General features: G+C 61.7%; 104 protein-coding genes, 2 tRNA genes, 2 pseudogenes and 1 riboswitch (2 of these 109 only partly in view). Of the genes and pseudogenes, 52 read left to right on the forward strand and 56 right to left on the reverse strand.

The genetic code is table 11. From position 1 onward, the window contains the following. From cysW to IFU31_RS09175, 8 genes are all read left to right on the forward strand, one after another. Positions 1 to 310, forward strand: partial view of a sulfate ABC transporter permease subunit CysW gene (gene cysW, locus IFU31_RS09140; protein WP_122480633.1) — the 3' end only. The gene continues 557 nt to the left of window position 1, outside the view; only the last 310 of its 867 coding nucleotides appear in the window; the start codon falls outside the window, past its left edge; the stop codon is at positions 308 to 310. Positions 311 to 313: 3 nt separating this feature from the next. Beyond that, entirely contained in the window at positions 314 to 1303 is a 990-nt protein-coding gene (locus IFU31_RS09145; RefSeq protein ID WP_122480632.1) for a sulfate/molybdate ABC transporter ATP-binding protein, read from the forward strand. Positions 1304 to 1605: 302 nt separating this feature from the next. Then, on the forward strand, positions 1606 to 2187 hold the full coding sequence (locus tag IFU31_RS09150) for an alpha/beta hydrolase (protein ID WP_122795834.1): 582 nt from the start codon (positions 1606 to 1608) through the stop codon (positions 2185 to 2187). A 53-nt stretch (positions 2188 to 2240) separates the two neighbouring features. Further along, on the forward strand, positions 2241 to 3188 hold the full coding sequence (locus IFU31_RS09155) for a sigma 54-interacting transcriptional regulator (protein WP_192102767.1): 948 nt from the start codon (positions 2241 to 2243) through the stop codon (positions 3186 to 3188). A 100-nt stretch (positions 3189 to 3288) separates the two neighbouring features. Next, complete coding sequence (locus IFU31_RS09160) at positions 3289 to 4071, forward strand: MetQ/NlpA family ABC transporter substrate-binding protein (RefSeq protein WP_122480629.1); 783 nt, start codon at positions 3289 to 3291, stop codon at positions 4069 to 4071. Between the two features lie 156 nt (positions 4072 to 4227). Then, positions 4228 to 5307, forward strand: a complete 1080-nt coding sequence (locus IFU31_RS09165) for an efflux RND transporter periplasmic adaptor subunit (protein WP_192102768.1) — start codon at positions 4228 to 4230, stop codon at positions 5305 to 5307. After that, positions 5304 to 6374: an efflux RND transporter periplasmic adaptor subunit gene (locus IFU31_RS09170; RefSeq protein ID WP_122480627.1), complete on the forward strand. Its 1071-nt coding sequence runs from the start codon at positions 5304 to 5306 to the stop codon at positions 6372 to 6374. Before IFU31_RS09165 ends, IFU31_RS09170 begins: the two co-directional genes overlap by 4 nt. Beyond that, on the forward strand, positions 6371 to 9430 hold the full coding sequence (locus IFU31_RS09175) for an efflux RND transporter permease subunit (RefSeq protein ID WP_192058817.1): 3060 nt from the start codon (positions 6371 to 6373) through the stop codon (positions 9428 to 9430). The genes IFU31_RS09170 and IFU31_RS09175 overlap by 4 nt, the downstream gene beginning before the upstream one ends. 141 nt (positions 9431 to 9571) lie before the next feature. Here the strand turns inward: IFU31_RS09175 and IFU31_RS09180 are convergent, their stop codons facing one another. The 7 genes from IFU31_RS09180 to rpiA all read right to left on the reverse strand — a co-directional run bounded on the left by IFU31_RS09180 (position 9572) and on the right by rpiA (position 17119). Further along, positions 9572 to 10216, reverse strand: a complete 645-nt coding sequence (locus IFU31_RS09180; RefSeq protein ID WP_122480625.1) for a methionine ABC transporter permease — start codon at positions 10214 to 10216, stop codon at positions 9572 to 9574. Then, positions 10206 to 11336 carry a methionine ABC transporter ATP-binding protein gene (locus IFU31_RS09185; protein ID WP_192102769.1) on the reverse strand — a complete coding sequence of 377 codons (1131 nt, stop codon included), beginning with the start codon at positions 11334 to 11336 and terminating at the stop codon, positions 10206 to 10208. The genes IFU31_RS09180 and IFU31_RS09185 overlap by 11 nt, the downstream gene beginning before the upstream one ends. 2 nt (positions 11337 to 11338) lie before the next feature. Beyond that, a complete protein-coding gene (locus IFU31_RS09190) occupies positions 11339 to 12130 on the reverse strand; it encodes a MetQ/NlpA family ABC transporter substrate-binding protein (protein WP_192058821.1) in 792 nt (263 codons plus the stop codon). Between the two features lie 118 nt (positions 12131 to 12248). After that, entirely contained in the window at positions 12249 to 13607 is a 1359-nt protein-coding gene (locus IFU31_RS09195) for an LLM class flavin-dependent oxidoreductase (protein ID WP_192102770.1), read from the reverse strand. Next, entirely contained in the window at positions 13607 to 14812 is a 1206-nt protein-coding gene (locus tag IFU31_RS09200; protein ID WP_192102771.1) for an SfnB family sulfur acquisition oxidoreductase, read from the reverse strand. The genes IFU31_RS09195 and IFU31_RS09200 overlap by 1 nt, the downstream gene beginning before the upstream one ends. 20 nt (positions 14813 to 14832) lie before the next feature. Continuing rightward, a complete protein-coding gene (locus tag IFU31_RS09205; protein WP_192102772.1) occupies positions 14833 to 16083 on the reverse strand; it encodes an SfnB family sulfur acquisition oxidoreductase in 1251 nt (416 codons plus the stop codon). A gap of 358 nt (positions 16084 to 16441) precedes the next feature. Then, positions 16442 to 17119 carry a ribose-5-phosphate isomerase RpiA gene (gene rpiA / locus IFU31_RS09210; protein ID WP_122714267.1) on the reverse strand — a complete coding sequence of 226 codons (678 nt, stop codon included), beginning with the start codon at positions 17117 to 17119 and terminating at the stop codon, positions 16442 to 16444. 137 nt (positions 17120 to 17256) lie between these two features. On the opposite strand from rpiA, the gene ilvA reads away from it, so the two are divergent. After that, positions 17257 to 18771, forward strand: a complete 1515-nt coding sequence (ilvA, locus tag IFU31_RS09215; RefSeq protein WP_192102773.1) for a threonine ammonia-lyase, biosynthetic — start codon at positions 17257 to 17259, stop codon at positions 18769 to 18771. Positions 18772 to 18942: 171 nt separating this feature from the next. Continuing rightward, positions 18943 to 19389, forward strand: coding sequence for a DUF2269 family protein (locus IFU31_RS09220; protein ID WP_192058832.1), 447 nt, complete (start codon positions 18943 to 18945; stop codon positions 19387 to 19389). Positions 19390 to 19546: 157 nt separating this feature from the next. Here IFU31_RS09220 and IFU31_RS09225 read toward each other — a convergent pair whose 3' ends face one another. Further along, positions 19547 to 20200: a histidinol-phosphatase gene (locus IFU31_RS09225; protein ID WP_185794840.1), complete on the reverse strand. Its 654-nt coding sequence runs from the start codon at positions 20198 to 20200 to the stop codon at positions 19547 to 19549. Between the two features lie 140 nt (positions 20201 to 20340). Here IFU31_RS09225 and IFU31_RS09230 point away from each other — a divergent pair, with 140 nt between their 5' ends. Both IFU31_RS09230 and ptsP read left to right on the forward strand, forming a co-directional pair. Then, entirely contained in the window at positions 20341 to 20820 is a 480-nt protein-coding gene (locus IFU31_RS09230) for an RNA pyrophosphohydrolase (RefSeq protein ID WP_043191776.1), read from the forward strand. Positions 20821 to 20842: 22 nt separating this feature from the next. Beyond that, the gene (gene ptsP / locus IFU31_RS09235) at positions 20843 to 23122 is read left to right on the forward strand and encodes a phosphoenolpyruvate--protein phosphotransferase (RefSeq protein ID WP_043191774.1); all 2280 of its coding nucleotides are present in this window, start codon (positions 20843 to 20845) and stop codon (positions 23120 to 23122) included. A gap of 120 nt (positions 23123 to 23242) precedes the next feature. On the opposite strand, the gene IFU31_RS09240 is transcribed toward ptsP, so the two are convergent. Beyond that, complete coding sequence (locus IFU31_RS09240; protein WP_192102774.1) at positions 23243 to 24169, reverse strand: 2-hydroxyacid dehydrogenase; 927 nt, start codon at positions 24167 to 24169, stop codon at positions 23243 to 23245. A 275-nt stretch (positions 24170 to 24444) separates the two neighbouring features. Next, complete coding sequence (locus IFU31_RS09245; RefSeq protein ID WP_122480614.1) at positions 24445 to 25524, reverse strand: tartrate dehydrogenase; 1080 nt, start codon at positions 25522 to 25524, stop codon at positions 24445 to 24447. Between the two features lie 107 nt (positions 25525 to 25631). On the opposite strand from IFU31_RS09245, the gene IFU31_RS09250 reads away from it, so the two are divergent. The 3 genes from IFU31_RS09250 (at position 25632) to IFU31_RS09260 (ending at position 29554) form a co-directional block, all read left to right on the forward strand. After that, positions 25632 to 26546, forward strand: coding sequence for a LysR substrate-binding domain-containing protein (locus tag IFU31_RS09250; protein ID WP_192102775.1), 915 nt, complete (start codon positions 25632 to 25634; stop codon positions 26544 to 26546). A gap of 283 nt (positions 26547 to 26829) precedes the next feature. Continuing rightward, the gene (locus IFU31_RS09255; protein WP_192102776.1) at positions 26830 to 27867 is read left to right on the forward strand and encodes an ABC transporter substrate-binding protein; all 1038 of its coding nucleotides are present in this window, start codon (positions 26830 to 26832) and stop codon (positions 27865 to 27867) included. A 13-nt stretch (positions 27868 to 27880) separates the two neighbouring features. Then, a complete protein-coding gene (locus IFU31_RS09260; protein ID WP_192102777.1) occupies positions 27881 to 29554 on the forward strand; it encodes a GMC family oxidoreductase N-terminal domain-containing protein in 1674 nt (557 codons plus the stop codon). A gap of 218 nt (positions 29555 to 29772) precedes the next feature. Here the strand turns inward: IFU31_RS09260 and IFU31_RS09265 are convergent, their stop codons facing one another. After that, positions 29773 to 31200 carry an aldehyde dehydrogenase family protein gene (locus IFU31_RS09265; RefSeq protein ID WP_192058838.1) on the reverse strand — a complete coding sequence of 476 codons (1428 nt, stop codon included), beginning with the start codon at positions 31198 to 31200 and terminating at the stop codon, positions 29773 to 29775. Between the two features lie 278 nt (positions 31201 to 31478). Here IFU31_RS09265 and IFU31_RS09270 point away from each other — a divergent pair, with 278 nt between their 5' ends. The 4 genes from IFU31_RS09270 (at position 31479) to IFU31_RS09285 (ending at position 35345) form a co-directional block, all read left to right on the forward strand. Continuing rightward, positions 31479 to 32426 (forward strand): LysR family transcriptional regulator, encoded by a 948-nt coding sequence (locus IFU31_RS09270; protein ID WP_185794845.1) that lies wholly within the window; start codon positions 31479 to 31481, stop codon positions 32424 to 32426. A 139-nt stretch (positions 32427 to 32565) separates the two neighbouring features. Next, positions 32566 to 33270: an HAD-IA family hydrolase gene (locus IFU31_RS09275; protein WP_192102778.1), complete on the forward strand. Its 705-nt coding sequence runs from the start codon at positions 32566 to 32568 to the stop codon at positions 33268 to 33270. Between the two features lie 47 nt (positions 33271 to 33317). Continuing rightward, entirely contained in the window at positions 33318 to 34601 is a 1284-nt protein-coding gene (locus IFU31_RS09280) for an NAD(P)/FAD-dependent oxidoreductase (RefSeq protein WP_192102779.1), read from the forward strand. A 33-nt stretch (positions 34602 to 34634) separates the two neighbouring features. Then, entirely contained in the window at positions 34635 to 35345 is a 711-nt protein-coding gene (locus tag IFU31_RS09285; protein ID WP_192102780.1) for a cupin domain-containing protein, read from the forward strand. 107 nt (positions 35346 to 35452) lie between these two features. On the opposite strand, the gene IFU31_RS09290 is transcribed toward IFU31_RS09285, so the two are convergent. From IFU31_RS09290 to IFU31_RS09325, 8 genes are all read right to left on the reverse strand, one after another. After that, entirely contained in the window at positions 35453 to 35944 is a 492-nt protein-coding gene (locus tag IFU31_RS09290; protein ID WP_043191751.1) for an Lrp/AsnC family transcriptional regulator, read from the reverse strand. Between the two features lie 38 nt (positions 35945 to 35982). Continuing rightward, positions 35983 to 36669 (reverse strand): hypothetical protein, encoded by a 687-nt coding sequence (locus tag IFU31_RS09295; RefSeq protein ID WP_185794848.1) that lies wholly within the window; start codon positions 36667 to 36669, stop codon positions 35983 to 35985. Between the two features lie 320 nt (positions 36670 to 36989). Beyond that, entirely contained in the window at positions 36990 to 38282 is a 1293-nt protein-coding gene (gabT, locus tag IFU31_RS09300; RefSeq protein WP_192058845.1) for a 4-aminobutyrate--2-oxoglutarate transaminase, read from the reverse strand. Positions 38283 to 38496: 214 nt separating this feature from the next. After that, positions 38497 to 39585: an ABC transporter ATP-binding protein gene (locus IFU31_RS09305; RefSeq protein WP_192056596.1), complete on the reverse strand. Its 1089-nt coding sequence runs from the start codon at positions 39583 to 39585 to the stop codon at positions 38497 to 38499. Positions 39586 to 39765: 180 nt separating this feature from the next. Further along, positions 39766 to 41226 carry an NAD-dependent succinate-semialdehyde dehydrogenase gene (locus IFU31_RS09310; protein ID WP_192102781.1) on the reverse strand — a complete coding sequence of 487 codons (1461 nt, stop codon included), beginning with the start codon at positions 41224 to 41226 and terminating at the stop codon, positions 39766 to 39768. 137 nt (positions 41227 to 41363) lie between these two features. Next, the gene (locus IFU31_RS09315) at positions 41364 to 42161 is read right to left on the reverse strand and encodes an ABC transporter permease (RefSeq protein WP_122480602.1); all 798 of its coding nucleotides are present in this window, start codon (positions 42159 to 42161) and stop codon (positions 41364 to 41366) included. Continuing rightward, positions 42161 to 43081, reverse strand: coding sequence for an ABC transporter permease (locus IFU31_RS09320; RefSeq protein WP_122801315.1), 921 nt, complete (start codon positions 43079 to 43081; stop codon positions 42161 to 42163). The genes IFU31_RS09315 and IFU31_RS09320 overlap by 1 nt, the downstream gene beginning before the upstream one ends. A 304-nt stretch (positions 43082 to 43385) precedes the next feature. After that, positions 43386 to 44438 (reverse strand): ABC transporter substrate-binding protein, encoded by a 1053-nt coding sequence (locus IFU31_RS09325; RefSeq protein ID WP_192058850.1) that lies wholly within the window; start codon positions 44436 to 44438, stop codon positions 43386 to 43388. Between the two features lie 291 nt (positions 44439 to 44729). Here IFU31_RS09325 and IFU31_RS09330 point away from each other — a divergent pair, with 291 nt between their 5' ends. Next, a complete protein-coding gene (locus IFU31_RS09330; protein WP_192058852.1) occupies positions 44730 to 45356 on the forward strand; it encodes a glutathione S-transferase family protein in 627 nt (208 codons plus the stop codon). A 14-nt stretch (positions 45357 to 45370) separates the two neighbouring features. Here the strand turns inward: IFU31_RS09330 and IFU31_RS09335 are convergent, their stop codons facing one another. Genes IFU31_RS09335 through IFU31_RS09345 form a run of 3 tightly spaced genes read right to left on the reverse strand, consistent with a single transcriptional unit; the run spans position 45371 to position 48689 of the window. Then, positions 45371 to 46963 (reverse strand): M48 family metallopeptidase, encoded by a 1593-nt coding sequence (locus tag IFU31_RS09335; protein WP_192102782.1) that lies wholly within the window; start codon positions 46961 to 46963, stop codon positions 45371 to 45373. Then, complete coding sequence (locus tag IFU31_RS09340; RefSeq protein WP_122801319.1) at positions 46960 to 47319, reverse strand: hypothetical protein; 360 nt, start codon at positions 47317 to 47319, stop codon at positions 46960 to 46962. The genes IFU31_RS09335 and IFU31_RS09340 overlap by 4 nt, the downstream gene beginning before the upstream one ends. Beyond that, the gene (locus IFU31_RS09345) at positions 47316 to 48689 is read right to left on the reverse strand and encodes a CHASE2 domain-containing protein (RefSeq protein WP_192102783.1); all 1374 of its coding nucleotides are present in this window, start codon (positions 48687 to 48689) and stop codon (positions 47316 to 47318) included. The genes IFU31_RS09340 and IFU31_RS09345 overlap by 4 nt, the downstream gene beginning before the upstream one ends. Before the next feature lie 54 nt (positions 48690 to 48743). Between IFU31_RS09345 and IFU31_RS21735 the strand changes: the two genes are divergently transcribed. After that, entirely contained in the window at positions 48744 to 48872 is a 129-nt protein-coding gene (locus tag IFU31_RS21735) for a hypothetical protein (RefSeq protein ID WP_274598216.1), read from the forward strand. Positions 48873 to 48893: 21 nt separating this feature from the next. Here the strand turns inward: IFU31_RS21735 and IFU31_RS09350 are convergent, their stop codons facing one another. The 7 genes from IFU31_RS09350 to IFU31_RS09380 form a co-directional block, all read right to left on the reverse strand. Next, positions 48894 to 49184 (reverse strand): HigA family addiction module antitoxin, encoded by a 291-nt coding sequence (locus IFU31_RS09350; protein WP_192102784.1) that lies wholly within the window; start codon positions 49182 to 49184, stop codon positions 48894 to 48896. 13 nt (positions 49185 to 49197) lie between these two features. After that, positions 49198 to 49476: a type II toxin-antitoxin system RelE/ParE family toxin gene (locus IFU31_RS09355; RefSeq protein WP_122480594.1), complete on the reverse strand. Its 279-nt coding sequence runs from the start codon at positions 49474 to 49476 to the stop codon at positions 49198 to 49200. 173 nt (positions 49477 to 49649) lie between these two features. Next, entirely contained in the window at positions 49650 to 49925 is a 276-nt protein-coding gene (locus IFU31_RS09360; protein ID WP_122480593.1) for a hypothetical protein, read from the reverse strand. A 96-nt stretch (positions 49926 to 50021) separates the two neighbouring features. Continuing rightward, the gene (locus tag IFU31_RS09365) at positions 50022 to 51290 is read right to left on the reverse strand and encodes an FAD-dependent oxidoreductase (RefSeq protein ID WP_192102959.1); all 1269 of its coding nucleotides are present in this window, start codon (positions 51288 to 51290) and stop codon (positions 50022 to 50024) included. A gap of 5 nt (positions 51291 to 51295) precedes the next feature. After that, positions 51296 to 52048 (reverse strand): amino acid ABC transporter ATP-binding protein, encoded by a 753-nt coding sequence (locus tag IFU31_RS09370; protein WP_122480591.1) that lies wholly within the window; start codon positions 52046 to 52048, stop codon positions 51296 to 51298. Beyond that, positions 52045 to 52713: an ectoine/hydroxyectoine ABC transporter permease subunit EhuD gene (gene ehuD, locus IFU31_RS09375; RefSeq protein ID WP_192102785.1), complete on the reverse strand. Its 669-nt coding sequence runs from the start codon at positions 52711 to 52713 to the stop codon at positions 52045 to 52047. Before ehuD ends, IFU31_RS09370 begins: the two co-directional genes overlap by 4 nt. Before the next feature lie 14 nt (positions 52714 to 52727). Next, on the reverse strand, positions 52728 to 53492 hold the full coding sequence (locus IFU31_RS09380) for an ABC transporter substrate-binding protein (protein ID WP_122480589.1): 765 nt from the start codon (positions 53490 to 53492) through the stop codon (positions 52728 to 52730). A gap of 215 nt (positions 53493 to 53707) precedes the next feature. Between IFU31_RS09380 and IFU31_RS09385 the strand changes: the two genes are divergently transcribed. Both IFU31_RS09385 and IFU31_RS09390 read left to right on the forward strand, forming a co-directional pair. Then, positions 53708 to 54487, forward strand: a complete 780-nt coding sequence (locus IFU31_RS09385) for an IclR family transcriptional regulator (RefSeq protein ID WP_122480588.1) — start codon at positions 53708 to 53710, stop codon at positions 54485 to 54487. Positions 54488 to 54604: 117 nt separating this feature from the next. Next, entirely contained in the window at positions 54605 to 55060 is a 456-nt protein-coding gene (locus tag IFU31_RS09390) for a DUF2442 domain-containing protein (protein ID WP_185794859.1), read from the forward strand. Positions 55061 to 55075: 15 nt separating this feature from the next. Here IFU31_RS09390 and IFU31_RS09395 read toward each other — a convergent pair whose 3' ends face one another. Continuing rightward, complete coding sequence (locus IFU31_RS09395) at positions 55076 to 56224, reverse strand: Fic family protein (RefSeq protein WP_192102960.1); 1149 nt, start codon at positions 56222 to 56224, stop codon at positions 55076 to 55078. A gap of 621 nt (positions 56225 to 56845) precedes the next feature. Here IFU31_RS09395 and IFU31_RS09400 point away from each other — a divergent pair. From IFU31_RS09400 to IFU31_RS21870, 3 genes and pseudogenes are all read left to right on the forward strand, one after another. After that, positions 56846 to 58801 carry a hypothetical protein gene (locus IFU31_RS09400; RefSeq protein ID WP_192102786.1) on the forward strand — a complete coding sequence of 652 codons (1956 nt, stop codon included), beginning with the start codon at positions 56846 to 56848 and terminating at the stop codon, positions 58799 to 58801. Positions 58802 to 58996: 195 nt separating this feature from the next. Next, a pseudogene (locus IFU31_RS21865) lies at positions 58997 to 60151 on the forward strand (FIST signal transduction protein); the annotation flags it as partial. Positions 60152 to 60523: 372 nt separating this feature from the next. After that, on the forward strand, positions 60524 to 61018 hold the full coding sequence (locus tag IFU31_RS21870) for a methyl-accepting chemotaxis protein (protein ID WP_244657432.1): 495 nt from the start codon (positions 60524 to 60526) through the stop codon (positions 61016 to 61018). A 53-nt stretch (positions 61019 to 61071) separates the two neighbouring features. On the opposite strand, the gene IFU31_RS09410 is transcribed toward IFU31_RS21870, so the two are convergent. Further along, positions 61072 to 61926, reverse strand: a complete 855-nt coding sequence (locus tag IFU31_RS09410; protein WP_122714447.1) for a LysR family transcriptional regulator — start codon at positions 61924 to 61926, stop codon at positions 61072 to 61074. Positions 61927 to 62021: 95 nt separating this feature from the next. Here IFU31_RS09410 and IFU31_RS09415 point away from each other — a divergent pair, with 95 nt between their 5' ends. The 9 genes from IFU31_RS09415 to IFU31_RS09455 all read left to right on the forward strand — a co-directional run bounded on the left by IFU31_RS09415 (position 62022) and on the right by IFU31_RS09455 (position 70065). After that, positions 62022 to 62255, forward strand: coding sequence for a DUF1127 domain-containing protein (locus tag IFU31_RS09415; protein ID WP_192102788.1), 234 nt, complete (start codon positions 62022 to 62024; stop codon positions 62253 to 62255). Positions 62256 to 62337: 82 nt separating this feature from the next. Further along, complete coding sequence (locus tag IFU31_RS09420) at positions 62338 to 62577, forward strand: type II toxin-antitoxin system RelB/DinJ family antitoxin (RefSeq protein WP_122795873.1); 240 nt, start codon at positions 62338 to 62340, stop codon at positions 62575 to 62577. Further along, positions 62567 to 62854 (forward strand): type II toxin-antitoxin system RelE family toxin, encoded by a 288-nt coding sequence (locus IFU31_RS09425; protein ID WP_192102789.1) that lies wholly within the window; start codon positions 62567 to 62569, stop codon positions 62852 to 62854. The genes IFU31_RS09420 and IFU31_RS09425 overlap by 11 nt, the downstream gene beginning before the upstream one ends. A gap of 173 nt (positions 62855 to 63027) precedes the next feature. After that, complete coding sequence (locus IFU31_RS09430; RefSeq protein ID WP_192102790.1) at positions 63028 to 63867, forward strand: alpha/beta hydrolase; 840 nt, start codon at positions 63028 to 63030, stop codon at positions 63865 to 63867. A gap of 99 nt (positions 63868 to 63966) precedes the next feature. Beyond that, a complete protein-coding gene (locus IFU31_RS09435) occupies positions 63967 to 64464 on the forward strand; it encodes an RNA polymerase sigma factor (protein WP_122480580.1) in 498 nt (165 codons plus the stop codon). Then, the gene (locus IFU31_RS09440; RefSeq protein WP_122480579.1) at positions 64461 to 65423 is read left to right on the forward strand and encodes a FecR family protein; all 963 of its coding nucleotides are present in this window, start codon (positions 64461 to 64463) and stop codon (positions 65421 to 65423) included. The genes IFU31_RS09435 and IFU31_RS09440 overlap by 4 nt, the downstream gene beginning before the upstream one ends. 109 nt (positions 65424 to 65532) lie before the next feature. Then, entirely contained in the window at positions 65533 to 67953 is a 2421-nt protein-coding gene (locus IFU31_RS09445; protein ID WP_192102791.1) for a TonB-dependent siderophore receptor, read from the forward strand. A gap of 184 nt (positions 67954 to 68137) precedes the next feature. After that, positions 68138 to 69049 (forward strand): alpha/beta hydrolase, encoded by a 912-nt coding sequence (locus tag IFU31_RS09450; protein WP_192102792.1) that lies wholly within the window; start codon positions 68138 to 68140, stop codon positions 69047 to 69049. A 182-nt stretch (positions 69050 to 69231) separates the two neighbouring features. Continuing rightward, positions 69232 to 70065 carry an RES family NAD+ phosphorylase gene (locus IFU31_RS09455; protein WP_192102793.1) on the forward strand — a complete coding sequence of 278 codons (834 nt, stop codon included), beginning with the start codon at positions 69232 to 69234 and terminating at the stop codon, positions 70063 to 70065. A 759-nt stretch (positions 70066 to 70824) separates the two neighbouring features. Here IFU31_RS09455 and IFU31_RS21875 read toward each other — a convergent pair. The 12 genes and pseudogenes from IFU31_RS21875 to IFU31_RS09515 all read right to left on the reverse strand — a co-directional run bounded on the left by IFU31_RS21875 (position 70825) and on the right by IFU31_RS09515 (position 82317). Further along, the gene (locus IFU31_RS21875) at positions 70825 to 71049 is read right to left on the reverse strand and encodes a transposase (RefSeq protein ID WP_192102794.1); all 225 of its coding nucleotides are present in this window, start codon (positions 71047 to 71049) and stop codon (positions 70825 to 70827) included. A 248-nt stretch (positions 71050 to 71297) separates the two neighbouring features. After that, a complete protein-coding gene (locus tag IFU31_RS09465) occupies positions 71298 to 71891 on the reverse strand; it encodes a TIR domain-containing protein (protein ID WP_244657660.1) in 594 nt (197 codons plus the stop codon). Positions 71892 to 72730: 839 nt separating this feature from the next. Beyond that, positions 72731 to 73624 (reverse strand): DUF4435 domain-containing protein, encoded by an 894-nt coding sequence (locus IFU31_RS09470; RefSeq protein ID WP_192102795.1) that lies wholly within the window; start codon positions 73622 to 73624, stop codon positions 72731 to 72733. Further along, a complete protein-coding gene (locus IFU31_RS09475; protein WP_192102796.1) occupies positions 73621 to 75051 on the reverse strand; it encodes an AAA family ATPase in 1431 nt (476 codons plus the stop codon). The genes IFU31_RS09470 and IFU31_RS09475 overlap by 4 nt, the downstream gene beginning before the upstream one ends. Before the next feature lie 481 nt (positions 75052 to 75532). After that, positions 75533 to 76534, reverse strand: a pseudogene (locus IFU31_RS09480) (integrase domain-containing protein). Positions 76535 to 77003: 469 nt separating this feature from the next. Continuing rightward, complete coding sequence (locus IFU31_RS09485; protein ID WP_192102797.1) at positions 77004 to 77471, reverse strand: hypothetical protein; 468 nt, start codon at positions 77469 to 77471, stop codon at positions 77004 to 77006. Positions 77472 to 77787: 316 nt separating this feature from the next. After that, positions 77788 to 77863: transfer RNA gene (locus tag IFU31_RS09490), tRNA-Thr, on the reverse strand. A gap of 290 nt (positions 77864 to 78153) precedes the next feature. After that, on the reverse strand, positions 78154 to 79356 hold the full coding sequence (locus IFU31_RS09495; RefSeq protein ID WP_342345284.1) for a methyltransferase: 1203 nt from the start codon (positions 79354 to 79356) through the stop codon (positions 78154 to 78156). After that, positions 79341 to 80030, reverse strand: coding sequence for an ABC transporter permease (locus tag IFU31_RS09500; RefSeq protein ID WP_122480575.1), 690 nt, complete (start codon positions 80028 to 80030; stop codon positions 79341 to 79343). The genes IFU31_RS09495 and IFU31_RS09500 overlap by 16 nt, the downstream gene beginning before the upstream one ends. Then, on the reverse strand, positions 80027 to 80722 hold the full coding sequence (locus IFU31_RS09505; RefSeq protein WP_122714457.1) for an ABC transporter permease: 696 nt from the start codon (positions 80720 to 80722) through the stop codon (positions 80027 to 80029). Before IFU31_RS09505 ends, IFU31_RS09500 begins: the two co-directional genes overlap by 4 nt. Positions 80723 to 80778: 56 nt before the next feature. After that, entirely contained in the window at positions 80779 to 81528 is a 750-nt protein-coding gene (locus tag IFU31_RS09510) for an ABC transporter substrate-binding protein (protein ID WP_192102798.1), read from the reverse strand. A 15-nt stretch (positions 81529 to 81543) separates the two neighbouring features. Next, entirely contained in the window at positions 81544 to 82317 is a 774-nt protein-coding gene (locus IFU31_RS09515) for an ABC transporter ATP-binding protein (protein ID WP_122714459.1), read from the reverse strand. A gap of 590 nt (positions 82318 to 82907) precedes the next feature. Here IFU31_RS09515 and gabP point away from each other — a divergent pair. Then, positions 82908 to 84296: a GABA permease gene (gabP, locus tag IFU31_RS09520; RefSeq protein ID WP_192058900.1), complete on the forward strand. Its 1389-nt coding sequence runs from the start codon at positions 82908 to 82910 to the stop codon at positions 84294 to 84296. A 101-nt stretch (positions 84297 to 84397) separates the two neighbouring features. On the opposite strand, the gene IFU31_RS09525 is transcribed toward gabP, so the two are convergent. The 5 genes from IFU31_RS09525 to IFU31_RS09545 all read right to left on the reverse strand — a co-directional run bounded on the left by IFU31_RS09525 (position 84398) and on the right by IFU31_RS09545 (position 88593). After that, complete coding sequence (locus IFU31_RS09525; protein WP_192102799.1) at positions 84398 to 84619, reverse strand: hypothetical protein; 222 nt, start codon at positions 84617 to 84619, stop codon at positions 84398 to 84400. Positions 84620 to 84863: 244 nt separating this feature from the next. Then, positions 84864 to 84939 (reverse strand) — tRNA-Phe (locus IFU31_RS09530). A gap of 92 nt (positions 84940 to 85031) precedes the next feature. Continuing rightward, positions 85032 to 85304 (reverse strand): oxidative damage protection protein, encoded by a 273-nt coding sequence (locus tag IFU31_RS09535; protein WP_043191657.1) that lies wholly within the window; start codon positions 85302 to 85304, stop codon positions 85032 to 85034. Next, positions 85304 to 86368, reverse strand: a complete 1065-nt coding sequence (gene mutY, locus IFU31_RS09540) for an A/G-specific adenine glycosylase (RefSeq protein WP_192102800.1) — start codon at positions 86366 to 86368, stop codon at positions 85304 to 85306. Before mutY ends, IFU31_RS09535 begins: the two co-directional genes overlap by 1 nt. After that, positions 86365 to 88593: an AsmA family protein gene (locus IFU31_RS09545; protein WP_192102801.1), complete on the reverse strand. Its 2229-nt coding sequence runs from the start codon at positions 88591 to 88593 to the stop codon at positions 86365 to 86367. The genes mutY and IFU31_RS09545 overlap by 4 nt, the downstream gene beginning before the upstream one ends. A 407-nt stretch (positions 88594 to 89000) precedes the next feature. Here IFU31_RS09545 and IFU31_RS09550 point away from each other — a divergent pair, with 407 nt between their 5' ends. The 8 genes from IFU31_RS09550 to trhA all read left to right on the forward strand — a co-directional run bounded on the left by IFU31_RS09550 (position 89001) and on the right by trhA (position 95003). Continuing rightward, positions 89001 to 90659, forward strand: a complete 1659-nt coding sequence (locus tag IFU31_RS09550) for an OFA family MFS transporter (RefSeq protein ID WP_192102802.1) — start codon at positions 89001 to 89003, stop codon at positions 90657 to 90659. A 187-nt stretch (positions 90660 to 90846) separates the two neighbouring features. Beyond that, on the forward strand, positions 90847 to 91440 hold the full coding sequence (gene hisB / locus IFU31_RS09555) for an imidazoleglycerol-phosphate dehydratase HisB (protein ID WP_043191647.1): 594 nt from the start codon (positions 90847 to 90849) through the stop codon (positions 91438 to 91440). Continuing rightward, a complete protein-coding gene (gene hisH / locus IFU31_RS09560; RefSeq protein WP_122480566.1) occupies positions 91440 to 92078 on the forward strand; it encodes an imidazole glycerol phosphate synthase subunit HisH in 639 nt (212 codons plus the stop codon). Before hisB ends, hisH begins: the two co-directional genes overlap by 1 nt. Next, a complete protein-coding gene (locus IFU31_RS09565; protein WP_122480565.1) occupies positions 92078 to 92335 on the forward strand; it encodes a DUF2164 domain-containing protein in 258 nt (85 codons plus the stop codon). The genes hisH and IFU31_RS09565 overlap by 1 nt, the downstream gene beginning before the upstream one ends. 42 nt (positions 92336 to 92377) lie before the next feature. After that, positions 92378 to 93115: a 1-(5-phosphoribosyl)-5-[(5-phosphoribosylamino)methylideneamino]imidazole-4-carboxamide isomerase gene (gene hisA / locus IFU31_RS09570; RefSeq protein ID WP_192102803.1), complete on the forward strand. Its 738-nt coding sequence runs from the start codon at positions 92378 to 92380 to the stop codon at positions 93113 to 93115. A gap of 90 nt (positions 93116 to 93205) precedes the next feature. Then, positions 93206 to 93976, forward strand: coding sequence for an imidazole glycerol phosphate synthase subunit HisF (gene hisF, locus IFU31_RS09575; protein ID WP_043191638.1), 771 nt, complete (start codon positions 93206 to 93208; stop codon positions 93974 to 93976). A gap of 40 nt (positions 93977 to 94016) precedes the next feature. Next, positions 94017 to 94286, forward strand: coding sequence for a hypothetical protein (locus tag IFU31_RS09580; RefSeq protein WP_192102804.1), 270 nt, complete (start codon positions 94017 to 94019; stop codon positions 94284 to 94286). Between the two features lie 99 nt (positions 94287 to 94385). Next, complete coding sequence (gene trhA, locus IFU31_RS09585) at positions 94386 to 95003, forward strand: PAQR family membrane homeostasis protein TrhA (protein ID WP_192102805.1); 618 nt, start codon at positions 94386 to 94388, stop codon at positions 95001 to 95003. A 3-nt stretch (positions 95004 to 95006) separates the two neighbouring features. Here trhA and IFU31_RS09590 read toward each other — a convergent pair whose 3' ends face one another. Next, positions 95007 to 95726 carry a 16S rRNA (uracil(1498)-N(3))-methyltransferase gene (locus IFU31_RS09590; protein WP_185794879.1) on the reverse strand — a complete coding sequence of 240 codons (720 nt, stop codon included), beginning with the start codon at positions 95724 to 95726 and terminating at the stop codon, positions 95007 to 95009. A 133-nt stretch (positions 95727 to 95859) separates the two neighbouring features. After that, a complete protein-coding gene (locus IFU31_RS09595) occupies positions 95860 to 97266 on the reverse strand; it encodes an adenosylmethionine--8-amino-7-oxononanoate transaminase (RefSeq protein WP_185794880.1) in 1407 nt (468 codons plus the stop codon). Between the two features lie 189 nt (positions 97267 to 97455). Here IFU31_RS09595 and IFU31_RS09600 point away from each other — a divergent pair, with 189 nt between their 5' ends. From IFU31_RS09600 to IFU31_RS09610, 3 genes are all read left to right on the forward strand, one after another. Continuing rightward, entirely contained in the window at positions 97456 to 99234 is a 1779-nt protein-coding gene (locus IFU31_RS09600; protein ID WP_192102806.1) for an FAD-dependent oxidoreductase, read from the forward strand. Positions 99235 to 99432: 198 nt separating this feature from the next. Further along, positions 99433 to 99984, forward strand: a complete 552-nt coding sequence (locus IFU31_RS09605; protein ID WP_185794882.1) for a cytochrome b — start codon at positions 99433 to 99435, stop codon at positions 99982 to 99984. 37 nt (positions 99985 to 100021) lie between these two features. Further along, positions 100022 to 100621 carry a YceI family protein gene (locus IFU31_RS09610; RefSeq protein ID WP_122480558.1) on the forward strand — a complete coding sequence of 200 codons (600 nt, stop codon included), beginning with the start codon at positions 100022 to 100024 and terminating at the stop codon, positions 100619 to 100621. 134 nt (positions 100622 to 100755) lie between these two features. Here the strand turns inward: IFU31_RS09610 and IFU31_RS09615 are convergent, their stop codons facing one another. The 5 genes from IFU31_RS09615 to ahcY all read right to left on the reverse strand — a co-directional run bounded on the left by IFU31_RS09615 (position 100756) and on the right by ahcY (position 107232). Then, the gene (locus IFU31_RS09615; RefSeq protein ID WP_192102807.1) at positions 100756 to 102636 is read right to left on the reverse strand and encodes a DEAD/DEAH box helicase; all 1881 of its coding nucleotides are present in this window, start codon (positions 102634 to 102636) and stop codon (positions 100756 to 100758) included. Between the two features lie 221 nt (positions 102637 to 102857). Beyond that, complete coding sequence (locus tag IFU31_RS09620; protein ID WP_192102808.1) at positions 102858 to 103688, reverse strand: substrate-binding periplasmic protein; 831 nt, start codon at positions 103686 to 103688, stop codon at positions 102858 to 102860. Positions 103689 to 103740: 52 nt separating this feature from the next. Then, positions 103741 to 104823, reverse strand: a complete 1083-nt coding sequence (locus tag IFU31_RS09625) for a hypothetical protein (RefSeq protein ID WP_192055913.1) — start codon at positions 104821 to 104823, stop codon at positions 103741 to 103743. An 84-nt stretch (positions 104824 to 104907) separates the two neighbouring features. After that, complete coding sequence (gene metF / locus IFU31_RS09630) at positions 104908 to 105753, reverse strand: methylenetetrahydrofolate reductase [NAD(P)H] (protein ID WP_122480554.1); 846 nt, start codon at positions 105751 to 105753, stop codon at positions 104908 to 104910. A 69-nt stretch (positions 105754 to 105822) separates the two neighbouring features. Next, complete coding sequence (ahcY, locus tag IFU31_RS09635; RefSeq protein ID WP_122480553.1) at positions 105823 to 107232, reverse strand: adenosylhomocysteinase; 1410 nt, start codon at positions 107230 to 107232, stop codon at positions 105823 to 105825. Between the two features lie 21 nt (positions 107233 to 107253). Beyond that, a riboswitch (S-adenosyl-L-homocysteine riboswitch) is annotated at positions 107254 to 107361 on the reverse strand. Positions 107362 to 107558: 197 nt separating this feature from the next. Between ahcY and IFU31_RS09640 the strand changes: the two genes are divergently transcribed. From IFU31_RS09640 to IFU31_RS09650, 3 genes are all read left to right on the forward strand, one after another. Then, entirely contained in the window at positions 107559 to 107954 is a 396-nt protein-coding gene (locus tag IFU31_RS09640) for an acyl-CoA thioesterase (RefSeq protein WP_122480552.1), read from the forward strand. Positions 107955 to 108077: 123 nt separating this feature from the next. Beyond that, positions 108078 to 109298 (forward strand): putative DNA modification/repair radical SAM protein, encoded by a 1221-nt coding sequence (locus IFU31_RS09645; protein WP_122480551.1) that lies wholly within the window; start codon positions 108078 to 108080, stop codon positions 109296 to 109298. Continuing rightward, positions 109295 to 110122 carry a TIGR03915 family putative DNA repair protein gene (locus IFU31_RS09650; RefSeq protein WP_192102809.1) on the forward strand — a complete coding sequence of 276 codons (828 nt, stop codon included), beginning with the start codon at positions 109295 to 109297 and terminating at the stop codon, positions 110120 to 110122. Before IFU31_RS09645 ends, IFU31_RS09650 begins: the two co-directional genes overlap by 4 nt. Before the next feature lie 11 nt (positions 110123 to 110133). Here the strand turns inward: IFU31_RS09650 and IFU31_RS09655 are convergent, their stop codons facing one another. Continuing rightward, positions 110134 to 110877 (reverse strand): NRDE family protein, encoded by a 744-nt coding sequence (locus IFU31_RS09655; protein WP_192102810.1) that lies wholly within the window; start codon positions 110875 to 110877, stop codon positions 110134 to 110136. A 121-nt stretch (positions 110878 to 110998) separates the two neighbouring features. Between IFU31_RS09655 and IFU31_RS09660 the strand changes: the two genes are divergently transcribed. Beyond that, the gene (locus IFU31_RS09660) at positions 110999 to 111784 is read left to right on the forward strand and encodes a sulfite exporter TauE/SafE family protein (RefSeq protein ID WP_122480548.1); all 786 of its coding nucleotides are present in this window, start codon (positions 110999 to 111001) and stop codon (positions 111782 to 111784) included. A 9-nt stretch (positions 111785 to 111793) separates the two neighbouring features. Next, a protein-coding gene (gene lgt, locus IFU31_RS09665) for a prolipoprotein diacylglyceryl transferase (protein ID WP_122480547.1) crosses the window boundary here: on the forward strand, positions 111794 to 112576 show its 5' portion. The gene runs 30 nt beyond the window's last position; 783 of the gene's 813 nt are visible here — the first part of the coding sequence; the start codon lies at positions 111794 to 111796; its stop codon lies beyond the right edge, outside the window.

Here is a 112576-nt window from a genome sequence, read left to right on the forward strand (position 1 = left end):
TGCGAATGGCTGGCAGATGTTCTGGTACGTCACCGTGCCGAACATCAAGTGGGGGCTGATCTACGGCGTGGTGCTGTGTACCGCGCGGGCCATGGGCGAGTTCGGTGCCGTGTCGGTGGTGTCCGGGCACATTCGCGGCGTGACCAATACCCTGCCGCTGCACGTGGAAATTCTCTACAACGAATACAACCATGTCGCCGCCTTTGCCGTTGCGAGCCTGTTGCTGATCCTGGCGCTCTTCATCCTGCTGCTCAAGCAGTGGAGCGAGTCCCGTATTGACCGCCTGCGCAACAGCGCCGCGGAGGAATGATTAATGTCGATCGAAGTTCGTAATGTCAGCAAGCGCTTCAATGCCTTCCAGGCCCTGGACTCCATCAATCTGGACATCCAGAGTGGCGAGCTGGTGGCTCTGCTGGGCCCATCCGGGTGCGGCAAGACCACCTTGCTGCGCATCATCGCCGGCCTGGAAACGCCCGACCAGGGCAGCATCGTGTTCCACGGCGAGGACGTCTCCGGCCACGATGTGCGGGATCGCAACGTCGGTTTCGTGTTCCAGCACTACGCGCTGTTCCGACACATGACAGTGTTCGACAACGTCGCCTTTGGCTTGCGCATGAAACCCAAGCGCGAGCGGCCCACCGAAACGGTGATTGCGCAGAAGGTGCATGAGCTGTTGAACATGGTGCAGTTGGACTGGTTGCACGATCGCTACCCCGAGCAGTTGTCCGGGGGACAGCGCCAGCGTATTGCCCTGGCCCGTGCCCTGGCGGTCGAGCCCAAGGTGTTGCTGCTCGACGAACCCTTCGGCGCGCTCGACGCCAAGGTGCGCAAGGAGCTGCGTCGCTGGCTGGCGCGCTTGCACGAGGACATCAACCTGACTTCGGTCTTCGTGACCCACGACCAGGAAGAAGCCATGGAAGTGGCGGATCGCATCGTGGTGATGAACAAGGGTGTCATCGAGCAGATCGGTTCGCCAGGCGAGGTGTACGAGAACCCGGCCAGCGACTTCGTCTATCACTTTCTGGGCGACTCCAACCGCTTGCAGTTGGGTGGTGAAGAGCATGTGCTGTTTCGTCCGCACGAAGTGTCGCTGTCGCGCCACGAGCTGGACGACCATCATGCCGCCGAGGTGCGTGACATTCGCCCGTTGGGCGCAACCACGCGGGTGACGCTCAAGGTCGAGGGGCAGAGCGAGCTGATCGAGGCCGAAGTGGTCAAGGACCATGACAGCCTGAGTGGCCTGGCGCGGGGCGAGACGTTGTTCTTCAAGCCCAAGGTCTGGCAGAAGGCGTCAGGTCTGTAGCAGCGGCGCAAGCCGCGTCCGGGGTCGATGCGGTGCAGCAGGCAGACTGTACGTGCCGCCGACGCGGCTTGCGCCGCTGCTACAGAAGATCACACGCACCTTGTAGCAGCGGCGCAAGCCGCGTCCGGGGTTATGCGGCAGCAGCAGGCAGACCGCGCGTGCCGCCGACGCGGCTTGCGGCGCTGCTACGGGGCTGATTGACCTTTATTTTGGTTATTAATAAATAGCTTCTTATTCCTTAACGAATATAACTCCTTTCCTTATACTGGCCTCCAACGCAACGTTTGCAGGAGGCGCATCCCATGCGCAATGAGTCGATCCGCTATCTGATCGTGCCAGGCTGGCAGGGCTCGTCCGATGATCATTGGCAAAGCCATTGGCAACGAACCCTGCCCAACAGCGCGCGGGTCGAGCAGGATGACTGGCTCACGCCACGGCGTGAAGACTGGGTCGCGGCGCTGGACCGCGCGGTGAATGCCAGCGCCGATCCGGTGATTCTCATTGCTCACAGCCTGGGATGCGTGACCGTTGCCCACTGGTCGGCGCATGCCTCGCTGGTGTCGTTGCGCAAGGTTCGCGGAGCCCTGCTGGTGGCGCCTGCAGATGTAGAGCGACCAGCCTGCTCGCCGGCCTTGCGCAACTTCGCGCCCATCCCCAAACACCTGCTGCCATTCCCCAGCCAAGTGGTGGGCTCGGACAACGACCCTGCGGCCAGCGCCCCGCGAGCCTTGCAATTGGCCCGCGACTGGGGCGCCGAAGCGGGCATTCTGGCCGGTGCCGGGCATATCAACGTCAAGTCCGGGCATCAACGCTGGGAACAGGGGTTTGCCTACCTCTATCGCCTGCAGAGTCGCATGGACCAGCACATCCAGCTGCGCGCCTGAATGCCCGACAACCGAGTACGCCGCCTGCATCCAGGCCGGTGGGAGCTTTGCCCATGACTGCATACAACGACACCTTCGGCCAGCCGCTGCTGACCTTTCCCGACGCTGACAAAAGCCCGCTGAGCATCCGCGCCAAGGCGCTGGTGTTCGTCGATCCGCGCTCCCGGCGTTTGCGCGAGGAGCTCGAACGGCTGGCGCCCAAGGCACTGCCGGTGCTGATCCAGGGTGAAAGCGGCACCGGCAAGGAACTGCTCGCCCGGCACATTCATCGCGGCAGTGACCGTGGCGGCCTTTTTGTCTCGGTCAATTGCGGCGCGATAAGCCCGACCTACGCCGATGCCGAGCTGTTCGGCTACAGCGCAGGCGCCCACAGCGGCACGGCCAGCAGCCGGGCCGGCTGGTTCGGCTCGGCCAACGGCGGCACGCTGTACCTGGACGAGATCGCCGACCTGCCGCTGGCCATTCAGACCAAGCTGCTCGCGGCGTTGGAAACCCGTGAAGTGACCCGCGTCGGCGCGGCCCAGCCCAATCCGGTGGACGTGCGCCTGGTGGCGGCGTCGAGCATCGATCTGGGCCAGGCCGTGGCCGCGGGGAAATTCAACGAACGGTTGCATGCTTATCTGGGCGAAGGCCGCCTGACGTTGCCGCCCTTGCGCGAGCGGACCGGCGATATCCTCGCCCTGGCCGAGTATTTCCTGGGCATCTACAGCCATCGTTTGAACCTGACGGTGCCGCTGATCAGCGCCGATGCGCAGCGAGCGCTGGAACGCCACGATTGGCCCGGCAATACCCGCGAGCTGGAAAACGTCATCCATTTTGCCCTGCTGGTCAGCCGCGGCGATGAGATCCTGCCCGAGCATCTCAATCTGCCAGCGGCCGCGAACACGGACTTGCTCGTGCATCTCGAGCAGCTGTTGACGCAGGCCGCCGAGCACGCCGAGCCGGTTGCTTTGGCAGCGCTGCTGAACCGCAGCGTCGAGCGCTTGAGTAAAAAGGCATAAGCAGCAAACTAAAAGGTATTTGTAGGAATATTAATTCCCGGTATTGTCCGCGCAAGGCTGGCCGATTGCTGCCGCCGCCACCCAATTTCAAGGACTTAGCATGAAAAAGGCTTTGCTGTTCACCGCTCTGGCGGCCTCCCTGTCTTTCGGCCTGGCCAACGCGGCAGAAAAACTCGTGATCGCCGCCACGCCGGTTCCCCACGCCGAGATCCTCGAGCTGATCAAGCCGACCCTGGCCAAGGAAGGCGTCGAGCTGGACATCAAGGTGTTCACCGACTACGTGCAACCCAACGTACAGGTGAACGAAAAGCGTCTGGACGCCAACTACTTCCAGACCCTGCCGTACCTGGAAAGCTTCAACAAGGGCAAGGGCACCAACCTGGTCACTGTGATCGGCGTACACGTCGAGCCCTTCGGCGGTTATTCGAAGAAGGTCAAGTCGCTGAGCGAACTCAAGGACGGCGCCACCGTCGCCATCCCCAACGAGGGCAGCAACAGCGGCCGTGCGTTGATCCTGCTGCAGAAAGCCGGCCTGATCACCCTGAAGGACCCGAGCAACGCCCTGGCTACTCCCAAGGACATCGCCAGCAACCCCAAGAACCTCAAGTTCAAGGAGCTGGAATCGGCCATGCTGCCGCGCGTGCTGGACCAGGTCGACCTGGACATGATCAACACCAACTACGCACTTGAAGCCGGCCTGAACCCGGCCAAGGACGCCTTGGTGATCGAAGGATCGGATTCGCCTTACGTGAATTTCCTGGTGGCCCGTCCGGACAACAAGGACAGCCCGGCCATGCAGAAACTGGCCAAGGCGCTGACCAGCCCCGAAGTCAAAGCCTTCATCGAGAAGAAGTACAGCGGCGCGGTATTGCCGGCGTTCTGATTCCCGAGTGTGACAACGGTTCACCTGAGCGCCGACAGCTTGTACAGTGTCGGCGTTTTGCTTTGTCCGGGCAGGGCCATTCCCGGCAAATGAACCTCGCATCACGGCCACAGTCGCATACACACCTGGCATCACAGCGCACGCAAAGGAGCCTGCATGGCTGGTCCTCGTTGGAAGGTTGTAGGGGTTTCCCTTTTGTTGGCTGCGCTGGCGGGGTGTGGTGAAGACAAGCCCATCGAGCCGACGCATCCGCGCGTGCGCGTGGAGAATGTACAGAGCGGCGAGTTCGCCGCTGCGGTCAATCTCACCGGCGATGTGCAGGCGCGCATCCAGACCCAGTTGTCGTTCCGCGTCGGTGGCAAGATCATCCAGCGGTTGGTGGACGTGGGCGATCATGTCAGCGCACGGCAGGTGCTGGCGCGCCTGGACCCCAAGGACCTGCAGACCAACGTCGATTCGGCCAAGGCTGCAGTGGCCGCCGAACAGGCACGTGTGAAACAGACATCGGCGGCCTTCGTGCGCCAGCAGAAGCTGCTGCCCAAGGGCTATACCAGCCAGAGTGAATACGACTCGGCCCAGGCGGCGCTGCGCGGTGCGCAGAGTTCGTTGGCGGCGGCGAGCGCCCAGTTGGCCAATGCCCGTGAACAACTGAGCTACACCGAGCTGGTGGCCGACGCCCCAGGCGTGATCACTGCCCGCCAGGCCGAGGTTGGCCAGGTGGTGCAGGCCACTGCGCCGATCTTCGGCCTGGCCCGCGATGGCGACCGCGATGCGGTATTCGACGTGTACGAGTCGCTGTTTGCCCAACCGGCCGGCCAGCAGCCGATCACCGTCAGCCTGCTCGACGAGCCGGCGATCAAGACCACCGGCACGGTGCGCGAAGTCACCCCAGCGGTGTCCGCGCAGACCGGTACGGTGCGCGTGAAGATCGCCCTGCAAGGTCTGCCCAAGGGCATGGACCTCGGCTCGGTGGTCAACGCATCGCTCAACGGTCCGGGCAAGACCAGCGTCGAGCTGCCCTGGTCGGCGTTGACCAAGGACATCGCCGAGCCTGCCGTGTGGGTGGTGGGGGAAGGCGACAAGGTCAATCTGCGCAAGGTCGACGTGGGCCGTTACCTGACCGGCAAGGTGGTGATCGCCGATGGCTTGAAGAACGGCGACCGCGTGGTCGTCGCCGGCGGGCAGTTGCTGCACCCGGACATGCAGGTGGAAATTGCCGAGGAGCGCCAGCCATGAAGGCGGTGATCGCGTTGTCTGCGGCCGTGCTGTTGCTGGCAGGCTGTTCGAAGGAAGAGCAAGCTCCCGAGCCGATCCGCCCGGTGCTGTCGGTCGAGGTCAAGGGCCTGGACCAGCAGAGCCTGGGTCGCTTCGCGGGCAATATCCAGGCGCGCTACGAAAGCACGTTGGGCTTTCGCGTATCGGGGCGTATCGCCCGGCGTGCGGTGGATGTCGGCAGCCAGGTGGAGAAGAGCCAGCTGCTGGCCACCCTCGATCCGACCGACCAGCAGAACCAGTTGCGCTCGAGCCAGGGTGATCTGGCCCGCGTGCAGGCGCAGTTCATCAATGCCCAGGCCAATGCTCGCCGCCAGCAGGAGTTGTTCGACCGTGGCGTCGGTGCGCAGGCTGGCCTGGACATCGCCCAGACCGACCTGAAGACCGCCCAGGCCTCGCTCGACCAGGCCAAGGCCGCCGTCAGCCAAGCCAGGGATCAACTGGGCTATAGCGAGCTGCGCGCCGACCACGCCGCCGTGGTCAATCAATGGAAAGTGGAAGTCGGGCAAGTGGTGAGCGCCGGTGAAGAGGTGGTGGTACTGGCCCGTCCCGATATCAAGGAGGCGGTCATCGACCTGCCAGACGGGCTGGCCGAAACCCTGCCCGAGGGCGTGGAGTTTCGTGTGCAGTCCCAGCTCGACCCGAGCGTTGCCACCACCGGCACCCTGCGTGAGCTGGAGCCGCGGCCCGACAGTGCCACGCGTACCCGTCGCGCACGCCTGACCCTGCGCGAAAGCCCCGCCGGCCTGCGCCTGGGCACGGCGATCAGCGTGACCTTGAGTTCAAGCATCGCGCAGCGCCTGGAATTGCCGGAGACCGCAGTGCAGGAAGTCGATGGCAAGACCCAGGTGTGGCTGGTGGACGTCCAGAACAAGACCGTCAACCCGCGCCCGGTCACCGTGCTCAGTCGCGACCGTGGCGTCGTAGTGCTGGGCAGCGGTGTGCAGGCGGGTGAGCGCGTGGTCAGCGCTGGCGTCAACAGCCTGAAACCCGGGCAGAAAATCAAACTGGACGAGGCGAGCCGGCAATGAAGGGAAGTTTCAACCTGTCCGACTGGGCGCTCAAGCACCAGTCCTTCGTCTGGTACCTGATGTTCGTCGGCCTGCTGATGGGCGTGTTCTCCTATTTCAACCTGGGCCGTGAAGAAGACCCGGCGTTCGCCATCAAGACCATGGTCATCCAGAGCCGCTGGCCGGGCGCGACCCAGGATGAAACGCTCAAGCAGGTCACCGACCGCATCGAAAAGAAGCTCGAAGAGCTGGACTCCCTGGACTACGTGAAAAGCTACACGCGGCCTGGCGAGTCGACGGTGTTCGTGTACCTGCGCGACACCACCAATGCCAAGGCGATTCCAGAGATCTGGTATCAGGTGCGCAAGAAGGTCGACGATATTCGCGGCACCTTCCCCCAGGGCCTGCAGGGGCCTTCGTTCAACGATGAATTCGGTGACGTGTTCGGTTCGATCTACGCCTTCACTGCCGACGGCCTGAGCATGCGGCAGCTGCGCGACTACGTGGAGCAGGTGCGCGCCGAGATCCGTCAGGTCGAGAACCTGGGCAAGGTTCAGTTGGTAGGCCAGCAGGACGAAGTGATCTACCTGAATTTCTCCACGCGCAAACTGGCCGCGCTGGGCCTGGACCAGCAACAGGTGGTCGGCGCGCTGCAGGCACAGAATGCGGTGACGCCGGCGGGCGTGATCGAAGCAGGGCCGGAACGCATTTCGGTGCGCACCTCGGGCCAGTTCAAGTCGGAAAAAGACCTGGAGACGGTCAACCTCAGGCTCAACGACCGCTTCTACCGGCTGACCGATATCGCCGACATCGAACGTGGCTACAAAGACCCGGCCGCGCCGATGTTCCGCTACAACGGCCAGCCCGCCATCGGCCTGGCCATTGCCATGAAAGACGGCGGCAACATTCAGGAATTCGGTACCGCGCTGCATGCGCGCATGAACGCGTTGACCGCGCAGTTGCCGGTGGGCGTGGGCGTGCACAAGGTTTCGGACCAGGCCGAGGTGGTCGAGAAGGCCGTCGGTGGGTTCACCAGCGCTTTGTTCGAGGCCGTGGTCATCGTGCTGATCGTCAGCTTCATCAGCCTGGGCGTGCGCGCCGGCCTGGTGGTGGCCTGCTCGATTCCGCTGGTGCTGGCCATGGTCTTCGTGTTCATGGAGTACAGCGGCATTACCATGCAGCGCATTTCCCTGGGGGCGTTGATCATCGCCCTGGGCCTGCTGGTGGACGATGCGATGATCACCGTGGAAATGATGGTCACTCGCCTGGAAGCGGGTGACAGCAAGGAGGAGGCGGCTACCTTCGCTTACACCTCGACCGCATTCCCGATGCTCACCGGCACTTTGGTCACCGTGGCCGGCTTCGTGCCGATTGGCCTGAACGCCAGCTCGGCCGGTGAGTACACCTTCACCCTGTTTGCCGTGATCGCGGTGGCCATGCTGGTGTCCTGGGTGGTGGCGGTGCTGTTCGCACCGGTCATCGGCGTGCACATCCTGAGCAAGAACGTCAAACCCAAGCCGGAGCAGCCGGGGCGTGTCGCGCGCTGGTTCCACAGTGGTCTGCTGGGCTGCATGCGCCACCGCTGGCTGACCATCATCGGCACGTTGCTGCTGTTCGCCGCGGCGCTGTTCTGCATGCGTTTCGTGCAGAACCAGTTCTTTCCCTCGTCCGACCGCCCGGAAATCCTGGTGGACCTGAACCTGCCGCAGAACGCTTCGATCAACGAGACGCGCAAGGCGGTCGACCGCCTCGAAGCCACGCTCAAGGATGATCCGGACATCGCGCGCTGGAGCACTTACATCGGTCAGGGCGCGATCCGTTTCTATCTGCCGCTTGACCAGCAGTTGGAGAACCCTTACTACGCCCAGTTGGTGATCGTCAGCAAAGGCCTGGAGCAGCGTGGCGCGCTGACCGAGCGCTTGAAGAAGCGCCTGCGCGAAGACTTCGTCGGCATCGGCACCTACGTCCAGGCGTTGGAAATGGGGCCGCCGGTAGGCCGGCCGATCCAGTATCGGGTCAGCGGCAAGGACATCGACCAGGTGCGCAAGCACGCCATCGAGCTGGCCACGCTGCTGGACCAGAACGCGCACGTCGGCGAGATGATCTACGACTGGAACGAGCCGGGCAAAGTACTGCGCATCGACATCGCCCAGGACAAGGCGCGGCAGTTGGGCTTGTCGTCCGAAGACGTGGCCAAGCTGATGAACACCATCGTCAGCGGCTCGGCGGTGACCCAGGTCAATGACGATATCTATCTGGTCAACGTGGTCGGCCGTGCCAACGACGCCGAGCGCGGTTCGCCGGAAACCTTGCAGAACCTGCAGATCGTCACGCCCAGCGGCACCTCGATTCCGCTGCTGGCCTTCGCCACCGTTCGCTACGAGCTGGAGCAGCCGCTGGTGTGGCGGCGTGATCGCTTGCCGACCATCACCTTGAAGGCGGCGGTCAGCGACGATATCCAGCCGACCGATCTGGTGGCCCAGCTCAAGCCCGAGATCGAGAAATTCGCCGAAGGCCTGCCGGTGGGTTACAAGGTGGCCACCGGTGGTACGGTCGAGGAAAGCGGCAAGGCGCAGGGACCCATCGCCAAGGTGGTGCCGTTGATGCTGTTCCTCATGGCGACCTTCCTGATGATCCAGCTGCACAGTGTGCAGAAGATGTTCCTGGTGGCCAGTGTGGCGCCGCTGGGCATCATCGGTGTGGTGTTGGCGCTGGTGCCGACCGGAACGCCCATGGGCTTCGTGGCGATTCTCGGGATACTGGCGCTGATCGGCATCATCATCCGCAACTCGGTGATTCTGGTGACCCAGATCGACGCCTATGAACGCGATGGCTACAAGCCTTGGGATGCCGTGCTGGAGGCAACCGAGCATCGACGCCGGCCGATCCTGCTCACGGCGGCAGCCGCCAGTCTGGGCATGATCCCGATCGCCCGCGAGGTGTTCTGGGGCCCGATGGCCTACGCGATGATCGGCGGAATCGTGGTGGCGACCTTGCTCACCCTGTTGTTCCTGCCGGCGCTGTATGTGGCCTGGTACCGGATCAAGGAAGACGAGGGCGAGGGGAAGGAAGCTTGATTCAGGTTGGGCAAAAGAAAGTAGGGTGCTCCGTCTGAGATACCGCAGCGTGGCGTTCGCGGCCACGGACCGCTCCTACGCAGGACATTATCCCCCGTAGGAGCGGTCAGCGGCCGCGAAGGGCGCATCTCGGTCTTGCGACTAGCGCTTGTTGAGCACCCGCGCCAATCGGTCGCCGCCGAACTGGATCAGGGTCACCAGAGCCACCAGCAACACGATGACCGTGAGCATGATCTGGCTGTCGAATCGCTGGTAGCCATAGCGGTAGGCGATGTCGCCCAGCCCGCCGGCACCGATCGCACCAGCCATCGCCGATGAATTGATCATGGTCACCACGGTGATGGTAAAGCCGGCCACGATGCCCGGTCGCGCTTCGGGCAGCAGCACGTGCCAGACGATGTGCCAGCGTCGGCAGCCCATGGCTTGCGCGGCTTCGACCAGGCCATGGTCGACCTCGCGCAGGCTCACCTCGGCAATGCGTGCAAAGAACGGCGTCGCTGCGATGGTCAACGGCACCACGGCCGCCCACACGCCATAGGTGGTACCGACGATCAACCGGGTAAACGGGATCAGCGCCACCATCAGAATGAGAAACGGCACCGACCTGAACAGGTTGACGAACGCGCCCAGCACGCGGTTCAGCGCGGGCGCCTGGTAGATACCGCCACGGTCGCTGGTGACCAGCACCACGGCCATCACCACGCCCACGGGCAGCGCGATCAACGAGGAAACGCCCACCATCAGCAAGGTGTCCAGGGCGCCCTGCAACAGACGATCAAACCACATAGCCCAGCTCCTCTACTCGTTGTGCCCATTGCCCGGCGCGTTGCAGCAGATGCTCGCGGTCGTGGGGCGAATTGCTTACCGCCACGACCAGATTGCCCAGTGCGCGACCTTGAATCCGTTCGATACCGCCCTGCAGCAGGCTGACCTGGCCACCCAGCAGGTTGAACAACGACGACAGGTCCGCCTCGCCGGCCTGTGCCCCGGTCACGCGCAGTCGCAGTACCAGCGCTGCGCCAGGCGTTGCAGGCGTGCTGCGCAGACGGGCGCGCAGTTCCTCGGGCAGGCCGTGTTGCAGCGGGGCCAGCAAGGTCCGACTGACCTCATGCTGGGGGTTGCCGAACACCTGCCACACCGGGCCCTGCTCAACCACCTGGCCGCCTTCGAGCACCACCACGCGGTCGCAGATGGCACGGATAACGGCCATTTCGTGGGTGATCAGGATGACCGTCAGCCCCAGCCGCTGGTTGATATCGCGCAACAGGGCGAGAATCGACTCGGTAGTCTCCGGGTCCAGCGCCGAGGTGGCTTCGTCGCAGAGCAGAATCTGCGGGTCGTGCACCAGCGCCCGGGCGATGCCGACACGCTGCTTCTGCCCGCCGGACAACTGCGCCGGATAGGCGTCGCGCTTGCCTTGCAGGCCAACCAGTTCGAGCAGTTCACCGACCTTGCGCCAGCGCTCGGCCTGGGGCACACCGGCGACCTTGAGTGGCAACTCGACGTTCTGCCACACGGTTTTCGCCGACATCAGGTTGAAGTGCTGGAAGATCATGCCGATGCGCCGTCGCAGGGCCACCAGGCGGTCCTCGTCGAACTCGCCGATGTCCACCTGATCGACCAGCACGCGCCCGCTGCTGGGCTGCTCAAGCCGGTTGATGGTGCGGATCAGCGACGACTTGCCAGCGCCGCTGCGGCCGATGATGCCGAACACTTCGCCACGCTCGATGTTCAGGTCGATGCCCTGCAGGGCCTGCACCGGACCCTGGGCGCCCTGGTAGGTCTTGCCGACGCCGATGAAACGCACCAGCGCATTGGCCAGTTGTGGATGCAGTTCCAGCGGCTCGGCAGGCCGGGCAATGCCGGCGGTAGCGGCCAGCCTGCGTTGCACATTGGTGGTGGGCATGCTCACTCCTTCCAGCCGACTTGGTAGAGTTTGCCGTTGACCTTGTCGAGCGAGGCGCGCACCACCGGCGAATGCTGGTAGATGTCGATGAACTTGGCCAGCCGCGGATCGTCCTTGCGCTCGGGCTTGATCACGAACTGGATGACGTATTCAGGATGATCCAGACCATCGAACAGCAGCGCCGAGCCTGCGTCGAAGGTTTTGGACAGGCGAATGTAGGCCGGGTAGCCCTGCACCAGATCGGCGTCATCGTAGGCGCGCACCAACTGCACCGCCTCGACCTGGAGAATCTTCAGGTTTTTGGGGTTGGTGAGAATGTCCTCTTCGGTGGCCTTGTAGCCAACCCCCGGCTTGAGGGTGATCAAGCCAGCCTTGGCCAGCAGTTGCAGGCCTCGGCCGCTGTTGATCGGGTCATTGGCAATGGCGACGGTCGCGCCCTTGGGCAGTTCGTCGAAGCTTTTGTAGCGTTTGGCATACAGGCCGACGTTGTTGATGATGCCCGGCGCATAGGGCACCAGGTCGGTGCCGGCCTGAGTGTTGGCGTTTTCCAGGAACGGCATGTGCTGGAAGTAGTTCACGTCGATGTCGCCGGCGGCCAGGCTGACGTTGGGCGCGATCCAGTCGGTGAATTCCACCAGCTTGACGGTCAGGCCCTGTTTCTTGGCTTCCTCCACGGCGCTTTCCAGGGGGATGGCGAACGCGGCGGTGGTGCCGACGATCAGCGGCTTGTCATCGGCGCCATGGGCCAGGCCGGTGAGGAGGGTGAGGGCGAGGAGCAAGGTGGGTTTGAGCATGTTGGGTTTCCAGTGATTTTTTGTGTTGTTTGGGGTGGCCTCTTCGCGGGTAGAACCCGCTCCCACACGAGCGCGCGCTCGTTGATTGTGGAAGCGGGCTTCCCGCGAAGAGGCCCGATCAGGCACCGCGCTTGTAACTGAAGCCAGCATGCCCTTCAGGCAGCCCCGGGCCTTGGCCGAAGACCTTTTCGCGCAGCGTGCCCTGGGCATAGGCGGTCTTGTACGAACCGCGTGCCTGCAGCACGGGAATCACCAGGTCGATGAAGTCGGCGTAGCTTTCCGGGGTCACCGTGCGGGTCAGGTTGAAACCGTCCAGGCCGGTCTCGACGATCCAGGCTTCAAGGTCGTCGGCGACCTGTTCCGGATTACCGACCAAGGTGATGTAGCGCCCGCCCAAGGCGTGCTGATCGAGCAGCTTGCGCCGGGTCCAGTCGTTGTTCTGCAAGGTCTTGGTGGCCGACTCGATGGCATTGCCCTTGACGTACTCAATGGGCTCGTCGAGTTCGTAGCGGGCGAAGTCGATTGCCGTAGAGGCGGCGAAGTGGGCGACACCGGCCTCGGCGCTGGCGTAGCTGCGGTACTCGTCATGCTTGGCCCGGGCCTGCGCCTCGGTGGCGGCGACGATGACCGTCAGGCCCATGAAGACTTTCACCGCCTGCGGGTCGCGGCCGGCCGCGCGGGCTGCGTCGCGCACCTTGTCCACCTGAGCGCGGGTGGCCTGCTTGTTCTGCCCGCTGATGAACACGCATTCGGCGTGCTGACCGGCGAACTGCAGGCCGCGTGCCGAACTGCCCGCCTGGAACAATAGCGGCGTGCGCTGCGGTGAGGGTTCGCACAGGTGGTAACCCTGGACGCGGTAGAACTCGCCTTCATGCTCTACCTTGTGGACCTTTTCCGGCTGGGCGTAGATGCGCCGTTCGCGGTCCTCGATCACGGCATCGTCTTCCCAACTGCCTTCCCAGAGTTTGTACAGCACCTCCAGGTATTCGTCGGCCTGATCGTAGCGACGGTCGTGCTCCACCTGGTGGGTCAGGCCCATGGCTTTGGCGGCGCTGTCCAGGTACCCGGTGACGATGTTCCAGCCCACCCGGCCACGGGTCAGGTGATCGAGCGTGGACAGGCGCCGGGCGAACAGGTACGGCGCCTCGTAGGTGAGGTTGGCGGTCAGGCCGAAACCCAGGTGGCGGGTAACCGCGGCCATGGCCGAGACCAGCAGCAACGGGTCGTTGACCGGCAGCTGGATCGACTCCTTGAGCGTCACGTCGACCGAGTCCTGATAGATGTCGTAGACCCCGACGATGTCGGCGATGAACAGGCCGTCGAACAGGCCGCGCTCCAGTAGCTGGGCCAGATCGGTCCAGTACTCCAGGGTCTTGTACTGGCTGGAGGTATCGCGCGGATGGGTCCACAGGCCGTGGTTGATGTGGCCCACGCAGTTCATGTTGAAGGCGTTGAGCAGGATCTGTTTCTTGCTCATCAGATCGTCCCCCGGCGTGGTGGTAGCTGGTCGTTGAGGTAGTAGTTGCCGATGGCGTGGTACTTCCAGCGCACCGGGTCGTGCAGGGTGTGTACGCGGGCGTTGCGCCAATGCCGGTCGAGGCCGTGCTCGGCCAGGGTGGCCTGGCTGCCCGCCAGCTCGAACAGGGTGCTGCCGGCGGCCAGGGAGATTTCGGTGCTCAGCGCCCGAGCCTCGGCCACGGCAATCGAAGCGGCGCCGACGTTTTCCGCGCTGGGCTCGGCCTGCGCCTTGTCGAGCACCTCGCCGGCACGCTCGAGCAGGGCTTCGGCAGCATGCAGACGGATCGCCAGATGACCGAAGCTCTTGAGTGACAGCGGGTCTTCCACGGCTTTGTCGCTGGTGGCGTCGATCCATGGCCGAGTGCGGGTGCGGACGAACTGCAAGGCGTCCTCGAACGCCCCGCGGGCAATGCCGGTGTCGATCGCGGCATGCAGGATCTGCGCGAACGGGCCGACCGTGGTGGGCCGTTCGAACGCGCTTTGAAACGGCACGATGGCGTCGGCGCTGACCCAGACATTGTCGAACACCACCGAGCCGCTGCCCGTGGTGCGCTGGCCGAAGCCGCTCCAATCGTCGATGACCTGTACACCGGCACTGTCGGCGGGTACGAAAGCCAGTTGTTGCACGCCCTGTTCATCGACCACCGAGGTAGGAATGCACTGGGCATACAGCGCGCCGGTGGCGTAGAACTTGCGACCATTGATGCGCAAACCGTCGCCGTCGCGGGTCAGGCGCGTGGTGCGGTCATGGGCGGTTCGCGTGCCCAGTTCCGCCAGGGCGTTACCCAGCCGCTGGCCTGCCAGCACGTCGGCGTACAGGCGCTTTTGCTGCGCCGGGCTGCCGTTGATGCGCAGCACTTCCAGGGCATAGAAATGATTCTGTGGGATCTGGCCCAGCGAGCCGTCGGCGGCGGCCAGCAAGGCAATGACCTGGGCCAGGGTGACGTTGGACACAGCCGCTCCGCCGAATGCCTTGGGCACGCTGATGCCGCCCAGGCCAGAGCGCGAGAACAGCGCCAGTTCGCCGTGGGGCAGCAGCCGTTCGCTGTCGCGCAGGGCGCTGTCGCGTTGCAACAGGGGAGCCAGTTGGCGGGCAACGTCCAGGGCCTGTTGGTCGTTGGCGATCAATGCGACGCCGTCGAGGGGGTGGGGCAATGAGCTCATGCTGATCTCCAGCGGTCTGGTCAAATCCAGGAATGGCGCGCAGGCAGGCTGCCGTTCAAGTGGTAGGCGCCGATAGCGTGGTATTTCCAGCGCACGGGATCGTGCAGGGTGTGCACGCGGGCATTGCGCCAGTGACGGTCGAGGTTGAACTCGGCGAGGCTGGCGCGGCTGCCGGCCAGCTCGAAGAGCTTTTCGCTGGCGTGCAGGGCGATTTCGGTGGTGATCACCTTGGCCTCGGCCACGGCGATCGACGCCTGGCCTGCCAAGGTGGCGTCCACGGGCGCGTGGCGAGTCTGGTCGAGCACGCGCGCGGCCTTGCGCAGCAGTGCCTGGGCCGCGTGCAGTTCCAGCTTCAGGCGACCGATATCGGCGATCACGAAAGGGTCGTCGCTGGCGCGCTCGACCCCGGCGTCGATCCACGGGCGGGATTTCTCGCGGACGAAGGCGATGGTGTCGTCGATGGCCGCCGCGGCAATGCCGGCGTCGATGGCCGCTTGCATCAGTTGCGATACGGCGCCCTGAATGTTCGGTTGTTGCGCGTGGCGCGAGATCTCCACGACATGGGTGTCGGGCACCTGCACGTGTCCCAGCACCACGGTGCCGCTGGCGGTGGTGCGCTGGCCGAAGCCGGACCAGTCGTCGATGATTTGCAGGCCGGGTGTGCCGCGCCGCACGAAGGCCATGACCAGGCGCTGGTGCTCATCCACGGCCTTGACCGCCACCCAGTGGGCGAACAGCGCGCCGGTGGAGTAGAACTTTTGTCCGCTGATCTGCCAGTCGTCACCGTCGCGGACGATGCGAGTCTTGATCTCCAGGGTGTTGCGGGTGCCGCGTTCGGGGCCGCCATTGCCGATGCGCGCGCCTTGCAGCACGGCGCTGAACAGCGTCTGCTGCTGGTGCGCGGTGGCGGTGCCGCGAAGCATCTGCAGGATGCCGAAATGGTTCTGCGGAATCTGCCCCAGGGCCGGATCGGCGGCGCTGATCAGACGGAACACCTCGGCCAGGGTTTCGAAACTGACGTCCGGGCCGCCGAAGGCACGTGGCACGGTGATACTGCCCAGGCCGCTCGCGGTGAACTGCTCGATCAGTTGCCAGGGCAGCTCGCGGTGCTGGTCGCGCCGGGCGGCATGGGTACGGGCGCTGGCGGCGAGGGTTTGCGCGGCGTCGAGCGCGTCGAGGTCATTGCGCAGTATCTGCGCGGGCACGAGCGCCGGGCCGTCGTCGGCCGGCAAGGTTTGGGAGTGTTCGCGGGAAATCGAGTGGGTGACCATACCGTCCTCACGTCATGCACGGCGTATGTCGCCTTGCTTGGGTGTACGCAGGTCCGGTGGTCCGGTGTATATACCCTAATCGTTTGTTAAATTTAAATGAACTAACGATTGGGAATATGGATAGATGGGTTTTTCCTTTGAGCCGTATAGTGACCCTTGCGGGAGCAGCCTCTGCGGTATACCAGGTACACCGCAGTGTGTTTTTCGCGGCCGATGACCGCTCCTACGGGGGGGCATCCGGTGATTCCCGTAGGAGCGGTCCGTGGCCGCGAAGGGGGCGCTGCGGTGTATTAGGTACACCGCAGTGTGTTTTTCGCGGGCAGAGGGCTCGCCGCCGTCCCGCTCCCACAATAGAGGGTCAGGCGGGGCGGGTGAGGGTCTTTACGCCTTCGGCAGTGCCCAGCAGCAGCACATCGGCCGGGCGAGCGGCGAACAGGCCGTTGGTGACCACGCCGACGATGGCATTGATCTGCGTTTCCAGCGCCACCGGGTCGGTGATCTGCATGTTGTACACATCGATGATGATGTTGCCGTTGTCGGTCACCACGCCTTCGCGATAGACCGGGTCGCCGCCCAGCTTCACCAGCTGGCGCGCGACGTGGCTGCGGGCCATGGGAATGACTTCCACCGGCAGTGGAAACTCGCCCAGTACCGGCACCAGCTTGCTGCCATCGGCGATGCAGATGAAGGTGGTGGCCACGGCAGCGACGATCTTCTCGCGGGTCAGCGCAGCGCCGCCGCCCTTGATCAGGTTCAGGTGCTCGTCGCTTTCATCGGCGCCGTCGACATAGAACTCCAGGTCACCGACGCCGTTGAGTTCGTACACCGGGATGCCATGGCCCTTGAGCCGCGCAGCGGTTGCCTCGGAGCTGGCCACGGCGCCGTCGAATGCGCTCTTGTGCTGGGCAAGCGCATCGATGAAGCAATTGGCGGTGGAACCGGTGCCGACACCGACAACGCTCTTTTCGCCCAGCTTGGGCAGAATGAAATCCACGGCAGCCTGGGCGACGGCCTGTTTGAGTTGGTCCTGGGTCATGCAAGCTCCGCAGCGGCAGTTGGGGCTCTAGTGGTTGCGGCCCCGAAGCCACGCATTATAAGGGCAAAACCTTGGTTTTGCGGTGGTCGTTGGCTTAGACTCATCGGCCCCGCCCGTTATCGTCAGTGATGTCTGCCATGCTCGAACAGTACGTAAAGATGATCCTCACCTCGCGCGTCTACGACGTCGCGGTGGAAACCCCTTTGCAGCCCGCCGGGCAGCTGTCCGAGCGTCTGAACAACAAGATTCTGCTCAAGCGCGAAGACCTGCAGCCGGTGTTCTCGTTCAAGATTCGCGGCGCGTACAACAAGCTGTCGCAGCTCACCGCGCAGGAAGCAGGGTGCGGCGTGGTCACCGCGTCGGCCGGCAATCATGCCCAGGGCCTGGCGCTGGCGGCGCGCGAGCTGGGCATCAAGGCCACCATCGTGATGCCCAACACCACCCCCGAAATCAAGATCGCGGGTGTGCGCTCGCGCGGCGGCATCGTGGTGCTGCATGGCGATTCGTTTGCCGAAGCCCTGGCCCACTCGCTCAAGCTGGTGGACGAGCAGGGCATGGTCTACATCCATCCCTACGACGACCCCTACACCATTGCCGGGCAGGGCACCGTGGCCATGGAAATCCTGCGCCAGCATCCGGGCGATCTCGATGCGATCTTCGTACCGGTGGGCGGTGGCGGGTTGATCGCCGGCATTGCCGCGTACGTCAAATACCTGCGGCCTGGCATCAAGATCATCGGCGTCGAGCCGGACGATTCCAACTGCCTGCAGCAGGCCATGCGCGCTGGGGAGCGCGTGGTGCTGCCGCAGGTCGGGCTGTTCGCCGATGGCGTGGCGGTGGCGCAGATCGGTCACTACACCTTCGAGATCTGCAAGGACCATGTGGATGAGGTGATCACCGTCAGCACCGACGAGATCTGCGCGGCGATCAAGGACATCTACGACGATACCCGTTCCATCACCGAGCCTGCGGGCGCGCTCGGGGTCGCCGGGATCAAGAAGTACGTCGAGGCCCGAGGCGTGTCGGGACAGACCCTGGTGGCGATCGATTCGGGTGCCAACGTCAACTTCGATCGGTTGCGCCACGTGGCCGAGCGAGCCGAGCTGGGCGAGGGCCGTGAGGCCATCATCGCGGTGACCATCCCCGAGCGTCCGGGCAGCTTCAAGGCGTTCTGCGAGGCCATCGGCAAACGCCAGATCACCGAGTTCAACTACCGCTACCACACCGGCCATGAAGCGCACATTTTCGTCGGGGTGCAGACCCATCCCGAGCGGGACCCGCGCGCGGTGCTGCTGCAGACCCTCGAGGCGCATGGCTTCCCGGTGCTGGACCTGACCGACAACGAGCTGGCCAAGCTGCACATCCGCCATATGGTCGGTGGCCATGCGGTCAGGGTCAGTGACGAGATGGTGCTGCGCTTCGAGTTCCCCGAGCGTCCGGGGGCACTGTTCAACTTTCTCGACAAGCTGGGCGGGCGCTGGAACATCTCGATGTTCCACTACCGCAACCATGGCGCCGCCGATGGGCGTGTGGTGGCTGGGTTGCAGGTGCCCGAGGATGAACGCCATCTGGTAGCCGGCGCGCTGGCCGAGATCGGCTACCCGTTCTGGGATGAAACGGATAATCCGGCGTACAAGTTGTTCCTGGGTTAGTGATGCGGTGCACTGGCTTGAGTCCGCGGTGTGCCATTCGCGGGCAGAGCCCGCTCCCACAGGGGCGATGGGGTGTGCCAGCTGTTACAGGGGTAGGTCTCGCTGCGCTGAACTCGATGGCTGCTACGCTTGTCGATGATGCATCGTAATGGCCCACGGGGATCACGCGTCATGGAAAGCCTGGCGGTTCTGAAAATATTCCACGTCGCTGCCACTGTTGTGCTGCTGGGCAGTGTGGCGGCCGTCATCTACCGAGCCTGGCGCAGCTGGAAGGGCGGCGACCGGCTACCGTTCGCCAGCACCCTGCAACGGCCCTGGGTGTATGCCTGGCTGGTCATGGCCCTGAGCCTGCTGAGCTTTCCCGTCACGGGATGGTGGCTGGTGCACAGGGTCGGTTGGCCTTTGGGGCAAACCTGGATTCTCACCGCTGCGGTGCTGTATGTGATCGGCGGTGGGGTCTGGTTGCTGCTGATCAACCGGGTGAACCGCCTGCGCTTCGCGACTGGGTTGAACGAAGGCGTAATCGCGGCCAAGCGCCGCAATGTGTTGATCATCGCGACCGTTGCAGTGGTGGTGCTGCTGTCGATCATCGGCTTGATGGTGACCAAGCCCGCCTGAGACAAACCGCAGGGCATTGTTCGGCCGATTGCCGCTCCCACGGTTGGTCCCGATCCCTGTGGGAGCGGGCTCTGCCCGCGAAAAGAGCGCCGCGGTGTATCAGACAAACCGCAGCGCATTCTTCGCGGGCAGAGCCCCCTCCCACGGTTAGCAGCTATCAGCGCAGGGAGATTTCTTTCCAGCCGCGGCGTTTGGCTTCTTCATGCAGGCGTGGGTCCGGGTCCACCACCACCGGGTGGGTGACCTGCTCCAGAAGAGGCAGGTCATTCATCGAGTCACTGTAGAAATAACTGTCCTGCAAGTCGTAGCCGTTTTCCTCCATCCAGCGATTCAAACGCGTCACCTTGCCTTCCTTGAAGCAAGGCACGTCGAAGCTGTGCCCGGTGTAGCGGCCGTCAACCATTTCGACTTCGGTTGCCAGCAAGGTCTCCACCCCAAGCCGCGCAGCGATCGGGCCAGTGACGAAGCGGTTGGTAGCAGTGATGATCACCAGCTTGTCACCCGCATCGCGATGCTGTTGCAGCAAGGCCGCGGCCTTGGGCAGCATGATGGGCTCGATGCAATCGCGCATGAATTCGCGATGCCATTCATCCAGTTGCGCCACGTCGGTCGCCGCGAGGATTTCCAGGGTGAAATCCAGGTACGCATTCAGGTCCAGGCGGCCGGCCAGGTAATCCTCGTAGAACTCATCGTTGCGTGCCTTGTACGTGTCCGCATCGAGAATGCCGCGTGTGCACAGATAGTCACCCCAGGCATGGTCGCTGTCGCCGCCGAGCAGCGTGTTGTCGAGGTCGAAGAGGGCCAGGCGCATGAAATGACTCGCATGAAGTAAGGAAAAGGCCCACAGAATACGGACTTTTCACATGCGTGCACATAAGCTACGCGGCGTCGTTGCTGCCTTCACAGGCTTTGTGGAACAATGCCAGAACATGCGTTTACGAGGTTGTTGCCGTGATCGACCCCGATGGTTTTCGCCCTAACGTTGGCATCATTCTTACCAATGACGCCGGTCAGGTGCTATGGGCTCGGCGTATCAATCAGGACGCCTGGCAATTCCCGCAAGGGGGTATCAACCCTCAGGAAACGCCGGAAGAGGCCTTGTACCGCGAGCTGAATGAAGAAGTCGGGCTGGAACGCCAGGATGTTGAAATACTTGCCTGCACCCGCGGCTGGTTGCGTTATCGTCTACCCCAACGCCTGGTGCGTACGCACAGCCAACCGTTGTGCATCGGCCAGAAACAGAAGTGGTTTCTGCTGCGCCTGGTGTCCAACGAACAGCGCGTGCGCATGGACCTGACCGGCAAGCCCGAGTTCGATGGCTGGCGCTGGGTCAGCTATTGGTATCCGCTGGGCCAGGTGGTGACATTCAAGCGCGAGGTCTACAGACGCGCGCTCAAAGAGCTAGCCCCGCGCCTTCTTTCGCGCGACTGACGACGGAGTTCGACCCCGAGCCATGCTCAATACGCTGCGCAAGATCGTCCAGGAAGTCAACTCCGCCAAGGATCTCAAGTCGGCGCTGGGGATCATCGTGCAACGCGTCAAGGAAGCCATGGGCAGCCAGGTCTGCTCGGTGTACCTGCTGGATCTGGAAACCAACCGTTTCGTCCTCATGGCCACCGAAGGCCTCAACAAGCGTTCCATCGGCAAGGTCAGCATGGCCCCCAACGAAGGCCTGGTGGGCCTGGTGGGCACGCGCGAAGAACCGCTCAACCTGGAAAATGCCGCCGGCCACCCGCGTTATCGTTATTTCGCCGAAACCGGTGAAGAGCGCTACGCCTCGTTCCTCGGCACGCCGATCATCCACCACCGGCGTGTGGTGGGGGTGCTGGTGATCCAGCAAAAGGAGCGGCGTCAGTTCGACGAAGGCGAAGAAGCCTTCCTGGTCACCATGAGCGCGCAACTAGCGGGCGTCATCGCCCACGCCGAAGCCACCGGTTCGATCCGCGGCCTGGGGCGCCAGGGCAAGGGCATCCAGGAAGCGCGCTTCGTCGGCGTGCCTGGCTCGCCCGGTGCGGCGGTCGGCACCGCGGTGGTGATGCTGCCGCCGGCCGATCTGGACGTGGTGCCCGACAAGAGCGTCAGCGACATCGATGCCGAGCTGGCGTTGTTCCAGAACGCCCTGGAAGGCGTGCGCAACGACATGCGCACCCTGTCGGCGAAACTGGCCACGCAGCTGCGCCCCGAAGAGCGGGCCCTGTTCGACGTCTACCTGATGATGCTCGACGACGCTTCGCTGGGCAGCGAAGTGACCAACGTGATCAAGACCGGGCAGTGGGCCCAGGGTGCGCTGCGCCACGTCGTCACCGAGCACGTCAACCGCTTCGAATTGATGGACGACGCGTATCTGCGCGAGCGCGCCTCCGACGTCAAGGACCTGGGGCGGCGCCTGCTGGCCTACCTGCAGGAAGCGCGTCAGCAAACCCTGGTCTACCCCGATAACACCATCCTGATCAGCGAAGAACTGTCGCCGGCAATGCTCGGCGAGGTGCCGGAAGGCAAGCTGGTGGGCCTGGTGTCGGTATTGGGCTCGGGCAACTCCCACGTCGCCATTCTGGCGCGTGCCATGGGCATCCCGACGGTCATGGGCCTGGTCGACCTGCCGTATTCCAAGGTCGACGGCATCAAGATGATCGTCGATGGCTACCATGGCGAGGTCTACACCAACCCCAGCGACATTCTCAGCAAGCAATTTGCCGATGTGGTCGAGGAAGAGCGGCAACTGGCGCTGGGCCTCGATGCCTTGCGCGAGCTGCCCTGCGTGACCCTGGACGGCCACCGCATGCCGCTTTGGGTCAACACCGGCCTGCTGGCCGATGTGGCCCGTGCCCAGCAACGCGGCGCCGAGGGTGTGGGGCTGTACCGCACCGAAGTGCCATTCATGATCAACCAGCGCTTTCCCAGCGAGAAGGAACAACTGGCGATCTACCGTGAGCAGCTGGCGGCCTTCCACCCCCTGCCCGTGACCATGCGCAGCCTGGACATCGGTGGTGACAAGTCGCTGTCGTACTTCCCCATCAAGGAGGAAAACCCGTTTTTGGGCTGGCGCGGGATCCGCGTCACCCTCGACCACCCGGAAATCTTCCTGGTGCAGACCCGCGCCATGCTCAAGGCGAGCGAGGGCCTGAACAACCTGCGTATCCTGCTGCCGATGATCTCCGGCACCCATGAGCTGGAAGAAGCCCTGCACCTGATCCACCGGGCCTGGGGCGAGGTGCGCGACGAAGGCACCGACGTGCCGATGCCGCCGGTGGGGGTGATGATCGAGATCCCCGCAGCGGTGTACCTGACCAAGGAACTGGCGCGGCAGGTCGATTTCCTCTCGGTCGGCTCCAACGACCTGACCCAGTACCTGCTGGCCGTGGACCGCAACAACCCGCGCGTGGCCGATCTCTACGACTACCTGCACCCGGCTGTGCTGCAGGCCTTGCAGCACGTGGTCACCGAGGCGCATGCCGAAGGCAAGCCGGTGAGTATCTGCGGCGAGATGGCGGGCGATCCGGCGGCGGCGATCTTGTTGATGGCCATGGGGTTCGACAGCCTGTCGATGAACGCCACCAACCTGCCCAAGGTGAAGTGGATGCTGCGCCAGGTGAACCTGAGCAAGGCCAAGGAGCTGCTGGCGCAGTTGAGCAAGATCGACAACCCGCAAGTTATCCACAGCTCGCTGCAACTGGCCCTGAAGAACCTGGGCCTGTCGCGGATGATCAATCCGAGCACGCCGAAGAAGCACTGAGGCGTGCTGCAAGCGGTCAAGGCCGCAACGGCATCCCTGCAGATCAAATGAAACACCGCAGTGCTCGTTTCGCGGCCGAAGACCGCTTCTACAGTAGATTCTGTATCCCTACGCTTGCCACTAGTAGCCTGTCCCAGGCTCTACCAGACCTACCATAGGTTCACCCCGTTGATGCCGGCGGATGTTGTCCAGCAGCACCTGGAATGCCGAATGCGGATCGGTCATAGCGCCGATATGTGGCGTGAGCCAGATGTTCGGGTGGCTGAGGAAGGGGTGATCGCTGCGCGGCGGCTCTTCTTCCAGCACATCGACGATCGCATGGGCCAAATGGCCTGAATCCAGCGCGGCCAGCAGGTCGCTTTCCACCAGATGGCCGCCGCGGCCCAGATTGATCAGGCTGGCGCCGGCCGGCAGCGCGGCGAAAGTCTGCGCATCGAGGATGCCAGCGGTGTCGGCGGTCAAGGGCAACAGGCACAGCAGGATGTCACAGCTGCCGAGAAAGTCCGGCAATTGCTCGCGGCCGCCATAGCAGTGCACGCCGGGCAGTGTCTTGAGCGTGCGCGACCAGCCACTCAAGGCAAAGCCGAACGGCCGCAGCGCGTTCAATGCCGCCTGGCCCAGATTGCCCAGGCCCATCACACCGACGCGGCGCTTGCCGGCCTCCAGCAGCGGATGGATCGCCCACTTGCCCTCGCGCTGTTGCTGCAGATAGGTCGGCATCTGGCGATGCAGGGCGAGCACGGCGAAGCCGGCGTACTCGATGATGCCCTGGGCAATGCCGGGGTCGAGCATGCGTACCACGCTGACCGCTTCGGGAACGTGCGCAAGGTCGAACTGATCCACCCCCGCCGACGTGGCGAAAACCACCTGCAGTTGGGGGAATCGGTCATACAGGTCCGCTGGCGGCTGCCAGGCGGCGAAATAGCGTACCTGCGCCGGGTCGCCGATGTCCGGCCAGAAGCGCAGGGGAATATCCGGTGCGTGCTCGGCGAACAAGGCCTTCCAAGCCGACGCACGCTCGTCGGGGACTTTGAACAGCAGCGTCATAAGGTGGGTTCTCGCTGACGATCGGAAGGAACACCGACGATGCCAGATTGCCGCGCAACATTCTCCCGAATCGAGCGGGCGAAACAGAACAAGTTGACCGTAGCAGCGGTGCTGTGTGGGAGCGGGGCTCTGCCCGCGAAAGGGCCGGTGCGGTGTGTCAGGGGTACCGCGGCGTCTGGTTCGCGGCCGATGACCGCTCCTACGAGCTGCGCAATCCCTGTAGGAGCGGCCTGTGGCCGCGAAAGGGGCGGTGCGGTGTCAGGGGTACCGCGGCCTCAACAGGCGGCAGCGATGGCTTCGCCCAGGGCGCGGGTGGTGCCGGTGCCGCCGATGTCGGCGGTCAGCGGTGCGTGTTCCGGGCCCATGGCCAGGACCTTTTCAATGGCCGCCAGAACCGCCGCGCCAGCCTCCGGATGGCCCAGGTGTTCGAGCATCATGGCGCCGCACCAGATCTGCCCGATGGGGTTGGCCACGCCCTTGCCGGCGATGTCCGGCGCCGAGCCGTGTACCGGTTCGAACAGGCTGGGGAAGTTGCGTTCCGGGTTGATGTTGGCCGACGGCGCGATGCCGATGGTGCCAGTACAGGCCGGGCCAAGGTCGGAGAGGATGTCGCCGAACAGGTTGCTCGCCACCACCACGTCGAACCAGTCCGGATGCAGCACGAAGTTGGCCGTGAGAATGTCGATGTGGTACTTGTCGACGTTCACTTCCGGGTACTTCTTGCCCATCTCGACCACGCGCTCGTCCCAGTACGGCATGGTGATGGCAATGCCATTGGACTTGGTCGCCGAGGTCAGGTGCTTCTTCGGTCGGCTCTGCGCCAGCTCGTAGGCAAACTTGAGAATGCGGTCGACGCCGACCCGGGTCATCACCGTTTCTTGCAGGACAATCTCGCGGTCGGTGCCGGGAAACATCTTGCCGCCCACGCTGGAATATTCGCCTTCGGTGTTCTCGCGCACGACCCAGAAATCGATGTCACCAGGCTTGCGATTGGCCAGCGGTGCCTTCACCCCAGGCATCAGCCGGCAAGGGCGCAGGTTGACGTACTGGTCGAACTCGCGGCGGAACTGCAACAGCGAATCCCACAGCGACACATGGTCGGGCACCACGTCGGGCCAGCCCACGGCGCCGAAGTAGATAGCGTCGTAGCCCTTGAGCGTTTCGAACCAGTCGTCCGGCATCATCTTGCCGTGAGCCAGGTAGTAATCGGCGCTGGCGAAGTCGAACCAGTCCCACTGCAAGTTCAGGTCGTAGCGGGCCGCCACGGTATCCAGCACACGGACCCCTTCGGGCATGACTTCCTTGCCGATGCCGTCACCGGGAATCACTGCAATCTTGTAATTGGACTTGCTCATGGTGCCACTCCACGGGTTGATGAACTTGCCGACTCAGTGTAATCAGGGTGTGCGGATTAATAATTGGCCTGGCGGTTAAGCCATTCTTAGATTCAGGTAAAGAATCCATGAGCATGATCGATGACCTGAGCTTCTTTCAGCAGGTGGCCACCCGCGCCAGCCTGACTGACGTAGCCCGGCATCTTGGCCTGTCGCTGCCAGCGGTGAGCAAACGGCTGAGCCAACTGGAACAGCGCCTGGGTGTGCAGTTGCTGCAACGCACCACGCGACGCTTGTCGCTGACGCCCGAGGGTGTGCTGTACCTGGAAGGCGGGCGGCCTATCCTGCGTCAGCTCGATGAACTGGAAAGCGCGCTGGGCACGCGTCAGCCGACCCTGCACGGGCGACTGCGGATCAACGCCACCCTGGGCTTCGGTCGCAGGCATCTGGCTCAGGTAGTCTCGGCATTCGCGCGCCTGCATCCCGAGCTGGAAGTATCCCTGGAACTGAGCAGCCAGCCCATGAGCCTGCTCGATGATCAGTTCGACCTCGGCGTGTTCATGGGCGAGCCGCCCGATTCGCGGCTCATCGCCGTGCGCCTGCTGGAAAATCCGCGCGTGCTGTGTGCAGCATCGGGATACCTTGAGAACATGCCTGCACCCCTCCGGGTGGCCGATCTGGCCGCCCACAATTGCATCGTGCTGCGTCAGTTCGGCAGTGATTACGCCATCTGGCGCTTTCGCAAGGATGGCCAGGACTACGCGCACAAGGTGACCGGGACGCTGTCGAGCAATGATGGCGAGGTGGCGCTGGGGTGGGCACTGGACGGCCACGGTTTGATTTTGAGGTCGCGCTGGGACGTGCAGGCCCATCTGCAGAGTGGCCGGCTGCAGGCGCTGCTGACCGATCATCAGGCACCGCAGGCCGACGTGTTTGCGATGTACCAGCAACGGCGCCATACGCCCCAGCGCATCACCGCATTCGTGCATTACCTGCGCGAGGCGCTGGGCCAACGATTGCCGTTTGCGGTCGGTGACCTGTAGCAGCGGCGCGAGCCGCGTCCGGCCTCGACGCGGTGGGGCAGATGTACCGCGGCGTTGGTGACGCGGCTCGCGCCGCTGCTACAGGGTAAGCGTGCCGGGGTGGGTATAGATAACCTGAAATCATGGTGGTACTGACTAATGGTGCATTGTCGCGCAGGCTTCGCCTCTTGTACCTTCCAGCGGTCCCGCTCGGTCAAACAAAAATACAGAACCGGTGCAAACATGGGCTACCCGTCGAGGTTTTTGTCGCTGCCGAATTAATCTACCCCCAGGATGATTTGCCATGAAAACCTTGTCTTTCGGTTCTGTCCTATCCCTGTTGTACGTGGCCATGGCGTGTTCCACCAGCGCCCAGGCCGAGCAGATTACCTTCGTGTCCCAAGGTGGCGTGTATCAAGAATCGCAGACCAAGGCCATCCTCGACCCCGCCGCCAAGTTGCTTGGCATCACCATCAAGCAGGACAGCGTTCCGGACGCCTGGCCCATGGTCAAGGCCCAGGGCGAAACCGGCAAGCCGGTGTGGGACGTGATTGACACCCCGCCTTCGAACTGTATCCGTGGCGGCCGCGAAGGCCTGATCGAACCGCTGGACCTGGCGAAAATGCCTAACGTCAAGGGCATGCCCGAGGCCTATCGCACGCCTTACTCGGTGGCCTACGAGTTCTATTCCTCGGTACTGGGCTACAACACCAAGAGCCTGAAGAAAGTACCGCAAAGCTGGGCCGACTTCTGGAACGTCAAGGACTTCCCCGGCACCCGCGCATTGCGCAACGACCCCATGGGTACCCTGGAAGCGGCGCTGATTTCCGATGGCGTGCCGCGCGACAAGCTCTACCCGCTGGACGTCGATCGTGCCTACAAGCGCCTGGCCCAGATCAAGCCGGACATTGCCGTGTGGTGGAGTTCGGGCGGGCAGTCGGCGCAACTGCTCAACGACGGCGAAGTGGACATGCTGATGATCTGGAATGGCCGCGTGGGCGCGGTGAAGAAAGACAACGCCGATGTCGACTTCACCTACAACGACGGCATCTTGCAGAACACCCAGCTGTGCATTCTCAAGAACGCGCCGAACCTGGCCCAGGCGGTCAAGTTCGTCGACACCGCAGTGTCGCCCGATCTGCAGGCCGACCTGCCCAAGTACATCGATTACGGGCCTGGCAACCCCGCCGCGTTCGCTACTGGCAAGCTCAGCGCCGAACGGGGCAAGGAACTCCCAAGCTCGCCGGAGAACGCCGCCAAGCAGGCGCTGATGTCCGAAGAGTGGTGGTCGTCGGCTGAAGGTATTGCCGCCAAGGACCGCTGGTTGAAATTCGTCCAGTAAGGCGGCCGCAAGCGTGATCGACTATCTGATTCTCGGCGGCGGCAGCGCGGGGTGCGTGCTCGCCGCGCGGCTGTCCGAAGACCCCAGCAAGCAGGTGTGCCTGGTGGAAGCCGGGCGTGACATTGCGCCAGGCAAGATGCCCGCGGCCATCGCCAGTCGCTACCCCGGACGTGCCTATCTGGATGGGCGCAACATCTGGCAGCGCCTGACCGCACGCATGTCCACCCAGGGCAGCCGTCGCTATGAGCAGGCGCGCCTGCTCGGCGGCGGATCGGCGATCAATGCGCTGATGACCAACCGCGGGGCGCCGGATGATTACGACGAGTGGGGGCGGCTCGGTGCCGAAGGCTGGAGCTGGGAAAACTGCCTGCCGTACTTTCGCAAACTCGAAACCGACTGCGATTTCAGCGGGCCGCTGCACGGCAGCGACGGACCGATACGGATCCGGCGTACGGCGCCGGCCTTTCTGTCGCCCTTCGTGAAAGCGGTCATGGGCGTATTGGCGACTCGTGGCCTGCCCACCCGCCCGGACCAGAATGGGCAGTGGCAGGATGGCGTCTACGTGGGTGCCATCGGTGTCAGCGAGCAGGGTGAACGGATTCCGGTGTCGGTGTGCTATCTCACCGACGAGGTGCGTGCCCGCCCCAACCTGACCCTGCGCACGGAGTGTGTAGTGGACCGCGTGCTGTTCCGCGGCACCCAGGCGGTGGGCGCGCGTCTGCTGGGCCAGGCCGGCGTGGCCGAGGAAGTGTTTGCCGGGGAGGTGATCGTCTGCGCCGGGGCGATTCACAGCCCTGCGTTGTTGATCCGCAGTGGGGTTGGCCCGCTGGACCAATTGCTCGATCTGGGCGTGCCGCTGGTGGCCGACCGGCCGGGCGTGGGAGGCAATCTCATGGAGCATCCGTCGATTGCCGTGTCGGCGCTGCTGACGGCGCAGGGACGAACACCTCACGTCGACGAGCATCACGAGCAGGCCATCGTGCGCTTTTCATCCGGGTTGCCGGGCACGGTGCCGGGTGACATGCACGGTGCGATCCTGTCGCGTTCCGGCTGGCACTCGGTGGGCTACCGGCTGGGCACGATGTTTTTCTGGGTCAACAAGTCCTACTCGCGAGGGCGGGTGCAGGTGACGTCGCTGGATCCGTTGCAGGAGCCCGAGGTCAGTTTCTCGATGCTGTCCGAAGCCCGTGACCTGCAGCGGTTGAAGCAGGCCCTGCGCATGGGTGCCGAGACGCTGTCGGCACCGGGGCTGGGCGGTCTGCGCAGTGTGGTGTTTCCATCCAGCTACTCGCCGCGGGTGGCCAAGGTAGCGATGCCTGGCCGTTTCAATGCCCTGCAGCGTGGGCTGTTGAGCGTGCTGCTGGACATCGCCGGCCCCTTGCGCGGGCTGTTGGTGCGAGGCCTGGTGACCCAAGGTGTGACCCTGGAAAAGTTGCTGGCCGACGACAAGGCACTGACGGCGTTCGTGCGCGCCAATGTGGGCGGCACCTGGCATCCGTCAGGCACATGCCGCATGGGCCGCGCGGAGGATCCCCAGGCAGTGACCTCGAGTGACGGGCGGGTGATCGGGGTAACGGGATTGCGGGTGTGCGATGCGTCGTTGATGCCGTCGATTCCATGCGCCAACACCAATGTGCCGACCATCATGATGGCCGAGCGTATCGCCGATCTGATCAAGGCGGGTTGAGGCGACGGTGTTTCAGGCAGACCGCGGCGCCTGGTTCGCGGCCAATGACCGCCCCTACGGGTGGCCGGTCAACGGTAGGAGCGGTCATCGGCCGCAAAGGGCGCGCTGCGGTGTTTCAGGAAGGCCGCGGCGTCTGGTTCGCGGCCGATGGATGCCCCTACGGGTTGCCGGTCAACGGTAGGAGCGGTCCTTGGCCGCGAAGGGCGCGCTGCGGTGTGTCAGGTACCCCAACCCACGATACCCTTCACCTCTAGAAACGCTTCCAACCCCCATTCGGCGTATTCGCGGCCATTGCCCGATTGCTTGTAGCCACCGAACGGCGCCGCTGCGTCCCAGCTGGGATAGTTGATGTAGACGCTGCCGGCGCGCATCTGCAGGGCCACCTGGCGTGCCCGTGCAAGGCTGGCCGACTGCACGTACGCCGCCAGGCCGAACACACTGTCGTTGGCCATGCGTACCGCGTCCTGCTCATCGGTATAGGGCTGGATCACCAGCACCGGGCCGAAGATCTCTTCGCGGGCAATCGTCATCTGTGCATCCACCCCGGCAAAGATCGTTGGCTGCACGTAATACCCGAAGTCCAGCCCGGCCGGCCGGCCCAGACCGCCACACACCAACTGCGCCCCTTCCTCGATGCCGATGGCGATCATCCGCTGGATCGCCTGGTATTGCCGGTCACTGATCACCGGGCCCAGGGTGGTGGACGGATCGTCGGGTGCGCCGACTCGATGGGCCGATGCCGCCACGCGAGCGATCGCCACTGCCTGGTCGTGCAGCGCGGCAGGCACCAGCATCCGCGTGGGCGCGTTGCAGGACTGGCCACTGTTGCCGAAGCACCCGTTGACCCCTGCCGTCACCGCTGCGTGCAGGTCTACATCGTCGAGCAGGATATTGGCCGACTTGCCGCCCAGTTCCTGGTGCACCCGCTTGACCGTCGGTGCGGCCAGCCGCGCCACTTCCACCCCGGCCCGGGTGGAGCCGGTGAACGACACCATGTCCACGTCGGGGTGACTGGCCAGCGCTGCGCCCACGCCAGGCCCGTCACCATTGATCAGGTTGAACACGCCTGCCGGCACTCCGGCGCTGTGCAGCACTTCGGCAAAAATGATGGCGTTGATCGGCGCGATCTCGCTGGGCTTGAGCACCAGGGTGCAGCCGGCGGCCAGTGCCGGTGCCACCTTGCAGGCGATCTGATTGATCGGCCAGTTCCAGGGCGTGATCAAGGCCACCACGCCGACTGGCTCCTGGTTGATCAGCGTGGTGCCGCGCCGGGTGCGGAACTCGAAGCTGTCCAGGGTGCGCAGCATCTGCTCCAGGTGACGCTTGCCGATGCCGGCCTGCCAGTCGTGGGCCAGAGCTTTGGGCGCGCCGACTTCCTGCATGATGGCAGCGGCGATGTCGTCGTAGCGGGCCATGAACGACTCGAGAATCCGTTCGAGCAGCGCCTTGCGTTCGGCCGGGGTCGTAAAGGCAAATTCGGTAAAGGCGCGTCGCGCCGCCGCGACTGCCGCATCGACATCGGCCTGTTCACCCAAGGCGATTTCGGTAAACGCCTGCTCGCTGGCCGGATTGATCACCGCCAGACGCCGCGCGCCTGAAGGCTCGACCCACCGGCCGTCTATATAGAACTTCAACGCGTTGTCCAAAATTCGCTCTCCACAGTGATAAAAAAGGCCGATGCGCCTGCGTCCCCGTAGCAGCGGCGCAAGCCGCGTCCGAGTTCGCCGCGGTCGGTCAGGCGTACCGCATACGCCGCCGACGCGGCTCGCGCCGCTGCTACAGGCACTCCGCGATCCCCTGTAGCAGCGGCGCAAGCCGCGTCCGGGTTCGCTGCGGGGAAAAAGGAGTTACGTGCCGTCAGAATAGGAACGGTTTTCCTGTCAGGGCAATTTACTAATAGTTTTCCCAGGCATAAACTCAGGTCATGTCCAACCTTCGCAGAAAACTGCCCAGCTCCGGCTCCTTGTTCGTTTTCGAGGCAGCCGCCCGTTGCGGCAGTTTCACCCGTGCGGCCGACGAACTGTGCGTCAGCCAGCCCGCCGTGAGCCGCATGCTCTCGCGCCTGGAAGAGCACCTTGGGGTGCAGTTGTTCGAACGCGTTCGTGGCGGTGCGCGGCTCACCGAAAGCGGGACCCTTCTTTACCGCCGGGTCCAGGAAGGTTTCGACACCATCGAGTCGGCCATCGGCGAAATCTCGGCCCGCGCTACCGGCATGGAAACCATCACCCTGTCGGTGTCCACCGCGTTCACCACACACTGGCTGATGCCGCGCATGAGCCGTTTCAGCGAGCGCTTTCCCGCGGTGGACATGCGTTACCAACTCATGTCCGGGCGCATCGGCGGGCCGTTGATGGATGTCGACCTGGGCATGCGCTACCTCGACGCCGGCAGCGTCAAAGCCGCAGACAGCCTGGTTCTACCGGAGATCACCCTGCCCGTCTGCAGCCCGCAGTACCGTGCCGGCGTACCGAGCGGCAAGGGCAAGAATGCAATGCCTGCGCTGATCCACATGGACAACCAGGACCGTACCTGGGCGACGCCTTTCGACCAGGGTGGACGCGCAGACAATGCCCTGGTGTTCTCCGATTATGCGGTGGTGGTGCAGGCCGCCCTGCTTGGCCAGGGCATGGCCCTGGGTTGGCTCAACGTGGTCTCGCACTGCCTGGCCAACGGGCAGTTGCTGCCGGTGGGTGACGAGGTCACGGTCAGTGCCCGGCACTGCTGCCTGGTGACACCGGCCAACCGTCCGAGCCGCCCTATCGTGGAAAGCGTGCGCCAGTGGATCATCGAAGAAATGCAGGCCGACATCGTGCGCGTCGACGCGCTTTACCCACAGTTATGCCTGGCTCGGAAGATCGCGGAGGCGTCATGAACACAGGTATGCCGCCATCGCGGGAAAAACAGTAGGTTATGCCCTGAGGTAAGGACAAAACAGAACATATGGCGATTCACCCGGCTGATAATTGAACCACACCTTGCACCTTCCCCTGGTTCATCATGCGGAGCGCCCTATGTCATTCAAGCAGTTCAAAGCCCTGACGTTCGATGTCGTCGGCACCCTGATCGATTTCGAAGCCGGCATTCTCAACCATGTGCGCGAAGTGGCAGGCGAAGCGGGCAAGGCGTGCAGCGACGACGACATTCTGAAGGCCTACCGCGATGTCCGCGCCATGCCCGATTCGGGCTGGTGGCCGGATGACCTGGAGCGCTGCTATCACTTGATCGCGCGCCAGCTCGGCTTGCCGGACAGCGACGAATACGCCCGCGGCCTGGCGTTGGCGGTGGAAAACTTCCCGGCCTTCCCCGACTCGATCGAGGCGCTCAAGCGTCTGCACAAGCACTTCAAGCTGGTGGCCACCACCAACTCGCAGATCTGGGCCTTGAACCACATGGCCAAGACCCTCGACGAGCCGTTCGATGTGCGCGTGACCGTCGACGATGTGCGATTCGAGAAGCCCGATCCGCAGTTTTTCGCCTACACCCGTGGGGTGCTGGCCACGCAGGGCATCGTCTTCGAAGAGATTCTCCACGTTGCGCAGAGCCAGTACCACGACATTGGCGTGGCCATGCGTCTGGGCTACCAGACCTGCTGGATCGAACGTCGCCACGCGCAGAAGGGCAGCGGCGGCACCCTGGAATCCGAGCACACCAAGCCGCACTACCATTTCACCTCGTTGGCGCAACTGGCCGACGCGGTCGAACAGGAACTGGGCTGACAACAGCGGCGCTTGCTCCGAGCGCCGCCTTCTGGTGGAAACCAGCTATGACTGCGAAGAGCGTATGGGCGGCCACCGCCCGACCGGCCCCGGCCCTGCAAGCATTGCAGGGCGAGCGGCAGTGCGACGTGGTGATCGTCGGTGCCGGCTACACCGGGCTGTCTGCGGCTCACCACATTGCCCTGAGCGGCCGCGAGCCGTTGATTCTGGAAGCCAATACCCTGGCCTGGGGCGCCAGTGGCCGTAACGGTGGCGTGGTGTCACCCAAGTTTCGCGTCGGCTTTCCTGCCCTGATGCAGCGCTTCGATCGCGACACCGCACTGCACATGTACCGCACCGGTTATGCCGCCGTGGACAGCCTGGTGGACATGATCGACAGCCTGGGCATCGAGGGCGCGCAGTTGCACATGGGTGGGCACATTGCCGCGGCCCACAACGAACTTGCCCTGACCGGACTGCGCACCACCGCTGACTGGATCAAGCGCGAAACCGGCGGCGAGTCGTCGCGCATGATCGACGCGGCGCAGGTGCGGGAAATGACCGGCTCGACCCTTTTTCACGGCGGGCTGCTGACGCCGAAGGCGGGCGGCATTCACCCGCTCAACTACGCCCGGGGCATGGCTCACAGCCTGAACGAGCGCGGCGTGAAGATGTTCATCAACAGCCCGGCGTTGCAGGTTCGCCAGGAAGGCGACCGGATCATCGTGCAGACGCCCCAGGGTCGAGTCAGTGCCAGACAGGTGGTGTATGCCACCAATGGCTATTCCGACCAGAGCGCCGCGACCGATACTCTGCACCGACGGCTTATTCCCTTTCGTAGCGCAATCATCGCGACTGCACCACTGCCGGCCGACGTATTGGCCACGCTGATGCCCGGCGGCCAGGTCTGTGGCGACACCAAACGCATGCTGCGCTGGTTCCGGGTGGTCGGCGACCGGTTGATCTTCGGCGGCCGCGGGGCGTTCGGCAAAGACGATTCGGACAGCGCCTTCGCCACCCTGCAACGCAGCATGGGCGTGGTGTTTCCGGTCCTGCGCGACCAGCCCGTGGCGTTTCGCTGGTCTGGGCTGGTGGCCATGACCCTCGATTACCTGCCCCATGCAGGTCAACTGGACGCGCGCAGCTTCTATGCCATCGGCTACAACGGCGGTGGCGTGGCGATGTCCACCTACATGGGCAAGCAACTGGCAGCCATGACCGCGGGCGAACCGGTGCAACTGGGCCTGCTGGCGGGCGACACGTTCAAGCCCATTCCCCTGCATGCCTTTCGCGCGCCGGGTGTACGCTTGGCCGCAGGTTGGCAACAACTGCTGGACGCCATCGGCCGCTGAGCCGCGAACTTCTTCATTGCCAAGACGAGACCTATGCCCCCGATCCTGCATTATTCACAGCCCGCCATCGAACGCCGTCTACCCGTCGCCGCCTTTGCGTTGCAGGACGACCCCCTGGCGGCCGGCCGTACCGTGCATTTCCATGACCCCCACACGGGCTACGCGGTGGGCGCCTCGACCAGCGTCGGCGCCAATTTGTCGATTGATGATTTTCCCTGGGTCGAACTGGGGATTGTGGAGGCCGGCGAGCTGACCCTGCAGGGCGAGGGCTTCGACCTGCGTCTGAAGGCTGGGGATTGTTTCGTGGTGCCTCGTGGTGTGGCAGTGCGCTGGCAGCATCGCGGGCAGTTGCGACGTCTGTTCATGGCTTTCCCCGGCTTGCCGCCGAGCAATGACATGCCTCGCACGCCGCTGAAGATCGACTTCGCTCAATCACTGCCGCCCAGCGATCCGCCGTCGGCAACAGTGCTGCTGACTCCGGCTCCGAAAGCCTGGAGCGCAACGCTGTTCAGCGCGGCCAACTTGCGCATCGGTCTGTGGCAGTGCGAGCCCTATGCACGCAAGCAGGTGCAGCCAGGCTACAGCGAGCTGATGTTCATTCTGGAAGGCGCAGTGACCTTGACGCCCGAGCAGGGCGACGCCTGTACGGTCAGCGCCGGCGAGGTCGTGGTGGTGCCAGCGGGGGCGACCAATGCCTGGTCGAGCGAGCAGACGGTGCGCAAGGTGTTTTGCATTTTGAGTTGAGGCGGCGTAACGGCCGGACGCGGCGTGGGATGTGTAGGGTGGGCGGACGTGAACATCGGCCTGTAGCAGCGGCGCGAGCCGCGTCCGGGGTCACCGCGGTGCGGGAATCAAACCGCGCGCACCAAACTGCGCAACGGCACAGCGCTCTTGAGCACCGGGCTCTTGATGACGATGTAGCTGAAATACTTGTCGATACCGATGTTCTTGTCGAGGATCGACTCCATCAGCTCCTGGTAGTGCTGGATGCTGCTGCACAGGAACCGCACCAGGTAGTCATACCCACCGCTGATCAAATGGCATTCGAGCACCTCGTCGATGTTGCGGATGCTCGATTCGAACTTCACGAAATCGGCGCGTTTGTGGTCCGACAGGGTCACCTCGGTGAACACCGTGACGGAGCTGGCGAACTTGGCCAGATTGACGTGCGCTTCATAGCCACTGATGTAGCCCGCCGACTCCAGGCGTTTGACCCGTTGCAGGCAGGGGCTGGGGGACAGGCCAACGGCTTCGGCGAGGCTGACGTTGGTCATGCGCCCGTCCTTCTGCAGCTGCACCAAAATATTGATGTCGATGCGATCCAGTTTCGTTGCAGCATCCATGGGGTGGACCTCGTCAAGTCAAAGCATGAACGTGGGCCTCAGGCGTGCAATGCCGTTTGATGGGCATGGGCGAGGTCTGCAAGGCTGGCGTATTCACAGCGCTTGCCGTCCAGAGCCTGGGGCGAAAGATTCCATGGCTGGCGGTGGTCGCGGTGCAGGGTACACACCGGAAAATCCACACGCAGGTTCCAGGGGTCATCCGTTTCGGTACTGCGCACCGGCAGCAACTGCGAGCGCTCCAGGCCCAGGCGCTGCAGCTCGGTGGCGAGGCTGCTGTGCCAGTCATCGTTGCAAGGTTCGATGACCGCATCGAATGCCACCGGCAAGCGTTGGGTCAGGGCGCCGACATCGATGCCGTGGGGTGGGGCGATCAGTATCAACCGGTAGAACTTGCTCAGGTACTGCAGGGCGCCGGGGGCGTCTTCGAAGATCGGCCAATGGGCCGACGAGCTACCGAAAGCCACACTTTCATCCCAGCCGGGAATCACATGCAATCGGTGCGCCATGCGCTGGTACAGCTGGCCGTGGAACGCACTGGCGCTGGGGTTGCCGCCCGCCTGGCCGAGCTCCTGGGCGATGGCGCGGTAGGCCGTCAGCAGTTGCGCGTCACTGCCGGGAGTCTCGCTCTGCACCGACAAGGGTCGCAGGCCTTCGAGAATGCCCCGTTCACGGTCGACCAGGGTGGCATAGGAGAACCCCAGGGCCTTGTACTGTGTGACTTTCATGGATTGCTCCTGAGCGACGGTATGAAGGGCTTCCCTGCAGACTCCTACAGCTTTTCCACCGTAGGAGCGGTCGGTGGCCGCGAACAGCGCGCCGCAGTGTGCCAGGTGTACCGCGGCGCATTTTTCGCGGCCGCTGACCGCTCCTACGTTTGGACCTGATCCCTGTAGGAGCGGTCGGTGGCCGCGAACAGCGCGCCGCAGTGTGCCAGGTGTACCGCGGCGCATTTTTCGCGGCCGATGACCGCTCCTACGTTTGGCCCTGATCCCTGTAGGAGCGGTCCGTGGCCGCGAAGAGCGCGCCGCCCGCCCCGCTCCCACAGTCAGGCCCCGGCTTTTGCCAATGCCGTGTCGAGCATCTGCAAGGCTTCTGCCACCTGCTCGGCGCTGGTCACCAGCGGCGCGAGGAAGCGGACCACGTTGCGATACAAACCACACTTGATCACCAGCAACCCCGCCTGGCGCGCTTGGTCGATGACCCGCTGGGCCAGATCGGCATCGGCGCTGTGCCCGGCATCGTCCTTGACCATCTCGATGGCCAGCATGAAGCCCAGGCCCCGCACATCACCGATGCGCGGATAGCGTTTCTGCAGCCCCAGCAAGCCCTCGCGCAACTGCACCGCACGCTGCTCGCCCTGCGCCAGCAGGTCTTCGTGCTCGAACAGGTCCAACACCGCCAGCGCCGCCGCACAGGCCACGGCGTTGCCACCGTAGGTGCCGCCCAACCCACCGGGCGTCGGCGCATCCATGATCTCGGCTCGGCCCACCACGCCCGACAGTGGCATGCCACCGGCCAGCGACTTGGCCACCGTGACCAGATCCGGCTGGATACCCGCATGCTGGAAACCGAACATTTTCCCGGTGCGGCCGAATCCAGCCTGGATTTCATCGGCGATCAACACGATGCCATGCTGCGTGCACAGCGCACGCAGCGCCTGGAGAAACTCGACCGGCGCGGCCAGGAAACCGCCGTCGCCCTGCACCGGTTCGATCAGGATCGCCGCTACCCGATCCGGCGCCACGTCGCTGGCAAACAGCTCGTGCAACTGCGCCAGGGCGTCGTCGCTGCTGATGCCGCGATAGGCATTGGGGTAGCTGGCGTGATAGATCTCCGCCGGGAACGGGCCGAAATTCTGTTTGTAGGGCTGGCTCATGCCGGTCAAGGTCACCCCCAACAGGGTGCGTCCGTGGAACCCTCCGCGAAACGAAATCACCGCAGGCCGCTGGGTGTAGCCGCGGGCGATCTTGATGGCGTTTTCCACCGCTTCGGCGCCGGAGGTGAACAGCACGCTCTTGTAGTGCTCGTCCCCGCCGACCAGCACGTTCAGCCGCGCGGCCACATCAATGTAGGTCTCGTAGGCCGCTACCTGAAAACTGACATGGGACACCTTGCCCACCTGGCTGCGCACCGCCTCGACCACAGCGGGGTGATTGTGGCCGACATTGAGCACGCCGATGCCGCCGACAAAATCCAGATAGCGCTTGTTGTCCACATCCCACAGCTCGGCACCCTGGGCGCGCGCGGCCACTATCGGGTGCGCGGTGGCGATGCCACGGGGCACGTGTTGTTCGCGCAGGGCCAGCAGGCGTTGATTTTCGGTCAGTGCAGAATTCATCTCGATCTCCGTGAGCGCCGAGCGTGGCGGGTGATGTGATCAGGATAAGGAGTGGCGCAAATCACAAGCACCGAAGTTGCGGGTTGCGCTGGGGTGTTTGCGTTTTTTTTGCGGGTGGGGCGGTAGATTCGGTTGTTTGGATGGTGGGGTGTCAGTGCTAGCCTCTTCGCGGGCGGCGGGCCCTCTGCCTGCGAAGGGGCCTGCACTGACCTCTTCAAACCCCGGCGCGCGGCACCACGATGGTGTCTTCCGGATGCAGGCGCATCAGCATCGGCGAGCCGATCGGCGGCAGGCTCAGGTTGCCTTCGTGGTGGCTTGGCTGGCGCAGGCTGACGGTGGGCCCACCGTCCAGATCGACGAAGACCTTCAAGCTTTCGCCCTGAAAGACGATGTCTGCGACGCGCCCGCTCAGACGGTTCCATTCAGGCCCGGCGCTGGCGCTGTCCAGCAGCAGCTTTTCCGCTTGCAGCGCCAGGAATACATCGCCCGTAGCGGGCACCGGGCGCGTGGTGCGCAGGGCCGTGGAGCCCAGGGTCAAACCGTTGTTCGCGCTGCGTTGCAGCGGCACCAAGGTGCTTTCGCCGATGAAGCTGGCGACGAAGTCGTCCGAAGGGTGGTCGTGCAGGCGGCGTGGCGTGTCGACCTGAACCAATTGCCCGCCGCGCATGATGGCGATGCGGTCGCTCATGGTCAGCGCTTCACGCTGGTCGTGGGTGACGTAGATCATGGTCGCGCCCAGGCGCTTGTGCAGGGCGCGCAGTTCGATCTGCATGGTCTCGCGCAGCTGCTTGTCCAGCGCCGACAGCGGCTCGTCCATCAAGATCAGCTTGGGTTCGAAAACGATGGCTCGGGCCAGCGCCACACGCTGACGCTGGCCGCCGGAAAGCGCGGCAATCGAGCGCTCTTCGTAGCCACTCAGTTCCACCGTGGCCAGGGCCTGTTTGACCCGCTCCCGGCTCTTGCCCGCGCTTTCGCCGCGGGCACGCAACGGGAAGGCCACGTTCTCGCCCACGGTCATGTGCGGGAACAGCGCGTAATTCTGGAAGACCACGCCGATTTCGCGCTTGTGCGGCGGCATCAGGGTGACGTTGCGCTCGCCGAACAGGATATTGCCGGAGCTCACCCGTATGAAGCCACCCAGAATGCTCAGCAAGGTGGTCTTGCCCGAACCCGAGGGCCCCAGCAGCGACATGAACTCGCCGGCTTCCACCTTGAGATTGACGTTGTCCAGCGCCTTGAGGCTGCCGTAGTGCTTGCTGACCTGGTTGACGCTGACCGATTCGAAACCTTCAGTGAAATTCATCTGTGGTGCTCCAGAAAATGCTGAATAGGTGGTCATGGGTTACCTGACAATCCGCGCTGCCCGCCGACGCGGCTCGCGCCGCTGCTACAGGAGAATGCGATCGACAAGGGAATGCGATCTTCTGTAGCAGCGGCGCGAGCCGCGTCAGGGCCGTCATGCGATGCCGATGCCCGACACAGATCAACCCAACCCACCGATGTGCCAGGCCTTCACTTCAAGGAATTCGTCCAGGCCATACTTGGATCCCTCGCGGCCGGTGCCCGATTGCTTCACGCCGCCGAAGGGCGCCACTTCCATGGAGATGATCCCGGTGTTCAAGCCGACCATGCCGAACTCAAGACGCTCGCCCACGCGCCAGGCGCGGCGCATGTCCTGAGTAAAGTAATAGGCCCCCAGGCCATAGGGCGTGGCATTGGCCAGCGTCAGCGCTTCTTCCTCAGTGTGGAAGCGGAACAGCGGCGCCACGGGGCCGAAGGTTTCCTCGCCGGCCAGCAGCATGTCGGCGTGGGCGTCCAGCAACACCGTGGGCTGCACGTACAGGCCATCGTTTTGCGGCAACCCACCAATGGCAACGGTAGCGCCTTTCTCCACGGCATCGCTGATGTGGCGGGCCACCTTGTCGACTGCCGCGGCGTTGATCAACGGGCCGATGGTCACACCCTCGGCCAGACCGTCGCCAACCTTCAGCTCGGCCACCGCCGCCTTCAGGCGTTCGGCGAAACGTTGGTAGATGCCGTCCTGCACCAGAATGCGGTTGGCACACACGCAGGTCTGCCCGGCGTTGCGGAATTTGCTCTGCATGACGCCGGCAATGGCCAGGTCCAGGTCGGCGTCATCGAACACGATGAACGGCGCGTTGCCGCCCAGCTCCAGGCTCAGGCGCTTGATGGTCGTGGCGCACTGGCTCATCAACAGCTGGCCGACGCGGGTGGAACCGGTGAACGACAGCTTGCGCACGGCCGGGTTGCTGGTCATCTCGCCGCCCACGCCTGCCGGCAGGCCGGTGAGCACGTTGAACACCCCGGCCGGAATGCCTGCGCGTTCGGCCAACACCGCCAGGGCCAGGGCCGACAGCGGGGTCATCTCCGACGGCTTGACCAGCACCGGGCAACCGGCGGCCAGGGCCGGTGCGCACTTGCGGGTGATCATGGCGTTGGGGAAATTCCATGGGGTGATCGCCGCGACCACGCCGATCGGCTGCTTGAGTACCAGGATGCGGCGGTCGGCGGCGGGTGAAGGAATGGTGTCGCCATAGATGCGCCGCGCTTCCTCGGCGAACCATTTGACGAAGCTCGCACCGTAGGCAATTTCACCGCGCGACTCGCCCAGGGGTTTGCCCTGTTCGGCGGTCATGATCAAGGCCAGGTCTTCCTGGTTGTCCAGGATCAGTTGGTACCACTTCTCCAGCAATTTGGCGCGCTCGGCCGCAGGCACTTCGCGCCAGGTGACGAAACAGGCCTCGGCGGCGGCAATGGCGCGCCGGGTTTCGGCCGCCTGCAAGGCCGGTACGTTGGCGATCACGCTGCCATCGGCAGGATTGGTCACGGCAAGGGTGGCGCCGTCATCGGCGCTGATCCACTGGCCATTGGCGTAGGCGCGCTCGACGAGCAGGGAAGGGTCACGCAGTGAATGCTTCAACATGATCAAGGTGCCTTTGCAGTCCGAACGATGGACCTAGTGTAGAAATGTCCACGCAGCGGGCGATGCCGAGATGGGGCACGCGGCGCGGCGTGGATGCTGAATTGCGGTGGAGTGGCGGCAGGCTGTGCTGGGGGGTGTTACCCCTGCTTGTTGCGTCCGGCCACCACCACCAGAATCAGCGACGCCAGAATCAGGATCGAACTGATCGCCGCAATCGTCGGGTCGATTTCGTCGCGCAGTGCAGTGAACATGCGCTTGGTCAGGGTCTGGTTGTCACCCCCGGAAATGAACAGCGCTACCACCGTTTCATCCAGCGAAGTGATGAACGCGAACAGGGTTGCCGAGACCACGCTGGGCTTGATCTGCGGCAAGGTCACCGCCATGAACGCGCGAAAGCGGTTCATGCCCAGGCTGCGCGCGACCATCTCCTGCGACATGTCGAAATTGCGCAGCCCGGCGAGCAGGGCAATGATCACGTAGGGCAGGGCCAGCATGATGTGCGCCAGTACCAGGCCGGTCAGCGAGCTGATCAGCCCCACCCGCGCGTAGACGAAGAACACCCCCGCCGCGATCAGGATGATCGGCACCATCATGGGCAGCAGCAACACGATCTGCAGGGTGCGGATGACCTTCAGGCTCGAGTTGTTGATGGCGTAGGCCGCGGCCATGCCGATCGGCAGGCTCACTGCAGTGGTCACTACGGCGGTGATCAGGCTGACCCGCGCCGCCGACATCCATTCGGCGCTGTGGAAGAAGGCTTCATACCAGCGCAGCGACCACTCCTTGGGGGGGAACTGCAGGAAGCGCGCCTCGGAGAACGACATCGGCACCACGATCAGCACCGGGATGATCAGGTACAGCAGAATCGCCGCGACCAGCACGGTGAACAGCACATGCGACAGGCGTAGCTGGCGCAGGTAGGCAAGCGTATTCATCAGCGTGCTCCCAGGATGCGTTCGATGGGGATGAAGCGGTTGATGCCCCAGAAGATCAGGAACACCACGAACAGCAGCACCAGGCCCACCGCACTGGCGGCGCCCCAGGCGTGATAGAGCTCGACGTTGCGCTGTACCAGCATCGACACCAGGATGGTGCGACCGCCGCCCAGCAGTTCAGGGGTGATGAAGAAGCCCAGGCAGATCACGAAAACCAGGATGGAACCGGCCATCACACCCGGCGCCGCCATCGGCAGGAACACCCGGCGAAAGGTGTAGAAGGGTTTGGCGCCCAGGCTTTCGGAAGCCTGCATCAGGTCCTGGGGAATCTTCTTCATCACCGAATACAGCGGCAGCACCATGAACGGCAACATCACGTGCAGAGTGCCGATCACCGTGCCGGTGGTGTTGTGCATCATGTTCAGCGGTTGGTCGATGATGCCCATGTCCAGCAGCGTCTGGTTGACCACCCCGCGCCGCTGCAGCAACACCAGCCAGGCGTAGGAGCGCACCAGCACGCTGGTCCAGAACGGCAGGATCACGCAGATCAGAATCAGGTTGGCCCAGAAGCCCTGCAGGCGCGAGGCGGCGTAGGCAATCGGGAAGCCCATGACGATCGACAGCAGGGTCACGATCAGGCTGATCTTGAACGTCAGGTAGAACGTATCCCAGTAGATGCGTTCTTCGAAGATGCGCGCGTAGTTGGCCAGCGAAAAGCCGTCTTCGGTCTGTACCGACTGGAACGCCAGCCAGCACATCGGCAGGATCAACAGCACCACCACCATGAACAGCGCCGGGGCGAGCAGCAGCAACATCGAGGTATTCTCCCGACGTTCCTCGCGCGCCAGGGCATCGGCATTGCTTGCAGGCGGCTCGCTGTGGGCGTCAGGCATGGATTTGGCGAGATAGGCGTTGGACATGGAACGATTCCTCACGGCCGAGCGCCGGTGAACCAGCGCAAGCAGCTTGTTGTTGGTCGGTCATGGCGACCCTCAAGGTTCAATGTACCGACTCAGCCAAGAACGAAACGGGCTTAAAAGGCCTGCGCCGGAGTGGTTTGTTTCGTATTGAGGGTGGGCGACAGCAGCAACTGCGTCGGCCCCTTCGCGGGCAGAGACCCGCTCCCACAAAGTAAGCGCTCAGGTGCCCCATTTCAGGAGCAGGCTTCAGATGTGCTTCTGTGGGAGCGGGGCTCTGCCCGCGAAGAGGCCCGCCCTGGCACGCCTACTTTTTCTGCACAAAGGCCAGCCAGCGCTCTTCGGCCTTCACCCCTTCCTGCGACGCCCACCACTTGGCCGACAGCAGCGCCTGACGCGAGATGTTTTCAGGCGAAGACGGCAGCTTGGTCGCGCGTTCGGCAGGAATGGTGCCGGTCTTGAACGCCTCGGGGTTCAGCGGGCCGTAGTCGATGATCATCGGCAGCGCAGCCTGCAGCTTGGCGTCGATGGCCTCGTTGACGAACTTCATCGCTGCCGTCCGGTGCGCCGTACCCTTGAGCACGCACAGCGAGTTGGTTTCCAGCACGCCTTGGTTGTAGTCGAAGGCTACCGGCGCACCGTCGGCCTGCACCGCCGTGATGCGACCGTTCCAGGCCTGGATCATGTCCACCTCGCCGTCACTGATCAACTGCGCCGACTGCCCGCCGGACGTCCACCAGGTGGCAATGTGCGGCTTGATTTCCTCGAGCTTCTTGAAGGCCCGCTCCACGTCCAGCGGGTACAGCTTGTCAGGCGCCACGCCGTCTGCCATCAAGGCAATCTCGAGGGTAGGGCGCGGCAGGTTGCGCAGTGAGCGCTGCCCCGGGAATTTCTTCGTGTCCCAGAAATCCGCCCAGGTCCTGGGCACGTTGTCGCCCTTGAAGGCATCGGTGCGATAGGCCAGCACGGTGGAGTAGCTGATGTAGCCGACGGTGTAGTCGTCCTTGAGCGCCGCCGGAAGCTGCGCAGCGTTCGGCACCAGGGCTGGGTCGAGCTTTTCGAACAGGCCCTCGGCCTCGCCGCGAAGGCAATCGCCGGTGGGCAGGTCGACCACGTCCCAACTGACCTTGCCGCTTTCGACCTGGGTCTTGATGATCGGGTAGGCCTTGGGCGAGCTGTCCTGCCTGAGGGTCAGGCCAAGCTTCTTGGCCGCCGGTTCGAGGATGGCCTTGCTCTGTGCCTCCTGGTAGGCACCGCCCTGCGATACGAAGGTAATGTCTTCTGCCCAAGCCTGCCCGAAGGCGCCGACCAGCAGTGCAAGGCTTGCGAACTTGAATGCGCGCAGTGGCGTCGGTGTCATGTACGGGACTCCTGAAGGTTGGCAGGTGGGAGGCGAGCTGGTTGTTGTCGCTCGGTCGTTCTGCTGGACCGCTGCTGTCCAATCTACCGCCAGGGGCTGCGCGCAAGCGGCCACAAATCGGCGCCGTCGAAGCGTTTTATTGCGAAAACACCGAGTGGCGCAGCAGGAACTGTTTTGCCCACAGGAAGCTATCGAGATGAGTGAAGAGCGCGCTCCCCGCGCAGGGATTTTTTGCACTCTGCAGATCAGGCCGGGTCTGCTCTTAACCTGCCCCTACAGAAGGTCTTCGTCATGATCACCGTTCACCACCTGAACAATTCACGCTCGCAACGCATCATCTGGCTGCTGGAAGAGCTCGGCGTGCCTTACGAGATCAAGCGTTATGAACGCGACACCAAGACCAACCTCGCGCCAGCCGAACTCAAGGCCGTCCATCCGTTGGGCAAATCGCCGATGATTCAGGACGGCCCGCACACCATCATCGAGTCCGGCGCCATCGTCGATTACCTGATCCGTCGTCACGGCCAAGGCGCCCTGCAGCCTGACCCGGCCAGTGCCACCTACGACGAGTACGTGCAGTGGCTGCACTTCGCCGAAGGCTCGGCCATGCTGCCGTTGATGCTCAATCTGTACGTCGGCCGTCTGGGCGAAGCCGGCGCGCCGCTGCATCCGCGCATCGAATCCGAACTGGACAACTACCTGGGCTACCTGAATACCGCCCTCAGCCTGACGCCTTACCTGGTGGGTGAAGAACTGACCGGCGCCGACGTGCAGATGAGCTTCGTCGGCGAGTTGGCCAAAGCCCAGGGCAAGCTGGACGCCTACCCGCACCTGGCTGCCTGGGTCGAGCGCCTGCAAGCACGGCCGGCGTATCAAAGAGCGCTGGAGCAGGGCGGCGAGTACAAGTTCGCCAAGTGAACACGCGACGCGCCTCAGGCCGGTAGCAGTTTCTTGCAACCGTCCTTGCGCGTCGGGTACTGCGCGCACTTGCGCGCCAGTAGCTTGACCTGTGCGTCGTCCTTGAGCCGTTGGTTGGCGGCCAGCTTCTCGGTGATGAAAAGCTCTTCGGAGCCCAGTGTCTTTTCCGCTTGCGCAATCAGTGCCAGGGCTGCGCGTGGATCGTCGTTGCGCAGATGGTGAGCGATCATCAAGTCGTACAGCTCAGGGCTGGCCAGTGACCAGTCTTTGATCGACTGCAACTCGATCAGCGCTTCGCGGCGTTTGCCCTGCGCCATGTCGACACTGAAGGCTGCTCGGCGGATACCGGGCTGGTCGCGTACCGCAGACGTCAGCGCCCGGTCGCTGAACAGCTGCGCTTCGCGCAGTTTCTTTTGTTCAAGTGCCACGGTCGCCGCATAGGCGTCCTTGTAGGCTTGCAGCGACGGTGCGACCGCGCCAGAGGCCCGCAATCGCTGCCAGTCATCGGCATTGACCGGCGCACGCCGTTGCCCATCGTACTGGCGTTGCAGGTACTGGCGCAGTTCGGTATCGCGGTCCAGCGGCGACATGTGCGAGCGCTGGAAATACTGGCCTGCGGCAGTGATGCTGGTGGCCAGCCCTTGATTCAAGGTGACTTCCACCTCCTTGACCAAGCGATCGACCTGCAGGTTCTGCAACGACGCCTGCATGGCTTCCTTTCGCTGCGTGGCAAAGCTGCCGAGCAAGGACTTCTGCTTGCCCTGGAAATCGCTCAGGCGCTGGAGGCTGTGGCTGGCGGCGCGCGGAGCATAGCCGGCCTTGATCATCAAGTCGGCACCCAGCAGATCGGCTTGGTCCTCTTGGCTGCGACCCCAGGCCGTGCTCCAGATGTTTTCCGAGAAGCTGTTCACCAAGGCCGTATACAGCACTGTATTGCCCACGGTTTTCTGCATGCCCTGCGGGTCCTTGCTGATGAACTTCAAGCTGCCCGAGCTACGGTTCACTCCGGTGTCAGCGATCATGGTCGCGAGCACCACCGAGGTTGCCACATTGCTCAGCACAGCATTCTGCTGCTGGAACGCTGCCCGTCGATCATGATGGTGCAGCAGTACGTGGCTCATTTCGTGCCCCAGCATCGCCGCGATCTCGTCCTCGCTCTGGACGTTGTCGAGCATGCCCAAGGGGACGAACAGATTGCCGTACGGGTCGGCCGATGGCCCGAAACCGTAGCTGTCGATGACCTTCACCTGCAGAGCGGGCAACTCGCCTGGCCAACCTTTGCCGAGCCTGCCGACGATGCCTTGCAGGTACGTCTGCAAAGGTGGAATGAGCACCACATTGTGCTGGCGAATTTCCCCGGCCGGGACCGCCATGCCGTCATAGCTCAGGCGCTGTGCGCTGACCCGTTGCGGGTCGAGCCTGTAATACTGGCGTACATCCGCCGTGTCCAGATAGCGTCCTTTGACCTGGGATTGGGTAGAAGGCCCTACCAGGTTCATGAATGCAGCATCTGCGCCCTTGAGCGTGCCGCAACCACCGAGCAGCAGGCAGGCCAAGGCGCAAAGGCTGGTGTGCAAGGCCCGGTCCCTCACGGTCCCGGCGCTCATGGTTTGCTGCAGCCTGAACCGAAGCCGATGGTCGAAGCGTTCCGGGTGTCGGCCTTCTGGCTGATGGGCAGGCTTTCGCAAGGCGTGGTAACGATCTTGCCTTCGCTCAAACGCAGGTCCATGGTGTCCAGCCAGACTTTGCGTCCGCCAAGCTCGACCTGTACCTGATCCAGATTCGGGTGGGTGGCCAACACCTGCAACGGCGGCTTGGGTGCATCCTTCACAGGCAACCTGCCCTGAGATTTGCCATGCTCGTCGAGCAATGTCAGCGGATCGGCTTCATAGGCGTCGACGGTGGTGGCCAACACACTCGGGCTGCACAGCGCTGCCAACAGCAAAAACGTGATTCGGGTCATCCTTGAGTTCCTTCTACAAGTGAAATACGAGCGCGCCTGCGCTGGGCGAAATAACGCACGAGCGATCGCCATCGCCGCTTGGCAAACAGGCCGATCGGCGCTGAGATGATTGAAATCGACAACACGGCAATGGCCAGGACATTGGCCGGGCTGATGTTGTTTTGCCACAGTCCCCAGCACATCACGGCCAGTGCTGCCTGGACGATGGCCCAACTGAACAGGGGGGCGCGCCACGCTTTGGCGCGACGATGGCGGCGCCGTCGATACCAGGCACGCAGACCGACGATGACGATGACGAAACCCAGTTGCACCAGGTCCAGCCAACTGATCGACAGCCAGAAGTAACTGTCCGGATCGCGTTGATACGCATCGTGGTAGGTCACCAGGTTGTCCAGCGCCATGGCGTGCAGGTACACCCCTGGCAGCAGGCCGTGCACCGGCGTTTGGGTAAGGTCGCCGGCCGAGGTGATCTGAGCCCCGACCAGCACCAGCTTGTCGCTGAGCAACTGCCGCAAGAGCGCACGGTCCTCGGGCGAATTGGCTTCCAGGGCGCTGGCCTTGAGGGTGAGGGTATAGGCACAAGTGGCCTGGCCGCTGTCGCCGAACTTCCAGAAGATCGCCTGCCATAACTGGGCATACCAGGCATTGCCCGCTACCGAGCATTCCGCCACCGAGGTGGCCAGCGATTGCAGGGGTGACAGTGTCCTTCCCCAGCGCAGCGCGATGGGTGCGCGTTGCGCTGCCTGGGCCGCATCGACAGGCAGCCCGGTACATTCGCGGTCGCGACAAAACTCGCGGTACAGGCCCAGCGCTGGCGTTTCGATCAGCCCCTGCGACGTCTCGACGGCCAACGGGTATCGGTCGCCGACATCGCTCCACTTCACCAGTGCACGACGGCTCATCTGGTCCAGCGGCGCCAAAGCGTTGGCCTGACCGTTGACACCGCGAGTGTCGCCGGTGTTGGCCAACAGAAGCGAGATGCCCTGTTCTCGATAGCGCTCGAAGACATTGACCAGCAGTTGGCTGCCGTTGTCGGCATCATTGAGTGAGTGGTCGTGGCTGTACATCAAGTCCACGAAGACCGCCCGCGGTTTGTACGCCAACAGACGCCTGAACAGCTGGCTTTGCTGCGCATAGGGCAGGGGCCAGAAGGTGGCGTTGCGCATGAGGTAGGCGTCGTCGATCAGCACGACGACCACCTGCTGCTGCCCAGTGTCTGGGTAGCTGCTGGCGGCGATGCGATTGATCCACTGCGAAGACGCAGCGTCACTGGAGCTGGAAAGCCCGAAGGGGTCCAGCAGTGCGATGCAGCCTATGAACAGGCCGAGCAGCACCTGCCCCAGCCAGAATCGAAAATAGTTAGCCTTCATCCGTGGCCTGATCAGCGAATCCCTGTGTGTCGGCTTTGTAAAGGAATTGGACAGATGATGTCAAGGCGATGGCAGGCTGAGCCGCGTAGCGACGAGTACGCCACCAAGAAGTTTCGCGAGGCCAACCCCAAGACCTACCGCGTGTTCGTCAAGGCCCTGGCTGAAGCTGCCGACTTCGTCTAGACGGAGTTGAGGGCAGAGCAGTCAAGACACGGAAGCGGCAAACGGCTCGATCAGCGGTTGCTCGCGGTGCTCTGCCTGCCATAGATCCCAGTCAGCCTGAACGGCCAGCCAGGTGCGTGCTTTGCCGATTCCAGCACGCTCCAGGCGAACGGCCAGGTCCGGGCTGATGGGGGCATGACCGTGCAAGATCCGTGAAAGGGTTTCCCGGGCATAGCCCAAGCGCCGGGCGAACTCCGCGATCTTGATGTCCAGGGCCGGAAGTACATCTTCCAGCAACGCTTCGCCGGGATGAGGAGGGTTGTGCATAGGCATGGCGCAGTCATCCTTAGTGATAGTCGAGGTAATCGAGCAGTTCGACGTTGCCGTCCTCGAAGCGAAAGATCAGCCGCCAGTTGCCGCTCACCGTTACCGACCAATACGTCACGAGATCACCCTTGAGTGGATGTAGCCTCCACCCAGGCATGTCGACATCGCCAGCATCAATGGCGCGCTCCAGAATCGGCAAGATGCGAGCAAGGCGTTTGGCATGATCAGCGCAGATACCCTTGGTTGATCCGGTTTCGAAGAAAGCCTTCAGGCCCTTGTGTCGAAAGCTTTTTATCATGCTTATTCCGTGATGTAAACGATCACGCTTCCTGCGTATCGGCATCTCAGAGTAACGACATTGTGAGAGGTCTTCGAACACCCGGCTGTTTCCAAATGTGGTCTGGAGCCAAGCGCCCGGTACAAAAAAGCCCCGTCCATCACTGGCGGGGCCTGGGCCGATCGCGTTGCGATTTACTTCTTCTCGGGCGCCTTGATCTCGTCCGGTACGTCCGAGGACAGCGCCTGGTGGCGGTCTTCGGTCACGCGCTTTTCGCGGGCCTTGTCGTGTTCTTCGGCGGCTTCGGCTTTTTCCTCGGCGGCTTGCGCAGGCTTGCCTTCGGCTTGCTTCTGGGCGGCAGCTTCGGTGTGCTCGTTGGCTTTCTGCACATGGTCTTCGGACGTCTTGTCACAGGCCGCCAGGCCCAGGGCGGAAATCATCAGCAGAGCGAGGGAAAGTTTCTTAGGCATGGAGGTGCAACCATTGTTCGGGGTGAATCCCTTTGAAACCGGCGCACGGCGATTGGTTCACCGCCAATCCCGTGCGCGACGCTCTGCCGCAGGCGCTCAGCTCACGTTCAAACGGTCGAGCAGGCTGTACCAGGCCACGCCTGCGCCGATGTAGAAGCGTTGCAGGCCATGCATGGGCAGCTTCTGCAGAGGGCTCACCGGGTAGGCAAATTCGGCACGGCTGTCGCACAGGCTGGCAGCCAGTTGTTGCCCCAGGCTGGTACACAGGGCGATGCCGCGGCCATTGCAACCCAGTGCCAGGGTCAGGCCCGGCGCGGGTTGGTGCACGTGGGGCATGAAGTCCCGGGTGATGGCGATGCGTCCGGCCCAGCGGTACTCGAAATCCAGCTTGCCCAGCTGCGGAAAGAGCAACGCCAGCGAGCGTTCCAGATGGGCAAAATCCTGCGGCGCACCGGGGTCGCTGAAGGTGCCGCGGCCGCCCATCAGCAACCGTCCGTGGCTGTCCTTGCGAAAGTACAGCAGCAGCCGCTGCGCCGTGGACACGGTCTCCTGCCCGGGCAGAATGCTCTGTGCCGCCGCGCCCTGCAGCGGCCGGGTCGCAACGATGAAACTGTTCGCCGCCAGGACGCTCTGCGCCATGCCCGGCCACAGGCCATCGCTGTAACCGTTGGTGGCGAGCACCACCTGGGCTGCGCTGACCATGTGGCCGCTGGCGGTCTGCACCTGCCAGCCCGACGCGACTGGCTGCAGCCCGATCACTGGGCTCTGCCCATGAATGCTGGCGCCAGCCGCTTGCGCTGCGGTGACCAGCCCGCGGGCATAGGCCAAGGGCTGGATGGCGCCGGCGCGGCCATCCAGCCAACCGCCGGCGAACGCCTGGCTGCCCATGCGCGCGGCGACATCGCCAGCATCCAGGCGCTGCACCGGTACCCCGCGTTTCTCCCACTGCGCGGCGCGAGCGTGCAGGCCAGCCACGCCCTTGTGCGAATAGGACACCTGCATCCAGCCCTTGCGCACCGCTGCACACTCGATGCCGTGGCGCCTGATCAGGTCGAACACCAGGTCGGCGGAGCGCGACACGGTGTCGATCAACGGCTCGGCGATGGCTGCGCCGTACAGCCGCACCAGTTCGTCCGGGTCATGCTTCAAGGTCGGGTTGACCTGCCCGCCGTTGCGCCCCGAAGCGCCCCAGCCCGGCTCCCGCGCCTCCAGCACGCACACGCTGACGCCACGCTCGGCCAGGTGCAGCGCAGTGGACAGGCCGGTGTACCCGGCGCCGACGATCACCACATCGTACGTACCCGACTCGCGCAATGGCGGGGTGACCCGCGCAGGCGGCGCGGTCGCCGCCCACAGTGAAGGCACATCGATCATGGCTGGCTCCGGGTGCTGGTGGTCGGGTGCAAGACCCGGCGCAGGAAATCCTGGGTGCGCGGGTGCTGCGGATTGCCCAGCACCTCGTCGGCCGGTCCGGTCTCCACCAGGTAACCGCCGTGCAGGAAGCACACGCGGTCGGCGACCTCGCGGGCAAAGCCCATTTCGTGAGTGACGACGATCATGGTCATGCCTTCGTCGGCCAGGGTGCGCATCACCTGCAGCACATCGCCCACGAGCTCCGGGTCCAGCGCCGACGTCGGTTCATCGAACAGCATGGCCTCAGGCTTCATTGCCAGTGCGCGGGCGATGGCCACACGCTGCTGCTGGCCACCGGACAACTGCTCCGGGTAGGCATCGGCCTTTTCCGCCAGGCCGACCTTGTCGAGCAACGCCAGCGCCTCGCTGCGCACCTGCGCGGCCGGTTCGCCCTTCACGTACAGCGGCCCCTCCATCACGTTCTCCAGCACCGTGCGATGGGGGAACAGATTGAAGCGCTGGAACACCATGCCCATGCGGCTGCGCAGGGTGTGCACCGTCTTGCTGCCGCGCTGCACGGTTTCACCGAAGGCCTGGATCGAGCCACCTTCATAGGTTTCCAGCGCATTGATGCAGCGCAGCAACGTCGATTTGCCCGAACCCGACGGGCCGATCAGGCACACCACTTCGCCTTTCTGCACCTCGAGATCGACCCCGTGCAACACGCGGTGGTCGCCATAGTTCTTCTGCAACTGGCTGATCTTGATCATGCCTTCTTCCTCCGGCTCAGACGCTGCTCCATGCGCCGCAACCCGTACACCAGCGGCAGGCTCATCAGCAGGTACAGCAAGGCCACCAAGGTGTAGACGGTCATGTTCTGGAAGGTCGACGAGGCAATCAGCTGGCCCTGGCGGGTCATCTCGGCCACGGTGATGGTCGACACCAGCGAGGAGTCCTTGAGCATCATCACCAACGTATTGCCGTAGGGCGGCAGCGCGATACGAAACGCCTGCGGCAGAACCACCCGGCGCATCATCATGAACGAACGCATGCCCAGCGCTTCCGACGCTTCGCGCTGGCCTTGGTCGACGGCAATGATGCCGGTCCGAAAGTTTTCCGCCTGGTACGCCGAGTAGGCGATGCCCATGCCGATCACGCCGGCCTGGAAGGCGGTCAGATGAATGCCCATCTCCGGCAGCACGAAATAGATGTAGAACAGCTGCACGATGATCGGCAGCCCGCGGATCACGTTGATCACCGTGCTTGCCGCCCACGACAGCGCGCGGATTGGCGACAGCTTGAGCAGCGCCAGCACCAGCCCGAGCACGCTGCTGAGCAGAAAAGACAGCACCGTGATCTGGATGGTCACCCACGCACCCTGAAGCAGAATCGGCAGGAAGTCCTGCGCGTTCTGCAAGAATTCAGCAAGCTTCATGGTCGCTCCTCAGCCTACACGCCCCACTTCTGCACGATGCCCTGCAGCGTGCCGTTGGCCTTGATGGTGTCGATGGCTTTGTTCAGGCGCTCCAGGGTTTCGCTGTCACCCTTGCGCACCACGAAGCACACATCGCCTACTTTGGCCGGCGTGTAGTCGGCGGCCAGCTTCACCCCTTTGAAGGTGTTCTGACGAATCTGGTAGGCCACGATCGGCTGGTCGGCCACGGCGGCCTTGATGCGACCCAGGGACAGGTCACGGACCATCTCGGCAATCGAATCGTAGGTGCGTACTTCCTTGAAGATGCCCATTTTGTTGACCAGGTCGTAGAAGGCGGTGCCCGCCTGGGCGCCGATCACTTCACCCTTCAACGCATTGAGGTCGGGGTAGGCGGTGTTGTCGTCGGCACTGACGATCAGGCCTTCGCCGTAGGAATAGACCGGCGTGCTGAAGTCCACCACCTTGGCGCGCTCTTCGGTCTTGAGCATGCCCGCCGAAATGAAGTCCAGCTTGCCCGACGTCAGCGACGGGATCAGCGCCGCGAAATTGGTCTGTTCCATCTGCGTGCCGAAGCCGCCCGCCTCGCCGACTGCTTTGGCGATGTCGACCATCATCCCCTGAATGCTGTTGCTCTTGATGTCCAGAAAGGTGAAAGGCGAACCCGTGGCGGTTGCACCAACCTTGTACATCGGTGCCTCGGCAGCGTGCACCAGAGAGGCACCGAGCGTCATGCAGATACCGAGCGCGAAACGGCGAAACAGAGGGGAAAGGCTGTTCATCGGGTCACTCCAGAAGGAATCGGAAGGTGGGTACCGCCATGCGGTCCTGAGGAAGGTCGCAAGCTCTGTGCCATTCCAGGTCTTTGCAATCAATTTACGCAGCTGAAAAATCGTTTAGCGGAGGTTTCGTATCGCTAGACGATTTTCGGGCCCGTTATTTGCTGTCTGATAGCTGTCGTCCGGGTTCAATCGCTGGTCATTTCCCAGAGGCCCTCATGTCCGAAGATCGCAACAGCCTGTTCAACCAGTCCCTGGAAAAAGGCCTGGCCGTACTGCGTACATTCAGCGCCAAGCGCCGCAGCATGAGCCTTGCAGAGATCGCCGAAGCCGCCCACATGACTAAAAGCTCGGCCCAGCGCATGGTGTTCACCCTGGAAAGCCTGGGTTACCTTCGGAAACACTCGCGCACTCGGCATTACCAGTTGACCCCACATGTGCTGGAACTGGGCTTCAGCTATCTGGACGCTCACTCGCTGATCGAGGTGGGCAACCCGTTTCTCGCCGAACTCACTCGGCTGACCGGCGAGACCGCCTGCCTGACCGAGCCCACCGGTGTGGAAATGACCTACATCGCGCGCTTCGTCAGCGCCCGCTTCGTACCCGTGCACATGCCCATCGGCAGCCGCGTGCCGATGTACTGCACCGGCTCCGGCCGTGCCTACCTCAGCGCCCTGCCACCCACCGAGGCCCTGGCCCTGGTGCAAAGCAGCGCACGCGTCGCGCACACCCCGCACACCCACACCGACGTGGACGAGATCATGGCCTCGCTGCAAACCGTGCGCGAATGCGGCTACGCGGTGAACACCCAGGAACTGTTCCTCGGCGACATGACCATCGCCGCCCCCGTCATCGGCGGCAACGGCCGCCCCGTGGCCGCCGTCCACGTGGTCGCCCCCACCAGCCGCTGGACCCGCGCCGACGCCGAAAGCCAGCTGGTGCCGGCGTTGATGCAGTGTGTGCAGGTGTTGAGCAATTCGGCGCGGAGTTTGGGGTAGGAGAAAATTGAGGCTCCAGCCTAGTATTGTGATATCGCCAAATTGGCGATACTGAACCTTATACTCATTGGATCGGGATAGTCGCGGTTTAGCTGTCTCACTGGAGGAGTGGAAGCAATGGCATCGATGAAACGCCCCCGCCTGCGGGCTGTGCAGGCACATCCAGGCGCCATACTTGATCTGACGTTTACCAGCGGTCAGCAATTGCGCCTCAACATGCATGACGATTTGAAAAGGTACCCTGGCCTGCGCTCACTGACCAAAGGCAAAGCCTTTGAAGGCGCCGTGATGGGCGACGCAGGTTGGACGGTCGAATGGCCTGCGCTCGATATTCAGATTGGCGCCGACACGCTGTTTCTGGACGCGCTGGCGCAATCGGCGCTGGACGAAAATACGCGCCTCTTCATCCAGTGGCGATTGAAGCACCGTCTTACACTGGATCAGGCTGCCGAGGCTCTAGGCGTTAGCGCTCGCAGCATCAGCCGATACAGCAGTGGCCGAGAGGCAGTGCCGCGGACCTTGGCGCTAGCGTGCCTAGGGTGGGAAACGCTGGATCATCCGGATGCGGCTTGAAGGGTAGGTCTTCTTTCAGGACTTGGGATGTTCAGCTTGTTCTAACGCGATCTCATAGCGCGTACTCCTACCCCCACCTGGCAATCGTTGCAGCAGGCCCTTTTCCAATAGATCGGCGAGATGGCGTGTGGCGGTGGCCTTGCTGACCTTCGCTACCGCTTGATACTGCGCGGCGCTGATCCTTTCTTCGAACCCCTTGGCGCCGCCATCGAGCAGGCGATTGATCACTTTCAGCTGCTCCTTCGATAACGGCAGCGCACGGTGTGCCTGCCAGAAGCGCGCCTTGTTCAGCACTCGATCGATGTTCTTGATCGCTGCGGTAATTGCTGCGAGCAACGTCTGAAGAAACCACACCAGCCACGGCGTGACGTCCATGTCGGCTTTCTGCGTTTGTTCCAGAACCGCGTAGTAACCCCCCCGGTTGTCCAGAATGCTTGCTGACATGGCGTAGAAACGCACCGCTTGGTGGTCACCCTGGGCAAGTGCCAGGTCGGTGAGCGCGCGGGTCAAACGACCGTTGCCATCGTCGAAGGGGTGCAGAGTGACGAACCAGAGGTGAGCGATACCGGCTCGCAGAAGGGGATCCAGCGAGGCGGATGCCACATTGAACCAGTCAACGAACGTTTCCAGCTGCTGCTCCAGCCCGTGCCGGGGAGGGGCTTCGAAGTGCACCGTTGGCCGATCCAGCCGGCCCGACACCACCTGCATCGGCTCATTGCCACGCAACTCACCCACACGCACCGGCGTGTGCAGCTGACTCGAATCATCCGCTGGAAACAGCAGCGAATGCCACTGCAGGAAGCGCTCTACGCTCAAAGGTTGAGCGTGATTGCACGTTGCCTCGACCATCAATTGCGCCAGACCCTCGCTGCGCGAAGTTCTCTGCGCCTCTTTGGGCTCGTGTACGCCCAAGCGGCGAGCCAGGGAAGATCGTACCGAACCGGCATTGAGTGCCTCACCCTCGATTGCCGAGGACGTGATGATATTCTGCAGCAGCGTATCGAGCATGCCCTGTCGGCTGCTCTCAGCACCAACGGCGCCAAGCCTGCCCAATAGCCGCCCTTGCTCGCTTGTGCATTGACGCAGCAGGTCAGCCAGCTGTTCGGGTTGCCAGGAGAATAAAGGCCATTGAGGTTGCTGCCAGATCCACTGGGGCATGAGCATTCTCGCCTTGATGAGCCAATTGGGGACCTTATTCGGCTCATATTGTGAGCCGAATGTTGAGTGTATTCGGCTCACGCTGGATATCAAGGACTGTTTCAAGGTGCGTAGTTTGTGATGTATTGCTGTAGTCCATAGACGATCAGTACCTTGGCAATACAGCCTTCCATAGGTTTATTGCTGAAGTGTTGGAGTTACACGACCGCGGCGAGCGCCTACTCACAGTAAAGATAGCGAATTCAAAGCGCCATTTAGAAGGGTAGTGCTATTGGTTTGAAAGCTGCGGCGGGCGCTCGATTGGCTCCAGAGCACAGCCAGTATTGGTCCAATGCAGGCTGTTGAAAAGGTCGTGCAGGTTTGAGACTGTCTAGTGTCTACCCGCGGGCGCGACTCTGCTTGAAACGTCCGTTAAAGATTATCCTCCCTGCCCAACCTGCAGATACGGACAGCGGTACAAATCAAGGTGGCATACTTCTGTACCTCCCTGAAAGAGGTGCATTGAAAGCCCCCCGGACCGGTTGGCACGTCAGTCACGGGACTACCCGTATAGTGACGTTTGCACGATGAGCGATGTATGGCGCAGCCACGGCCCTCGTGAAACGTACCGCTTGGCAATGAGAGTCTATGCACGCCGAACATGTTGATTTATCCCATCCCGTTTTCCTGCCTGTCGCCGAGCAAACCTGTTTACGCCTGCTCGCCGAGGACGGTGCGGCCCAGCTTGAATCTCTGAGCGGTCCGGAGCTGGCTGCCGTGCTCGTCATTCAAAACCTGGCACAGGCCGCTGAAAAAGACTTGAACGCCGCTGGGGCCGAAAGAATATTGGCCAAGTTGATCGGATGGGCCGTGGCCTCTCGAGAACCGACCGGCCTGTTATCCGAAGCACAACGCTTGTTCGACCAAGGCAAGCTGTATTACGGCCTTGAGGCGATCAAACCCCTGAAACTGCGTTTGCTGGAAGACGAAGAGGTCGCCGCCCAGGATTATCTCTTGCCTGGGGGGGAGTGGGATAGCAGCTTCAGTATTCGACACTACCGAGCGAACAACCCCTACCGCGAGCATGTGATTACGCCGCGGCATCGGGAGCGCTGGTTGAGCGACGCGCAAGACAACCTGCTGCGCACCTTCCGCGCCAATCTGAATGAAGACTTGCATGTGCAAGGTTATGCCGGCGTCGGGAAAAGCCATTTGCTGGGCGCACTGCTGGAGTTTCTGCGCCCCGAAACCACCCTTGTACTGGCGCGCACGAAGAGCAAGCTTGAAGTCTTGCGCAAGCACATGGGCGGAGATCGCGACAGAAAAGCCGGCTCCACCTTCCAGGGCTTTGCGCACGCACTGCTGAAGCATTCCAGGTTCAACACGGCAACGGCCCCGGCCAGATTGCCGACGAAGCAGGCACTGGCTCTGGAACTCAACATCCTGGGCCTGCGCCAGTATGACGGGCCGACTACCTTGGGCCTGTGCCTCAAAGTACTGGAAAACTACAGCGCTTCCAGAGACTACAGCTTGAGCGCTGCACATCTTCCGCATTTCCAGCAGGCATTGACCAGTGAGGATGCCAAGGTGTTGCTCGAGTATGCCAGACGCCTATGGCGGTACTTGGACTCGACCCCGGCATGGGCAGGTCATGGGTATTTCGCAACGCTGTTGATGATCAAACGTGCCAGCTTGGCGGACTGCGTGGTACCGGCACGGTTTACCCATGTGCTCATCGATGAAAGTCAGGACATTCCCGCGTCGCTATTGCACATCATCGAGCGTGGCAAACAAGTGTTGATCACCCTTGGCGACGAGTATCAGCAGATCAAGGGTGCAACTGTGCCGCGCCGTCATGGAGTGCGTCGCAGTGATATCAGCTATTCGTTACGTTCGGGGCGCAACGTGGAGAAGTTGGTCAATCCGCTTATCTCTCGGCACTCGGCCAAGAGCAAAGTGTATTTCGAGGGGGCTCGCAACGCGGACGTACGAGTGGAACATTATCACGAGGGTTTCGTGCCACCTGAAAGCTGTGCGGTGTTGACGGCTTCGCATTGGGACACCATGAAATGGGTCATGCAGCTTCACGACGCCAACTGTGGCTTCAGCTTCCCGAACAAAAAGGCTCAGGACGACCTTCAGCACTTCATGTCCACGGCCATCGCGCTCTACAAGCCTGAATATTACAGCCTTGACCATCATGGCAAAGGCGCACACCCGGATCTTAACGAATTGCTCGACTGGGCCCAGGTGCGCGAAGCCAATCGATACGACAATTCGTTCTCATGGGTAGAAGACGCGCTGGAGAAGGGTTTCAACGTTGCAGACATGACACGGCTGAACCGCTTGCAAGGCCAGCTCGGCACCAGTTGTGTGCTGATGATGGCCCAGGACGCTGGCGGAATGGAGTTCGATCAGGTGCTACTGACCCCCGAGCTGCTTACCACGGGGGCGTTCAAGGATGCCTACGAATTCGATGAGCGAATTTGTGCAGTGTATGTCGCAATTTCCCGCGCTCGGCACCAGCTGTACATTCCTTACGATGTGGAGGAGTGGGTTGAATACCATAAGGGCCAGCCATTTCGGCAGCTTCACGGTTATTGATGATGCTTTTGAATGCTTGCAAGAAAGCGTCCGGTCTGGCGGTTGGAACGCAGGCACACAACCCGGCAGGTCACAGTAGCCTCGATCCCCATAAACCCGACCACCTACTTCAAGTCCCCCTTCCCAAGGCCGATAGCAGAACCAATGCAAGCCCACGCCCCGCGTGGGCTGTGCCCTCTTCTAGCGAGCCCAGTGATGAACCTTTTCAAACGCTTCAACAACGCCCGCGCAAACAGCCAGGGCGCCGTGAGCCTGAGTTGCACGGCCGGTGAGCTGGACCGTGCCCTGGCCGGTTTGCGCGCGGATCCCGTGCTGGTGACAGGTTTCGTCTCGCCCCACCTGGACATCGACAAGGTTGCGGCCAGCGTCATGCAGCGCTTTCCCAATGGCACCATCAGCCTGTGCACAACCTCGGGTGAGCTGTGCAACAGCGCCGATGGCCTGTACTGCGCCGCAGGCGAGCATTGGGACCGTATCGTCCTGCAATGCTTCGAGCGCAGCGTGATTGCCTCGGCGGAAGTGGTCATGGTGCCGCTGGAGTGCGAAGACATCCGCAAGGGCGGCAAACGCATGGAGATGCGCGAGCGCATCGAAAAGCTGGTCAACAACATCAAGCGCGTGCAGGTCAGCACGCCCATCGACCACCGCGACACTCTGGCCTATGTGGTGTTCGACGGGCTGTCGGCGTCCGAATCGTTCTTCATGGAGGCGCTCTACGAGTCCGGTCGTTTCCCATGCCTGTTCGTCGGCGGTTCCGCCGGCGGCAAATCGGACTTCCAGAAAACCCTGATCCACGATGGCAAACGCAGCTACCAGAACCACGCCCAGATCGTTTTCCTGAAGACGGCTCCGGATATCCGGTTCGGTGTGTTCAAAAGTCAGAACTTCGAACCGGTCGGGCTGACGTTCAGCGTGCTCACCGCCTCCGTCGAAGACCGCACCATCGACCAGGTGATCGACAGCAACGGCAACATCATGAGCATGGTGCAGGCCCTGTGCAACGCCTTCAAATGCGACAGCCATTCCCTGGAAAAGAACCTGGCCGAGTACTCGTTCGCCATCCGTGTCGGCAGTGAATTGTTCGTGCGCTCCATTGCCCGCATCGACCACGCCCAGCAGATCATCCAACTGTTCTGCGACGTCGCACCGGGCGAAGAGCTGGTCATGGTCAAGCGTACGCCGTTGCGTCAGGCCACGGAAAAAGACTACCGACAGTTCCTGCAAGGCAAGGGCGGCCAACCGGTCGCCGCCATTCTCAACGACTGCATCTTGCGCAGGCTCAACAACGCCAATGACCTGGGCAGCATGCGCGGGCTCTTTGGCGATGTGCCGGTGGTGGGCTTCTCGACCTTCGGCGAAATCCTCGGCCTGAACCTTAACCAGACCCTGACCGCGATCTTCTTCTTCCACGTCGCCAAAGGCGCCTCGTTCACCGACGAATACGTGGACCGCTTCATCGCGCACTACGGCGAATTCAAAGCGTTCTTCCTGCGTCGCCAACTGAAGAAAATGGTTGGCTTGAATCACGTAGTGGTCAAACAGATCGAAGCCTTCAAACGCAACGACTTCACCAGCGCCCTCGACACCCGCGGCCTGGACAACGGCATCCTTCCCGTTTTCAAAGGCCTCGCGGCCCTGGGCCAAGTGCTCGCCGACGCGGGCGAGCAACAGGAGCAGATGGCCACCCAGATCAAGCATTACTCCGGCGAACTGCACCTTTCCATGGACGACCTGGCGGCCACCATCGACCGGCAGAACACCGTGTCCAGCCAGGCCGGCAGCACCGTCGAAGACCTTGCCCGGCAGGCGGACGAAGCGGTCGTGGGCGCACGTGCGCTGGCCAGTTCGAGCCTGCAGATTCAGTCCATCGTGCAGGTGATCCAGCAGATTGCCGGGCAGACCAATTTGCTTGCGCTGAACGCTGCTATCGAAGCAGCCCGCGCTGGCGAACTGGGCAGAGGGTTTGCAGTAGTGGCCGACGAGGTGCGCAAGTTGGCGGAGATCACCCGCAAGAATGCGGCGGATATCGGCGTGGATGTCGACCTGCTGTCGAGCGAGATTCAGCGGGTGGCTCAGCAGATCGAAGATCAGTCCACAGGGGTGGGCGCGCTGAGGGAGATGCTGGATACCCTGGAGGCATCGAGCCAGGCCACGGAAGGCACGGCGAGGCGCACGAAGGGCATTGCGGATACCTTGACCGGGTTGACGCGGGGGTAGGGGAGCCTTGCGCAGGTTGGGGATTGGTCATGACGTCGAGTCTGGTCCGGTACTCAAAGCCTGAACCCCTCGACGATATGCTCGGCCAACGCATCGATCATCGGCGACCGGGTATCTGGGTTGCGCAGCAGCATGATGCTCGCCAATGGCAACAAGGGCATGCCCTCGGCTTCGCCGATGATCCGCAGCCCCGGCGTGATCAGGCTCTGCAACTGTGCGGTGACCGCCAGGCCAACGCCGACCGCGGCCATTATCGCCGCGAGGCTGGGGCTGGAGTAGGCGATCCGGTACGGCTTCTGCGCGGCGTCCAAGGCATTGCACGCCCATATCCGGCAAAAACAGTCGGTATTGAACATCGCCAGTGGCACGGGCGTTTGTTCATGGAGAAAAAAGCCCTCGGCTTCGGCCCACACGAAGCGTTCCTGACGCAGCAGCTGGCCGACTTCGCGCCCGGGCTCACGGGTAACGATCGTCAGATCCAAATCCTTGCGTTGCATCAATTGCCGGGAGCTCTCGCAATGGACCTCCACCTGCACCAGCGGAAACGCCTGGGCGAAGCCGGACAAGATCCCCGGCAGAAAGCGCATGGCGTAGTCGTCCGGAGTGCCGATGCGCACGGTGCCGACCATGTGCGGCTCGCGCAGGGTGGTGAACACTTCGCTGTGCAATTTGAGAATGCGGCGCGCGTAACCCAGCAGAATCTGCCCTTCAGCCGTCAGCTTCACCTGCCGGCCATCACGTTCGAACAACTGCCGACACAGCACGTCCTCCTCGAGCCGCTTCATCTGCATGCTCACTGCCGACTGCGTACGGTTCACCCGCTCGCCCGCCTTGGTGAAACCGCCTTCGTCGGCAATGGCCACGAAGGTACGGAGCACTTCCGAGTCGATGCTCTGGTAGTGGGACATTGATCAATCTCCGAGATGCACGACATTCAAAACATTCGTTGGATTGATGTTAGGCCTGAACCGAGAATCAGGCCATCAACCACGAGGATGAGCAGATGAAAGGTCGAACCGTGAATGCCTGTGCTTCGAACAGCCGCTGCACCCAAAGTGAGTCGTTGGGGCCTCTCGCCAATCTCTGGAAGCGCATCACGCGCTGGTATGAACTAGCTCGGCAACGGCATCAATTGGAGCAGATGAGTGACGCCGGGCTCAAGGACCTGGGCCTGAGCCGGGCGGATATCTATAAAGAGATCGAGCGCCCGTTCTGGGACGATCCGTTCTGCAAGTGATGCAATACCCATCGGTCGTGGGTTGCTCAAACGCAGTTTTTGCTTCAATGTAATGACCAATGTCATTACAGGAGAACGTCCCATGGCATCCATCAACATACGTATCGACGACGATCTGAAAGCGCGCGCTTACCACGAGCTGGAAAAACTCGGCGTCACTCCATCTGAGCTAATGCGCCAAACCCTGCAGTACGTGGCGGAGCGAGGTCAGCTGCCCTTCAAATCCGTCTTGGTGACCGAGGATGATGAAGCTTTGCTCGAAAAGGTGCGGGAACGGCTGGCGAATCCTCAGCGAGTCAAGGTTTCGCTAAATGACCTATAGCCTCGAGTTCGACGCTCGGGCGCTAAAGGAATGGCACAAGTTGGGGGACACCGTACGCCAGCAACTCAAGAAGAAACTGGTCGCGATTCTGCTTAATCCGCGCAATGAAGCCAACCGTCTACATGGCTTGCCCGACTGCTACAAAATCAAACTGCGCAGCAGCGGGTACCGCCTGGTTTACCAAGTTATCGACCAGGAAGTAGTAGTGTTTGTCGTGGCCGTTGATAAGCGAGAGCGGGAGGCCGTATATCGCAAGGCGGCTGAGCGGCTGAGCTAGCCGAGCCGGAAACGGGGTAATCCGCTTTGCTACCGCCAGAGCAAGACAAACGACGCCGTCATCCGTCTTATGGGCATGCGAGAGCATTCTCCACCGCGCAGGTGTGCCGGTCGGCTTCTTTGACGTCGACGACATCCGCTTGCGGGCCTGGCCAACGAGGACCGTCTGAAATCATGATTCGTAAAATAATTGCAGTGTTCACCGCCTGGCTTCTTGGCGCGGCGATGGCCGCTCATGCGCAGCCGGTCACGCTGGACGGTACCGAGCAATGGACCATGCAAAGCGAAGGCGGGCTGGAATACCGCATCATGATCAGCCTTCCCGAGGGTGACGTGCCCTACACCGGCGGTTATCCAGTGATTTATCTGTTGGATGGCAATGCCTATTTCCCGGCGTTTCATGCCGCCAAGCGTGCCCAGGCTAAATTGCGCGGATCCATCCTGGTAGCCATCGGTTATCCGAGTGACACGCCCCTGGACTTTGCCAGGCGCGCGTTCGACCTGACCCCACCTGCGCCCGCCGATCGCAACACACCTCCACAAGGCGGTCAGGATCTGTTTCTCGATTTTATCCAGACGCGCCTGATGCCCAAGGTGTCCGAGCATTTCAAAGTCGACGAAGACCAGCGCAGCCTGGTCGGGCACTCGTTCGGCGGCATGCTGGGCGTGTACGCGATGTTCACTCGGCCCACTCTGTTTCAACACGTTGTTGCGGTCAGCCCCAGCCTGTGGTGGCGTGACCAGTTTCTGCTGGCGCCTGAACGCGCCTTCACCGAACGCGTCCGCGCCGGGCAACTCGACATGACGCAGACCAGCCTGAGCATCGTGATGGCCGAGCGCGATTCGGTTCAGGGCATCCAGGATGCCAAGGCGTTGTACTCACGCCTGCAGCAGTTGTCCGGTACCGGGCTGCGCACCGGCTTTGTGGTTGAACCTGGCGAGGACCACGCCTCCATACCCTTTCACATCCCCAACCAGGTGCTGGGTGAGTTGATTGGCGCAAGGCGCTATTGAGCAGGCAGGAAAGCGCAGGCAACAACGCCTTCGCAAGCGCAAATGATTCTCTTTGTGATATTTTCCTGCCCTTGCCACTCCGCCTTTCAAGGTTCCTTCATGTCCGGCCCAGATCTCAAGGCGCTGTACCTCGCCCACCGCAGCGAAATTCAGGATTACCTGGACCGTCGTTTGCGTTGCAAAGAGACCGCCGCCGATCTGACTCAGGACACGTTCATTCGCCTCTCCGAACAGATGGGCCGAACGCCGATTGCAAATTTCCGTGCGTATCTGTTCTCCAGCGCCCGCAATCTGTTCATTGATCACACCCGGCGCCAGGAGCATCGCAAAGGCGAGGCCCTCGATCCACAGACGACCTCAAGCTTCGAGCCGTCCACGCCAACGCTTGAACAAGCGGCAATTGCCCATCAACAACTGAATACGTTGAACGTCGTGATCCAGAACATGCCCGCGCCCTGTCGCGAGGTGTTCCTGATGGTGCGCGTGGAAGGCCTGACCTATGTGGAAATAGGCCAGCGCCTGGGTATTCCTGCCAAGACCGCGTACAGCCGCATGGTGCGCGCCCTGGATCTGCTCAAGATCGGTATGTCCGAATGAGCGCCAAACCACCGCCAGCGTTCCCTGAGGCGCACGTCGACGACATAAGCCATCGAGCCAGCGCCTGGTTTGCGTTGATGCAGGGTGGGTCGCCCACTGCGGCCGAGCAGGCGGAGTTGGCCGCGTGGCTGGATGCCGACCCCCGACATGCCGAGGCCTATGCCCAGCTCGAGCACCTGTGGGCCGCGTCCGCGCAGTTGCATTCGCTCAACGCGGCACCGGCCGCTGCGCACCTGTCTCGACGGCGTTTCGTCGGCATGGGCATCGCCGCCAGTGCCGTGGCCGTCAGCGCATGCGCCTCCATGCTGTGGCTCAACGATATGGGCTTGCCGTTCGCCGATGTTCGCAGCGCCGTGGGCGAGCGGCGGACGGTCAGCTTGCCCGATGGGTCCACCGTCGACCTTGCCGGCCATACCGCACTGAATGTGGATTTTTCACCAACCCGGCGTGCCGTGGAACTGCTTCACGGCGAGGCTTACTTCACTGTGCTGCCCGCAGCCGCCGGTGAGTTCACGGTCAACAGCCGATCCGGACAGGTGATGGCCGCCGAGGGCGAGTTCTGTCTGTCATGCGATGACGCATCGACGCTGCTGACGGTAAGCCGCAAGACGGTCCGTGTGGTAACGGCCAACCAGCAGATCGATTTGGCAGAGGGCCTGTCGCTGCGTTTCAGCAGTGACCGGACCGGCCCCATCCAGCATGCCGAACTGGCCCAGGTACTCGCCTGGCGCAGCGGACGATTGGTGTTCTTCGACAAGCCGTTATTTACGGTCATCGATGAGTTGCAACGCTGGCGCGAAGGCAGAATCTTCATCATGGACAAGCAACTTGCCAGCCGCCGGGTCAGTTTGATCCTCAATCTGAACAAGCCCGAGCAGATGCTCGACGCCATCACCAAAGCCCTGGCGGTGCGTGTGGATCGTTACACCGACTTGATCACCTTGATCTATCCCGCCTGATCCCACAGAAAAATCTTTTACGCACCCTCAGGGAAATGCCTGCGCTCATGCGTCTTAGCCTGACTGATTGGTATTCGCATTTTCGCGCACTTCCTGGGGTACGACCGCAATGGCAAGGCAACTCAACCATGAATCCAGCATCGACAGCCGCTGGCAGCGCAACGCGCTGGGCACCGCATTGGCGTGCACACTGCTCGTCGGCGCACTTCAGGCTCATGGCGCGCAGGTCCATTCGGCGGCGACGTCCGTAGAGCGGCTGTCACTCAATATCTCCGCGCAACCCCTGCGTCAGGCCTTGCTGCAGTTCAGCCAGCAGTCCGGCCAGAACGTCCTGCTGGACGGCAACCTGGACAGCGCCCTGCGCAGCACTGCCGTACAAGGCCGCTACTCGTCGGAAGAGGCACTGGCGAAAATGCTGCAGGGCAGTGGCTACACCTTCGCCCGAACCGATGCCATGACCGTTTACCTGGTCCCGGTGCAGAACACGCAGGCCAGCAGCGAAATCCTGCTGGCGCCCACGCAGATCCAGTATCAAACCTCCGGCGACGTCAGCCCAACCCGCGGTTACCGGGCAAACCCGGTGTCCAGCACCACTCGCCTGGGCCTGAGCGACAAGGAAACCCCGCAAGCGATCACCGTGATTACGCGCGAGCAGATGGACGACTTCCAGCTCAATAGCGTGAAAGATGCACTGCGCAACGCACCGTCGGTGACCGTGGAACAGTTCGAAACCGATCGCACCGCCTTTACTTCGCGTGGTTTCAAAATCGAGAACTTCGAGTTCGACGGCATGAGCCTGCCGTTCTCCGGCGGCGTATTGGTCGGCGATCAGGACATGACCGAGTTCGAGCAGGTCGACGTGCTGCACGGCGCCAACGGCTTGATGAGCGGCACGGGCGACCCGTCTGCCACGGTCAACCTGGTGCGCAAACGCCCCACGGACACGTTCCAGGCGCGGGTCGACAGCAGCGTGGGCTCGTGGGACAACCGCCGCTTGAGCTTTGACGTGTCGGGTCCACTCAGCCAAAGCGGAAACGTTCGCGGACGCTTCATCACCTCCCATGACAAAGGCAACTCCTACCTCGATCAGTACGGCCATGAGGTCAACGTCGCGGCAGGTCTGCTGGCTTTCGACCTGTCCGATGCCGACACCCTCACCGTAGGCTTCACCCAGCAGAACAGCTACTCCAATGGCAGCACCTGGGGCGCCTTGCCCATCGCCGACTACCAGGGCAACCGCATTCACTACAGCAGCCGCAGCTCCAGTGTCGGCCAGCCCTGGACTTACTGGGACGTGCACACCCAGCGCGCCTTCGCCGAGCTGACCCACGCGTTCGACAATGGCTGGACCAGCACCCTGACCCTGGCCGGAATGAAGCAGGATTCCGACACCAAGATGTTCTACGCCATCCCGGCCACCGCGGACCAGGTGTACGGCTACATCAACCGTACCACCAGCAAGGAAGAGCAAGTTACCGCCGAAGCGAAACTGTCCGGCCCCTTCGCGCTGTTCGGCAGGGAACATGAACTGACCCTGGGCGCCAACTACGGCCGCACCCACCACGACGAGGTCGGGCATTACAAAGATGCATCCGGCAACCAAATGGTGAGCCTGGCCGACGCGCTGTCCGGCAATGTCGTGCAACCGCCGCTGAACTACACCGACGACCTCAATACCCAGCTGTTCACCGACCGACAAAAGAGCCTGTTCGCCGGCGCGCGCTTCAGCGTCATCGATGACCTGCACTGGATCGCCGGCGCACGCATGCTCAGCGCCGACGGCGATGGCGCCGGCTACGGATCGCCCCACGACACACGGGTGCACGGCAAAGTGACCCCGTACACCGGCCTGGTCTACGACCTCACCCCACAGTGGAGCCTGTACACCAGCTGGACGAAAATCTTCAAGCCGCAATACCTGCGCAGCACCAGCGGCGGCTTGATCCTTCCCCTCGAAGGCAAAAGCCTGGAAGTGGGTGTCAAAGGCCTCGTGCTCGATGAGCGACTCACCCTCACCGCTGCCGCGTTCAAAACCGATCAGCAAAACGTCGCCGAGCTGACCGGCGAAATCGTCGGTGGCCAGTACCTGTACCGCGGCACCAACGTCAAAAGCCATGGCTTCGAACTGGGCGCGTCGGGCGAAGCACTACCCGGCCTGGACATCGCGGGTGGTTACACCTTCGTGCAGATCGAAGACGACAACGGCGACGACACCCGCAAGTACATCCCCACCCACACCCTGCGCGGCAGCCTGACCTACCGCCTGCCCGAGATGCCCAGCGTCAAGGTGGGCACCCGTTTCCAATGGCAGAGTGCAACCGAGGTCGACACCAACAGCAACGTGCGCCAAGAGGCTTACGCGCTGGTGGACTTGATGGCCAGCTACGACATCGACGACAACTGGAGCACCTCGCTGAACCTCAACAACGTCACCGATCGCAAGTACTTGCTGTCGCTGTATCAGTCGTCAGGGTCGACCAACTACGGCGCGCCGCGCAATTTGACGGCTTCGGTGACGTGGAAGTACTGAGAGGGCTTGTTCCGGCCGGATGGGCACAGGTTAGCGTGAGCTGATAGTGAGTCGTCGATCATGAATGCTTGAAAAATATGCGGAGCTCAGTGCGGTCGGTCGAAAGTGAGGTAGCTTTCCTGAAGCACCCAACAAGATACTAGGGTGCGTAAGAAATTCTCGTCCACCGACTGAGTGAGCTTTCATGAATCGCCGCAATTTCATCCTGGGCGCCGGCACGGCAATGCTGATGTTGAAACTGGCCGCCGCTCAGGCCAAAGATCCACCGGCCAACAGTGAAACAGTCGAGCTGTGGAGCGGCGTACCGCCAGGCGGAGGCGGACCGTCGGGAGACAACTCGCTCACATCCCATGGCTCTCTGAGCAACGTCACCCGCCCTTACCTGCAGATCTTCAAGCCCGCCACACCCAATGGAAAAGCCGTGATCGTCGCTGCCGGCGGGGGCTATAAACGAATCGAACTGGGCATCGAGGGATGGCCCTTGGCGCAGTGGCTGAACGAGCGCGGGTATACCGCCTATGTGCTCGCCTACCGCTTGCCGAGTGAAGGCTGGAACGCCGGCAACATCGTCGCGCTGCAAGATGCACAACGGGCGTTGCGCATCGTTCGCAGCCGGGAAAAGCATGTGACCCTGCTGGGCTTCTCAGCGGGTGGGCATCTGATGGGCATGACCGCAACGCTTGGCGATTCTCAGACGTATACCGCGCAGGACAGCATCGATTCGATACCCGCCGTCGCTGAGGGGGCGGCGTTGATCTATCCACCGATTACGTTGGAGCGGCCTTATACGTATACCTCGACTCACAAGGTATTGGTCGGGCCAGATGCGTCGGCGCAAGAAGAGGCTGAGTGGTCTGTGCAGAACCGTGTAACTGGCAGCACACCCCCTGAGTTTTTGGTGCAGGCGGAGGACGACTCGGTGGTTGATCCGCACAATACGCTGATCATGGCTGCGGCTTGTGAGCAGCGTGGGGTGGCTGTGGAGATGCATCGGTATGCGACAGGTGGGCATGGGTTTGGGTTGGGGAGGAGGGGGACGGCGAGTGGGGAGTGGCCGGGGAGGTATGAGGCGTGGTTGGGGGGGGTGGGTGGGTAAAGTGGCGATATGTCAGTAAGTCTCTAAGTCATGATCAAGAAATGAGAGAGGGTTATCAATTCGCAACTTCTCATTTGTTGTTATCTGGTGATATGGTTGATTGAATGGTGATCTCCAAAGATTTGGGGGCATGATTTAAACTAACCAGCAATGTTTAAATAAACAGATGGTGAGGGTTGCGGATGTTTTTCTCAAATGTTGATGATAGAGATATAAAAGAACGAATAAGAGTTTTTCGAACCGATGTGGAAGCTGGTATTGGGGAATCGGAAATAGTAAGATCCATATCTTCAATTTTCGGAGACGTTTTTTCATTTGGTACGGAAGCTAGATTTTATGAAAAAGGAACTCGATTTTATCGTGCGCGGTCAATTCCATTAGACGATACAGTCATCCCACTAAAAACACTCCGAGATGTCAGGGATGCATGGGAGCCGCCTTTAGATTGCGTGCGTGTGCAAGGAAGACTAAATAACGTTGGTCAGAGTATTCTATATTGTTGTCCAAATGATTTTGAGCTGGCAATTGACGAAGCGAGAGCGCGAAATAGCAAGTATGTCGCTGTGATGGTTTATAAGGCTGTTCGGCGAATTAAAGTTGCAGTGCTCGGCAATTACGAGGAATCTTCGCTATCAAAAGATGATAGCACTAGGATGTTTTATTCATTCTTAGATGAAGAGTTCTCGCGACTTGTATCAAAGGGTCAGGAGGCGCGTTATTCTATAACGCGTGCAATAGCAGACACGTATTTCAACTATCCTGAGCAAGATGCTTGGTGCTATCGATCAGTTCAATCACCACTAAAATTTAATGTAGCATTTCTTCCGAATAAATCAAAGGTTAACTTGGAGTTGATTGGGGCTATGATATGCGAGCCTAGCAAAAATAGTAGCGGCTCACTTTGCGTTAAGTTGGTGGTTGAATTTGATTCTAAAAGTGGGAGCGCGCTTTACCATTCTATTGGTTCGCACGAGCAGAACAAAATCTTCCCGGAAATTACGACTTCTAAGATTTGAAATTAAAGCAAAGTTATTTTTCCGGAGGGAATATCAACATTCTGTCTGTTGATGCTCAGCCAAACATGGTGGCTCTGACACTCAATCACTGATTCCCTAGTCACCAACTGGCTGAAACTCCGACTGCTGTATTGGCTACCCTGATCGCTGTCAGACAGCATATTTCGGCGCAGCCGCGCTGCTCATAGGCCGTGTCCAACGCCTTGATCACAAAATTGGTAGGAGGCTTGACTGAGAACGCCCAGCCCACAACCTAGCGCATATAAAGATCTGCCATCGACCTTCGGCTTAAACATACGTGATGACACCGCACCAAAACTTGTCGGGGGACATTACGCTTAACCCTCGATCAAGCGCGTTCGGGATATCAGATCGCATCACAGTCGCCTTTTTGTAGGAATGGGAGCTTGGCTGTCTGTTGAGCAAGTTCATCTCGCACATCAATTTATGTGCTTTGAATCACCCGCTTTGCAGGTCGTCCCCTTCCGTCATCAACATAATGTTTCGACTGCCCGCAGCGCTCGCACTCTGAGTAAATAGCTCGTTCACCCGGCTGCGCATAACTACTGGCTCTGCATCCGGAAATCAATGCTTGCGGCAGGGGTAACAAGATCGGCTGATCTTCAAATACCGAGCACAACCGATCAACAGGCCTTTGATGCCGCAGTTGATCGATTAACGCGAACGCTAGTGTTCTTCGGTCATCAAGAGCATTGTGCCCTTTTTTAAAATGGACTTTTCCCATTTCAGACGGCTGCTTCAGGCGTCCAGTTCCTGGATTTTTTGCTGCTCGGGCGTCAGCGCTCTACTGGTCGGGGTGATACCGCCGCATTCCTGCTGAAGCTGGTTCACCGAGCGGCACGAGGCGGACTCAACCAACCCAAGCGACCGGGCTGCTTCGAAGTGGCTAGAGCCCTGATCAAGCGCCAGACTGACAGCTTCGTGTGTGAACTCAGGAGTACAGATACGGTGTTGGTTGGTCACCAGAAAGCAATCTATGGCGAGTACTTTCGCCTAATGGAAGTCCCTTTTTATTAGGCCACTATACGCCACTCGGTTAGAGACCTAAGCCGCCTTTGGTGCTGACTAGAAATGTCCAACTCGGACACCCGCATTGAGCGATAGGGGGCCGCGGGTTTAGTATGATTCCCGAGATCTACTAAGCGCAAAAATTAGTACAAATCTTTGCCGCAATAGGTCGCATTTTGCCGGTGGGCGAACACTAAGCGCCCTTATACTATGGCCAGCAGCGGCCTAGCACTGCGGCAGAAGCGGATGAAACACTTATACAGTCGATAAAGGGTGGTCGCCTCATGACCGGCAGCTTTTAATTCACGGCCCAACGCCTGTTTCCAGCCAGTGCTATCCATGGACTCCCAGACCACACCAGCGAAATCACTTGGTATCTCCACGGTGCCGCGCTTAAGCGCACGAACTTTGTCGCGCCCAAATCGGCCCAGGAAATAGCCCAATTCTAGTAGGACGTTCTGTCGGGTCCTCGGCTCTGGCGTACCACCTTTGGCACAGCCTTCGTCATAGGGAGTAAGCAGAACCACTGCAAAACTGACGTCTCCATGTGCCTCGACCTTCTCTATAACTGTGCGGCCTCGGTTGGCTTGCTCATGTAAAATAATGGATTGGAAATCAAGCCGTTCGAGGAAACGAGCTATCATTTGTGTCGCACCTTCGTCGTGCCCGTGCACGATAAAAACCTTACGAGATAGCACTTTCTGACCGTTATCAGAAATATCCGGACTCACCATAATAGCCGCATAATTATGATCAGCCAGGTCCTCTCTCAGCGTGCGCTGCGCCTCCTGAAGCATATGTATGGACTGCAGAATATTTTTTCTGTACCTTGTATGTAACGGTGCCTTAGCGGGTAATCAGTCGAATAATACCCAAGGGAAAAATACGCCTGTGCCGCAGATGAAAAACGATAATACGCCGATGTATTTTCACCAAAGCATCACACTAACGTGACTTCGATTGAAGTTGAAATGACCGCTAGCTTCGGAGAGTCTCCATTGTAATCGAGTTGTTAAGCGTCAAAAATTGCTAGCTCGGTGATACGTTCTTGCAGCCGCGCAATACCCCGTTCTATGCCCTGAGGTGATAGTTGCACCTTGGGAGCGAGTGTAGTGGTTGAAGATTTAGCTCGTGCCATCGGATTAATCCCTTCATATCCATAAATTATTAAAAAGCGTTATAATCTAGCAGGCAAGAATGTGAGTGGCTGTCAGGGTAAAGCTATAGCTATCGCCGTCTCGCGGCAAAAAAGGTAGTGCTGTCAACCGGGCGGGAATTTGCAGCCTCAGGACTGGGAAGCGTCTCGGCCAACTATTTCGTAAGGCGTTCTCGATGGACTTGTAAGGGACCTTTCCTTTCTTAGTTGATCGGGCGGCGTTTTCTTGATTGGATGCCATCTGCCTCGCACTACCAATAGGGCGCACTGGTAGGAATGCACAAGTGCGTAGTGGGAAGTACAGACGCGGAATGCAGCAGTGCCCCGTGGTTGCAGGTCGCCGGCGGCATAGAACCTGCCTACGACCATTTCTACTCGGGCGTCGGCTGTCCGCTATCAGCCGATTGCTGCCTGCAGCGAAGGGCTAAAACCGACCAGAGTTGGCATTCACATGTGACTACGGATTTTTGGGAAACCCGCTCAGTATTGAAATTCCGCCACAAATGCTGACAGTGATGGTGGGATAGTTGACAAAGATGCAAGTGAGCGAATTATTTCACCGTTGGGGTCAAAATTTACGCCTGCTTTTTTTGAAAAAAACTTAGGTGAGTCTGAAGTACGATCATTCTTAAGGTGATGTAGAAACTTCACAAATAGCTCGAAGATGAATTTTCCTCGCCAATGCATTTGCGGATCCATCTTAGAAAAGACTTCTTCTACAGAGCTTATGTCCCTAGCTATATCTGTAGGCCATCCGATCAGACTAAAATAGTCTGAGTTTTTATCAGCTATACTATCCAGAGTGAATAGAAAATATTTTCCAATTCGATCCTCGATATTTCTCAGTTTAACATCGTGGGTTCGCGCGTAAAAAATTGCTTGGTTTACAGGGCGCATGATTTCAAAAAAAACTTTAAGAAAATCATCATACAAAGCACTAACTCTTTTTACGGAGTTTTCATCTTCATCCACGCAGCACTTAAATTCTGAATTTAACAGTGATGACAGAATTCCTGCGTCTGCCAAATGATTTTCTATAGAATAACCTTCAGTTACATATATGTCTTGGCCTGAGGAGTGACCTTTCAGTCCGTCAAAATCATGATCAATGAAAAACCTGACTCTATTATCTAGGAAGTGGTTGCTTAGAAGTGCCTGGCGAAGCGCCAACACTTGATCCTTTCCCCTTGCAATGATAGGGATGAACTCTCTAGAATTGCCAACTCTGTTGAAAACAGTTTCGTAGTATGGGAGGTCTTCATAACCCTCGAATACACAAATTAGCTTTTCGGGGTTCTTGCCTCGTACAGTCGTATAAGTGATTAAAGCGACTTGAGAAGTATTGCGAGATTCACGCATTTTTTCAAGGTTCATTTTTTCTCACTCCTTTTGTAGGAAACGAAAAGGGGTTGAGCATATTGATCTAGTGCATTTTCGAAAATGAACGGGGAATGTGTAATGGCAATTAGCTGTTCGCAGCATGGCGCTTCTAGTAGGTCCGGCAGGAAAAGTTTCTGCCAAGCCATGGAAAGCGAAAGTTCGGGCTCGTCTATTAACACAATAAACTTTTTGTCTTTCTGCAAATGCAATTTAGCAAATATAGAAACTATTTGCTTTTCCCCAGAAGATAATTGTGAAAGTTTAATAGGGTCGGAGCTGTAAGGTGTTCTGATATCAATATCAAGAGACATTTTGTCAAATACAAACGTCTTTTCAGCTTGCGAACTTGACTCAAAAGCTGATGCATTCCAATACTTGTTGATAACCTTTACAAACCCTTCAATAGACTGCTCGTCTTTTTGAGTCGACGTGTAAATTTCAAGCATCTGAAAGAGGTAAGAGCGCAGGTTGTCGTAGTGATCCAGATTAATTTCACTAGAGTCGATTAAATCTAAAATCTTTGCGCCCGCTTGCCCCTCTGCCTGACCGAGGCGGGCTAGCACTAATCTTAATTGATTACCCAATATTTTATTGTCCGAAGGGATCGGCTCAGGTTTTTTTGTTTCCGGTGACAATAGATCTTCAAGTGACCTTACGCTCAAATGAGAATAAGCGGTAAAAGTCTCTGATTGAATCGTTGCCTTTATATTTTCTAATTGTGCTTCAACGTCGCTCATGCCGAACCACATAAGTGTTTCATCTGAATCACTTTGCGGCGCTCGCTCCCATGCCTCACGATGTCTCGGCTGGCGCTTATCAAAGTTTGTATTTTCAACTTCTATTCGTCTAAAAGTTGGTAGATATAAAACCTCTAAGTCGCCCATGCCCTTATTTATGTAATTTAAGAACCCGCTGTATACCTGGGTTCTTTCCAATGATGGCATTGCTCTGCGAAACAGTCGAATGGTCTCAGTAACATCATAGGGGCACTCATTGTAAACAGTATGATAAATCTGGTGTGAGCGAACTTTCCGTACATCGAATATCGGCCCGACCTCGGTAAAAAATTCATATAGTTCGGATTCAGTAACACCATAATCCGTAAGCTCAGAAAACGCAGCTGCGCTTTGTGGTTTGGCATCTGAAGGAAATAGCTCGTTTTTTGAAACTATAAACTTTTCAAACCCGTCAAATTGAATTGTGATTCTATCGAAGTGTAGGTTGTATAGCTTTGCAAGCCGACGTGACAGGATCATGTACAGAGTGTTGAGAAGAGTCGTTTTACCGGTCCCGTTTTCCGCAACAACAATTCTCACGCATGTTGGCGTATTAAGCGACAACGTCTTAAAACCGTTAAGCCCAGAAATCTCAAAAAGTTTTATAATTGGTTTAGTGCTGATAACATCTTCCAACTTAGGCATTCGGCTCTCCATGCGCTAAAGGCCGAATACTTGAGAAAGGCTATCTCGGCCAGAAGGCAAAACGCTATCAGACGTTTCCTGAACTGTCGAGGGTAAATTAGCTTATGGCGTACGAATCCATCAAATCTGCTCTCATGGACGCCGTGAGACTGCTTTGTCCTAATGTCACTAGATCTCACCGGCTGTTTCTGGCCGTTCTCGGACCTTCGTTCAGAGGTCGAACTGCCACAATTTTCCTAACGGATCAGTCAGCAATTACATGGTCAGCAAATAGTAATAGCTGGCCTTTTGAATATGCTGGTTTAGGAGTGATTCAAAAACCACGCAAGGCGTTTTCTCTGCCAAGCCCATGGATTATCGCATTGCCAGCGTTCAGCGATCGCCGTTTGGATGACTTTCGCCTTACGCAGGTGTTGTTGGAGCGAAGTATGCAACTTGGTCAGGACGCCCGTCGGGAATAGATCTATATCTAATGACGTGCTCATGCGCGACCATCAACGTAATCGGCCACCACGACGGTACGGTTGTGCCGCAGTTCATAGCTGATTTTTACTCGGGCTCCCTGATCGAGACGTTGGTCGAGTTGATAGCAATGGTCACCGTTTATGGGATCGGAATGGTGGGTGACTTGCACAAAGCGTTCGCACGTATAGGCTACCCACAATTCGTGGTAGCCTTTGGGGTATTACTGATAGAAGATGTCCTGTCCAGGGCTCACGATTTTCCTTCGGAAATCGAGGTGGGTCTAGTTCGGTGCAAGTAGGTTACAACTACTTTCAGGTGAGACCTTTTTGGCGAATCTCAGCGCCTCGTGAATATGATCAACCGCTCTGATCCAGCGAGGTGCTGAGGCGCCTGAACCCTCGTTAGTGCCATCCCGCATGTTGATCTTGCCGTCTAGTTCGGCTTCACGATTTAAGGGCGGAACTTCGGCCAAAGTGGCCTCACGTAAGCATATGCTGGTAGCTCGCGCTAATTGAGCAATGGCCGCGGGACGCGGCTTCTGGTGTGTGCAAAGCACCGCTACGACCCTCTTCACATGTTCGCGGTCTCGGCCTTGCGGCACTGAACGACGAACACTGGTGCGCCGCATTCTTAGCGGTTAGCTCGGACTCGATACTTTCAAATACTGATCACCGCAAAGCGATGTCATGGTCCGGTTGACCCTAAACAAGCGTTTTTGCGCGATGGCGATGGCGATGGCGATGGCGATGGCGAGAGCGAGAGCGCTGCGCTTAACAAGGTGACGCAGATGCTCCGCGCAATCCCGCAAGGTATGCCGATCAATTTGCCGTGCGTAATTATTGCCCGGGCCATCCTCCGACCAACACCAGCGTACAAACACCAGCCAACGATCACTGTGTCCTTTAACCATCCCGTAATACCCGCCGCCAAACAGGTCACGTAGTGCCTGTGGCCTGGCATGACTTAGTTGGCGGCCATAGCTAAAATTGTGCCCATCGCGTTTACCTACCAGTCCCATGATCAAATTCCTCTCGCAGTCAAAACGTTGAAACTCCTCTCCACTTCATCCCGCCAAGAATGTGGTGTGTCATCATGGATCAAGGCCCTGCGGGCTGTGGGGGATGTTCACTATCGCGGGAGTTGCTGCTCCTTACGACCGGAAGTATGGGCGTCTCACGATCGGGCTTCCACACCATTGTTACAGGTGCTCAGGAGGCTGCATTGGGTGACGGAACCAGCGCCCAAGATCATGAGTTGGATAAATGCAGATATGCGGTGACTAGGGCTTGCCTGGCTGTCAGCTAGGTGCAGTCGACCCATAGTCTGCGGCACCATCATATGCATCGCTGTTGCGGGTGATTTCGGTAGTTGTTCCGCCGATTGTCATGAATATAATTGCGGCAAAGCCCCGCGAATGAGTTTTATCAGTCGGGAGCGTCCAGCTTAACCGAGGGTAGACAAACGGCTTATAGGCCGCTTATTGATCCTCAACTCTTTGGGTCGAAGATATCTAGAGATGCCCGAGCTTGCTGTGATAGGAACTGATTGTCAGCGATAAGCTGCAGCTGTCCTACTTCCTCGTAAGCGAGGTAAAAGTTCTTATCGAAAATTTCCCGATGGACTATGTCATATCTTGCATGCCACTCCCCAAGGGAGGTGATCAGTACACATGGAAGACGTACATCGAATTGGTCAGTGGTAATGTCAACATTCAGTCCGTCGATGCTCAACCAAACATGTCGGCTCTGGCGCTCAGTCACTAATTCCCCAGTCACCAACTCGACCTGAATACCCGGCTGCTCCTCGACAAGAAACCAGGCCAGCAGGAGGCTGGCGTATTTACAGCAGGCTGTGGGGAAGGTCGTGAGTAGCTCGAAGGCGAAGTCGTCGGGGGCGCGCTTTCGTAGGGCGTCGGAGAATGCAAAAGCGGATTGGCTGATGGTGGAATGCTTCATGCTGAGAGATCGGGTCTGCAAATGGTTTGGATGCTCAGTATGGGTTATAGCCCCGAGGGATCAAAAGCTGGCAGCTATTGATGTTGATTCCGTTGCAGCCGGATGTCACAGAGAGAGTGGCGATATGGATATTTAGATCTGCGGGGTCGAAAAGCTATGGGCGGAGCGGGTGGTTAGGTGAGAGATATGTGGTGACTGAGCCGACGCCTTCGCGGCCACTGGCCGCTCCTACAGGGGTTGTGCGCATGAGCGGGCCCCCGACCAAAACCACAAACAAAAAAGGCCCACCTTGCGGTGAGCCTTTCTCGTCAAACTATGGTGCCGGCACCAGGAATCGAACCCGGGACCTACTGATTACAAGTCAGTTGCTCTACCATCTGAGCTATACCGGCAAGTGAGGGCGCTGATTATAGCCATTCGATCGGCCGAGTAAACCCCCCTGCGGCATAATTTCTTCGCCTTTAGCTCTTAACCCTTCAGTGCTTATGCACATTTGGCGTGCCAACCTCGACAACCGACCGGCGTTTAGGTCGGTTTGATGACATCGTTCGCAAGCTACTGTTTTCGCTGACGAATCGGACATGAACGAAAAATGACTGATCATCAGTCTGGCGTTCAAACGCCGACCCAGCGCACCGCCCAACATTTCTACCCACAGAGTTATCCACAGGTTACGCACGCTTTAGAGGCGTTCGGCGATGATCATCAGATTGCGTGGGGTCAGGGTTTCCGGGCAGAAGGTGCCGACCTGTGCGGTGTACTGGCGCTCTTGCAGGTACAGGGCGCGGTCGAGCACCAGCCACAGTTCCAAGGGCTTGCGAAACAGGCCGCGTAGCAGTTCCAGGTTGCGGACTTGGGCAAGTCGTTGCCAGCCGAGTGCTTCAAGCTCGACGAAGTCCACGACATGCCGGATAGTCACGCTCTGCAGCGCTGCAAGGTCGTGGCAGTAATCGGCAAAGGGTTTGTCCAGCCAGGCGGCGGGCAGGGAGGGGCAGGGCAGGTAGTGGTCGATGCCGCGTTGTTCGCGCTGCAGCAGGTCGAAGGCCAGGCGGCGGGCCATGGAGTGGTCGCGTTGGCGGCGCACGCGGGCGCCTGCGGTGACGGTGGCTTCGAGGGGCAGGCCGAGGTCGTCGAGGGTCAGGGAGAGGGCGGAGGGTTCGGCGCACAGTTGGCGATAGGCGCCGTGGGTGCGGTTGTAGCAGCAGGGTGCGAAGGCCAGGTGTTGGCAGCCTGCCTGGGTGGCGCGGTGCATGAGCTGGACGTGCAGGTCGCCGCAGGCATGCAGGGCGACGGGTGTGCTGGAGGCTGGCAGGCGCAGATCGTCGGCCATGACGTCTTGCAGGTGGTGCTGTGCGGGCAAGGCGTGATGGGTGCTGAGCTGGGCGCCGCTGGCCACCAGGGCCGGGTCGTGTTCCAGGCAGGTGAGTTGCTGGCCGTCGCGCAGCAGTCGGCGGCCGAGGTGGCCTTTGCCGGCGCACCAGTCCAGCCAGTGGCTGGTGGAGTTGGCGAAGGGCAGGGCGGCGGCGAAGGCTTCGATCTGTTGCCATTTGCGGCCGGGCACGTCGACGTTCAGCCGATGGCGCGCAGTGGGCAAAAAACTGGTCGGCAGCGGACCTACCACGGCCAGCGCATGAGCCTGCTGGGCTAAAGCGGGAAAGGGCGCCGGGGCGTCCAGTTCCAGCAACGAGTTATGCACAGCCTCGGCCTCGGCCAGAGTGCGGGCGCGCAGCCAAGCGGCGAGCTCGGGATGTTTCGCTTCCCAAGGTAAGGTCAATTGGGTGAAGGGCTTGGGCCGCCACAGGTCGACGTGGGCAGCCAGGAAGGCGTCCAGTACGTGAAAGCGCTCACGCAGCTGGTCGCCTTGCAGGGTCAGCGGCCTTGGCACGCGTCCACGCGCAGCCAGCGCTCGAGCAGTTTGAAGCCCTGTACCAGCACGAACGACATGGCCAGGTAGAACATGCCAGCGGCGAAGAAGATTTCCACCGGCAGGTAGGTGCGGGCGATGATCGTGCGGGCCATGCCGGTGAGTTCCAGCAGGGTGACGGTGCTGGCCAGCGAGCTGGCCTTGAGCATCAGGATCACTTCATTGCTGTAGGCCGGCAGGCCGATGCGTGCGGCGCGTGGCAGCATGATGTGCAGCAGGGCTTTGCTGCGGGACATGCCGAGGGCTCGAGCGGCTTCGATTTCGCCCTTGGGTATGGCTTGCAGCGCCCCGCGCAGGATTTCTGCGATATAGGCGGCGGTGTGCAGGGTCATGGTCCCGGCGGCGCACCAGAACGGGCTGCGCAGGTACGGCCACAGGCTGCTCTCGCGCACCGCGTCGAACTGCGCCAGCCCGTAGTACACCAGAAACAGCTGCACCAGCAGCGGGGTGCCGCGAAAGAAGAAGATGTAGGCATACGGCAGGCCGCTGATGTACCACTTCTTCGAAGTGCGTGCGATGCCCAGCGGGATGGCCAGGATAAGCCCGGCGAGTACCGCGATGGCCACCAGCTCCAGAGTCAGGGTGGCGCCTTGCATCAGGCGCGGCAGCCACTTGATGATCACTTCCCAGTTCATTGCGAAGCCCTCGCGAAGCCGCGCGAGGCGCGTTTCTCCATGAAGTGCAGGGCAACCATGGCGACCACGGTGAGGCTCAGGTACATCAGGGCGGCAACCATATAGAAGGTGAACGGTTGTTTGCTGACGGTGACGGCGTTCTGCGCGTTGCGCATGATCTCTTCCAGGCTGATGACGGACACCAGTGCGGTGTCCTTCATCAGAATCAGAAACAGATTACCCAGCCCTGGCAGGGCGATGCGCCACATCTGCGGCAGCACCAGGCGAATGAAGATGCGCGACGTGCTCAGGCCCAGGGCCAGGCCGGCTTCGCGGTGGCCTTTGGGAATGGCCAGGATGGCGCCGCGGAACACCTCCGTGGCGTAGGCGCCGAAGCACAGGCCCAAGGCGATGACGCCGGCGGCGAAGGGGCTGAGTTCCAGGCTGCCGACACCCAGCGCCAGGCCGATGCTGCGCAGGCCGTTGACGGTGCCGAAGTAGATCAGCAACACCCACAGCAGTTCGGGGATGCCGCGCACCAGCGTCGAGTAAAAACCGCCGAGCCATTGCAGGGGGCGGTTGCCGGAGGTTTTCGCCAGGGCACCGGCGAGGCCCAGCAGCAGCCCCAGGCACAGCGCGCTGAGGGCCAGTTTGACGGTCATCAGCGCGCCTGCGGCAAGCGCAGGGCCGAAGCCATAGAGATCGATGTTCATGGGCAGGCTTGTTCAGGGGCGGGCATCGGCCGTGTAGGCCAACGCCCGCCGGGCTGTCAGAGGATGCTGAAAGGGAAGTACTTGTCGTTGATCTTCTTGTAGGTACCGTCGGCAATGATTTCCTGCAGCGCGGCATTCAGCTTGTCGCGCAGGGCATCGCCCTTGCGCACGGCGATGCCGATCTTGTCGCTTTGCTCGACCGCGTCACCCTTGAATTCGAAATTCTTGCCGGCGTCGCTCTTGAGCCAATCGTAGCTGGCGTACTTGTCGGCCAGGATGGCGTCGAGGCGGCCGCTGCTCAGGTCGAGAAAGGCGTTTTCGGAGGTGTCGTACAGCTTGAGGTCGACATCCATGCCGTACTTGTCTTCCAGCCAGGTGCCGGACAGGGTCGCGCGCTGGGCGCCGATGACTTTGCCCTTGAGGCTGTCGGCGTCGGTCTTGAAGTCATCGCCCTTCTTGGCAATGAACTGCAGCTTGTTGCTGTAGTAGGGGTTGGTGAAGTCGACCACTTCCGAGCGCTCGGGGGTGATCGACATCGACGACACGAGGAAGTCGAACTTCTGCGACTGCAGTGCGGGAATGATGCCGTCCCAGTCGGAGGTGACGATTTCGCATTCCACTTCCATCTTGGCGCACAGGGCCTTGCCGATGTCGACGTCGAAGCCCACGACCTGGCCGCTGGTGTCCTTATTGTTGAACGGTGGGTAGGCCGCTTCCACGCCCATTTTCAGTTTTTCGGCAGCCATGGCGGCGCCGTTGACCAGCAGTGTGGCGGCAACCGCCAGGAAGATTTTCTTCATGCTCATATTGTTATTGCTCCGTTAGCGGTTGCTGGACATGAACTGCCTGCAGCGCGCCGACAAGGGGTTGTCGAATACTTGCTCGGGCGTACCCTGCTCTTCCACCAGACCTTGATGCAGAAACACCACCTCGCTGGAGACCTGCCGGGCAAAGCCCATCTCGTGTGTCACCAGCAGCATGGTACGGCCTTCTTCGGCCAGGTTGCGAATAACCGCGAGCACCTCCTGGACCATTTCCGGATCCAGCGCCGAGGTCGGTTCGTCGAACAGAATAACCTTGGGCTGCATGGCCAGGGTGCGGGCAATCGCTGCACGTTGTTGCTGGCCGCCGGAAAGCTCGTTCGGATAGGCGTGGCGCTTGTCGGCGATACCCACCTTGGCCAGCAGCGCCTCGGCCACTTCGATCGCTTCGGCGCGGCTTTGCCCCAGCACGCGGCGCGGTGCCTCGATGATGTTGTCGAGCACGCTCATGTGCGGCCACAGGTTGAAATTCTGGAAGACGAAACCGATCTGGCTGCGCAGCCGGTTGATCTGGCGGCTGTCGGCGGCGATCAGCTCGCCGTTGCGAGCGGCCTTGAGCTTGAGCGCTTCACCGGCCACGAGGATCTCACCCTGATGAGGGTTTTCCAGCAGGTTGATGCAGCGCAGCAGGGTCGACTTGCCGGAGCCGGACGAACCGAGGATGGAAATCACCGCGCCGTCGTTGGCGGCCAGCGATATGCCCTTGAGCACGTCCAGTGCACCGTAGCGCTTGTGCAGGTTACGGATTTCCAGAGCGGGCGTGGCCTGAGCCATGTGCGGTCCTCATATAGGCGGGTGCGGCCTGCCGTCACCGAAGTGAACAGCCAAGCGCAAAGCTAGCATAGCGCGGATGGCGAGGCTGGATTTGCAGCTTGTGTCCGATCTGCCTGGCGTGATGTGCGAAGGCACCGCAGCAGGAACGTCGGACGGGCAGGGCGCGATAAAAAAGGCGCGATGTTGCCAGTTTTGCCCAGTGGAGGAAAGCGCGAATGCGGCTTGAATGTGGCAACGCGATAAGAGGCAGGTCGCACGAAGTTGCACCTGAGCCACGCAGTGACCATGCAAAAGTTGCGCCTTTAGGTTGCACTGTTTTTGTGCGAAGGTGTTACCGACGTCGTTTTTTGGTGCGGCATATCGCCCCACGCTGAGTAGTTCGGTAATCCGTCTCGGCCCGCAAAGCAAACCTCAACGGATTCAATCTGTTGGCACGAATGGCCAAGAGGTCCGTTTCAGGGCGGCAGGATATACCTTGGTACAATTTGGCGCAATTTTTGCGTAAAAGATAAGGAACGGGGTGTAGCGGACTTTGCACAAGGCTCGCGATCACCGCCGGACAGAACGCTATTCTTCGCAAAGGTAGTTTTATGAGTACGCAGAATTCCACAGGTCTCGCTCAGGGACTCAAGCCGCGTCATGTAACTATGTTGTCGATCGCCGGTGTCATTGGTGCCGGCCTGTTCGTAGGTTCCGGGCACGCCATCGCCGCTGCCGGCCCTGCTGTGCTACTGGCCTATGCTGCTGCCGGCAGCCTGGTGGTGCTGGTCATGCGCATGCTCGGTGAAATGGCCGTTGCCTCGCCGGACACTGGGTCGTTTTCCACCTACGCCGACCGTGCCATCGGTCACTGGGCCGGTTTTTCCATCGGCTGGTTGTACTGGTGGTTCTGGGTGCTGGTGATTCCGCTGGAAGCCAACGCCGCCGCTTCGATCCTGCATGCCTGGATTCCCGACGTGTCGCATTGGGTGTTCGCGCTGTTGATCACCTTGGTGCTGACGGTGACCAACCTGTTCAGCGTGAAGAACTACGGTGAATTCGAATTCTGGTTCGCGCTGATCAAGGTGCTGGCAATCATTGCCTTCATCGTCGTTGGCCTGGGCGCCGTGTTCGGTTTCATGCCCAACAGCCAGGTCAGCGGTGTCAGCCACCTCACCGACACCATGGGCTTCATGCCCAACGGGCTGGGTGCCGTCGTCGCCGCCATGCTGACCACCATGTTCTCGTTCATGGGTACCGAGATCGTCACCATCGCCGCCGCCGAATCGAAGAACCCCGGTCAGCAGATCTCCAAGGCCACCAACTCGGTGATCTGGCGGATCTTCCTGTTCTATCTGGTTTCGATCTTCCTGGTGGTGGCTCTGGTGCCGTGGAACGACCCGCGTCTGGCGGAGCTGGGCTCGTATCAGACCGTTCTCGAGCTGATCGGCATTCCTAACGCGAAGCTGATCGTCGACATCGTGGTATTGGTTGCGGTGACCAGCTGCCTGAACTCGGCGCTGTACACCGCGTCGCGCATGCTGTTCTCCCTCAGCAAGCGCGGCGACGCGCCTGCTGCCGCGCAGAAAACCTCGAAGTCCGGTACCCCGTCGGTGGCCGTGCTGATGTCCACCGCCGCCGCATTCGTGGCCGTGATCGCCAACTACGTCGCCCCAGCGGCGGTGTTCGACTTCCTGCTGGCTACCTCTGGCGCCATCGCGCTGCTGGTGTATCTGGTGATCGCCGTGTCGCAACTGCGCATGCGCCGCAAGCGCGAGTTGGCCGGTGAGAAGATCGACTTCAAGATGTGGCTGTTCCCCGGCCTCACCTACCTGGTCATCCTGTTCATCGTCGCGGTGCTCACCACCATGGCCCTGCGCGAAGACCACCGCGTGGAAATTCTCGCCACCGGTGGCCTGGCCATCGCGGTGGTCGTCGCCGGGCTGATCGTCTCCAGCCGCCGCAAGGCCGGTAACGCGCGCGTGGCGCTCGGTCGCTGATCGCTTCGACCGCTTGAACGCAAAGGCCGCTGTCGGTGACGACAGCGGCCTTTGTTGTTTCTGCGGGCCTGTAAGCGGGCAAGCTTGCCTGGCTTGGCGTGTCAGCCGCTCAAGTTATCCTGTTCCTTCGCTTCGGAATCACTTGTCCGCGCCCTGGCAGGTGGTTTGAGGAACGCCTGTTTCCATTCCGGCCACTGCTCGACCTTCCGCCGGCACAAGGCAAGGTGGTTGAGAAACGCCTGCTTCTTCGAGGTCATGGCTGACTGCTCACCGATTGACTGTAAGGCGGACGAGAGATGTTCGAGCTTTTCATCGGCATGCATGCTGACTCCGTGTGCTTGCTCTTGATCCGTCCTTTGATCGTTGGGTGGCTCCCGGTGTTTATCGAGAGATAAGCGCGAAGCCTGAAAGATAGCCGATGAGCCTGTAGGGGGGGCAGACGTGAATAGGTTCGAGAGGTAACAGCATATGTGAGCATGGCAGGGGTACGAGGAAGCCACTCAGCCCCCAAATCCCGCCCAATAAAAAACCCCTGAATCTTTCAATTCAGGGGTTTCTCGGTATTAGTGGTGCCCAGAGACGGAATCGAACCGCCGACACGGGGATTTTCAATCCCCTGCTCTACCGACTGAGCTATCTGGGCAACGGGGCGCATTAAACTGGTTTTTCGACGGGTCGTCAAGCGTGATGTCGAAAAAAATTTTAATCATTACCGTCGCTTACGATTTTGCTGGGTTATTCGGCGGGTGGTACGTAGCCGTCGGCCTTGGCGTATTCCTCGCCGGACAGGTACTTGTCCATTTCGCCCTGGAGGAATTTGCGGTCTTCGGCGTTCATCATGTTCAGGCGGCGCTCGTTGATCAGCAGCGTCTGGTGTTTCTGCCAGTCGCCCCAGGCTTGCTGGGAGACGTGGTTGTAGATGTCTTCGCCCTTGGCGCCGGGGTAGGGAGGGCGTTCCAGGCCAGGCAGTTCTTCTTTGTACTTGCGGCACAATACGGTGCGGGTCATTACAGATCTCCTGCGTTCAAGGCGTCGGCTGCGTGTTGCAGCAGCTTCTTCACCGGGGCTGCGAGGCCCAGGCGCGGCGGTGTGGCGAGGTTATACCAGAGCCAGTCGGCCTCGGCCACGTGGTGGGCGGTCTGTTCGACCTGCACCAGCCAGGGGTCGATGGCCAGCTGGAAGTGGCTGAAGGTGTGGGTCATGGCTGGCAATTGACGGCGTGCGAGCATGTGTAGTGCGTGCTGGTCGGCAAGGTGATCGAGGTCGCTCAGATCATCGAGCTGCGGAAGGCTCCACAGGCCGCCCCACAGGCCTGTCGGGGGCCTGCGGTAGAGCAGGATGGCGCCGTCGCGGTTGGCGAGCAGGGGCATCAGTGTTGCGCGTTGCGGGATGGTCTTGCGCGGCTTGGGCACCGGGTAACGGATTTCCAGGCCGAGCATGTGCGCTTCACAGCTCTTTTCCAGCGGGCACAGCAGGCAGCTGGGCTTGCTGCGGGTGCACAGCGTGGCGCCCAGGTCCATCATTGCCTGGGTGTAGTGGTTCACCCGGGTCTGCGGAGTCAGGCGCTCGGCGGTGGCCCACAGCGCCTTGGCCACCTTGGGCTCGCCTGGATAGCCTTCCTGCGCGGTGTAGCGGGCGAGCACGCGCTTGACGTTGCCGTCGAGGATCGGCGCGCGCAGGCCCATGCTGATGCTGGCAATCGCGCCGGCCGTGGACAGGCCGATACCGGGCAGCTCGACCAGTTTCTCGACGTCGCGGGGAAACTCGCCGCCGTGCTCTGTCATCACGATTTTCGCGGTTTTCTGCAGGTTGCGCGCGCGGGTGTAATAGCCCAGCCCGGTCCACAGGTGCAGCACTTCGTCTTCCGGCGCCTCGGCCAGCGCCTGCACCGTGGGCAGCGCGGCCATGAAGCGGTCGAAGTAGTTCAGTACCGTGCTGACCTGGGTTTGCTGCAGCATGATTTCCGACACCCATACCCGGTAAGGGTTGATGCCCTGCTGCCAGGGCAGATCATGCCGGCCATTGCGGTCGTACCATTCCAGCACGGCGCTGGAAAACTGCTCGGGGCTCATCGGTTGAACAGACCTCGCAATGCGTCTTTGAGTTTTGGATCGACCTTGTCGCCCAGTTTTTCTTCGAGCTTCTCGTCGATCTTGTCGCGAATACGGTCGCCGGCCAGCTTGGCGGCGACCTGGCCCAAGCCGTCACGGTCGATGCGGCAGGCCTTGGCGCCCATCTCCAGCGGGCCGCGGCAGCGCAGCGGCAGCTCGACGCCTACGAAGCGCTCGCCCACCTGGCAGGCCGGGTCGGCGCTGGTGCCTTGTTCGCCGTCGACCACCACACCGATGCGGTAGTCCATGCCCAGCACGCGCAGATCGACGTCGCCGTTGCCCTTCACCGTCAGGCCGGGGATGCGTACGAGCAGGTCCTGGTTGCTGGCCACACCGTTACGGAACACCAGGCTGCCCTTGAGCTCCTTGAACGGCGTGTCCTTGCCGCGCGGTTCGCCGTTGAGCGTTTTGCGGTTGAGCACGGAGATGCCGCGGCAGATCTGCTGCTCGAGGTTGGCGTTGACCAGCACGCCGTCGTTGAGGACGAAGCTGGCGGTACCGTTGAGCGATTCGACGAGGGCCTTCTGGCTGTTGCCTGAACCGCTGAGGTTGCTGTTGAGGTTCAACAGGCCGCGCAGCGGTGGGTTGGCGTTCTGCGTCTTGATGAAGTTTTCCACCGGCACCTTGTCGATGCGTGTCTGCAACGCCAGCAGCGGCATGTCCGGGCGCACGTCGAGCGTGCCCTGGGTGTTGAAGCTGCCGTTGTAGAGGCCGCCGGCCAGGGTCTGCAGGGTCAGCATACCGCCCTGGCCCTGTGCCTTGAGGGTGGCGTTGTGCACAGGCAGGCCCTTCAGGGTCAGTTGGCCAATGGTCAGGTCGGCCTGCACGTCCAAAGCGCGCAGACGTTCCACGGGCAGCAGGCGGTCATCGCTCCAGGCGCCGCGGGTCGGGGGCTCCGGCAGCGGTGATTCGCCCGAGGCGACTGCGGCCGCTTCGCTGTTCTGCACTTCGGCCTGGCGCGCCGCGCTGGCATTGGTGGCCTTTTCGGTCTTGGCCGGCAGGTAGCGATCGGCGTTGAAGGTGTCGCCCTTGAGCTGCAGGCGCAGGGCCTGGCGGGCAAAATCGTCCACGGCGATGCGGCCGGTGAAGGTGCTGTCGTCCAGTTTCAGCGTCAGGTCTTCCAGACCAAGGCTGTCGCGGGTGCCCTGCAGGCGGCTGACCAGCTCGAACTTGCCGAGGCTGCCCGGTGCCATCGTCGGCAACGGTTGGCCGATGCCGTCGAAGAAGGCGCGCAGGTCGAACTCGGCAATCGACAGGCCGCCGGTGAGCTGAGGGTCGCTGTCCAGATTGCGCACGCGCAGTTCGCCCAGCGCGCGCAGCTGATTGGCGGCCAGCTTGAGGCCGGTCCATTCGGCGACGTTGGCGGACTGGTCGAGCAGCAACTGCCCCTGCGCGCTGAAGGTAACGGTCTTGCCCTGCAGCGGGTCGCCCGAGGCTTCACCGCTCAGGCGCATGTCTTCGAGCTGGTAGCGCTTGAGCACGCGGTCGAAGCGAAGCTCGCCGGCAAGCTCGGTGCGGGCCCGCACGACCGGCTGGTTGGTGCCCAGGAAAGCGGTCAGTTTCAGCGGAATGTCCGCGCCTTCGTGGACGGCGCCGGTGCTCAGCTGGATGCTTTCGGCGGTGTACATGCGGCCTGTGCGCACGTCGTTGTACTGCACGCGGGCGTTGTTCACGGTCAGGCTGTCGATGTCGAGCTTGACCGGGCGTGAGGGCGCCTGCGGTTTGCCCGGCTCGGTGACTGCCGGTGCGTTCGGGTCGGTGGCGTCGGCCGTGGTGGCGGGCAGCGGCTTGCCGATGTCTTCCCAGTTGCCGTGGCCGTTGGCATCACGTTCCAGGGACAGGTTCAGGCCTTCGACCCGTACGTCGCTCATCTGCACTTCCTTGCGCAGCAGCGGCAGCACGCGCACGGACAGCCCGAGCATCTGCAGGTCGGCGAAGGGTGCCTTGGGGTTGGCAAGGGTGGCCACGCTGGCGTCGTGCAGTTCCAGGCCCAGCCATGGGAACAGGCTCCAGCCGATATCCCCGTTGAGGGTCAGCTCGACGTGAGCCTTGTCCCGTGCCAGTTGGCGAATCTCGTCCTTGTAGTCGTTGGGGTCGAACAGGTGGGTGAGGGCGAAGCCCAGGGCCACCAGAATCAACAACAGACCGAGAATGCACAGGCCGAGGATTTTGCCGAACGCTTTCATGGGCGAGTCCTTTAGTCCGAATTTTGGAAGTTAGCGGGAGAGTATAACGTTGTGCGACTGGCGATGTGGGCGGTCCGTCGGTGCCATTTCACTGGGCGCCGACGGCCGCTTCGTGAAGGTCGCCCAAGCGCTTTGGGCCGTGGGTTTCACCGCTTCATCAGGCGACTGCCGAGCCATTCAGGGGGATTTTGCCAACCACCTGGCAGATCATCGCGATAAAGGGATAGCAGTTTGCTTCCATTGGTTACATCTAGTGGTAATCTCCGCCCCTTCAACTGTCCGCTGCGACTTTATGTCGCGATTTGCCAAGTGCTGCCGATAAAACAATCGATCGCCAACGCGCGTGAAGAATGTGGGCGCATTTGTGTGCAGACAGCTGAACTACAAAAATCAACGGGGGTTACAAAATGAGCAGTAGTCTTTCGGGCGGCGGCGTGGGTGCCCAGCCAGGATTCCTGTCCAAGGAGCGGATCATCGCCAAGCCTGGCTTCAACCGCTGGCTGGTTCCACCAGCAGCGTTGGCCATTCACTTGTGCATCGGCATGGCGTACGGTTTTTCGGTGTTCTGGCTGCCATTGTCCAAGGCGATCGGTATCACCGCGCCAGTGGCGTGCACGCCCGACATGAGCTTCTTCAGCCAAGTGTTTTCATCGTCCTGTGATTGGTCGGTGTCGATGCTGAGCTGGATCTACACACTGTTCTTCATCTTCCTGGGCTGCTCGGCAGCCATCTGGGGTGGCTGGCTGGAACACGCCGGGCCGCGCAAGGCCGGTGTGGTTTCGGCACTGTGCTGGTGCGGTGGTCTGGTCATTTCCGCGTTGGGTATCTACACCCACCAGATCTGGCTGATGTGGCTGGGCTCGGGCGTGATCGGCGGTATCGGCCTGGGGCTGGGCTACATTTCCCCGGTATCGACCCTGATCAAGTGGTTCCCGGACAAGCGCGGCATGGCTACCGGCATGGCGATCATGGGCTTCGGTGGCGGCGCCATGGTGGGCGCACCGCTGGCAGCGGTACTGATGGGCCATTTCGCCTCGCCTACCAGCGTCGGCGTGTGGCAGAGCTTCCTGGTGATGGCGGCGATCTACTTCGTCTTCATGATCGGCGGCGCATTGTCCTACCGCGTACCGCCTACCGGTTGGAAGCCTGAAGGCTACGTCGCTCCGGCGAAGAAGGCCAAGGGCATGATCACCAACCGCCACGTGCACGTGAACGTGGCCTGGAAGACGCCTCAGTTCGCCCTGGTGTGGCTGGTACTGTGCCTCAACGTTTCCGCAGGTATCGGCATCCTCGGCATGGCTTCGCCGCTGCTGCAGGAAGTGTTCGGCGGCAAGCTGCTGGGCGTGGACCTGGCGTTCAACCAGCTGGACTCGGCGCAACTGGCGCAGATCGCTGCCATCGCGGCGGGCTTCACCGGCTTGCTCAGCTTGTTCAACATCGGTGGCCGCTTCTTCTGGGCTTCGTTCTCCGACTACATCGGCCGCAAGGTGACCTACTTCGTGTTCTTCGCCCTGGGCGTGGCACTGTACGCCTCGGTACCGACCCTGGGTCATTCGGGCAGCATCGCGCTGTTCGTGGCAGCCTTCTGCATCGTGCTGTCGATGTACGGCGGCGGCTTCGCCACGGTTCCGGCCTACCTGGCCGACCTGTTCGGCACGCAGATGGTCGGCGCCATCCACGGTCGCCTGTTGACCGCCTGGGCCGTGGCCGGTGTGCTGGGTCCGGTGCTGGTGACCAACCTGCGTGACTACCAACTGGCGCAGGGCGTTCCGCGCGCGGCCGTGTACGACACCACGTTGTACATCCTCTCCGGTTTGCTGGTGCTGGGTTTCATCTGCAACGCGCTGGTGCGTCCGGTGGCCGACAAGTACTTCATGACCGATGCCGAGCTCAAGGCCGAGCAGGCGCTGGGCCATGACAAAGGTGCAGACGGCACGACCGTGCTGGAGTGGAAGGCCAATCCGGCTTCCAAGCCGCTGGCCATCGCTGCCTGGCTGGCCGTGGGCATTCCGTTGGCGTGGGGTGTGTGGGTGACCCTGCAGAAGACGGCGGTGCTGTTTCATTGATGTAGATGCTTGAATCTGCAGTGGCCCGTTCGCGGCCACTGACCGCTCCTACGACATTCCGTAAGAGCGGTCATCGGCCGCGAAAAGGCCACCGCAGATCATCCTTTCCCCCCTCTTCTGTTCCCGTTTCCCGCCTGCGTGCCTATAATGATCACCTTTTTCGCCCAACGATTTTGCGGAGCTGGTGATGGCCGAACGTATCGCGTTCGTCGAGCGCAACACTCTGGAAACCCAGATCAAAGCCTCGATCAACCTGGATGGCACCGGAAAGGCCCGATTCGATATCGGCGTTCCTTTTCTTGAGCACATGCTTGACCAGATCGCCCGGCACGGGCTGATCGACCTGGACATCGAGTGCAAGGGCGACCTGCACATCGACGACCACCACACCGTGGAGGACGTCGGCATCACCTTGGGCCAGGCATTCGCCAAGGCCATCGGCGACAAGAAAGGCATCTTTCGCTACGGCCACGCCTACGTCCCGCTGGACGAAGCGCTGTCGCGCGTGGTCATCGACTTCTCCGGCCGCCCCGGCCTGCAGATGCACGTGCCCTACACCCGCGCCACCGTCGGCGGCTTCGATGTGGATCTGTTCCAGGAGTTCTTCCAGGGCTTCGTCAACCACGCCAACGTCTCCCTGCACATCGACAACCTGCGTGGGCACAACACCCATCACCAGATCGAAACCGTGTTCAAGGCTTTCGGCCGCGCGCTGCGCATGGCCGTCGCGGTCGACGAACGCATGGCCGGGCAGATGCCGTCGACCAAGGGCGTGCTCTGATGCAGACCGTCGCGGTAATCGACTACGGCATGGGCAACCTGCACTCCGTGGCCAAGGCTCTGGAGCATGTCGGTGCCGGCAAGGTACTGATCACCAGTGACGCCAATGTCATTCGTGAAGCCGACCGCGTGGTCTTTCCCGGTGTGGGTGCCATTCGCGACTGCATGGCTGAAATCCGTCGCCTGGGCTTCGATGTGCTGGTGCGCGAAGTCAGTCAGGACCGGCCCTTCCTGGGTATCTGCGTCGGCATGCAGGCGTTGATGGAGCACAGCGAAGAGAACGCCGGCGTCGACTGCATCGGCGTGTTTCCCGGCAAGGTGCGCTTTTTCGGCAAGGACCTGCACGAAGGTGGCGAGCACCTGAAGGTCCCGCACATGGGCTGGAACGAAGTGCAGCAGGCGGTGGATCACCCGCTGTGGCACGACATTCCGGACCTGGCGCGTTTCTACTTCGTGCACAGCTATTACATCGAGGCCGGCAAGCCGGGCCAGGTGGTGGGGCGCGGCCATTACGGTCGCGACTTCGCCGCGGCACTGGCCGAGGGGTCACGCTTCGCCGTGCAATTCCACCCCGAGAAGAGCCATACCCATGGCCTGCAGCTGCTGCAGAATTTCGCAGCCTGGGATGGACGCTGGTAATGGGCAAGGCCAGCAAGCCGCCCATTCTTACCCTGACGCCGGAGCAGGAGAGCGAAGCGGCCGAGAAGATCAAGCGGTTCATGCGTGACCGCTTCGATCTCGACCTGGGTTCGTTCGAGGCCCTCGAGGTGCTCGAGCTGTTCACCCGCGAAATGGCTCCACACTATTACAACAGGGCGATTTTCGATGTGCAGGCGCACCTCAGCGAGAGGTTCGAAAGCATCGAGAGCGACCTGTGGGCGCTCGAGAAGAACTGACTTCCGAGCATCGCCGTTCACCGACTTCGAAGGTTTTTGCAGATGCTGATTATCCCCGCTATCGATCTTAAAGACGGTGCCTGCGTGCGCCTGCGCCAGGGCCGCATGGAAGATTCCACGGTGTTTTCGGACGATCCGGTGAGCATGGCTGCCAAGTGGGTCGAGGGCGGCTGCCGTCGCCTTCACCTGGTCGATCTCAACGGTGCCTTCGAAGGCCAGCCGGTGAACGGCGATGTGGTCACCGCCATTGCCAAGCGCTATCCGCACCTGCCGATCCAGATCGGCGGTGGCATCCGCTCGCTGGAAACCATCGAGCACTACGTCAAGGCCGGCGTGAGCTACGTGATCATCGGCACCAAGGCGGTCAAGCAGCCCGAGTTCGTCGCCGAGGCTTGCCGTGCATTCCCCGGCAAGGTCATCGTCGGCCTGGACGCCAAGGATGGCTTCGTCGCCACCGACGGCTGGGCGGAAGTGAGCACGGTGCAGGTCATCGACCTGGCCAAGCGGTTCGAGGCCGATGGCGTGTCGGCGATCGTCTACACCGACATCGCCAAGGACGGCATGATGCAGGGCTGCAACGTACCCTTCACCGCTGCTCTGGCGGCCGCGACCAAGATCCCGGTGATCGCCTCCGGCGGTATCCACAACCTGGGCGACATCCGTGCCCTGCTGGACGCCAAGGCGCCGGGCATCATCGGCGCCATCACTGGCCGCGCCATCTACGAAGGCACCCTGGACGTCGCCGAGGCCCAGGCATTCTGCGATTCGTACAGCGCGTAACGCCGGACGCAGCTCGCGCCACAGCTCCCTGTAGCAGCGGCGCAAGCCGCGTCCGCCTGCACCTCGGTCCAACTTTAGCGGAGAACCCCCATGGCCCTGGCCAAACGCATCATCCCCTGCCTGGACGTGGACAACGGCCGAGTGGTCAAGGGCGTCAAGTTCGAGAACATCCGCGACGCCGGCGATCCGGTCGAGATCGCCCGGCGCTACGACGAGCAGGGCGCCGACGAGATCACCTTCCTGGACATCACCGCCAGTGTCGATGGCCGTGACACCACCCTGCACACCGTCGAGCGCATGGCCAGCCAGGTCTTCATTCCCCTGACCGTGGGCGGCGGCGTGCGCACGGTGGCGGATATCCGCAACCTGCTCAATGCCGGTGCGGACAAGGTTTCGATCAACACGGCTGCGGTGTTCAACCCTGAGTTCGTCGGCGAGGCAGCTTCGCGCTTCGGCTCCCAGTGCATCGTGGTGGCCATCGATGCGAAGAAGGTCTCGGGGCCCGGCGAAGAGCCACGCTGGGAGATCTTCACCCACGGTGGGCGCAAGCCTACCGGCCTGGACGCCGTGCAATGGGCGCAGAAGATGGAAGGCCTGGGCGCGGGTGAGATCCTGCTGACCAGCATGGACCAGGACGGCATGAAGAACGGCTTCGACCTGGGCGTGACCCGCGCCATCAGCGACGCGTTGGGCATTCCGGTGATCGCTTCCGGCGGGGTGGGCAACCTGCAGCACCTGGCCGATGGCGTTATCCAGGGCGGCGCGAGCGCGGTGCTCGCCGCCAGTATCTTCCACTTCGGCGAGTACACCGTGCCTGAAGCCAAGGCGTTCATGGCCAAGCAAGGCATCGTGGTCCGCTGACCCTGTAGCAGCGGCGCAAGCCGCGTCAGGCGTCACCGCGTTGCGCCAGGTTCACCGCACGCACCGCCGACGCGGCTCGCGCCGCTGCTACAAGGAATCTGTCGTTGCGGTAACCGCGTCCGGCATCCCGGTAATGACGATTGCCGTTTCGGTAACCGTGTCCGGCGTCCGGGTAATGACGATCGCCGTTGCGGTAACCGCGTCCGGCGTCCGGGTAATGACGATCGCCTTCACGGCAACCGCGTCCGGCGTCCGGGTAATGATGGTCACCGTTTCGGCAACCGCGTTCGGCATCACCGCGACCCTGTAGCAGCGGCGCGAGCCGCATCGGCGGGCAGCGCGGTGGGACGGCTAATCGCGTCGGCGTTTGACGGGGCTTGCGCCGCTGCTACAGGGGTAAGGAGTTTGTATGTACCATGGCGAACGAATGAACGCCTGGACCCATTTGGCAGGGGCTGTGCTGGCGGCGGTCGGTGCTGTCTGGCTGCTGCTGGTGGCAGCGTTTCAAGGTGATCCCTGGAAGATCGTCAGCGTGTGCATCTATGGCAGCACGCTGATCCTGCTCTACAGCGTTTCCACGATCTACCACAGCGTGCGCGGGCGCGGCAAAGCGCTCATGCAGAAGCTCGATCACCTGTCGATCTACCTGCTGATCGCCGGCAGCTACACGCCGTTCTGTCTGGTCACCCTGCGCGGGCCTTGGGGCTGGAGCCTGTTCGGTGTGGTCTGGGGGCTGGCGGTGCTGGGCATGTTGCAGGAGATCAAGCCACGCTCCGAGGCCCGCGTACTGTCCATCGTGATCTACGCGGTGATGGGCTGGATCGTGCTGGTCGCGATCGAGCCGCTGCTGCGCCTGCTGGGCCCCGCCGGATTCGCCTGGCTGGCCGCGGGCGGCGCGCTGTACACCGTGGGCATCATCTTCTTTGCACTGGACAAGCGCCTGCGCCATGCCCACGGGATCTGGCACCTGTTCGTGATCGCGGGCAGCGTGCTGCACTTCATCGCGATCTTTTTCTACGTCATCTGAACCCTAGAAATCACCCCATAGCTGCTGCGCCACCGCCAGGGCAACCACCGGCGCGGTTTCGGTGCGCAATACGCGCGGCCCGAGGCGGGCAGCGTGAAAGCCGCCAGCCTTGGCCTGCTCCACTTCGGCATCGCTCAAACCGCCTTCAGGGCCGATCAGGAACGCCAGGCTGGCAGGTTTTGCATGGCTGAGCAGCGGCTCTGCAACGGGATGCAGCACCAACTTGAGTTCGGCGTGGCTGGCGGCGACCCAATCGGCCAGCGCCTGCGGCGCATGAATGACCGGCACGCTGGAACGGCCGCACTGCTCGCACGCGCTGACCGCCACCTGGCGCCAGTGGGCCATGCGCTTGTCGGCGCGCTCGTCCTTGAGGCGCACCTCGCAGCGCTCGCTCACCAGGGGGGTGATTTCACTCACGCCCAGTTCGGTAGCTTTCTGGATCGCCCAGTCCATCCGTTCGCCACGGGACAGGCCCTGACCCAGATGGATGGCCAGCGGCGAATCGGGCTGGCCGGCAAACTGTTCGTCGAGGGTGACGCTGACGCGTTTCTTGCCCACTTCCAGCAAGGTGCCGAGGTATTCCTGACCGCTGCCGTCGAACAGCTGCACCTTGTCGCCGGCGGCCATGCGCAGCACGCGGCCGATGTAGTGGGCCTGGGCTTCGGGGAGTTCGTGTTCGCCCAGGGCGAGCGGGGCGTCGATGAAAAAGCGGGACAGTCGCATGGGGGTGTCTCTGGTGATTTTGTGGTGTTTATTCGGGCCTTTTCGCGGCCACTGGCCGCTCCTACGGTTGCAGGGTGTGCCCCTGTAGGAGCGGCCAGTGGCCGCGAAAGCACTGGTACAGGCGACGTCCTACTCAACCCGGATCGCGAAACCCGGGGTGGAAATCTTCGGCGACCTGCACGCTCACGCTGCTGCGCGTGGCGATATCGATCCCCTCGCTGGCCACCTCGGCCAGGAAGTCGATCTGCTCGGGCGTGATCACATAGGGCGGCAGGAAATACACCACACTGCCCAGCGGCCGCAGCAACGCGCCACGTTCGAGTGCGTGGTTGAATACTTTCAATCCGCGCCGTTCCTGCCAGGGGTAGGCGGTTTTGCTGGCCTTGTCCTGAACCATTTCGATGGCCAGGACCATGCCGGTCTGGCGCACTTCGGCCACATGGGCATGATCGACCAGGTGCGCCGTGGCGCTGGCCATGCGCTCGGCCAGGGCGCGGTTGTTCTCGATGACGTTGTCCTGCTCGAAGATGTCCAGCGTCGCCAGCGCCGCGGCACAGGCCAGCGGATTGCCGGTGTAGCTGTGCGAATGCAGGAAGGCGCGCAGGGTCGGGTAGTCGTCGTAGAAAGCGCTGTAGACGTCATCGGTGGTCACACAGGCGGCCAGCGGCAGGTAGCCCCCGGTCAGCGCCTTGGACAGGCACAGGAAATCCGGACGGATGCCGGCCTGTTCGCAGGCGAACATCGTTCCGGTGCGGCCAAAGCCCACCGCGATTTCGTCGTGGATCAGGTGCACGCCGTAGCGGTCGCACGCCTCGCGCAACAGCTTGAGGTACACCGGGTGATACATGCGCATGCCGCCAGCGCCCTGGATCAACGGTTCGATGATCACCGCAGCAATACTTTCATGGTGCTCGGCCAGGGTGTGTTCCATGGCCTGGAACAGCGTGCGCGAATGCGCCTCCCAACTCACCCCTTCGGGCCGCAGGTAGCAGTCCGGGCTCGGCACTTTCAGCGTGTCGAGCAGCAGCGGCTTGTAGGTTTCGGTGAACAGCGGCACGTCACCGACCGACATCGCCGCAATGGTTTCGCCGTGATAGCTGTTGGTCAGCGTGACGAAGCGCTGCTTGTTCGGCTGGCCGCGGTTGACCCAGTAGTGAAAGCTCATCTTCAGCGCGACTTCGATGCACGATGAGCCGTTGTCGGCGTAGAAGCAGCGGGTCAGCCCCTCGGGCGTCATCTTGACCAGCCGCTCGGACAGCTCGATCACCGGCTGATGACTGAAGCCGGCCAGGATCACGTGTTCCAGCTGGTCGACCTGATCCTTGATGCGCTGATTGATGCGCGGGTTGGCGTGCCCGAACACATTGACCCACCAGGAGCTGACCGCATCCAGGTAACGCTTGCCTTCGAAGTCCTCCAGCCATACGCCTTCACCGCGCTTGATCGGGATCAGCGGCAGCCGCTCGTGGTCTTTCATCTGGGTGCAGGGGTGCCACAAGACCTCGAGGTCGCGCTTCATCCACTGATCGTTGAGTCCCATCTTTTTCTCCCGCGGCAACACGCTTGGCAAACAGTCGCGCAAGCCTATGCAATGAGGCCTCGGCTCACAACCCAAACATGCTCGATGGCGGCGCTGGCGGGCAGTATGGCGCTGGCGTATGCTGCGCGGCACTTTGCCATTGCCGGGGCATGATCCGGCCATATCGCTTGCTCTGCCGGAGTTCTCTGCATGTCTGCTGGTTGGTTGCGCGCTTGGGCGCTGATAGTGGTGGGGCTGTTCAGCGCGCAGGCGTTGGGCAATGACAAGGCACAGACGGCGATCGTCGTCGGCGGCGGTCTGGCGGGGCTCACAGCCGCCTACGAGCTGCAGGCCAAGGGCTGGCAGGTGACCTTGCTCGAGGCGCGCGCCAGCCTTGGCGGCCGCTCGGGCCTGGCCACCAGCGAGTGGATCGGCGGCAGCAAGATCCAGCCGGTGCTCAACGGCTATGTGAACACCTTCAAGCTGGCCACCCAGCCGGCGCCGGAATTCGTCCGCAACCCCGGCTACCTGATCGACGGCGAATACTTCAGCGCCGCCGACCTGGCCACCAAGCAGCCGGCCACTGCCGAGGCGCTCAAGCGCTACGAGAAAACCCTGGATGACCTGGCCCGCTCGGTCAAGGACCCGGAAAACCCCGGCGCGACCAGCACCTTGTTCGCTCTGGACCAGATCAACGTGTCCAACTGGCTGGACCGCCTGCAACTGCCCGCCACGGCACGGCAGCTTATCAATCAGAAAATTCGTACGCGCTATGACGAACCATCGCGTCTGTCGCTGCTGTACTTCGCCCAGCAAAGCCGCGTCTACCAGGACATCGACGATCGCGATCTGCGCGCTTCACGCTTGATTGGCGGCAGCCCCGTGCTGGCTCAGGCCTTCGTCAAACAGATCAAGACCATCAAAACCGATTCGCCGGTCTCGGCCATCAGTCAGGACAAGGACGGCGTGACCGTCAAGGTCGGCGCGGTGGGTTACCAGGCCAGTTACGTGGTGCTGGCCGTGCCCTTGCGTGCGCTGGGCAAGATCGCTTTCACTCCGGCGCTGGACAATCGTCAATTGGCCGCGATCAAAGGCACCAACTACGGTTGGCGCGACCAGTTGCTGCTCAAGTTCAAGACGCCGGTGTGGGACAGCAAGGCGCGCATGTCTGGCGAGATCTACAGCAACACCGGTCTGGGCATGTTGTGGATCGAGCCGGCCTTGAAGGGCGGCGCCAACGTGGTGATCAACCTATCCGGTGACAACGCTCGCCTGCTGCAGGCCTTCGGCGACAAGCAGATGGTCGACCAGGTGTTGATCCGCCTGCACGCGTTCTATCCTCAGGCACGCGGTGCCTTCACCGGCTATGAAATCCGTCGCTACAGTGTCGATCCTTCCTACGGTGGTGCTTACCTGGCCTACGGGCCGGGACAGATCAGCAAGTTCTGGAAGGTCTGGGAAAAGCCGCAGCAGCGCATCGCTTTCGCCGGTGAGCACACTGATTCGCTGTACCCAGGCACGCTGGAAGGTGCCCTGCGCAGTGGCCAGCACGCCGCTGGCCAGGTTGTGGACCTGGCAGCGGGTAAATCCTTCGAGCCGGTCAAAGTGGTTCCGCCAGTGGCCGTGCCGGCGAAGGCCGTGGACAGCAAGCCTGGGTTCTTCTCCAAATGGTTTGGCGGGGGCGAGACGCCGGTGGCCAAGCCGGTCGAGCCAGCACCTGCACCTGCACCTGCACCTGCACCTGCACCTGCACCAGTACCTGCGCCAGCACCAACGCCCGCCCCGGTACCTGTGGTGGTGCCCGCGCCAGCGCCGGTCAAGGCCGAGCCTGTGAAGAAGGCCGCACCGGTGAAAAAGGTCGACACCAAGAAACCGGAGACGAAGAAAGCCGAGGTGAAGAAGCCTGTGGCCAAGAAACCGGTCGAAACCAAGAAACCGGTCGAACCGAAAAACAAGACAGAAGCGAAAAAGCCTGCAGTACAGCCGTAGGTTTCACACCCTCGCCGTCGCCTTTCCCACAGGGCGGCGGCGAGCCTTCAACGTGCTATTGCTGCACCCTGGTCACCGACAGCACTGCGCTTAATACTGACTTAATCGACTTTATCGATATTTCAAAGCGAGATTTTCCGCTTTAATTCGATAGGTGAGTCAGTCATCTTGAGCGCAGTTCTTACAGGGTCCAGGCACATGCAGCTACGTAATTCCACTTCTCGCTATGGCTGGGTCAGCATCGTTCTGCACTGGGGCGTCGCGCTGACCGTGTTCGGGCTTTTCGCCCTGGGGCTGTGGATGGTTGGCCTGGGCTATTACGACCCATGGCGCAAGGCCGGCCCCGACCTGCACAAGAGCATCGGTCTGGTGCTGTTCTTCTTCATGTTGCTGCGCGTGGTCTGGCGCTTCATCAGCCCGCCGCCGCCCGCTACGCCTAATCAAGGCAAGCTCACCCGCACTGCGGCTCATCTGGGCCACCTGTTTCTCTATGTGGACCTGTTCCTGGTGATGAGCGCCGGTTACCTGATCTCGACGGCCGACGGCGTGGGGATTCCCGTGTTCGGACTGTTCGAGATTCCGGCATTGGTCAGTGGGTTGCCCGATCAGGCGGAAACCGCCGGTACCGTGCATTTCTACCTGGCCTGGGTATTGGTGATATTCGCCGTATTGCATGGCCTCGCCGCATTGAAACACCACTTCATCGATCGTGATGCAACCCTCATCCGTATGCTGGGTCGCAAAGTTTGACCGCCGTACCTATCAATTTTCCAGAGGAATGCTTTCTATGCTGAAAAAGACTCTTGCCGCACTCGCCATTGGCTCTGCCTTGTTCACCGCAGGTCAGGCCATGGCCGCCGACTACAAGATCGACAAGGAAGGCCAGCACGCTTTCGTCGACTTCAAGATCAGCCACCTGGGCTACAGCTTCATCACCGGTACCTTCAAGGACTTCGATGGCTCGTTCAGCTTCGATGCAGCCAAGCCTGAAGACTCGAAGATCGACGTGACCTTGAAGACCGCCAGCGTGTTCACCAACCACGCCGAACGCGACAAGCACATCAGCAGCAAGGACTTCCTGGACGTCGCCGCGTTTCCCGAGGCTACCTTCAAGTCCACAAGCGTCAAGCCGACCGGCAAAAGCGCCGATGGCAAGACCACTGCTGACGTGACTGGCGATCTGACCCTGCACGGCGTGACCAAGCCAGTCGTGATCAAGGCCACCTTCCTGGGTGAAGGCAAGGATCCATGGGGCGGCTACCGTGCCGGTTTCGAAGGCACCACGTCGATCAACCGCAAGGACTTCGCGCCCAAGTCGATGGACCTGGGTCCACAGTCGGACACCGTCGAGCTGTACTTCACGTTTGAAGGCGTGAAAGCGAAGTAAGTTATTCGCTGACACAAAAAAACGCCGCAGCCTGTGAGGGCTGCGGCGTTTTTTTGTGTCAGGCATGGAGCAGTGCTGAAACCTTCGCGGGCAGAGCCCGCTCCCACAGGGCGGCGGGCCTGCCTACCTCATGCTCAGCCTTCGCGGTTACGCGTCAGCAGCGCAGGCTTTTCACCCCGTGGCCGGCTTGGCAATTGCTCCAGCTGCTCGGCAGTCGGGAAACGATCGATCTTCGATTCCTTGTGCACGATTACCGGTTGGCTCAGGTTGCGCGAGTCAGCTACCACCGGTTCCTGGCGTGGCTGCTCGTCACGCGCCGGGCGGCGGTTGCGCGGATTGCTTTCGCGACGGGGCTGGCCGTCACGCGCGCCACCCCCGTTGCTGCGCGGGCCACGCTTGGCACCAGCGTTGTCACCGGTGCCAGCGGGACGCGCGGCGCCACCGCTGCGCGGCGCACCACCGGCAGGACGACCCTGGCGAGGCGCGGCTGCAGGCGCGGCAGCACCGGCCGGAGCCGAAGCGCCCGGACGACGACCGCGGCCCTGGTTCTTGCCCTGATAGGGGCTGACGTAATCCGCACGGTTGCCGAAGTTGTCCACTTCGTCATCGAGGAATTCGTCCGGCGCACGGTTGGCGGAAACAGTCGATTCTACGGCCGGGCGCGCAGCTTGGGGCTGGCGTGGCTTCTGGTCACGGGGTTGGCGTTCAGAACGCGCCCCGGCGGGCTTTTCCTTGCCTTTGTCCTTCCCTTTGTCCTTGCGTCCACCACCGGCATTGCTGCTGCCGTCGCCGCGTGGCGCGCGAGCGCCGCGGGCATTGTTGGCCTGAGGGCGTTCACGCACCTCGGGTTTTTCCGCTTCCACGGTGCTGGCATCGAACCCCATCAGATCACCGTCCGGGATCTTTTGCTTGGTCATGCGCTCGATGCTCTTGAGCAGCTTCTCTTCGTCCGGCGCGACCAGCGAGATCGCTTCGCCACTGCGACCGGCACGGCCAGTACGGCCAATGCGGTGCACGTAGTCTTCGTCGACGTTGGGCAGCTCGAAGTTGACCACGTGGGGCAACTGGTCGATGTCCAGGCCACGGGCAGCGATGTCGGTGGCAACCATGATGCGTACGGCGCCGGCCTTGAAGTCGGCCAGGGCCTTGGTGCGTGCGTTCTGGCTCTTGTTGCCGTGGATGGCCACAGCGCTCAGGCCATGCTTCTCCAGGTACTCGGCCAGGCGGTTGGCGCCGTGCTTGGTACGGGTGAACACCAGCACCTGCTCCCATGCGCCCTGAGTGATCAGGTGCGCCAGCAGCGAGCGCTTGTGGCTCGAGGCCAGGCGATAGACGCGCTGCTCGATGCGCTCGACCGTGGTATTGGGCGGCGTGACTTCGATGCGCTCGGGGTTGTGCAGCAGCTTGCCGGCGAGGTCGGTGATGTCCTTGGAGAACGTCGCCGAGAACAGCAGGTTCTGACGCTTGGACGGCAGGCGCGAGAGCACTTTCTTGACGTCGTGCACGAAGCCCATGTCGAGCATGCGGTCGGCTTCGTCGAGCACGAGGATTTCAACGTGGGACAGATCGACACTGCCCTGGCCACACAGGTCGAGCAGACGACCGGGGCAGGCCACCAGCACATCGACACCGCGGGACATGGCCTGAACCTGCGGGTTCATGCCGACACCGCCGAAGATACAGGCGCTGACGAATTTCAGGTCGCGGGCGTAGGTCTTGAAGCTGTCGTGAACCTGGGCGGCGAGCTCGCGCGTCGGGGTCAGGACCAGCACGCGCGGTTGGCGCGGGCCGTGACGTTGGGATTTGTCCGGGTGACCACCTGGGAACAGCCGTTCCAGAATCGGAAGGGCGAAACCGCCGGTCTTACCTGTACCTGTCTGAGCGGCAACCATCAGGTCGCGGCCTTGCAACACGGCGGGAATGGCCCGCTGTTGCACCGGTGTGGGCTGGGTGTAGCCCGCTGCCTCGATGGCGCGGACTAGAGCCTCGGAGAGACCGAGGGAAGCAAAGGACATGAGTAATCCTGTTCTAGTAGGGGCTTATGCCCGAGGGATAATCTTGCCTGGCGCGACGGGTGTGTGATGACACTGTCGCGTCCGGTCCTGCTGGGGTTGCAAAGGGGGCTTCACGAAGCGATGCGCGGGCGCAAGCCCAGCTGGCAGGTGCTTCGAGAGGCCTTGGCAAGGCCGAGCGGCCGGACGTAAGCCTGGCACAAGGGCCGAGTATAACAGAGCAATCACATTGCGCTGCTTTCACGCTGCCCAGCGGTGCTCGCGGGCGGTTGCCGCAGTATCTGCGGCGCAGCGGAAGGTAGCGTTTTACCACTCATTGGCGCGTCGGCATAGCGTGCCAGCAACTGCGTGTAGGCCGGCTCCTGTTTGAACCGGCGCAGTTCCGCGGCGAAGCGCTGCACCAGCAGGTCCATCCCGGCGCCGCGGCGTACCGCCAGAAACTGCGGATTGCTGCCGATCTCCATGGGCAGGCGACTGACCCGCTGCTCCATGCCCAGACGCTTGACGGTGTATTCGCCCACCCGGCGGTCGGTGATCAGCAGGTCGATGCGTGCCTTGGCCAGCTTGCCGAAGTTGGCTTCCTGGCTGGGTCCGCTCTCGCGGATCACGCCAGGCGCCTGGGCGAACTCGTCACCGTAGTCGTACCCCGCCGTTATGCCCACGGTCAGCCCCTTGAGGTCGGCCATGCTCTGCACTGGGTGAGGGCGATCGTTGGCCTGGTAGAACACCCATTCCACCTCCGACAGCGGCTCCCTGGGATAGAACAGGCTGGCATCGCGTTCGTTGGTCTGGAAAATATCGAGGATGCCGTCGGCCTGGCCTTGATCGAGCATGGCCAGGCAGCGTTTCCACGGCAGGAATTGCCACTGCACTTGAATGCCCAGGCGCTCGAAGATCAGCGCGGTGATGTCGTAGTCGATTCCCTGCGCCTTACCGTTTTCCTCGAAGGCGTAGGGCGCCCATGAATCGGTGACGATGCGCAGCGTTTCGCCGTGGGCCTGCAGGCACCAGCAAAGGAGAAGCGCAGAGGGCAACGAGCGGAGGATGGCAACCATGGGCCGGAGATTACGACGGCTGGCTCCGCTTGAAAAGGTCTGCGCCGGGCTTTCAGGACTTTTGCCGGCTCGTCAGGTGCTGATAGATGGAGCTGCGGCGGCGGCCCAGCAGTAAACGAACGCCGGGATGCCCCAGCCACTGTTCCAGTTGCCGCGGCTGCAGCGGCGTGCGCATGCGCCGCTCGACGTTGTCCTGAGCCTTTTCCCACCAGACGGGCGCGCAGGCCTGATCGAACTCGTTGGCATGGGGATAGCAGCCATACAGCACTTCGCGCACGAACTGCCGCTGATGACCGGGCAGCAGCAGGGTCACGGCCTTGAACAGCAGGCGTTGCGCAGCGGGCGGACGCGGCAACTGGGCGGTGACCTGCCGGGTATCGTCCAGCGCAGCAGGATCGAGCGGCACGTTTTGGTGCTTGCGCAGCCACGCCATGACCTTGGCCCGGAACAGCTGCTTGCGGCTCCAGTAATGGTGGATCAGGTCAGGGCATTCACGCAGGGCGTAGTGCCGGTAGGCGGCGATGCCCAGGCAGAACTCCTCCAGGATGTAGGCACCCTGGGCCCGCGGGTACAGGTCGTCCATCAGCTCGATCGAGCGCTCGAGCAGGCAGGCATCGTCGGCGTGCAGGCCGATCACCCCGGAGTTGATCAAAGGCATCTGGTCATCGGCCAGGCCGCGCGCCTGCAGTTCTTCGCTCAATGCGGTGTACAGCACGCTTTCGCGGCAGTCGCCATAGCGGATACCGATCGCGTTGCACAGCAGGCTCCCCGGCGCGATACGCTCGAACAGCGCCAGCGGCGACTGATGGAAAAAGGTATCGGTGTCGATCAGCAGAGCGACTTCGGATTCGCGCAGCACTTCGAGCAGCGCCATGTGCTTGATGCGGAAGTGGTAACCGTGCGGTTGCATCCACGCCTTGCGGGTGGCCGCGTCGAAATTGCGCACGCGTACCGGCAGGTCGCCGTAGGGCGCGGGGTCGTCGGTGAACACCTGGATATCGATGCGGTGACCGGGCGTTTCCCGTAGACGCGCCAGGGCGCTGCAGATGCTGAAGATGGCTTCCCGGTGATAGGTGTCGGCACCGAACACGAGGTAGACCAGTTGCGGGCGAGAAGAGCGGGTTTGAGTGACCATGGACCTGATTCTGATTCTGATGCTGATGAACGACGAAAAAAGGCCCCGGCAATGTGCCGAGGCCCTGTGGCCGCCTGAGAAGACTCAGCTGCTGAGTTTCAGATTGTTCCATACGGCCAGGCTGGGTTCTGCCTGGTTAAGGGTATAGAAGTGCAGACCTGGTGCGCCGCCCTGCAACAAACGCTCACACATCTGCGTGATCACTTGCTCGCCGAACGCCTGGATGCTTTTCACGTCATCGCCGTAGGCTTCCAGCTGCTTGCGCACCCAGCGCGGGATTTCTGCGCCGCAGGCGTCGGAGAAACGCGCCAGCTTGCTGTAGTTGGTGATCGGCATGATGCCGGGCACGATCGGAATGTTCACGCCCAGCTTCTGCACACGCTCGACGAAGTAGAAGTAGCTGTCGGCGTTGAAGAAGTACTGAGTGATTGCGCTGCTGGCGCCGGCGTTGGCCTTGCGCGCGAAGTTGACCAGGTCATCTTCGAAATTGCGCGCCTGCGGATGCATCTCCGGGTAGGCCGCCACTTCGATGTGGAAATGGTCGCCGGTTTCGGCGCGAATGAACTCGACCAGGTCGTTGGCATGGCGCAGCTCGCCGCTGGACATGCCCATGCCCGAAGGCAGGTCGCCGCGCAGGGCAACGATGCGCTTGATGCCGGCCGCTTTGTACTGGTCAAGCAGACCACGCAGGTCCTGCTTGCTGTCGCCCACGCACGACAGGTGCGGAGCGGCGGGAACATTGACTTCGTTTTCCAGCTGCAGAACGGTGTTCAGCGTACGGTCGCGGGTCGAACCGCCGGCGCCGTAGGTGCAGGAAAAGAAATCGGGTTTGTAGGCAGCCAACTGGCGGGCAACGCCCATCAGCTTTTCATGCCCGGCATCGGTCTTGGTCGGAAAGAACTCGAAGCTTAAGGGACGATCTTGAGACATGGCAGTTTCTCGGTAAACCCATCGAGCGGGCCAGGGTTGGCTGGCCCGCCGTATCAACGGTGCAGAAGCTTAGTAGCGATAGGCTTCTGGCTTGAACGGACCTTCGACGGTGACGCCGATGTAGTCGGCCTGCTGCTGGGTCAGCTGGGTGACCACGCCGCCGAAACCGCGGACCATTTCCAGGGCCACTTCCTCGTCGAGTTTCTTCGGCAGCACTTCGACGGTCAGGCGCGCAGCCTTGCCGTTGGCGTCCAGGTCGGCGTATTTCTGCTCGAACAGGAAGATCTGCGCCAGCACCTGGTTGGCGAACGAGCCGTCCATGATGCGGCTTGGGTGACCAGTGGCATTGCCCAGGTTAACCAGACGGCCTTCGGCCAGCAGGATCAGGTAGTCGTCGTTCTGCGCGTCGAAACTGCCGGCACCGGTGCGGTGGATCTTGTGCACCTGCGGCTTCACCTCTTCCCATGCCCAGTTCTTGCGCATGAAAGCGGTGTCGATTTCGTTGTCGAAGTGCCCGATGTTGCAAACCACGGCACGCTTCTTCAGCGCCTTGAGCATGTTGGCATCGCAGACGTTGACGTTACCGGTGGTGGTGACGATCAGGTCGATCTTGCCCAGCAGGGCCTTGTCGATGCTCGCTTCGGTGCCGTCGTTGATGCCGTCGATGAATGGCGAAACCAGCTCGTAGCCATCCATGCAGGCCTGCATGGCGCAGATCGGGTCGACTTCGGAAACCTTGACGATCATGCCTTCCTGACGCAGCGACTGGGCCGAGCCCTTGCCCACGTCACCGTAGCCGATCACCAGCGCCTGCTTGCCCGACAGCAGGTGGTCGGTGCCGCGCTTGATGGCGTCGTTGAGGCTGTGACGGCAGCCGTACTTGTTGTCGTTCTTGCTCTTGGTCACCGAGTCGTTGACGTTGATGGCCGGGATCTTCAGTTCGCCCTTGGCCAGCATGTCCAGCAGGCGGTGTACGCCGGTGGTGGTTTCTTCGGTCACGCCGTGGACCTTGTCCAGCATGGCCGGGTATTTTTTGTGCAGGATTTCGGTCAGGTCGCCGCCGTCGTCCAGGATCATGTTGGCATCCCATGGCTGGCCGTCCTTGAGGATGGTCTGCTCGATGCACCACTCGTATTCTTCCTCGGTTTCACCTTTCCAGGCGAACACCGGGATACCAGCGGCAGCGATGGCTGCAGCGGCCTGGTCCTGGGTAGAGAAGATGTTGCACGAGGACCAGCGCACTTCGGCACCCAGGGCGACCAGGGTCTCGATCAGCACGGCGGTCTGGATGGTCATGTGGATGCAGCCCAGGATCTTCGCGCCCTGGAGCGGCAGCTGGCCGGCATATTTGCGGCGCAGGCCCATCAGTGCCGGCATCTCCGACTCGGCAATGATGGTTTCGCGACGGCCCCAGGCAGCCAGGGAGATGTCGGCGACTTTGAAATCGGAAAAACCAGCAGGCGTAAGTACAGCGCTCATTAAGAGCCTCCATTCGTAAGGTTCGAATGGGCGCCGTTGTGTGCGTTTGGCGTCCCCAGGCAAGGCCTGAAAGGACAACGCCCCATCCGAGCCTGACAGGTCGAGCCTGCTGCAGCGCCCCTCGGACGGGTGGCGGGAACGGCCGGGAGTGAAAAGGGCCGTTGGGTGAATCGGTGGCGATTATATAGCGATGTGCCCAGCTGCCAAAGTATTTCTGACGATCAGCGCCGGATCGATAATGGTATTCATAGGCAAAGCTCAATGGAGCCGGGCGGCGCGGTCTGCCATGATTCGAACCACTTAAGGTGAAGAACAGAGGAGCCAGCATGAATTTTCATACGCGCAAATGGGTAAAACCTGAAGACCTCAACCCCAACGGCACCTTGTTCGGTGGCAGCCTGCTGCGCTGGATCGACGAGGAAGCGGCCATCTACGCCATCGTCCAATTGGGCAACCAGCGCGTGGTGACCAAGTACATCTCCGAGATCAACTTCGTCAGCGCTTCGCGCCAGGGCGACATCATCGAGTTGGGTATCACCGCGACCGAATTCGGGCGGACCTCCATCACCCTGACCTGCGAGGTGCGCAACAAGATCACCCGCAAGAGCATCCTCACCGTGGACAAGCTGGTATTCGTCAACCTCGGCGAAGATGGCCTGCCAGCGCCTCACGGACGCAGCGAAATCCGCTACATCAAGGATCAGTTCGACACCGTCGGCTGAGCCCTTGAGGGTTACCGAAGGTCGGGGCCCAGGCCGCGTATTGCCTGGCTTCTGGCCGACCGGTGGCGTTGCTGGCAGCCCGGTATTTCTGTACTGTACATAAAAACAGTATCGGGAAATTTCATGCAATTGATCGATAAGCTCAGCATCCTCGCCGACGCCGCCAAGTACGATGCCTCGTGCGCCAGCAGCGGTGCGCCCAAGCGCAGCTCGGAAGGCAAGGGCGGGCTGGGCTCGACCAATGGCATGGGCATCTGCCACAGCTACACGCCGGACGGCCGCTGTGTATCGCTGCTCAAGATCCTGTTGACCAACTTCTGCCTGTTCGACTGCCAGTATTGCGTCAACCGCCGCTCCAGTGACGTGCCGCGGGCGCGCTTCACGCCCGAGGAAGTGGTGCGGCTGACGGTGGATTTCTATCGCCGCAACTGCATCAGCGGGCTGTTCCTGAGCTCGGGCATCATTCGCTCGGCCGACTACACCATGGAGCAGTTGATTCGCGTCGCACGCCTGCTGCGCGAGGAACATCAGTTTCGCGGTTATATCCACCTCAAGACCATTCCCGAAGCGGACCCGGCGCTGATCGCCGAAGCCGGTCGCTATGCCGATCGCTTGAGCGTCAACATCGAGCTGCCCACCGATGCCAGCCTGCAGACCCTCGCCCCGGAAAAAGACGTCGCTTCGATCAAGAAAGCCATGAGCACCATCTACACCGGTCAGCAGACCGTGCTCAACGAGCCGCGTGCGCCGCGTTTCACACCGGCCGGGCAGAGCACGCAGATGATCGTCGGTGCCGACCAGACCGATGACAGCACCATCCTGCACAGCGCCGAGTCGCTGTACGGCAACTTCGGCCTGAAGCGGGTCTACTATTCGGCGTTCAGCCCCATTCCCAACAGCCCCAAGAGCGTGCCGCTGGCAGCACCGCCGCTGATGCGCGAGCACCGCCTCTACCAGGCCGACTTCCTGCTGCGCAGCTATGGCTACAAGGCGGACGAATTGCTGTCCGGTCCGGGCGACCTGGCGCTGGACATCGACCCGAAACTGGCCTGGGCCCTGGAAAACCGAAGCGTTTTCCCATTGGACCTGAACCGTGCCGAACCCGCGCTGATTGCGCGCATACCCGGTATTGGCCTGCGTACCACCAAGCGCCTGGTAGAGCTACGCCGGCAGCGGCGGATTCGCTATGAAGACCTGACTCGCCTGCGCTGCGTGCTGGCCAAGGCCAAGCCGTTCTTCATCACCAGCGATTACCATCCACAACAGGCAGAAATCTCCACCCTGTTGCTGCGCGACCAGCTGCGTGATCGCCCGCAACCCCAGCAGTTGGGGCTGTGGGGATGATATGCCTGGATTGCGACGACCTGTTCGCGACCTGGCGGCAACAGGCGCGCTGGCTGCTCAGCCATCAGATCGATCCGAGTCATGTGGGCTGGAACACCGTGGCGGACCTGTTCGCCACGGACGAGCACTACCCGGCGGAAGTCGGGCCATTCCAGGCGCGCATTCCCCTGGCCCTCATCGAGCTTCTTGAAAGCGCAGCACAGTACCGCGGCGAGCAACGCTGGAGCCTGTTGTACGAGGTGCTCTGGCGCGTCAGTCACGGCGATCGCACGGCCATGCTGGCGGGTGATCGCCTGGGCAGTGAACTGCACCGGCGCATCAAGCAGGTGCGACGCGAAAGCCACCATCTGCATGCCTTCCTGCGTTTCGTCGAGCTGCCGGCGGCGGCCGAGGGGCCACCGGGCCCCGAGTACGTGGCCTGGCATGAGCCGGCCCACGATATTCTGGCCCTCGCCAGCGAGCATTTCATCGGCCGCATGGGGCGCAGTCGCTGGCTGATCGCAACGCCGCAGGACGGGGTCTATTACGACGGCGTGCAGTTGATCCACGAACGGCAGTGCCCGCTGGAATGGCAACAGCTGGCGCAGCAGGCGCACGACCCGCAAGGCGAGCTGTGGCTGACCTACTACAGCCACATCTTCAATCCTGCGCGCCTGAACCCCAAGGTCATGCAGGGCCACCTGCCCACCCGCTTCTGGAAGAATCTGCCTGAAGGGGCATTGATTCCCGGCCTGATCAGCGATGCGCGCACCGGCAAGCAGCGCGATGGCCAGGCCAGCGACATCGGCAAGCGCCAGGGCAAACGCATCGGCCGTTCGGTTTAGCGCACAACTGGCTAGACCGATTGCAGGTGCACTTCGCCCAGTGCGCTGCCCAGTGGGCCGAAGCTGCGCTCGATCATTTCCCGACGACCTGCGGCATCGACGATGACCACGGTGCTGGCCCGCGTCCCGTAGCTGGCCCCGGTAATGAATACGCTCGAGAGCAACCGCTCGGTGGCCAGGCCCACGCCGGTGTCGGGCAATGCATGCTCGGGCGCCTGGGCCGGGTCGGCCAGCAGGTCCAGCAGCGCATGGGGCTGGCTGCCCAATGCTTCCAGCCCCTGACGGGCTTTCACCAGCTTGGGCCATGGCGTATCAAGCCCGGCATTGGACAACCCATAGGTGCCCGCCGACAGATACTGCGGCGCGGCCGCGGCCGAGTGCAGGTAGCACAGGCGCTGGCCATCGCCGAGCAGCAGATTGAATCCGGCATATTCGTCCAGGCGGTCCATGACACTCTGCAGGTACTCGTCGATCGACCCTGTGCCGGTAAGAAAGCCTGCGACCAGATCACCTCTGGAGCGCCGAGCGGGCGGCTGGCCAGGTCGGCGGATATTGGTCAGGGCGGCGATGCGCTGCTCGGGCCCGATGCCCAGCCAGGTACCGCCGGCTTCCAGATCCCGCCCGGCGTGAACGCCAGGGTGTTCCCGCCACGGGGACAGGGGCGCCGTGGGCCGTGCATGGAATTCGTCACGGTTGCCCGCCAGCACCAGCGGGTGGGCGGCGCCGGGCTGCCAGGTGAAAACGATCAGGCACATACGTGGAAATCCTTGTAGTTTGGCTTCACTCTACCGATCCCCGGCGCGCCTATCCATCGCTGCAAGGTGGAGCGTGGGGCACCGGTTCCGGTACCATGCCGAACTGTTTACGGGGGCAACCATGGAATTCGCGCTGTATCTACTGCTCGGTGCCTGCGCTGGCGTGCTGGCCGGCCTGTTCGGCGTGGGCGGCGGTATCATCATCGTGCCAGTGCTGGTGTTCAGCTTCACCTTGCAGGGCTTCGATGCCTCGGTACTGACGCACCTGGCGGTGGGCACCTCGCTGGCCACCATCGTGTTCACCTCGATCAATGCCATTCGTGCCCACCACCGGATGAAAGCGGTGCAGTGGCCAGTGGTCGGCTGGATGACCCTGGGTATCGTGGTAGGCGCAGGCATCGGCGCGTTCACCGCGTCGCTGATCCAAGGCCCGCACCTGCAGAAAATCATCGGCGTGTTCGCGGTGCTGGTGTCCGTGCAGATGGCACTGGACTTCAAGCCCAAGGCCACCCGCCAGGTACCCGGCAAACTGGGTCTGGGCGTGGCCGGCACAGTGATCGGTTGGGCTTCGGCCATATTCGGTATCGGTGGCGGCTCGTTGACCGTGCCGTTCCTGACCTGGCGCAGTGTGTCCATGCAGCAGGCCGTCGCGACGTCCTCGGCGGTCGGCCTGCCGATCGCCCTGTTCAGCGCGACAAGTTTCATGGTGCTGGGCTGGCACGAGCCGGGCCTGCCAGCGCATAGTTTCGGATTCGTCTACCTGCCGGCCTTGGCGGGCATCGCCATCACCAGCATGTTTTTCGCCAAATACGGGGCACGCCTGGCGCACAAGTTATCGCCACGTGTGCTCAAACGCCTGTTCGCCGCGCTGCTGTTCAGCGTCGGCATGAGTTTTTTGCTTAGCTGAGGAATCGCAATGCTGCCTTACCCGCAGATCGACCCGGTGGCCCTGGCCATCGGACCGCTGAAAATCCACTGGTACGGCTTGATGTACCTGGTGGGCATTGGTGGCGCCTGGTTGCTGGCTTCGCGCCGGCTCAACGGTTTCGACCCGACCTGGACCAAGGAAAAGCTCTCGGACCTGGTGTTCTGGTGCGCAATGGGGGTGATCGTCGGCGGCCGCCTCGGCTACGTGCTGTTCTACGACCTGGAGCAATACATCGCCAACCCGACTTTGATATTCGAGGTGTGGAAGGGCGGCATGTCGTTCCATGGCGGGCTGCTGGGCGTGATGCTGGCGACCTGGTGGTTCGGCAGGAAGAACGACAAATCGTTCTTCCAACTGATGGACTTCATCGCGCCGCTGGTGCCGATAGGGCTGGGCGCCGGGCGTATTGGCAACTTCATCAACGCCGAGCTGTGGGGCAAGGCCACCGACGTACCATGGGCGATGATCTTTCCGCCTTTCAGCGATCCGGCGCAGTTGCCCCGTCACCCCTCGCAGCTCTATCAGTTTGCCCTGGAAGGCGTCGCGCTGTTCATCATCCTCTGGCTGTTCTCGCGCAAACCGCGGCCGACCATGGCGGTATCGGGCATGTTCGCGCTGTTCTACGGGATCTTCCGTTTCATCGTCGAATTCGTCCGTGTGCCCGATGCGCAGCTGGGCTACCTGGCGTGGGGCTGGCTGACCATGGGACAGGTGCTGTGTCTGCCGATGATCCTGGGCGGCCTGGGGTTGATCTGGTGGGCCTACCACCGC

The organism is Pseudomonas sp. CFBP 13602, assembly GCF_014842725.1.
In the GTDB taxonomy this organism is placed as follows: Bacteria; Pseudomonadota; Gammaproteobacteria; order Pseudomonadales; family Pseudomonadaceae; genus Aquipseudomonas; species Aquipseudomonas baltica.

Excerpts from the sequence above, each read along its gene's own strand:
- IFU31_RS09345 (WP_192102783.1), bottom strand. The coding sequence starts at position 48,689 with ATGAAGGCTAACTATTTTCGATTCTGGCTGGGGCAGGTGCTGCTCGGC.
- IFU31_RS09545 (WP_192102801.1), bottom strand. The coding sequence starts at position 88,593 with ATGAAAGCGTTCGGCAAAATCCTCGGCCTGTGCATTCTCGGTCTGTTG.
- IFU31_RS09240 (WP_192102774.1), bottom strand. The coding sequence starts at position 24,169 with ATGACGCTGCTGTTCAAAGTCCCCGACGAGCGTGCGTCGGCTTGGAAG.
- IFU31_RS09620 (WP_192102808.1), bottom strand. The coding sequence starts at position 103,688 with ATGGTTGCCATCCTCCGCTCGTTGCCCTCTGCGCTTCTCCTTTGCTGG.
- IFU31_RS09640 (WP_122480552.1), top strand. The coding sequence starts at position 107,559 with ATGAATTTTCATACGCGCAAATGGGTAAAACCTGAAGACCTCAACCCC.
- IFU31_RS09595 (WP_185794880.1), bottom strand. The coding sequence starts at position 97,266 with ATGGGACTCAACGATCAGTGGATGAAGCGCGACCTCGAGGTCTTGTGG.
- IFU31_RS09350 (WP_192102784.1), bottom strand. The coding sequence starts at position 49,184 with ATGCCTATGCACAACCCTCCTCATCCCGGCGAAGCGTTGCTGGAAGAT.
- IFU31_RS21870 (WP_244657432.1), top strand. The coding sequence starts at position 60,524 with ATGGACGACCTGGCGGCCACCATCGACCGGCAGAACACCGTGTCCAGC.
- IFU31_RS09410 (WP_122714447.1), bottom strand. The coding sequence starts at position 61,926 with ATGTCCCACTACCAGAGCATCGACTCGGAAGTGCTCCGTACCTTCGTG.
- IFU31_RS09340 (WP_122801319.1), bottom strand. The coding sequence starts at position 47,319 with ATGACCCGAATCACGTTTTTGCTGTTGGCAGCGCTGTGCAGCCCGAGT.
- IFU31_RS09485 (WP_192102797.1), bottom strand. The coding sequence starts at position 77,471 with ATGAAGCATTCCACCATCAGCCAATCCGCTTTTGCATTCTCCGACGCC.
- IFU31_RS09625 (WP_192055913.1), bottom strand. The coding sequence starts at position 104,823 with ATGGTCACTCAAACCCGCTCTTCTCGCCCGCAACTGGTCTACCTCGTG.
- IFU31_RS09380 (WP_122480589.1), bottom strand. The coding sequence starts at position 53,492 with ATGAACAGCCTTTCCCCTCTGTTTCGCCGTTTCGCGCTCGGTATCTGC.
- IFU31_RS09445 (WP_192102791.1), top strand. The coding sequence starts at position 65,533 with ATGGCAAGGCAACTCAACCATGAATCCAGCATCGACAGCCGCTGGCAG.
- IFU31_RS09310 (WP_192102781.1), bottom strand. The coding sequence starts at position 41,226 with ATGTTGAAGCATTCACTGCGTGACCCTTCCCTGCTCGTCGAGCGCGCC.
- IFU31_RS09510 (WP_192102798.1), bottom strand. The coding sequence starts at position 81,528 with ATGAGCATGAAGAAAATCTTCCTGGCGGTTGCCGCCACACTGCTGGTC.
- IFU31_RS09430 (WP_192102790.1), top strand. The coding sequence starts at position 63,028 with ATGATTCGTAAAATAATTGCAGTGTTCACCGCCTGGCTTCTTGGCGCG.
- ehuD (WP_192102785.1), bottom strand. The coding sequence starts at position 52,713 with ATGAAGCTTGCTGAATTCTTGCAGAACGCGCAGGACTTCCTGCCGATT.
- IFU31_RS09395 (WP_192102960.1), bottom strand. The coding sequence starts at position 56,224 with ATGCTCATGCCCCAGTGGATCTGGCAGCAACCTCAATGGCCTTTATTC.
- IFU31_RS09515 (WP_122714459.1), bottom strand. The coding sequence starts at position 82,317 with ATGGCTCAGGCCACGCCCGCTCTGGAAATCCGTAACCTGCACAAGCGC.
- ilvA (WP_192102773.1), top strand. The coding sequence starts at position 17,257 with ATGCTCGAACAGTACGTAAAGATGATCCTCACCTCGCGCGTCTACGAC.
- IFU31_RS09660 (WP_122480548.1), top strand. The coding sequence starts at position 110,999 with ATGGAATTCGCGCTGTATCTACTGCTCGGTGCCTGCGCTGGCGTGCTG.
- IFU31_RS09400 (WP_192102786.1), top strand. The coding sequence starts at position 56,846 with ATGCACGCCGAACATGTTGATTTATCCCATCCCGTTTTCCTGCCTGTC.
- IFU31_RS09290 (WP_043191751.1), bottom strand. The coding sequence starts at position 35,944 with ATGGATGCTGCAACGAAACTGGATCGCATCGACATCAATATTTTGGTG.
- IFU31_RS09220 (WP_192058832.1), top strand. The coding sequence starts at position 18,943 with ATGGAAAGCCTGGCGGTTCTGAAAATATTCCACGTCGCTGCCACTGTT.
- hisB (WP_043191647.1), top strand. The coding sequence starts at position 90,847 with ATGGCCGAACGTATCGCGTTCGTCGAGCGCAACACTCTGGAAACCCAG.
- rpiA (WP_122714267.1), bottom strand. The coding sequence starts at position 17,119 with ATGACCCAGGACCAACTCAAACAGGCCGTCGCCCAGGCTGCCGTGGAT.
- IFU31_RS09360 (WP_122480593.1), bottom strand. The coding sequence starts at position 49,925 with ATGCCTAAGAAACTTTCCCTCGCTCTGCTGATGATTTCCGCCCTGGGC.
- IFU31_RS21735 (WP_274598216.1), top strand. The coding sequence starts at position 48,744 with ATGATGTCAAGGCGATGGCAGGCTGAGCCGCGTAGCGACGAGTACGCC.
- IFU31_RS09250 (WP_192102775.1), top strand. The coding sequence starts at position 25,632 with ATGAGCATGATCGATGACCTGAGCTTCTTTCAGCAGGTGGCCACCCGC.
- IFU31_RS09420 (WP_122795873.1), top strand. The coding sequence starts at position 62,338 with ATGGCATCCATCAACATACGTATCGACGACGATCTGAAAGCGCGCGCT.
- IFU31_RS09280 (WP_192102779.1), top strand. The coding sequence starts at position 33,318 with ATGACTGCGAAGAGCGTATGGGCGGCCACCGCCCGACCGGCCCCGGCC.
- IFU31_RS09565 (WP_122480565.1), top strand. The coding sequence starts at position 92,078 with ATGGGCAAGGCCAGCAAGCCGCCCATTCTTACCCTGACGCCGGAGCAG.
- IFU31_RS09245 (WP_122480614.1), bottom strand. The coding sequence starts at position 25,524 with ATGAGCAAGTCCAATTACAAGATTGCAGTGATTCCCGGTGACGGCATC.
- IFU31_RS09320 (WP_122801315.1), bottom strand. The coding sequence starts at position 43,081 with ATGTCCAACGCCTATCTCGCCAAATCCATGCCTGACGCCCACAGCGAG.
- IFU31_RS09370 (WP_122480591.1), bottom strand. The coding sequence starts at position 52,048 with ATGATCAAGATCAGCCAGTTGCAGAAGAACTATGGCGACCACCGCGTG.
- mutY (WP_192102800.1), bottom strand. The coding sequence starts at position 86,368 with ATGAGCCCCGAGCAGTTTTCCAGCGCCGTGCTGGAATGGTACGACCGC.
- IFU31_RS09355 (WP_122480594.1), bottom strand. The coding sequence starts at position 49,476 with ATGATAAAAAGCTTTCGACACAAGGGCCTGAAGGCTTTCTTCGAAACC.
- IFU31_RS09385 (WP_122480588.1), top strand. The coding sequence starts at position 53,708 with ATGTCCGAAGATCGCAACAGCCTGTTCAACCAGTCCCTGGAAAAAGGC.
- IFU31_RS09170 (WP_122480627.1), top strand. The coding sequence starts at position 5,304 with ATGAAGGCGGTGATCGCGTTGTCTGCGGCCGTGCTGTTGCTGGCAGGC.
- IFU31_RS09650 (WP_192102809.1), top strand. The coding sequence starts at position 109,295 with ATGATATGCCTGGATTGCGACGACCTGTTCGCGACCTGGCGGCAACAG.
- IFU31_RS09465 (WP_244657660.1), bottom strand. The coding sequence starts at position 71,891 with ATGCTTCAGGAGGCGCAGCGCACGCTGAGAGAGGACCTGGCTGATCAT.
- IFU31_RS09145 (WP_122480632.1), top strand. The coding sequence starts at position 314 with ATGTCGATCGAAGTTCGTAATGTCAGCAAGCGCTTCAATGCCTTCCAG.
- gabT (WP_192058845.1), bottom strand. The coding sequence starts at position 38,282 with ATGAATTCTGCACTGACCGAAAATCAACGCCTGCTGGCCCTGCGCGAA.
- IFU31_RS09180 (WP_122480625.1), bottom strand. The coding sequence starts at position 10,216 with ATGTGGTTTGATCGTCTGTTGCAGGGCGCCCTGGACACCTTGCTGATG.
- trhA (WP_192102805.1), top strand. The coding sequence starts at position 94,386 with ATGTACCATGGCGAACGAATGAACGCCTGGACCCATTTGGCAGGGGCT.
- IFU31_RS09325 (WP_192058850.1), bottom strand. The coding sequence starts at position 44,438 with ATGACACCGACGCCACTGCGCGCATTCAAGTTCGCAAGCCTTGCACTG.
- IFU31_RS09275 (WP_192102778.1), top strand. The coding sequence starts at position 32,566 with ATGTCATTCAAGCAGTTCAAAGCCCTGACGTTCGATGTCGTCGGCACC.
- IFU31_RS09285 (WP_192102780.1), top strand. The coding sequence starts at position 34,635 with ATGCCCCCGATCCTGCATTATTCACAGCCCGCCATCGAACGCCGTCTA.
- IFU31_RS09590 (WP_185794879.1), bottom strand. The coding sequence starts at position 95,726 with ATGCGACTGTCCCGCTTTTTCATCGACGCCCCGCTCGCCCTGGGCGAA.
- hisA (WP_192102803.1), top strand. The coding sequence starts at position 92,378 with ATGCTGATTATCCCCGCTATCGATCTTAAAGACGGTGCCTGCGTGCGC.
- IFU31_RS09525 (WP_192102799.1), bottom strand. The coding sequence starts at position 84,619 with ATGCATGCCGATGAAAAGCTCGAACATCTCTCGTCCGCCTTACAGTCA.
- IFU31_RS09190 (WP_192058821.1), bottom strand. The coding sequence starts at position 12,130 with ATGCTCAAACCCACCTTGCTCCTCGCCCTCACCCTCCTCACCGGCCTG.
- IFU31_RS09255 (WP_192102776.1), top strand. The coding sequence starts at position 26,830 with ATGAAAACCTTGTCTTTCGGTTCTGTCCTATCCCTGTTGTACGTGGCC.
- IFU31_RS09315 (WP_122480602.1), bottom strand. The coding sequence starts at position 42,161 with ATGAATACGCTTGCCTACCTGCGCCAGCTACGCCTGTCGCATGTGCTG.
- IFU31_RS09165 (WP_192102768.1), top strand. The coding sequence starts at position 4,228 with ATGGCTGGTCCTCGTTGGAAGGTTGTAGGGGTTTCCCTTTTGTTGGCT.
- IFU31_RS09450 (WP_192102792.1), top strand. The coding sequence starts at position 68,138 with ATGAATCGCCGCAATTTCATCCTGGGCGCCGGCACGGCAATGCTGATG.
- IFU31_RS09435 (WP_122480580.1), top strand. The coding sequence starts at position 63,967 with ATGTCCGGCCCAGATCTCAAGGCGCTGTACCTCGCCCACCGCAGCGAA.
- metF (WP_122480554.1), bottom strand. The coding sequence starts at position 105,753 with ATGTCTCAAGATCGTCCCTTAAGCTTCGAGTTCTTTCCGACCAAGACC.
- IFU31_RS09330 (WP_192058852.1), top strand. The coding sequence starts at position 44,730 with ATGATCACCGTTCACCACCTGAACAATTCACGCTCGCAACGCATCATC.
- IFU31_RS09470 (WP_192102795.1), bottom strand. The coding sequence starts at position 73,624 with ATGAACCTTGAAAAAATGCGTGAATCTCGCAATACTTCTCAAGTCGCT.
- IFU31_RS09335 (WP_192102782.1), bottom strand. The coding sequence starts at position 46,963 with ATGAGCGCCGGGACCGTGAGGGACCGGGCCTTGCACACCAGCCTTTGC.
- IFU31_RS09225 (WP_185794840.1), bottom strand. The coding sequence starts at position 20,200 with ATGCGCCTGGCCCTCTTCGACCTCGACAACACGCTGCTCGGCGGCGAC.
- IFU31_RS09550 (WP_192102802.1), top strand. The coding sequence starts at position 89,001 with ATGAGCAGTAGTCTTTCGGGCGGCGGCGTGGGTGCCCAGCCAGGATTC.
- IFU31_RS09455 (WP_192102793.1), top strand. The coding sequence starts at position 69,232 with ATGTTTTTCTCAAATGTTGATGATAGAGATATAAAAGAACGAATAAGA.
- IFU31_RS09610 (WP_122480558.1), top strand. The coding sequence starts at position 100,022 with ATGCTGAAAAAGACTCTTGCCGCACTCGCCATTGGCTCTGCCTTGTTC.
- IFU31_RS09425 (WP_192102789.1), top strand. The coding sequence starts at position 62,567 with ATGACCTATAGCCTCGAGTTCGACGCTCGGGCGCTAAAGGAATGGCAC.
- IFU31_RS09185 (WP_192102769.1), bottom strand. The coding sequence starts at position 11,336 with ATGCCCACCACCAATGTGCAACGCAGGCTGGCCGCTACCGCCGGCATT.
- ptsP (WP_043191774.1), top strand. The coding sequence starts at position 20,843 with ATGCTCAATACGCTGCGCAAGATCGTCCAGGAAGTCAACTCCGCCAAG.
- IFU31_RS09535 (WP_043191657.1), bottom strand. The coding sequence starts at position 85,304 with ATGACCCGCACCGTATTGTGCCGCAAGTACAAAGAAGAACTGCCTGGC.
- hisF (WP_043191638.1), top strand. The coding sequence starts at position 93,206 with ATGGCCCTGGCCAAACGCATCATCCCCTGCCTGGACGTGGACAACGGC.
- IFU31_RS09645 (WP_122480551.1), top strand. The coding sequence starts at position 108,078 with ATGCAATTGATCGATAAGCTCAGCATCCTCGCCGACGCCGCCAAGTAC.
- IFU31_RS09270 (WP_185794845.1), top strand. The coding sequence starts at position 31,479 with ATGTCCAACCTTCGCAGAAAACTGCCCAGCTCCGGCTCCTTGTTCGTT.
- IFU31_RS09505 (WP_122714457.1), bottom strand. The coding sequence starts at position 80,722 with ATGAACATCGATCTCTATGGCTTCGGCCCTGCGCTTGCCGCAGGCGCG.
- gabP (WP_192058900.1), top strand. The coding sequence starts at position 82,908 with ATGAGTACGCAGAATTCCACAGGTCTCGCTCAGGGACTCAAGCCGCGT.
- IFU31_RS09415 (WP_192102788.1), top strand. The coding sequence starts at position 62,022 with ATGAAAGGTCGAACCGTGAATGCCTGTGCTTCGAACAGCCGCTGCACC.
- IFU31_RS09200 (WP_192102771.1), bottom strand. The coding sequence starts at position 14,812 with ATGAGCTCATTGCCCCACCCCCTCGACGGCGTCGCATTGATCGCCAAC.
- hisH (WP_122480566.1), top strand. The coding sequence starts at position 91,440 with ATGCAGACCGTCGCGGTAATCGACTACGGCATGGGCAACCTGCACTCC.
- IFU31_RS09440 (WP_122480579.1), top strand. The coding sequence starts at position 64,461 with ATGAGCGCCAAACCACCGCCAGCGTTCCCTGAGGCGCACGTCGACGAC.
- IFU31_RS09390 (WP_185794859.1), top strand. The coding sequence starts at position 54,605 with ATGGCATCGATGAAACGCCCCCGCCTGCGGGCTGTGCAGGCACATCCA.
- IFU31_RS09605 (WP_185794882.1), top strand. The coding sequence starts at position 99,433 with ATGCAGCTACGTAATTCCACTTCTCGCTATGGCTGGGTCAGCATCGTT.
- IFU31_RS09500 (WP_122480575.1), bottom strand. The coding sequence starts at position 80,030 with ATGAACTGGGAAGTGATCATCAAGTGGCTGCCGCGCCTGATGCAAGGC.
- IFU31_RS09150 (WP_122795834.1), top strand. The coding sequence starts at position 1,606 with ATGCGCAATGAGTCGATCCGCTATCTGATCGTGCCAGGCTGGCAGGGC.
- IFU31_RS09600 (WP_192102806.1), top strand. The coding sequence starts at position 97,456 with ATGTCTGCTGGTTGGTTGCGCGCTTGGGCGCTGATAGTGGTGGGGCTG.
- ahcY (WP_122480553.1), bottom strand. The coding sequence starts at position 107,232 with ATGAGCGCTGTACTTACGCCTGCTGGTTTTTCCGATTTCAAAGTCGCC.
- IFU31_RS09295 (WP_185794848.1), bottom strand. The coding sequence starts at position 36,669 with ATGAAAGTCACACAGTACAAGGCCCTGGGGTTCTCCTATGCCACCCTG.
- IFU31_RS09615 (WP_192102807.1), bottom strand. The coding sequence starts at position 102,636 with ATGTCCTTTGCTTCCCTCGGTCTCTCCGAGGCTCTAGTCCGCGCCATC.
- IFU31_RS09195 (WP_192102770.1), bottom strand. The coding sequence starts at position 13,607 with ATGAGCAAGAAACAGATCCTGCTCAACGCCTTCAACATGAACTGCGTG.
- IFU31_RS09475 (WP_192102796.1), bottom strand. The coding sequence starts at position 75,051 with ATGCCTAAGTTGGAAGATGTTATCAGCACTAAACCAATTATAAAACTT.
- IFU31_RS09655 (WP_192102810.1), bottom strand. The coding sequence starts at position 110,877 with ATGTGCCTGATCGTTTTCACCTGGCAGCCCGGCGCCGCCCACCCGCTG.
- IFU31_RS09205 (WP_192102772.1), bottom strand. The coding sequence starts at position 16,083 with ATGGTCACCCACTCGATTTCCCGCGAACACTCCCAAACCTTGCCGGCC.
- IFU31_RS09160 (WP_122480629.1), top strand. The coding sequence starts at position 3,289 with ATGAAAAAGGCTTTGCTGTTCACCGCTCTGGCGGCCTCCCTGTCTTTC.
- IFU31_RS09155 (WP_192102767.1), top strand. The coding sequence starts at position 2,241 with ATGACTGCATACAACGACACCTTCGGCCAGCCGCTGCTGACCTTTCCC.
- IFU31_RS09175 (WP_192058817.1), top strand. The coding sequence starts at position 6,371 with ATGAAGGGAAGTTTCAACCTGTCCGACTGGGCGCTCAAGCACCAGTCC.
- IFU31_RS09305 (WP_192056596.1), bottom strand. The coding sequence starts at position 39,585 with ATGAATTTCACTGAAGGTTTCGAATCGGTCAGCGTCAACCAGGTCAGC.